General features: G+C 51.2%; 96 protein-coding genes, 1 tRNA gene and 1 pseudogene (2 of these 98 cut by a window edge). 51 read left to right on the top strand and 47 right to left on the bottom strand.

The window, feature by feature from the left end:
* From OGV57_RS14955 to folD, 6 genes are all read right to left on the bottom strand, one after another.
* Positions 1–224, bottom strand: the start of a protein-coding gene (locus OGV57_RS14955) for a metal-dependent hydrolase (RefSeq protein ID WP_003021883.1). The gene continues 301 nt to the left of window position 1, outside the view; only the first 224 of its 525 coding nucleotides appear in the window; the start codon lies at positions 222–224; the stop codon falls past the left edge of the window.
* A gap of 112 nt (positions 225–336) precedes the next feature.
* Entirely contained in the window at positions 337–750 is a 414-nt protein-coding gene (locus OGV57_RS14950; protein ID WP_046669826.1) for a type III secretion system chaperone, read from the bottom strand.
* On the bottom strand, positions 747–1,217 hold the full coding sequence (locus tag OGV57_RS14945; protein ID WP_048216733.1) for a type III secretion system chaperone: 471 nt from the start codon (positions 1,215–1,217) through the stop codon (positions 747–749). The genes OGV57_RS14950 and OGV57_RS14945 overlap by 4 nt, the downstream gene beginning before the upstream one ends.
* 22 nt (positions 1,218–1,239) lie before the next feature.
* Positions 1,240–3,141, bottom strand: coding sequence for a hypothetical protein (locus OGV57_RS14940; RefSeq protein WP_191218793.1), 1,902 nt, complete (start codon positions 3,139–3,141; stop codon positions 1,240–1,242).
* Between the two features lie 186 nt (positions 3,142–3,327).
* Complete coding sequence (ybcJ, locus tag OGV57_RS14935) at positions 3,328–3,540, bottom strand: ribosome-associated protein YbcJ (protein WP_054528164.1); 213 nt, start codon at positions 3,538–3,540, stop codon at positions 3,328–3,330.
* Between the two features lies 1 nt (position 3,541).
* Complete coding sequence (gene folD, locus OGV57_RS14930; RefSeq protein ID WP_003021887.1) at positions 3,542–4,408, bottom strand: bifunctional methylenetetrahydrofolate dehydrogenase/methenyltetrahydrofolate cyclohydrolase FolD; 867 nt, start codon at positions 4,406–4,408, stop codon at positions 3,542–3,544.
* Positions 4,409–4,979: 571 nt separating this feature from the next.
* Here folD and fimA point away from each other — a divergent pair.
* The 6 genes from fimA to sfmF all read left to right on the top strand — a co-directional run bounded on the left by fimA (position 4,980) and on the right by sfmF (position 11,049).
* Positions 4,980–5,534 (top strand): type 1 fimbrial major subunit FimA, encoded by a 555-nt coding sequence (fimA, locus tag OGV57_RS14925; RefSeq protein WP_032947919.1) that lies wholly within the window; start codon positions 4,980–4,982, stop codon positions 5,532–5,534.
* A gap of 77 nt (positions 5,535–5,611) precedes the next feature.
* Positions 5,612–6,145: a type 1 fimbrial protein subunit FimI gene (gene fimI, locus OGV57_RS14920; protein ID WP_003847496.1), complete on the top strand. Its 534-nt coding sequence runs from the start codon at positions 5,612–5,614 to the stop codon at positions 6,143–6,145.
* A 41-nt stretch (positions 6,146–6,186) separates the two neighbouring features.
* Complete coding sequence (gene fimC, locus OGV57_RS14915; protein WP_003835750.1) at positions 6,187–6,879, top strand: type 1 fimbria chaperone FimC; 693 nt, start codon at positions 6,187–6,189, stop codon at positions 6,877–6,879.
* Between the two features lie 7 nt (positions 6,880–6,886).
* Positions 6,887–9,508: a fimbrial biogenesis usher protein gene (locus OGV57_RS14910; protein WP_003835749.1), complete on the top strand. Its 2,622-nt coding sequence runs from the start codon at positions 6,887–6,889 to the stop codon at positions 9,506–9,508.
* Positions 9,509–9,512: 4 nt separating this feature from the next.
* Positions 9,513–10,520, top strand: coding sequence for a type 1 fimbria D-mannose specific adhesin FimH (gene fimH, locus OGV57_RS14905; RefSeq protein WP_044712796.1), 1,008 nt, complete (start codon positions 9,513–9,515; stop codon positions 10,518–10,520).
* Positions 10,521–10,554: 34 nt separating this feature from the next.
* Positions 10,555–11,049: a fimbria assembly protein gene (sfmF, locus tag OGV57_RS14900; RefSeq protein WP_085951539.1), complete on the top strand. Its 495-nt coding sequence runs from the start codon at positions 10,555–10,557 to the stop codon at positions 11,047–11,049.
* A gap of 49 nt (positions 11,050–11,098) precedes the next feature.
* On the opposite strand, the gene fimZ is transcribed toward sfmF, so the two are convergent.
* The 4 genes from fimZ to fimW all read right to left on the bottom strand — a co-directional run bounded on the left by fimZ (position 11,099) and on the right by fimW (position 14,020).
* Complete coding sequence (gene fimZ / locus OGV57_RS14895) at positions 11,099–11,731, bottom strand: fimbria biosynthesis transcriptional regulator FimZ (protein WP_003021902.1); 633 nt, start codon at positions 11,729–11,731, stop codon at positions 11,099–11,101.
* 587 nt (positions 11,732–12,318) lie between these two features.
* The gene (gene fimY / locus OGV57_RS14890) at positions 12,319–13,041 is read right to left on the bottom strand and encodes a fimbria biosynthesis regulator FimY (RefSeq protein WP_003021904.1); all 723 of its coding nucleotides are present in this window, start codon (positions 13,039–13,041) and stop codon (positions 12,319–12,321) included.
* Positions 12,992–13,195: a hypothetical protein gene (locus OGV57_RS14885; RefSeq protein WP_127785952.1), complete on the bottom strand. Its 204-nt coding sequence runs from the start codon at positions 13,193–13,195 to the stop codon at positions 12,992–12,994. The genes fimY and OGV57_RS14885 overlap by 50 nt, the downstream gene beginning before the upstream one ends.
* A gap of 231 nt (positions 13,196–13,426) precedes the next feature.
* On the bottom strand, positions 13,427–14,020 hold the full coding sequence (gene fimW / locus OGV57_RS14880; RefSeq protein ID WP_003021906.1) for a fimbria biosynthesis transcriptional regulator FimW: 594 nt from the start codon (positions 14,018–14,020) through the stop codon (positions 13,427–13,429).
* Between the two features lie 253 nt (positions 14,021–14,273).
* Between fimW and OGV57_RS14875 the strand changes: the two genes are divergently transcribed.
* Positions 14,274–14,350: transfer RNA gene (locus OGV57_RS14875), tRNA-Arg, on the top strand.
* 37 nt (positions 14,351–14,387) lie between these two features.
* Here the strand turns inward: OGV57_RS14875 and torS are convergent.
* Positions 14,388–17,153 (bottom strand): TMAO reductase system sensor histidine kinase/response regulator TorS, encoded by a 2,766-nt coding sequence (torS, locus tag OGV57_RS14870; protein WP_072143930.1) that lies wholly within the window; start codon positions 17,151–17,153, stop codon positions 14,388–14,390.
* Between the two features lie 82 nt (positions 17,154–17,235).
* On the opposite strand from torS, the gene torT reads away from it, so the two are divergent.
* Complete coding sequence (gene torT / locus OGV57_RS14865) at positions 17,236–18,267, top strand: TMAO reductase system periplasmic protein TorT (RefSeq protein WP_054528165.1); 1,032 nt, start codon at positions 17,236–17,238, stop codon at positions 18,265–18,267.
* Here the strand turns inward: torT and torR are convergent.
* Complete coding sequence (torR, locus tag OGV57_RS14860; RefSeq protein WP_032948739.1) at positions 18,240–18,932, bottom strand: two-component system response regulator TorR; 693 nt, start codon at positions 18,930–18,932, stop codon at positions 18,240–18,242. The two genes, torT and torR, sit on opposite strands and share 28 nt — an antisense overlap.
* A 131-nt stretch (positions 18,933–19,063) precedes the next feature.
* On the opposite strand from torR, the gene torC reads away from it, so the two are divergent.
* From torC to torD, 3 genes are read left to right on the top strand one after another with little or no spacing between them, the layout of a single operon-like run.
* A complete protein-coding gene (torC, locus tag OGV57_RS14855; protein WP_003835737.1) occupies positions 19,064–20,242 on the top strand; it encodes a pentaheme c-type cytochrome TorC in 1,179 nt (392 codons plus the stop codon).
* On the top strand, positions 20,232–22,772 hold the full coding sequence (gene torA, locus OGV57_RS14850; RefSeq protein WP_054528166.1) for a trimethylamine-N-oxide reductase TorA: 2,541 nt from the start codon (positions 20,232–20,234) through the stop codon (positions 22,770–22,772). Before torC ends, torA begins: the two co-directional genes overlap by 11 nt.
* Positions 22,769–23,383, top strand: coding sequence for a molecular chaperone TorD (torD, locus tag OGV57_RS14845; RefSeq protein WP_032936924.1), 615 nt, complete (start codon positions 22,769–22,771; stop codon positions 23,381–23,383). Before torA ends, torD begins: the two co-directional genes overlap by 4 nt.
* Before the next feature lie 478 nt (positions 23,384–23,861).
* Here torD and uspF read toward each other — a convergent pair whose 3' ends face one another.
* Positions 23,862–24,290: a universal stress protein UspF gene (gene uspF, locus OGV57_RS14840; RefSeq protein WP_003835732.1), complete on the bottom strand. Its 429-nt coding sequence runs from the start codon at positions 24,288–24,290 to the stop codon at positions 23,862–23,864.
* Between the two features lie 528 nt (positions 24,291–24,818).
* Here uspF and OGV57_RS14835 point away from each other — a divergent pair.
* Together OGV57_RS14835 and OGV57_RS14830 are read left to right on the top strand one after the other, a co-directional pair.
* On the top strand, positions 24,819–25,913 hold the full coding sequence (locus tag OGV57_RS14835) for a NapC/NirT family cytochrome c (RefSeq protein ID WP_003835730.1): 1,095 nt from the start codon (positions 24,819–24,821) through the stop codon (positions 25,911–25,913).
* Between the two features lie 20 nt (positions 25,914–25,933).
* The gene (locus OGV57_RS14830) at positions 25,934–28,378 is read left to right on the top strand and encodes a trimethylamine-N-oxide reductase 2 (protein WP_003021928.1); all 2,445 of its coding nucleotides are present in this window, start codon (positions 25,934–25,936) and stop codon (positions 28,376–28,378) included.
* Between the two features lie 72 nt (positions 28,379–28,450).
* On the opposite strand, the gene OGV57_RS14825 is transcribed toward OGV57_RS14830, so the two are convergent.
* The 5 genes from OGV57_RS14825 to cusR all read right to left on the bottom strand — a co-directional run bounded on the left by OGV57_RS14825 (position 28,451) and on the right by cusR (position 32,793).
* Entirely contained in the window at positions 28,451–29,254 is an 804-nt protein-coding gene (locus tag OGV57_RS14825; RefSeq protein ID WP_003021931.1) for an MBL fold metallo-hydrolase, read from the bottom strand.
* Positions 29,255–29,337: 83 nt separating this feature from the next.
* Positions 29,338–29,844: a hypothetical protein gene (locus OGV57_RS14820; RefSeq protein WP_016149744.1), complete on the bottom strand. Its 507-nt coding sequence runs from the start codon at positions 29,842–29,844 to the stop codon at positions 29,338–29,340.
* 372 nt (positions 29,845–30,216) lie between these two features.
* A complete protein-coding gene (locus OGV57_RS14815; RefSeq protein ID WP_054528167.1) occupies positions 30,217–30,543 on the bottom strand; it encodes a PcoE/SilE family metal-binding protein in 327 nt (108 codons plus the stop codon).
* Between the two features lie 125 nt (positions 30,544–30,668).
* Entirely contained in the window at positions 30,669–32,120 is a 1,452-nt protein-coding gene (locus OGV57_RS14810) for a Cu(+)/Ag(+) sensor histidine kinase (RefSeq protein ID WP_003835722.1), read from the bottom strand.
* Entirely contained in the window at positions 32,110–32,793 is a 684-nt protein-coding gene (cusR, locus tag OGV57_RS14805; RefSeq protein ID WP_003021940.1) for a copper response regulator transcription factor CusR, read from the bottom strand. The genes OGV57_RS14810 and cusR overlap by 11 nt, the downstream gene beginning before the upstream one ends.
* A 195-nt stretch (positions 32,794–32,988) precedes the next feature.
* Here cusR and OGV57_RS14800 point away from each other — a divergent pair, with 195 nt between their 5' ends.
* The 4 genes from OGV57_RS14800 (at position 32,989) to OGV57_RS14785 (ending at position 39,275) form a co-directional block, all read left to right on the top strand.
* Entirely contained in the window at positions 32,989–34,371 is a 1,383-nt protein-coding gene (locus tag OGV57_RS14800; RefSeq protein ID WP_032936921.1) for an efflux transporter outer membrane subunit, read from the top strand.
* A gap of 32 nt (positions 34,372–34,403) precedes the next feature.
* Positions 34,404–34,751 (top strand): cation efflux system protein CusF, encoded by a 348-nt coding sequence (gene cusF / locus OGV57_RS14795; protein WP_016149747.1) that lies wholly within the window; start codon positions 34,404–34,406, stop codon positions 34,749–34,751.
* Between the two features lie 76 nt (positions 34,752–34,827).
* The gene (locus OGV57_RS14790) at positions 34,828–36,120 is read left to right on the top strand and encodes an efflux RND transporter periplasmic adaptor subunit (protein WP_054528168.1); all 1,293 of its coding nucleotides are present in this window, start codon (positions 34,828–34,830) and stop codon (positions 36,118–36,120) included.
* 11 nt (positions 36,121–36,131) lie between these two features.
* Positions 36,132–39,275, top strand: a complete 3,144-nt coding sequence (locus tag OGV57_RS14785) for a CusA/CzcA family heavy metal efflux RND transporter (RefSeq protein WP_003835712.1) — start codon at positions 36,132–36,134, stop codon at positions 39,273–39,275.
* 51 nt (positions 39,276–39,326) lie between these two features.
* Here OGV57_RS14785 and rclR read toward each other — a convergent pair whose 3' ends face one another.
* On the bottom strand, positions 39,327–40,181 hold the full coding sequence (rclR, locus tag OGV57_RS14780) for a reactive chlorine-specific transcriptional regulator RclR (RefSeq protein ID WP_286531335.1): 855 nt from the start codon (positions 40,179–40,181) through the stop codon (positions 39,327–39,329).
* Between the two features lie 236 nt (positions 40,182–40,417).
* Here rclR and rclA point away from each other — a divergent pair, with 236 nt between their 5' ends.
* The 6 genes from rclA to OGV57_RS14750 all read left to right on the top strand — a co-directional run bounded on the left by rclA (position 40,418) and on the right by OGV57_RS14750 (position 45,460).
* Positions 40,418–41,743, top strand: coding sequence for a reactive chlorine resistance oxidoreductase RclA (rclA, locus tag OGV57_RS14775; RefSeq protein ID WP_032936916.1), 1,326 nt, complete (start codon positions 40,418–40,420; stop codon positions 41,741–41,743).
* 170 nt (positions 41,744–41,913) lie between these two features.
* The gene (gene rclB, locus OGV57_RS14770) at positions 41,914–42,144 is read left to right on the top strand and encodes a reactive chlorine resistance periplasmic protein RclB (protein WP_003021959.1); all 231 of its coding nucleotides are present in this window, start codon (positions 41,914–41,916) and stop codon (positions 42,142–42,144) included.
* Between the two features lie 11 nt (positions 42,145–42,155).
* Positions 42,156–42,716, top strand: a complete 561-nt coding sequence (rclC, locus tag OGV57_RS14765; protein ID WP_016149749.1) for a reactive chlorine resistance membrane protein RclC — start codon at positions 42,156–42,158, stop codon at positions 42,714–42,716.
* Between the two features lie 577 nt (positions 42,717–43,293).
* A complete protein-coding gene (locus OGV57_RS14760) occupies positions 43,294–43,989 on the top strand; it encodes a flagellar brake protein (RefSeq protein WP_286531333.1) in 696 nt (231 codons plus the stop codon).
* A gap of 21 nt (positions 43,990–44,010) precedes the next feature.
* Positions 44,011–44,592 carry a helix-turn-helix domain-containing protein gene (locus OGV57_RS14755; RefSeq protein WP_008319941.1) on the top strand — a complete coding sequence of 194 codons (582 nt, stop codon included), beginning with the start codon at positions 44,011–44,013 and terminating at the stop codon, positions 44,590–44,592.
* Between the two features lie 100 nt (positions 44,593–44,692).
* On the top strand, positions 44,693–45,460 hold the full coding sequence (locus tag OGV57_RS14750; RefSeq protein WP_054528170.1) for a putative bifunctional diguanylate cyclase/phosphodiesterase: 768 nt from the start codon (positions 44,693–44,695) through the stop codon (positions 45,458–45,460).
* A gap of 152 nt (positions 45,461–45,612) precedes the next feature.
* Here OGV57_RS14750 and OGV57_RS14745 read toward each other — a convergent pair whose 3' ends face one another.
* The 3 genes from OGV57_RS14745 to OGV57_RS14735 form a co-directional block, all read right to left on the bottom strand.
* Entirely contained in the window at positions 45,613–54,948 is a 9,336-nt protein-coding gene (locus tag OGV57_RS14745; RefSeq protein ID WP_054528171.1) for an autotransporter outer membrane beta-barrel domain-containing protein, read from the bottom strand.
* Between the two features lie 196 nt (positions 54,949–55,144).
* Positions 55,145–55,723, bottom strand: coding sequence for a LuxR C-terminal-related transcriptional regulator (locus OGV57_RS14740; protein WP_003835695.1), 579 nt, complete (start codon positions 55,721–55,723; stop codon positions 55,145–55,147).
* Between the two features lie 615 nt (positions 55,724–56,338).
* The gene (locus OGV57_RS14735; protein WP_003021972.1) at positions 56,339–57,514 is read right to left on the bottom strand and encodes a coiled-coil domain-containing protein; all 1,176 of its coding nucleotides are present in this window, start codon (positions 57,512–57,514) and stop codon (positions 56,339–56,341) included.
* Positions 57,515–57,760: 246 nt separating this feature from the next.
* Here OGV57_RS14735 and pheP point away from each other — a divergent pair, with 246 nt between their 5' ends.
* Positions 57,761–59,155 (top strand): phenylalanine transporter, encoded by a 1,395-nt coding sequence (gene pheP / locus OGV57_RS14730; RefSeq protein ID WP_032947920.1) that lies wholly within the window; start codon positions 57,761–57,763, stop codon positions 59,153–59,155.
* A 73-nt stretch (positions 59,156–59,228) separates the two neighbouring features.
* On the opposite strand, the pseudogene OGV57_RS14725 reads toward pheP, so the two are convergent.
* A pseudogene (locus OGV57_RS14725) lies at positions 59,229–59,696 on the bottom strand (TetR/AcrR family transcriptional regulator); the annotation flags it as partial.
* A 189-nt stretch (positions 59,697–59,885) separates the two neighbouring features.
* On the opposite strand from OGV57_RS14725, the gene OGV57_RS14720 reads away from it, so the two are divergent.
* Positions 59,886–60,998 (top strand): MBL fold metallo-hydrolase, encoded by a 1,113-nt coding sequence (locus OGV57_RS14720; RefSeq protein WP_032936911.1) that lies wholly within the window; start codon positions 59,886–59,888, stop codon positions 60,996–60,998.
* A 17-nt stretch (positions 60,999–61,015) separates the two neighbouring features.
* Complete coding sequence (locus OGV57_RS14715; protein WP_003021996.1) at positions 61,016–61,357, top strand: RamA family antibiotic efflux transcriptional regulator; 342 nt, start codon at positions 61,016–61,018, stop codon at positions 61,355–61,357.
* Between the two features lie 21 nt (positions 61,358–61,378).
* On the opposite strand, the gene OGV57_RS14710 is transcribed toward OGV57_RS14715, so the two are convergent.
* Both OGV57_RS14710 and OGV57_RS14705 read right to left on the bottom strand, forming a co-directional pair.
* A complete protein-coding gene (locus OGV57_RS14710; protein WP_003835669.1) occupies positions 61,379–61,627 on the bottom strand; it encodes a DUF1158 domain-containing protein in 249 nt (82 codons plus the stop codon).
* 66 nt (positions 61,628–61,693) lie between these two features.
* Entirely contained in the window at positions 61,694–62,812 is a 1,119-nt protein-coding gene (locus OGV57_RS14705; RefSeq protein WP_044699485.1) for a YbdK family carboxylate-amine ligase, read from the bottom strand.
* A gap of 142 nt (positions 62,813–62,954) precedes the next feature.
* Here OGV57_RS14705 and OGV57_RS14700 point away from each other — a divergent pair, with 142 nt between their 5' ends.
* Positions 62,955–63,674, top strand: a complete 720-nt coding sequence (locus OGV57_RS14700; protein WP_054528172.1) for a GNAT family N-acetyltransferase — start codon at positions 62,955–62,957, stop codon at positions 63,672–63,674.
* Here OGV57_RS14700 and entD read toward each other — a convergent pair.
* Both entD and OGV57_RS14690 read right to left on the bottom strand, forming a co-directional pair.
* A complete protein-coding gene (entD, locus tag OGV57_RS14695; protein ID WP_054528173.1) occupies positions 63,649–64,302 on the bottom strand; it encodes an enterobactin synthase subunit EntD in 654 nt (217 codons plus the stop codon). The genes OGV57_RS14700 and entD overlap by 26 nt on opposite strands.
* A gap of 49 nt (positions 64,303–64,351) precedes the next feature.
* Complete coding sequence (locus OGV57_RS14690) at positions 64,352–66,625, bottom strand: TonB-dependent siderophore receptor (protein WP_003835658.1); 2,274 nt, start codon at positions 66,623–66,625, stop codon at positions 64,352–64,354.
* 253 nt (positions 66,626–66,878) lie between these two features.
* Here OGV57_RS14690 and fes point away from each other — a divergent pair, with 253 nt between their 5' ends.
* The 4 genes from fes to wzz(fepE) all read left to right on the top strand — a co-directional run bounded on the left by fes (position 66,879) and on the right by wzz(fepE) (position 73,594).
* On the top strand, positions 66,879–68,096 hold the full coding sequence (fes, locus tag OGV57_RS14685; RefSeq protein ID WP_072143929.1) for an enterochelin esterase: 1,218 nt from the start codon (positions 66,879–66,881) through the stop codon (positions 68,094–68,096).
* A 30-nt stretch (positions 68,097–68,126) separates the two neighbouring features.
* Positions 68,127–68,345 (top strand): MbtH family protein, encoded by a 219-nt coding sequence (locus OGV57_RS14680; protein ID WP_054528174.1) that lies wholly within the window; start codon positions 68,127–68,129, stop codon positions 68,343–68,345.
* On the top strand, positions 68,342–72,232 hold the full coding sequence (gene entF / locus OGV57_RS14675; RefSeq protein ID WP_054528175.1) for an enterobactin non-ribosomal peptide synthetase EntF: 3,891 nt from the start codon (positions 68,342–68,344) through the stop codon (positions 72,230–72,232). The genes OGV57_RS14680 and entF overlap by 4 nt, the downstream gene beginning before the upstream one ends.
* Positions 72,233–72,460: 228 nt before the next feature.
* Entirely contained in the window at positions 72,461–73,594 is a 1,134-nt protein-coding gene (gene wzz(fepE) / locus OGV57_RS14670; protein WP_054528176.1) for an LPS O-antigen length regulator Wzz(fepE), read from the top strand.
* A gap of 46 nt (positions 73,595–73,640) precedes the next feature.
* On the opposite strand, the gene fepC is transcribed toward wzz(fepE), so the two are convergent.
* From fepC to fepD, 3 genes are read right to left on the bottom strand one after another with little or no spacing between them, the layout of a single operon-like run.
* Complete coding sequence (gene fepC / locus OGV57_RS14665; RefSeq protein ID WP_003847439.1) at positions 73,641–74,438, bottom strand: iron-enterobactin ABC transporter ATP-binding protein; 798 nt, start codon at positions 74,436–74,438, stop codon at positions 73,641–73,643.
* On the bottom strand, positions 74,435–75,427 hold the full coding sequence (gene fepG / locus OGV57_RS14660) for an iron-enterobactin ABC transporter permease (RefSeq protein WP_003022026.1): 993 nt from the start codon (positions 75,425–75,427) through the stop codon (positions 74,435–74,437). The genes fepC and fepG overlap by 4 nt, the downstream gene beginning before the upstream one ends.
* Positions 75,424–76,431: a Fe(3+)-siderophore ABC transporter permease gene (fepD, locus tag OGV57_RS14655; protein ID WP_003835646.1), complete on the bottom strand. Its 1,008-nt coding sequence runs from the start codon at positions 76,429–76,431 to the stop codon at positions 75,424–75,426. Before fepD ends, fepG begins: the two co-directional genes overlap by 4 nt.
* Positions 76,432–76,540: 109 nt before the next feature.
* Here fepD and entS point away from each other — a divergent pair, with 109 nt between their 5' ends.
* Complete coding sequence (gene entS / locus OGV57_RS14650; protein WP_048233246.1) at positions 76,541–77,776, top strand: enterobactin transporter EntS; 1,236 nt, start codon at positions 76,541–76,543, stop codon at positions 77,774–77,776.
* Positions 77,777–77,837: 61 nt separating this feature from the next.
* Here the strand turns inward: entS and fepB are convergent, their stop codons facing one another.
* On the bottom strand, positions 77,838–78,794 hold the full coding sequence (gene fepB / locus OGV57_RS14645; RefSeq protein ID WP_054528177.1) for a Fe2+-enterobactin ABC transporter substrate-binding protein: 957 nt from the start codon (positions 78,792–78,794) through the stop codon (positions 77,838–77,840).
* A gap of 187 nt (positions 78,795–78,981) precedes the next feature.
* Here fepB and entC point away from each other — a divergent pair, with 187 nt between their 5' ends.
* The 7 genes from entC (at position 78,982) to OGV57_RS14610 (ending at position 86,393) form a co-directional block, all read left to right on the top strand.
* Positions 78,982–80,157 (top strand): isochorismate synthase EntC, encoded by a 1,176-nt coding sequence (gene entC, locus OGV57_RS14640; protein ID WP_054528178.1) that lies wholly within the window; start codon positions 78,982–78,984, stop codon positions 80,155–80,157.
* A 31-nt stretch (positions 80,158–80,188) separates the two neighbouring features.
* Positions 80,189–81,799, top strand: coding sequence for a (2,3-dihydroxybenzoyl)adenylate synthase EntE (entE, locus tag OGV57_RS14635; RefSeq protein ID WP_054528179.1), 1,611 nt, complete (start codon positions 80,189–80,191; stop codon positions 81,797–81,799).
* Positions 81,800–81,812: 13 nt separating this feature from the next.
* A complete protein-coding gene (locus OGV57_RS14630; RefSeq protein WP_054528180.1) occupies positions 81,813–82,670 on the top strand; it encodes an isochorismatase in 858 nt (285 codons plus the stop codon).
* Entirely contained in the window at positions 82,670–83,425 is a 756-nt protein-coding gene (entA, locus tag OGV57_RS14625; RefSeq protein ID WP_003022049.1) for a 2,3-dihydro-2,3-dihydroxybenzoate dehydrogenase EntA, read from the top strand. Before OGV57_RS14630 ends, entA begins: the two co-directional genes overlap by 1 nt.
* Positions 83,426–83,427: 2 nt before the next feature.
* Entirely contained in the window at positions 83,428–83,841 is a 414-nt protein-coding gene (entH, locus tag OGV57_RS14620; protein WP_003022055.1) for a proofreading thioesterase EntH, read from the top strand.
* Positions 83,842–84,026: 185 nt separating this feature from the next.
* Positions 84,027–86,132 (top strand): pyruvate/proton symporter CstA, encoded by a 2,106-nt coding sequence (gene cstA, locus OGV57_RS14615; protein ID WP_044712737.1) that lies wholly within the window; start codon positions 84,027–84,029, stop codon positions 86,130–86,132.
* Between the two features lie 63 nt (positions 86,133–86,195).
* Complete coding sequence (locus tag OGV57_RS14610; RefSeq protein ID WP_003022064.1) at positions 86,196–86,393, top strand: YbdD/YjiX family protein; 198 nt, start codon at positions 86,196–86,198, stop codon at positions 86,391–86,393.
* 114 nt (positions 86,394–86,507) lie between these two features.
* On the opposite strand, the gene OGV57_RS14605 is transcribed toward OGV57_RS14610, so the two are convergent.
* Positions 86,508–87,596, bottom strand: coding sequence for an oxidoreductase (locus tag OGV57_RS14605; RefSeq protein ID WP_003835631.1), 1,089 nt, complete (start codon positions 87,594–87,596; stop codon positions 86,508–86,510).
* Positions 87,597–87,727: 131 nt separating this feature from the next.
* Between OGV57_RS14605 and OGV57_RS14600 the strand changes: the two genes are divergently transcribed.
* The gene (locus OGV57_RS14600; protein WP_003847429.1) at positions 87,728–88,888 is read left to right on the top strand and encodes a pyridoxal phosphate-dependent aminotransferase; all 1,161 of its coding nucleotides are present in this window, start codon (positions 87,728–87,730) and stop codon (positions 88,886–88,888) included.
* Here OGV57_RS14600 and OGV57_RS14595 read toward each other — a convergent pair whose 3' ends face one another.
* From OGV57_RS14595 to dsbG, 4 genes are all read right to left on the bottom strand, one after another.
* Complete coding sequence (locus tag OGV57_RS14595; protein WP_003847426.1) at positions 88,889–89,506, bottom strand: IbrB-like domain-containing protein; 618 nt, start codon at positions 89,504–89,506, stop codon at positions 88,889–88,891.
* Complete coding sequence (locus OGV57_RS14590) at positions 89,491–90,714, bottom strand: phosphoadenosine phosphosulfate reductase (RefSeq protein ID WP_003835626.1); 1,224 nt, start codon at positions 90,712–90,714, stop codon at positions 89,491–89,493. Before OGV57_RS14590 ends, OGV57_RS14595 begins: the two co-directional genes overlap by 16 nt.
* 171 nt (positions 90,715–90,885) lie before the next feature.
* Entirely contained in the window at positions 90,886–91,791 is a 906-nt protein-coding gene (gene citR / locus OGV57_RS14585) for a DNA-binding transcriptional repressor CitR (protein ID WP_003835623.1), read from the bottom strand.
* 204 nt (positions 91,792–91,995) lie between these two features.
* Positions 91,996–92,742, bottom strand: coding sequence for a thiol:disulfide interchange protein DsbG (gene dsbG / locus OGV57_RS14580; RefSeq protein WP_054528181.1), 747 nt, complete (start codon positions 92,740–92,742; stop codon positions 91,996–91,998).
* A 366-nt stretch (positions 92,743–93,108) separates the two neighbouring features.
* On the opposite strand from dsbG, the gene ahpC reads away from it, so the two are divergent.
* From ahpC to OGV57_RS14550, 6 genes are all read left to right on the top strand, one after another.
* Entirely contained in the window at positions 93,109–93,672 is a 564-nt protein-coding gene (gene ahpC / locus OGV57_RS14575; RefSeq protein WP_002894394.1) for an alkyl hydroperoxide reductase subunit C, read from the top strand.
* Positions 93,673–93,826: 154 nt separating this feature from the next.
* Entirely contained in the window at positions 93,827–95,392 is a 1,566-nt protein-coding gene (gene ahpF / locus OGV57_RS14570; protein ID WP_054528182.1) for an alkyl hydroperoxide reductase subunit F, read from the top strand.
* A gap of 223 nt (positions 95,393–95,615) precedes the next feature.
* Positions 95,616–96,170 carry a TorD/DmsD family molecular chaperone gene (locus OGV57_RS14565; RefSeq protein ID WP_003847419.1) on the top strand — a complete coding sequence of 185 codons (555 nt, stop codon included), beginning with the start codon at positions 95,616–95,618 and terminating at the stop codon, positions 96,168–96,170.
* Positions 96,167–98,437, top strand: a complete 2,271-nt coding sequence (locus tag OGV57_RS14560; protein ID WP_054528183.1) for a molybdopterin-dependent oxidoreductase — start codon at positions 96,167–96,169, stop codon at positions 98,435–98,437. The genes OGV57_RS14565 and OGV57_RS14560 overlap by 4 nt, the downstream gene beginning before the upstream one ends.
* A complete protein-coding gene (locus OGV57_RS14555; protein ID WP_003022094.1) occupies positions 98,434–98,991 on the top strand; it encodes a 4Fe-4S dicluster domain-containing protein in 558 nt (185 codons plus the stop codon). Before OGV57_RS14560 ends, OGV57_RS14555 begins: the two co-directional genes overlap by 4 nt.
* Entirely contained in the window at positions 98,991–99,758 is a 768-nt protein-coding gene (locus tag OGV57_RS14550) for a dimethyl sulfoxide reductase anchor subunit family protein (protein ID WP_003847417.1), read from the top strand. The genes OGV57_RS14555 and OGV57_RS14550 overlap by 1 nt, the downstream gene beginning before the upstream one ends.
* Before the next feature lie 69 nt (positions 99,759–99,827).
* Here OGV57_RS14550 and uspG read toward each other — a convergent pair whose 3' ends face one another.
* Together uspG and rnk are read right to left on the bottom strand one after the other, a co-directional pair.
* On the bottom strand, positions 99,828–100,256 hold the full coding sequence (uspG, locus tag OGV57_RS14545) for a universal stress protein UspG (protein ID WP_003022101.1): 429 nt from the start codon (positions 100,254–100,256) through the stop codon (positions 99,828–99,830).
* A gap of 183 nt (positions 100,257–100,439) precedes the next feature.
* Entirely contained in the window at positions 100,440–100,850 is a 411-nt protein-coding gene (rnk, locus tag OGV57_RS14540; RefSeq protein ID WP_003022104.1) for a nucleoside diphosphate kinase regulator, read from the bottom strand.
* Positions 100,851–101,125: 275 nt separating this feature from the next.
* Here rnk and OGV57_RS14535 point away from each other — a divergent pair, with 275 nt between their 5' ends.
* On the top strand, positions 101,126–101,956 hold the full coding sequence (locus OGV57_RS14535; RefSeq protein ID WP_044712726.1) for an alpha/beta fold hydrolase: 831 nt from the start codon (positions 101,126–101,128) through the stop codon (positions 101,954–101,956).
* 96 nt (positions 101,957–102,052) lie between these two features.
* A complete protein-coding gene (locus tag OGV57_RS14530) occupies positions 102,053–102,676 on the top strand; it encodes a flavin reductase family protein (protein ID WP_003835608.1) in 624 nt (207 codons plus the stop codon).
* A 41-nt stretch (positions 102,677–102,717) separates the two neighbouring features.
* Here the strand turns inward: OGV57_RS14530 and rna are convergent, their stop codons facing one another.
* The 8 genes from rna to citC form a co-directional block, all read right to left on the bottom strand.
* Positions 102,718–103,524 carry a ribonuclease I gene (rna, locus tag OGV57_RS14525; protein WP_032948793.1) on the bottom strand — a complete coding sequence of 269 codons (807 nt, stop codon included), beginning with the start codon at positions 103,522–103,524 and terminating at the stop codon, positions 102,718–102,720.
* 110 nt (positions 103,525–103,634) lie between these two features.
* The gene (gene citT, locus OGV57_RS14520; RefSeq protein WP_003022114.1) at positions 103,635–105,098 is read right to left on the bottom strand and encodes a citrate/succinate antiporter CitT; all 1,464 of its coding nucleotides are present in this window, start codon (positions 105,096–105,098) and stop codon (positions 103,635–103,637) included.
* A gap of 25 nt (positions 105,099–105,123) precedes the next feature.
* The gene (gene citG / locus OGV57_RS14515; RefSeq protein ID WP_003835603.1) at positions 105,124–106,029 is read right to left on the bottom strand and encodes a triphosphoribosyl-dephospho-CoA synthase CitG; all 906 of its coding nucleotides are present in this window, start codon (positions 106,027–106,029) and stop codon (positions 105,124–105,126) included.
* Positions 105,998–106,552: a citrate lyase holo-[acyl-carrier protein] synthase gene (gene citX, locus OGV57_RS14510; protein ID WP_054528184.1), complete on the bottom strand. Its 555-nt coding sequence runs from the start codon at positions 106,550–106,552 to the stop codon at positions 105,998–106,000. The genes citG and citX overlap by 32 nt, the downstream gene beginning before the upstream one ends.
* 3 nt (positions 106,553–106,555) lie before the next feature.
* The gene (citF, locus tag OGV57_RS14505; protein WP_003022120.1) at positions 106,556–108,088 is read right to left on the bottom strand and encodes a citrate lyase subunit alpha; all 1,533 of its coding nucleotides are present in this window, start codon (positions 108,086–108,088) and stop codon (positions 106,556–106,558) included.
* Positions 108,089–108,097: 9 nt separating this feature from the next.
* Entirely contained in the window at positions 108,098–109,006 is a 909-nt protein-coding gene (locus tag OGV57_RS14500; RefSeq protein ID WP_003022123.1) for an aldolase/citrate lyase family protein, read from the bottom strand.
* Complete coding sequence (citD, locus tag OGV57_RS14495) at positions 109,003–109,299, bottom strand: citrate lyase acyl carrier protein (RefSeq protein WP_003022125.1); 297 nt, start codon at positions 109,297–109,299, stop codon at positions 109,003–109,005. Before citD ends, OGV57_RS14500 begins: the two co-directional genes overlap by 4 nt.
* Positions 109,296–110,372, bottom strand: a complete 1,077-nt coding sequence (gene citC / locus OGV57_RS14490; protein WP_003022129.1) for a [citrate (pro-3S)-lyase] ligase — start codon at positions 110,370–110,372, stop codon at positions 109,296–109,298. The genes citD and citC overlap by 4 nt, the downstream gene beginning before the upstream one ends.
* Before the next feature lie 389 nt (positions 110,373–110,761).
* On the opposite strand from citC, the gene dpiB reads away from it, so the two are divergent.
* Complete coding sequence (dpiB, locus tag OGV57_RS14485) at positions 110,762–112,423, top strand: sensor histidine kinase DpiB (protein ID WP_003847410.1); 1,662 nt, start codon at positions 110,762–110,764, stop codon at positions 112,421–112,423.
* The gene (gene dpiA, locus OGV57_RS14480; protein ID WP_003022133.1) at positions 112,392–113,072 is read left to right on the top strand and encodes a two-component response regulator DpiA; all 681 of its coding nucleotides are present in this window, start codon (positions 112,392–112,394) and stop codon (positions 113,070–113,072) included. Before dpiB ends, dpiA begins: the two co-directional genes overlap by 32 nt.
* A 116-nt stretch (positions 113,073–113,188) precedes the next feature.
* Here the strand turns inward: dpiA and dcuC are convergent, their stop codons facing one another.
* Positions 113,189–114,574, bottom strand: a complete 1,386-nt coding sequence (dcuC, locus tag OGV57_RS14475; RefSeq protein WP_003022136.1) for an anaerobic C4-dicarboxylate transporter DcuC — start codon at positions 114,572–114,574, stop codon at positions 113,189–113,191.
* A gap of 462 nt (positions 114,575–115,036) precedes the next feature.
* Between dcuC and pagP the strand changes: the two genes are divergently transcribed.
* Positions 115,037–115,343 carry the 5' portion of a lipid IV(A) palmitoyltransferase PagP gene (pagP, locus tag OGV57_RS14470; RefSeq protein ID WP_003835590.1) on the top strand. 257 nt of this gene lie beyond the right edge of the window, so 307 of the gene's 564 nt are visible here — the first part of the coding sequence; it begins with the start codon at positions 115,037–115,039; its stop codon lies off the right edge, out of view.

Raw genomic sequence — 115,343 nt, 5'->3', positions numbered from 1 at the left:
ACGCAGAGCAGCGGTACCACGAAGGCGAACAGCAGTGAGTGGGTAAATCCCCGGTGGCCAAACACATTGCCATAGGCGACACCGAACTTAAATGACAACACATCGGCATCTGGCAGCATAGCCAGAACGACGCCAGCAAACAGTAATCGTGGGGGGATGACTTTAAGTCCGAGACCTAACCCTAAACAGAGCGGAACGGCTGCGTGGGTAACAATAGTGGGCATGATGATCGCTTCGTGTGGAAAAACAACATGCTAACAGCCTGAATTGCGATCACACAGGGAACACATTCTGAAAACTGGCAGCGAGTGCTGCCAGATTCAGTACTCGTATCACTTAAAAGTCAGAAAGCTTGCTTCTCGCATACTGAATACAGCGAATGATTTCTGGCAGCAGATCGATCAGATATTCATCGTAGTCATCAGATTCCACAAGGGGATACTGTATTTTATAGGTATAGGTAAAAGCGTTGTTTTCTACGGACAGGCCGATGATCCCGCCTTCTGTGGCATCCCACAGATGATTCATTTTCAGCAGGGCGATAAGCGCCTCCGTGGTCTCCGTGGCGGTGTATTCCGCTATATCAGCCTGGATATAAAGCTCTGATTGCTCCGGCTCGTCAAAGAAATAAAACAAGATATTATCAGTTTCCAGAATATACTGGTTCTCTGCGGATTCGGTAAATCCAGGGGAGCCGTAGGCGCTGAACAGGCGTTCAAGTAAAACCATAGAGCGTGTTATCGGATTCATGACATTTTCTCGGTAAATTGAATCAAGATTTCATTCATTCCCGTCAATCTATTTTTCCATTCAAGTGAAATTTGATATGCGCAGGCTATTTTTGCAAGAAAACTGTCTTCTGATTCCGTTAGAAGGTCAAGCCTCAGGCTTAGGCAGAGGCATTCTGTTTGCTCATCGAAGCCAAAAATACCACCTGCAGTATTTCTCCAGGAATGATTGTCTTTTAGTATATGAAGATACAGTGAACGCGAATTGTCAATATTCTCATTTGATAATGGGGCAATATGGATGATACAAATTAACTCCTGATGATTTTTGTCATCAGGATCGCTAAGGATGAATGAAAATAACATGTCTGATAACCAAAAGAAACTTACGCCATTGTCATTAACAGTCGGCGTTGTCCCTCCAGTGTGTCTGCCTAATGCAGACACAAGGTTAGTGAATTTTTCTTTATATTCTACTGGGTTAATCATTTAATTGCCTCGTTTCCTGGATCTAGCCGAAGTTTATATTTCCATTGACATGTATATCTTCAGGGATTGTCAATGTAATCTCGCTGTTGTCGGAATCCAGAGCCATAGTTACTCGAACTGTAACTTGACCTCTCATGTGTTCATCATCATTAGTTATGGCATGATACATCTTTGTCTCTGCTTCATTCTTTACATTTTCAAATAAAGCATTGCCCCAATAGGAAGTAGACGCAGTCACGTCAACAATTACTTGGTTATTACCACCAGTGTATTGGCGTTTAATCTCCAAAGATTGAGGAAGGGCCCTTGGTGAGAGATCATTGGTGAATCCTATTACTCTATTTTCATCTGCTGCCAGTAATTTACCCATAGCATTTCCTAATTGTATTAAAATGCTTTGTTCACAACATGCAGCAACAGCAGATGTTATTTTTTTTAGTTGTGCATCAGTTAAATTTTTTTCAGGTGGTGATGTGGTGGGGCGAATGAGACCAGATATCCAGTCAAGGGCATTTTGTTTGATTTGTTCGATTTGTTCGATTTGTTTGTTTTCGTCTTCTGTTTCAGTCTCTTCAAGGCCAGTAAATGGCACACCGTCTGACAGGAGTTTGAAGCCTCTTTTAATATCTGATCCAAGTGAGGTTCTGTTGGTAATATAGCCCACAGGATCTTCTATCCATGTGCCCGACTTCTCCGAGTGACCTGCTAATGATAGAATTTCTATGAATGTTTTTTTTGTTTTTTCTTGTAAGTCAGGATTGCTGATATCAACATTGGCAGATGAGACTGGAATTCTGTAAGGACCTGTGATAATAATTTCATTACCAATTCTAATATCACTGTGATCGCGTGATCTTAAATCATCATAAAGAGTGGTTGTTTTCTCCAGGTATTTGTTTGCTTCTATTTTTTGTGAATCGATGCTTATGGCTGTCTTGATGTAATCCCGCATTAATGCCAAGTCTTCAATCATAGTTTTTATTCCGCCGGTAGTACTCAATGCGTTACTGGTATTAATGTTCATACCTGTCCATGAGTTAAAGCCAGAAGCAAGTTCTGAATAACTTTTTTTGATATCGGCGGGGATTCGCTCCCTGTTATCTACACCGTCATCACGTTTATTCACCCCAAATTTCTGTTCTAAGAGAGTAGGGATGTAATTAACACCATGAGATACCTTATCTTTTAATCTATGGCATCCATGTTCTTCCATTTTAATGAATAACATATTTTTACCTGGGATTCCGGTAGGAGTATTCTCACTTTTTTGTGGCATCCTGGCAAAGAGAATGGTTTTACGATTGTTAGGTAAGAATATATTTTTGCTATCAATATCTAAACCTCGTGAATGATAGTCTGCTCCGGCATTTTTAAATTCTTTGAGGTGGCTTGATTTCCTTGAATAACTACCTGCGTTATTCAAAAAGTTCTCTATATTATGGTCTTTATCTTCAATGCTGAAAGCGCCCATTTTGAAATTTTGTGGGCCACTTTCTGCTAATCCCGCAGAAACAGAAACTTTGTTTGATGCCTGTGCCTGTAAGTACCACATCAATTTAGCGGCGTTTTCTTTGGTATTCTCCACAGATCTACCGGCCATCAGTTCTCTATATATGTCATCACCTTGTTTACATATTGAAATAATATCGTCATTACTGATTTTAGGGGGTTCAGGTAATTTAACATTTTTGCCATGCAGGTTGAAATCAACGGTTTTGGGGGCATTTTTCCTGTTAGCTATCTGATGAGTATCCAGGGCCTCTGGCTGAACCGCGTTGGGTAAGATGTTTGGATCAGCGATGACAGGCCCCTGTTGTTCGGCTGGCGGCATGCGATTATAACCAGCAAAAGGGGCACGATGTTCAGCATGAATGGGATGCTGTATACGCTGAAGGGCGTTGTGGGCAAGACGGGAAACAGTCATATAATGTCCTTATCAAGGTTTTTGTTGAAAAACGGGACTGATAAGGAAATCCTAAAACGGATGCTGAATAAAAACTTTCAAAAAGTGCTCTACTTTAGTGAAAATAATGAGCATGGGCAGGTTGTGGGCTGAGAGAGTGGCAAGGGGATAAAATGATCCCGGCAGCTTGCGCTGCCGGTGAAGTTATCAAGCGATGACGGTAATGCTGTGACCTTCAAAGCTCACGGTCTGTCCGGCAACGATTTTGCAGCGTTTACGCGTTTCAACAACGCCATCGACCTTCACTAACCCTTCGCCAATAGCAATTTTTGCCTGGGCGCCGCTTTCGCTCCAGCCTTCCAGCTTCAGCAGATCGCAGAGTTCAACATGTGGGTGTTTACCCAGTGAAAATGTGGCCATCTTAAACGTCCTTTACATCATGATATTCAACACACGCCTGCAGCGTGTTTTCGATAAGTGTGGCGACCGTCATTGGGCCTACGCCGCCGGGGACCGGCGTGATATATGACGCGCGTGCGGCAGCATCTTCAAAGACCACATCGCCAACAACCTTACCATTCTCCAGACGGTTGATGCCGACATCAATCACAATCGCACCTTCTTTAATCCACTCGCCAGGAATAAAGCCCGGTTTACCGACGGCAACAATTAGCAGGTCAGCGTGCTCAACGTGGCGACGCAGATCTTTGGTGAAGCGATGGGTGACGGTGGTGGTGCAGCCAGCCAGCAGCAGTTCCATGCTCATTGGGCGACCGACGATGTTTGAAGCGCCAATGACGACCGCATTAAGGCCGTAGGTGTCGATGTTGTAACGCTCAAGCAGAGTCACAATACCGCGCGGGGTACAAGGACGCAGGCGCGGCGCACGCTGGCACAGGCGACCGACGTTATACGGATGAAAACCGTCAACGTCTTTATCCGGTGCAATACGCTCCAGCACTTTAACGTTGTCGATACCGGCAGGTAACGGCAGTTGTACCAGAATACCGTCGATGGTGGTATCTGCATTGAGCGTATCGATCAGCTCAAGAAGCTCCGCCTCGCTGGTGGTTTCGGGCAGGTCATAGGAGCGGGAGACGAACCCCACTTCGTCGCAGGCTTTGCGTTTACTCGCGACGTAAATTTGCGAAGCCGGATTGCTGCCTACCAGCACAACAGCCAGGCCTGGGGCGCGTAATCCAGCCGCTAAACGCGCCTGAACTTTTTGAGCAACCTCAGAGCGCACCTGCTGCGCAATCGTTTTACCGTCAATAATCTTTGCTGCCATCAGAGAGAGGATTCCGTCTGTTACGTTAAATCGAAGGGGATGCCACTATTTTGTCAGAAGCGGGACGTGCTGTCAGTTTTCGTTTGCGTTTTTATGTGCGCCAGGGCCGTCACGGGCTGTAAATGGTGTCAGCACAAAGGCTGAAGCCTTACGAATAAATAGTAAGCATGCTAATTAAAATTAACGTGAATGAAACATCTCATCACCCTGGGTTCTTTATGGGTAATGCTTCATAAACCAGACTGTTACGTACTATTACGGCGGCATTTAGGTAATATTAACCAAGACTTTTCTTAGATCCCATTAAGAATTAGCCAGGGCTATTAAAAGGATTTGCAGGTATTTTTCATTAATTGAAATGTTTAATTTATCGCTGTGACGAATAGTCATATTCGCGAAGGATAATTAGTAAATCAAATACTCAGGAGAGTCGGGGTAAAAGGTTAGCTAATTCTCTTGCGATATATATCTTTACAGGATGCAGAGATAATTAGCCTGACATTTAATGTCGATAATGAAAACGGATCCCGCAGGATGCTGGAGCCGGATGTGTGTAATTCAAGGGAAATCCATGAAACGTAAATTAATGACCTCTTCTGTTATTGCCAGCCTGATGTTAGTCGCAGGTGCTGCGGTTGCAGCCGATCCGGTAAGTGTGAGCGGCGGTACTGTGCATTTTGAAGGTGAACTGGTCAATGCAGCCTGTGCAGTCAGTACTCAGTCATCCGATCAGGTTGTCACCTTAGGCCAGTATCGTACTGCCAGTTTTGCCGCAGTAGGTGATACAACGGCACAAATTCCGTTCTCCATCGTGCTGAACGATTGTGATCCGAAAGTTGCTGCAACCGCAGCCGTTGCTTTCTCTGGTCAGGCAGATGCCACCAACTCGGCTCTGTTGGCTGTTTCTTCAGGGAATAACACCACTACTGCTGGCGGTGTAGGTATCGAAATTCTGGACAACACGTCCACCGCGCTGAAGCCGGATGGAGCCACCTTCTCTACCGCTCAGGCGCTGGTAGAAGGAACCAACACCCTGCGTTTCTCTGCGCGTTACAAAGCCACTGCCACCAGCGCTACGCCGGGTCAGGCAAATGCCGACGCGACGTTCATCATGAAGTACGAATAAGCCGTTTTGATTTGCGCAAGGATGACGTTCGCCTCACTGGATGAGGCAATTTCCGGGGATGATGAAGGATGCGGCAGATGATAGGGAAAGGCGTGGCGCTGGCGGGAATGCTGTGCGTACTGCCTGTGTTTGCACATACGGTAATACTGGAAAGTGGCCGCCTTCACTTACGGGGGCAGCTCGTCAATGGTGCCTGCACGGTCGCTACTGACAGCCAAAATTTGCGGGTGCAAATGGGGCAGTATCGCACCAATGCTTTCTCCGGGACGGGGAGCTTTGCCTCTACCAGCGTGCCGTTTTCACTGCGCTTAACGTCATGCAGCTCCGATGTTTATGACCACGTTGGGATTGCGTTTGCAGGCGTGACGCCAGCGGAAGATCCGCAGGTGTTCCTTGCCAGTGGAGATGCGTCTGCGGCTTCGGGGATCGGCCTGGCGTTATTTGACCAGCGCCAACGGCAAATTATTCCGAACGCGCTGCCGCTTCATTATGCGCCGATTATAACGCAAGAGATGACGTTTCATTTCACTGCTCGTTATCGGGCTGTCTCGGAAAATATAACGCCGGGAACGCTTCGTTCAGACGTGTGGTTTACGTTGGTTTATCCCTGATTTATTTCCCAACGATAATCACACCAAAGGTATTTGTAGCTATGTTTAATTATCTAAAATCAGGTTTTATCCTTTTACTGTTCTTATTTCCTGTTGCCAGTGTTCAGGCTGCCGGAGGCATTGCATTAGGCGCTACCCGTGTTATTTATCCAGCCGATGCCAAACAAACGTCACTGTCTATTAGCAATAGTGATACCAAAGAACGTTACCTGGTCAATTCATGGATTGAGAATAGCGCAGGTGTTAAAGAAAAATCGTTTGTGGTTACGCCTCCGTTGTTTGTCAGCGAGCCCAAAAGCGAAAACACGTTGCGTATTATCTATGCAGGTGTTCCGTTGCCCAAAGATCGTGAGTCGCTGTTCTGGATGAACGTAAAAGCCATTCCGTCAGTCAATAAAAACAGCCTTGAGGGCAAAAACGTTCTGCAACTGGCGATTCTGTCCCGCATCAAGCTTTTCGTCCGTCCGAATAATTTGCCGCAAATCCCGGAAGATGCCCCGGGGATGCTGACGTTTTCCCGTTCCGGCAACCACCTGAAAATTAACAATCCGTCAGCGTATTACGTCACGTTGGTCAATCTCAACGTGGGGAAAACGAAGGTCGATAACGTGATGGTTGCACCGAAAAGCGATGCGCAGGTTCTGTTGCCAACAGGCGTGCAGGGCAACGTTACGTTCCAGACGGTCAATGATTATGGTGCTGTGACCCCGGCCCAAACGGTCAGCGTGCGTTGAGATAACGATGAATAAGACAACGTATTTTCCTGGCCTGTTACCGGGGGTTACGCCACCGCTGGCGGGGGTGGCGTTGTCCACGCTGGCGGCGCTCTTTCCCTCTTTAAGCCATGGTGAAAGCTATTTTAATCCGGCCTTTTTATCTGCGGATACGGCAACCGTGGCGGATTTATCACGTTTTGAAAAAGGTAATCACCAGCCTGAAGGTGTTTATCGCGTGGATATCTGGCGCAATGATGAGTTTGTGGCTACTCAGGATATTCGTTTTACGACCAGCGCGGGAAAATCCGGGGAGAAGTCCGGTGGGCTGATGCCGTGCTTTGGGCTCGACTGGGTGAAGCGCCTTGGCGTCAATATCGCCGCGTTTCCGGCACTCAGTAAGGATGCGAACGATACCTGCATCAATCTACCTGAGGCGATTCCAGGCAGCGAGATTGCGTTTGATTTTTCTACCCTGCGACTAAACGTCAGCCTGCCGCAGGCGTCGATGTTAAACAGCGCGCGTGGCTATATTCCACCGGAAGAGTGGGATGAAGGCATCCCGGCCGCGCTGGTCAACTACAGCTTTACCGGCAGCCGCGGGAGTGATACAGACAGTTATTTCTTAAGTATGCTCAGTGGCCTGAACTATGGCCCCTGGCGCTTGAGAAATAACGGCGCATGGAGCTATTCCAAAGGTGACGGATATCACTCACAAAGCTGGAAAAACATCGGCACATGGCTTCAGCGCGCGATTATCCCGCTGAAGGGCGAGCTGGTGATGGGTGACAGCAACACCGGCAACGACGTTTTTGACAGCGTCGGATTTCGCGGGGCGCGGCTCTATTCCTCAGACAGTATGTATCCCGACAGCTTACAGGGTTACGCGCCTACCGTTCGCGGTATTGCGCGAACAGCGGCAAAGCTAACCATTCGTCAGAATGGCTATGTGATTTATCAAAGCTATGTTTCACCGGGCGCTTTCTCGATAACCGATCTCAACCCGACGTCATCCAGCGGTGACCTTGAGGTGACGGTGGACGAAAAGGACGGCAGCCAACAGCGCTATACGGTGCCGTACTCCACGGTTCCCTTGTTACAACGAGAAGGGCGTTTCAAATATGACGTGGTCGCAGGGGATTTTCGCAGCGGCAATAGCCAACAATCTTCTCCATTCTTTTTCCAGGGAACATTAATTGCTGGGTTACCAGAAGGCTACACCGCTTACGGCGGTACGCAGTTGGCCTCACGCTACACGGCGGTGGTTTTAGGCACCGGCCGAAACCTGGGGGACTGGGGGGCGGTTTCTGTCGATCTGACCCATGCCCGCAGCCAACTGGCGGATGACAGTACACACCAGGGGCAGTCATTGCGTTTTCTATATGCGAAATCGCTGAACAATTTTGGCACCAACTTTCAGTTGTTGGGATATCGCTACTCTACGCGTGGTTTCTATACCCTCGACGATGTGGCGTATCGCAGTATGGAAGGCTATGAGTACGAATACGACAGCGAGGGCAATCGCCACGATGTGCCCGATGTGAAGAGTTACCACAACCTGAGCTACAGCAAAAAGGGCCGTTTCCAGATAAACATTTCGCAGAATCTGGGGGATTACGGATCGCTGTATGTCTCGGGTAGTCAGCAAACGTACTGGAATACCTCAGACACCAATACCTGGTATCAACTGGGCTATGCCAGCGGCTGGCAAGGTATTAGCTATTCACTCTCCTGGTCGTGGAATGAATCGGTTGGCATCTCCGACACCGACCGTATTGTCGCGTTCAATATGTCAATACCGTTCAGCCTGCTAAGCGGACGGCGCTACTCGCGAGATAGCGCCTTCGATCGCACCTACGCCACCTTTAATGCTAACCGTAATAGCAATGGACAAAACAGCTGGCAGAGCGGGATCGGCGGTACGTTGCTGGATGGACGCAACCTGAGCTACAGCGTGAATCAGGGGCACAGCAGCACCAATGGCTACAGCGGAAACGCCAGTGCCAACTGGCAGGCGGCCTATGGCACGCTGGGCGTGGGATACAACTACGATCGCGATCAGCATGATTACAACTGGCAACTCTCTGGTGGCGTGGTGGGGCATGCGGATGGCATTACGCTCAGTCAGCCTCTGGGTGATACCAACGTGCTGATTAAAGCGCCTGGCGCACAGGGTGTGCGGATAGAAAACCAGACCGGCGTTCAAACCGACTGGCGTGGATACGCGGTGATGCCGTATGCCACCGTCTATCGCTATAACCGTGTCGCGTTAGACACCAACTCCATGAACAACAATACCGATGTGGAAAATAACGTCAGCAGCGTAGTACCAACGCAAGGGGCGCTGGTGCGAGCTGCGTTTGATACACGAATCGGTGTGCGGGCGCTGATTACCGCCAAACATGCCGGTAAACCCGTGCCGTTTGGCTCTATTGTGCGGGAAAACACCAGTGGCGTGACCAGTATGGTGGGCGAAGACGGGCAAATTTATCTCAGTGGTCTGCCGCTAAAAGGCGAGTTGCTGATCCAATGGGGGGAAGGCGCAAACGCTCGCTGCGTGGCGCGCTATGCCTTGCCTGAGGAGAGTCTGAAACAGGCGGTGACGCTCACGAACGTGACGTGCGAATCTCCAACGGCACGACAGGAATAATACGATGAAAAGACAAACGGGTTTGTTACTGGGAAGCGCTTTACTGCTGATGGCACATTCGTCATGGGCGACGGTCTGCCATAACTCGAATGGCACGCCAACGGATGTTTTTTACGATTTGTCGAATGTCTTTAACAGCAGCAACAACCAGCCGGGACAGGTGGTAACGTTACCGGAAAAATCGGGCTGGATTGGCGTGAATGCCACCTGTCCGGCCGGAACGTCGGTGAATTACACCTACCGAAGCTATGTCACTGAACTTCCGGTGCAAAGTACCGAGGGCGGTTTTCAGTATCTGAAGCTCAATGACTACCTGCTGGGAGCCATGAGCATCACCGACAGCTATGCCGGGTTGTTTTATCCTCCGCGTAATTATATCCGCATGGGGACTCACCCCAACGTATCGAAACAGCAGCCTTTTGGCGTAATGGATTCAAAGCTGGTGTTTAAACTCAAAGTGATCCGCTCGTTTATTAACATGGTTCCGATTCCGCGTCAGACGATGTTCAGCGTCTATGTCACGACCAGTACCGGAGATGCGCTAAGCACGCCGGTGTACACCATCAGCTACAGCGGTAAGGTGGAGGTTCCACAAAACTGTGAGGTGAACGCCGGGCAGATTGTTGAGTTTGATTTTGGCGATATTGGCGCATCGTTGTTTAGCAAGGCGGGGGCAGGAAACCGGCCCGAAGGCATTAATCCGCAGACCAAAACCGTGGCGATAAAATGCACCAACGTCGCCGCACAGGCCTACTTGACCATGCGTGTAGAGGCTGAGAAAGCCACCGGACAAATGATGGTTTCTGACAACCCGGATTTAGGTTTTATCGTCGCCGATAGCAGTGGTAACCCGCTGACGCCTAACAATTTGTCCAGCAATATCCCATTTCAATTGGATGATAACGCCGCAGCCAGGGTCGGTATTCGGGCATGGCCGGTCAGCGTGACGGGGAATAAACCTACCGAAGGGCCTTTTACGGCTCGTGGTTATCTGCGAGTGGATTATGACTAACAAGCAAACGCCATTCGCAGGGGCGCTTCTGGCGATGGTGTCCCTGCTAACATTCAGTTCGTTGGGCCATGCCTCCTCGTCGCTGGGGGAAATCAATATTGAGCTGCGTGGCAACGTGGTGGACTTTACCTGTGCGGTGATTGCCAGCGACAGCAATAAGTCGGTGGAGTTGGGGACCTGGCCGACAAAGCAGCTTCAGACCAGCGGAGATACCACTCAACCGGTCGCGTTTACGCTGAAGCTTGAAGGTTGCCCGCCGGGATCCGCATCGATAACGTTTTCCGGTACTCCGGCTCCGGGCACGACGCTGTTGGCGCTTGATGATGCGGTCATGGCACAAAAGGTGGCGATTGAACTGCACGACAGCGATCGTACGCGATTACCGCTCGAACAGGCGAGCCAGGCCGTGGGGATTGATGAGAACGGCAATGCCACGCTGACCTTTTTCGCCAACTATATCGCGTTAGCCGATGGAGTTCAGCCTGGCGTCGCCAGGGCTGATGCCACGTTTATGATTAACTATAACTAATCAATAAGCTGATAAAACGCTCCCGAACGACATCTCGCCGGGAGTGTTATTACATTAACTCATGCATTTTTGCATAATCGATCAGCTCAACGATGGTGTGCAACCCGAGCTTGGAGTAGATATTCGCCTTGTGAGCGCTAATCGTTTTATTGCTGAGTAACAACTGTTCAGCAATTTCCTTATTGGACAGACCGTTTGCCAGATAACGCAAAACCGTAACCTCGCGGTTAGAGAGCGGCATGTCATTCAGCACACCTTTTTGTGCGTTTATATTGTTAATGAAATTAAGGGTGTCCGACGGGAAAAAAGAATATCCCGATAAAATCATTTTTACTGCATTGTAGATATCATTGAGATCCTTTCGTTTACTGACAAAACCATTTGCACCGGCCCGGATAGCACGCCCGGCATAAAAAGACTCCGATTTGGAAGAGAGAAACAGCACCCGAGTTTTCTCCTGCAGAGACTTTATTCTCTTGAGTAATGTAAATCCATCCGAACCAGGTAGTTCAATATCCAGGATGACAAGATCGACCGGGTATGTGCGCAGGTGTTCTATTGCCGTACGGCTGTCGTCGGTTTTCAATACTACCTGAATATTACTGTTTTTCTCGAGTAGTACTTCTATCGACATTCTGACAATAGGGTGTTCGTCCATAATGATAACGGATGCTGGTTTCATTGTTGTATGCCTCAAACTGTTTGCGTATCTTGCGAATTTGATAAAACATCAGGCGTTATAATATTGTCAAATAGCCAAGAATTGTTCTGCGGGAAAACCGAATAAATATTATTTCATCCTTGTTTATTCGGTTGTTCTTCTGCAGAACAATGAATTTGTGGAAAATCCATTTCACACCGGGAAAACTAACAATTAATCAGGAAACTGTGGGGATTATACCTGCTCTGTTCTTTCGGAAAAGACTTACAACATCCCGGTTGTTAATGTCAGTTAGGATATTCTGAAAGATCCAGATGTGTTAATGACTATTGGTATTATTTATCTGCAGTTCGAATTATGGCAGATTGAAAATTTTTTTTAAATAGTAAAAACGATACAATAAACCAATTGTTTAGGTTTTGTTAAGACTGTAATTAGGCTTTTTTATATTGAAATGCACAGAATCAGTAAGGTTAAGTGTGACAGTGGCACCAGGCATAAGACCAGGAATAGTTGTAAATATTAAATATTTGTAAAAATTAGATCTTTTTTCTTATTCGAGAATAAGTAGTTTCCTAAAAAATCTTATCGCACATAGGGTTATGGTGTTAAATTAAATGAAGAGAGGTAACGTTGAGGCGGTGTATCAGATGCAAAAAGCGTTGTCTGCTGGGTAACCCCAGGCGCGTAATCAATTGGTTCAGGCGATAGATGATACGGTGGTAGGGTTGTGTTTGTAACAATGCAATCTTTTTTAAGGAGTTACCTTGTAAAAGTAAGGCAATCATCTCCCAATCGAGCTGATTTATGCGTCTGGAATGAATATAGTCAGGAACCGGCGATAATAAGGCGTGACGCACCTCCGGAAGGCGTAAATTACGTGATAAGATATAAAATGGTCCGGATAGTGAAATAAAGGTAGTCAGGTCTTCATCACGACTGGAAAGCATTATGAAGATCTGGATGTCATTACGCTGCTTAATTAGCTGGCGCAAACGTTCAAGTATATCGAAATAGGGGAGTGTTAAGCTTTCTATGTCAATCACTAACTGGCTAATTACTGGTTCTTGCATGCTGGGTAAGGCCGACTCAACGCTCTGGAAGACCGCCGTACGTGTGCCTGAGAATAAATGTCGACTTAACGCATAGGCCAGGTAGTAGTCTGTTGTAATTATCGCCTGAGATATAGTGTCGTCCGGTAATGTGTATTCGAGTTTTTGCGCCAGATACTCGAGCCGGTCAAATACTTGTGAGGTACAGTGGGGATATTGCCAGGTACAGTTAGTGTTTCGTATGCGGCGATAGCGGTCCCGGCGTTTTGCGCTGTGCATCCTTTTCCATTCCATTTCTGTTGCGGCAGGTCTGGATAAATTGCTGACTATAAACATCCCTGACCCAAATTTTTGCCAGCGTAAAGGTCAATGTCCTTGTGCCGTTGGGTTTCAGTACTTCAACAATCATCAGACTGGCAATTGCGTATCCCATCAGAATAATCTGCCGGAAGTTTTCTGATGTCTTACTCAATGCCCAAAAGATCGTTTTATCCAGTTCAACCTCTCTCTGATATTAGATAAAATATTACCGGGTGTGTCTTTCTGTTACCCCGGAAATAGTATGGCTGGATTATTCTGGCAGTCTGCGGATAGGTACAGTAGGAGTCGATACTTAATCGAGGATGAGATATTTCTCAATAAAAATTAGGCAGAGATACCCCGTCTAATTTTGTAGAAAATTCAGATGGGCGCGGATGTATCTTAAGAATTGCTGATCGTTTTTCACATGCAGCTTTTTCATTATGCCGCGGCGGGTCGCTTTGGCCTGAAGATCGCTTATTGAGAGTAGGTGAGCCGTTTCGGCTAAGGTATATCCGCTGGCGAGAAACATTAAGAACTTGCGTTCGTCGACAGAAAAGTTGCGGGTAGTGCAGTAATGGCAGATAGTTGCAGGCACGTTGTTGCGCAGCGCACGTTTTTGCAGGATGGGGACTAATTTTTTAGTCATTTCCTCAACGTCATCTTCCCGATAGATCAGCGGCAACATGTACAGGCAGGGCCGGAACATCAGCTTATCTTTATCGTTTCTGTTGCAGATGACAACCCGGTGTTGGCGGCGGGTATGGATCGGAATCTGATAGCAATCGGCGCTGAGCCAATCTTCATCCAGGGAGATAAACGCGATGTCAGCGCGATCGATATTCTCGACAGGTAAAAAGCAGATCTCCTGATGCCACTGATTTGCCAGATGGGAGATGATGATTTTCAGTCCATGTTCGAAGTGACTGTTTTCTTCCTTGATGGCGATACTTAACATTAAAGAGTTCCTGAACCACTGGAGGGGTAAGGGAATGTTAAGCAAAATCATAAATATTCTAAATACATGTATCCTTAAATCTGGCGTTTCGTGGGCTGAGTTGTTACCAGGTGATTTCCTGGATACCCTTGAACAAGCAGAAAAAATCAACATTCGTACACTTCGCCAGCAACTGAAATAAAAGGCATTGACTCAGCAGGCGCTGACCGTATAATTCACGCGTTTCATCTGCATGAAGTAATCACTTCGCAATGCGCCCTTAGCTCAGTTGGATAGAGCAACGGCCTTCTAAGCCGTAGGTCGTAGGTTCGAATCCTACAGGGCGTACCATTCAAAGTTAGTCCCTATGCTCAGCTTCAACGCACCGTTACGAGTGGGACGGTTTTTCTGCTTCCAGCCAACGTTCTACCTCATAAAGACTTTGTTGGATCTCCTCTCTGAGTGAAAAATCACCCAACGGCTGCTGTTCAAGTGCTGCACACATCGTACTGGCTGAGTGCATTCCCATGCTGGCGCAGCTGCTTTTGAGCTGATGCGCCAGACGTTTTATCTGCTCGCGCTCATTTAAATCTCGCGCCGTGTCAATTTCATCTAATAAAGGAAGGGTGTGTTGCTTAAAGAGCGCTAACCATTCGTGCACCTTTTGCCATCCCATGACCTGGATATCCCCAGCCAATTGCTGAAAATCTAACCGTTTGTTGTCATTGTCTGATGCAAGCGGGAGAGACTCGTTGGCGTGCAGATAATGCGTAATAAGTCGACTGAGTTCATCCCGTGGAACCGGTTTTTGAATAATGCCGAGAAACAGGGTACTGGTTCTTTGGTTTAGCGTTTCGTCGATGACGTGTGCGCTAAAGCCGATCAGGTTAAGTGCCGGATAGTCGTGGGCTAACTGCTGCGCCAGCGTGATCCCGTCGATATCAGGAAGATCGAAATCAACCAGAGCAGCATTAAAGCTGGCATCTTCCCGCAACAGGCTTAACGCCTCCTCGGCACAGTCGACAGCGGTGACCTGTGCGCCATTGAGAGTGAGCATTTCTGTGCTGATGCGCTGCGTAAGAGGATTATCCTCGATAAGCAATAAGCGTAAGCCCTGTAACGATATGGAGCGTTGTGCGGGTTTAATGACGGGCATCGTGGTTGCCCGCAATGGCAGACGTAGCTGGAAACAACTCCCGACGCCGGGTGTGCTGGTAACGCTTAGCTCTCCCTGCATTGCCTTGGCGAGACTGGCGCTGATGGTGAGTCCGAGCCCGGTTCCTCCGCGTTTACCGCTTACCTGAACGAACGGCTGAAAAATATCGTGCTGACGGGCAGGGTCAATTCCGCATCCCGTATCCTCAACCTCAACATACCAGTCCTGATCTTCACGCCGACTACGCAGGATAATGTGTCCTCGATCGGTAAAGCGTAGTGCGTTGTTTAATAAGTTAGTAATGATTTGCCGGATACGGCGCGGATCGCCACGCAGGGAAGCGGGAACGTCATCGGCAAAATCCGCAACCAGCACGACCGGGCGACCGGCAACGCGGCTGTTCATTAGTTGAAGCGTACTTTCCAGCAAGGGTTTGGGTTCAAAAGGCTCATCGCCTATCGCCACATTCTTTCCACCGGCTTCGATGGCGGAATAGTCGAGGATATCGTTGAGGATAGTCAGCAGAGACTCGCCCGAGTCGGTGATTGCGCGTAGATTTTCCCGATGCTGTGCCAGAGCGGGATTGTCTGAGAGCAACTGCGCAGTGCCGAGGATACCATACAACGGGGTGCGTATTTCATGGCTCATGGCGGCAAGAAACGCCGATTTTGCCTGGTTAGCTTTTTCAGCTTCTGCACGGGCTTGCCGGTGTTCAGATACCATAGAATGCAGCTCGGCGGTGCGAGCTTTAACCTGTGCGGCCAGATGTTTGCGATGGTTATTGAGGGCGTGAACGCTACTGCGAAAGGCATCCATCAACCGCCCGATGGTATCCAGCTCGCGAACGCCTGCGGTTTCCGGAAAGGGGGAGTCAATATCTCCCTCAAGTAGACGCTGCAACGCCTGGGTTTGCTGTGCCAGTGGGCGTGTGACTGAGCGATAAACCACACGCCAAAGTATAAGAATCAGCAAAAATAATGACACGCCACCTAACAGCAGCAGCAAGTTTTGCCCGCGCTGGCTGGCCTGTTTGAGATGCGCCAGTCCGCTTTGATTGCGTTGGCCGATGATTTCCACCAACTGACTGACTTCGCTACTGAAACGGGTAAATTGTTCGATATTATTCTGCGATAAGATCTGCAATTGGGTCGTGATGTCATTATCCTGGCGATACAGGGACAGCAGCTCAATATAACGGCTAATCGTATTGACGGTGTCGGCCACCTGAGTGCGCACCACTGGATCTTCAATACGTATTTGTCGGCGGTGAAGCACTCTGACGGCGGCATTCAACTGGCTTTCCAGCGCAGCCAGGTTATTCTGCGCCTGGTTATTCCCCAGATTCATCACCATTTGCTGCACGCGTAGCGCGCTCAGGCGCAGCTCATTCATCTGGTTATAATATTCCAGATCGATATCGATGAGCCTGTCCAACGCGTGTTCAGCCGCTTGCCCCTGATGACTCTCAATTAAATCATAAATGCTTGCCTGCGTGGCGCCCGCCGAGGTAGCTGCATTGCTGGCCTGGCCGCGCGCCATTTCGGCAACGTCAGCGGTGGCCTCAATAATTTGCTGGCTAAGTTGTTGCTGTTGAGCGCGTAATTTCAGGCGTTCGCCAACCATCTCCCCCTGATGGCTTAACGACTGGGCGATCTCTTTTTCCTGTTGTTCTATGGCCGAAGTATCAAAGCCCTGTTCACGAAGAGTTTTGAGTAATGTGGTTATTTTCAGACTCTGGGCGGTTAGCATTCTCCCCTGAGCCAGCCACATATTTTCATTGTCTGCGGTGGTCAGATTTTGTGCGGAAAACAGTTCCCAGGCACTGGCCTCGCTGAGCTGGCGCGCCATATCCATGGTTGGAATTAGCGCCTGGGTATTGGCCTGCTCAACTTGGCTGACAAAACGCAGGTTATACCAGCCTGTCAGCGTACTGATAAGAGTCAGTGCCGCCATCAGCGCAAAGCCTATCCACAGTCGTTTGGTCAGAGATAAATTCACTGTCTGGTCGCCACAGATTAAAAAGGTTGAGTCCAAAAGAGGAAAGCAACTAGGATAAAGCCTTATCAATGTTGAGGCTATCATGCGCGTATTGGTTTTCCTGCTTATCACACTTTTTCCCGGCTTAAGTCACGCGGCCGGGTCTGCACTGCTGCGCTGGCAGGATACCCGGCAGTCAGTCTCGGTGCCGCAGACGGACGTTACTGCAAGCAAAGTCTGGAAACTGTGCGCGTTGTATCCCAGTCTGAAAGATTCCTATTGGCTCTCCGTGAATTACGGCATGCTTGAGGCGGCAAAAAAATATGGAGTAAGCCTGAAGGTGTTTGAGGCGGGAGGGTATCGTCAGTTCACCACGCAAAAAACACAAATCGCCCAGTGCCAGCAGTGGGGCGCGGATGCCATTTTATTGGGCAGCAGCACAACGACTTTTCCGGATTTGCAGGCGCAGGTTGGTACGTTGCCGGTCATTGAGGTAGTGAATGCGATACACGATCCGACGGTGAAAGCACGGGTCGGAGTTCCATGGTTCCAGATGGGTTACCAGCCAGGCCGCTATCTGGTTAAGTGGAGCGCGGGAAAACCGTTAAAGGTCTTATTATTGCCCGGACCTGATGACGCCGGAGGCAGCCGCGAAATGGTGGCAGGATTCCGTCAGGCGATTGCCGGTAGTCAGGTGCACATCGTGGATGTGGCGTTGGGGGATAATGATATTGAAGTTCAGCGCAACCTTTTACAAGAGATGCTTGAACGTCACCCGGATGTCGATGTGGTTGCCGGTACAGCAATTGCTGCGGAGGCAGCGATGGGAGAGAAGCGGAATCAGGGGACGCCGCTAACCGTTGTCTCTTTTTACCTGTCGCATCAGGTTTATCGCGGACTTAAACGCGAAAGAATCATTATGGCTGCCAGCGATCAAATGGTCTGGCAAGGTGAACTGGCGATTCAACAGGCTATCAGAGTATTACAAGGGCAACCGGTGGCGGAAAATATCAGTCCGCCGATCCTGGTGCTCACCCCGAAAAATGCCGACAGCCAGCATGTTCAGCACTCACTTTCTCCTGGCGGGTTCCGTCCGGTTTATCTGTATCAGTACACGTCGGCTGCTAAAAAATAACCTTCGCCGTGCTGCGTCACCAGTAAATCGGCCCGTAGCTTATGGCGCAAACGGCGGATCAATACATCCACGGTGCGTAAGTCTGGATTGTCTACCCGTCGTGCCGAAAGCATACGCAGTAAACGTTCGCGGCTGAGAATTTCCCCCGGATTGGTGACAAAGGCGACCAGCATTTCATACTCGGCGCGGGTGAGTTTGATCGCCTCATCGCCCAGCTCCAGGGTATGCCGGGAGACATTCAGACAGTATCCGGCAAACTGATAGCAGTTATCTTTGGTCTCCGGCTGTGCCTGGCGGGCAAGATCGATACGCCAGAGCAAATTTTTAACCCGAACCACCAGTTCACGTAGCTCCAGCGGCTTAGTGACATAATCATCAGCGCCCATTTCCAGGCCAACGATCCGGTCAATTTGATCGCTACGACCCGTCACCAGAATGATCCCTACCGTTGAGCGTTCGCGCAGGGCACGGGTCAGCATTAAGCCATTTTCGTCCGGGAGGTTGATATCCAACAGAATAAGATCGACAGGATGTTGTGACATGATTTCACGTAGGCCTGTAGCGCTGGCGGTGACCGAGACGTGGTAACCCTCCTGTTCAAAGTATGCCTGTAACCTCGCCTGGGTGACGGGTTCATCTTCAACAATTACAATGTGATGCGACATCCTGATGGCGTGCTCTTTCTGTTCATATCTGTTCACATTGTGCCGTAAGTCATTCATCCTGACCAGTGTTGCTGTTCACATTTGAGAAATAAGATCCTCTGTAACTAAACCATAAAATTACAGGGGCTATTATGCGGAAACTATGGAGGGCGCTGCTCAGACCGAGCGCACGTTGGTCAGTGTTGGCGCTGGTCGTTATCGGGATTGTGGTCGGTATTGCGCTGATCGTCTTGCCGCACGTTGGTATTAAATTAACCAGTTCTACCGAGTTTTGCGTGAGCTGCCACAGTATGCAGCCGGTTTACGAAGAATATAAACAGTCTGCGCATTTTCAGAATGCCTCCGGGGTACGCGCAGAATGTCATGACTGCCACATTCCATCCGATATTCCAGGCATGGTGAAACGTAAGCTGGAGGCCAGCAACGATATTTACCAAACCTTTGTTGCCCACTCTATTGATACTCCAGAAAAATTCGAAGCCAAACGCGCTGAGCTGGCGGAGCGCGAATGGACGCGAATGAAGGAGAACAACTCCGCGACCTGTCGTTCTTGTCATGACTATGATGCGATGGACCACGCTAAACAGCATCCTGAAGCTGCGCGCCAGATGAAGATTGCGGCCAAGGACAACCAATCCTGTATCGACTGCCATAAAGGAATCGCGCACCAGCTTCCCGATATGAGCAGCGGTTTCCGTAAGCAGTTTGACCAGTTACGCGCCAATGCAAACGATGATGGCGAGACGCTCTACTCTCTGGACATCAAACCTATTTATGCCGCCAAAGGTGATAAAGAACCTGCAGGCTCACTGCTGCCCGCTTCTGAAGTGAAAGTGTTAAAGCGTGACGGTGACTGGCTGCAAATTGAAATTGTGGGCTGGACCGAGAGTAATGGGCGTCAGCGCGTGTTGGCGCAACTGCCGGGCAAGCGCATTTTTGTGGCTTCCATTCGTGGCGACATCCAGCAGCACGTGAAGACGCTGGAGCAAACCACCGTTGCGGAAACGAATACACCATGGAGTAAATTGCAGGCCACCGCCTGGATGCAGAAGGGCGATATGGTCAACGACATCAAACCTATCTGGGCTTATGCCGACTCGCTCTATAACGGAACCTGTAACCAATGCCACGGCGCGCCAGAGAAAGAGCACTTTGATGCTAACGGTTGGATTGGCACGTTGAACGGCATGATTGGCTTTACCAGTCTGGATAAACGTGAAGAACGTACCTTACTGAAATATTTGCAGATGAATGCCTCTGACACTACGGATAAGCCGCATGGCGATAAGGGAGAAAGCAATGAAAAATAACGATCTCTTTCAGGCATCTCGCCGACGTTTTCTAATGCAGTTGGGGGGCTTGACCGTAGCTGGTATGTTAGGGCCTTCGCTGCTCACGCCGCGTAGCGCCAACGCCGCAGAAGTCCAGGGCACTGGCGTCAAAGAGGGGATTCTGACCGGTTCTCACTGGGGGGCTATCCGTGCCACCGTGGTTGATGGTCGTTTTATTGAGGCCAAACCGTTTGAGCATGATAAATACCCGTCAAAAATGATCGCTGGACTCCCGGATCACGTACACGGTGGAGCGCGTATTCGCTACCCTATGGTCCGCGTGGACTGGTTGCGTAAGCGCCATCAGAGCGATACCACTCAGCGCGGAGATAACCGCTTTGTACGCGTTTCGTGGGATGAAGCGCTGGACTTCTTCTACCAGGAGCTGGAACGCATTCAGAAGACCTATGGTCCGAGCGCGCTGCTGACTGCCAGCGGCTGGCAATCGACTGGGATGTTCCACAATGCTTCCGGGATGCTGGCACGTGCCATTGCGCTGCATGGCAACAGCGTGAGTACCGGGGGAGACTATTCCACCGGCGCCGCTCAGGTCATTCTGCCGCGCGTGGTAGGGTCAATGGAAGTATATGAACAGCAGACCTCCTGGCCGCTGGTACTAGAAAACAGCAAAACCATTGTGCTGTGGGGTTCCGATCTCATCAAAAACCAGCAGGCAAACTGGTGGTGTCCGGATCATGATGTCTACGAATACTACGAGCAACTGAAGGATAAAGTGGCGCGGGGTGAGATTTCGGTCATCAGCGTTGACCCGGTCGTCACCTCAACGCATGACTATCTGGGCCGCGACAAGGTTAAGCACATCGCCGTGAACCCGCAGGCTGATGTGCCGCTACAGCTGGCGTTGGCACACACGCTGTATACCGAGAAGCTCTACGATAAGCATTTCCTCGATAACTACTGCGTTGGGTTTGAGCAATTTCTGCCTTATCTGCTGGGCGAAAGTGACGGACAGCCTAAAGATGCCCAGTGGGCGGAAAAAATCTGCGGAATTGATGCAGATACGATTCGTGAACTGGCGCGGCAGATGGCGGGCGGCAGAACGCAAATTATTGCCGGCTGGTGCGTGCAGCGTATGCAGCATGGGGAACAGTGGGCGTGGATGATCGTGGTGCTGGCCTCGATGCTCGGACAAATCGGTTTACCCGGCGGCGGCTTTGGCTTTGGCTGGCATTACAACGGTGCGGGCACCCCGGGGCGTAAAGGGATTATCCTGGGCGGTTTTTCTGGCTCCACCACCGTACCTCCTGTGCATGACAGCACCGATTATAAGGGCTACAGCAGTACTATTCCGATCGCGCGTTTTATCGATGCGATTCTGGAGCCGGGCAAAATCATTAACTGGAACGGCAAAACAGTTAAGTTACCGCCGTTGAAGATGTGTGTTTTTGCCGGGACCAACCCTTTCCATCGTCACCAGCAGATTAATCGCATTATTGAGGGATGGCGTAAGCTGGAAACCGTCATCGCCATCGATAATCAGTGGACGTCGACCTGTCGATTCGCCGACATCGTATTGCCGGCGACGACCCAGTTTGAACGTAACGATCTTGACCAATATGGCAACCACTCCAACCGCGGAATTATCGCCATGAAGCAGTTGGTGCAGCCGCAGTTTGAAGCACGTAATGATTTCGATATTTTCCGCGATCTTTGCCGCCGCTTTAACCGTGAAGAAGCGTTCACTGAAGGGCTGGATGAGATGGGCTGGTTGAAGCGCATCTGGCAGGAAGGAAGCCAGCAAGGGAAAGGACGCGGTGTTCATCTTCCGGCCTTCGACGTTTTCTGGAATCAGCAAGAGTACGTTGAATTCGAACATCCGCAGATGTTTGTTCGTCATCAGGCCTTCCGCGAAGATCCCGACCTTGAACCGTTGGGGACGCCAAGCGGTTTGATCGAGATATATTCGAAAACCATTGCCGATATGCAATATGACGATTGCCAGGGGCATCCGATGTGGTTCGAGAAAATCGAACGTTCACACGGTGGGCCAGGGTCGCAACGTTGGCCGCTGCATCTGCAATCCGTCCACCCGGATTTCCGTCTGCATTCACAGCTCTGCGAGTCCGAAGCGTTGCGTAAGCATTACGCGGTAGGTGGCAAAGAGCCGGTGTTTATTAACCCACAGGATGCCAACGCCAGGGGCATTCGCAACGGCGATATAGTTCGTGTATTTAACGCGCGTGGACAAGTGCTGGCCGGGGCGGTTGTCTCCGATCTCTACTCGCCGGGCGTGGCGCGCATCCATGAAGGTGCCTGGTACGACCCTGATAACGGTGGAGAAACCGGAGCGCTGTGTAAATACGGCAATCCGAACGTGTTAACGATAGATATCGGCACGTCTCAGCTGGCGCAGGCAACCAGCGCCCATACTACGCTGGTGGAAATTGAGAAGTATACCGGCAAGGTGGATAACGTGACGGCGTTCAGTGGCCCGATAAAAATGGTGGCGCAGTGTGAATATGTCCCGGCTGAGCAGGTGAAGTCATGATGAAAGACACCTCCCTGACAAAAGAACAAATGGCCTGCGTGTACGCCTGGCTGGCGCAGTTGTTTTCCCGGGAGCGTGACGATGAAAGCCTGGGGCTTTTGCAGTCCAGCGAAATGGCTGAGTGGTTCGCGGTGCTCAAAGGTGAGCCGCTGCTTGAGGCGCAGGTCCTTTTGCTGGAGGCGAAAATTGCCGCGCTCAAGGTGCGGGAAGACGCTACCCTGGAACTGGCGGCTGATTTTTGCAGCCTGTTCCTGATGTCGGATAAACACGCGGCGTTACCCTATGCATCGGCTCATCTTGAAGGAGGGCCAAACTATGGGGTCATTAAACAACTATTATCTGATGCGGGCATGCAGGTAAGCGATACGTTTAGCGAGTCAGCCGATCATCTGGCGATTTTTATCGAACTGCTGAGCCATCTGCATTTTTCCCTGGCAGAGGCAGGACCGCGTCATCAGCAGGTGGATGCGTTGCGCAGAGAAACGCTGGCAGGGCTGTTACGCTGGTTACCGGAGTTCACCACTAAATGCTGTCGGTATGATGACTTTGGTTTTTACGGCGCGCTAAGTCAGCTGTTGCTGGCTTTGGTCAGACTGGATAATCAGCGCTGAGAGCAGCACATCCGGCAGTAATGAATCTGTTGCCTCCGTCGTATTGCTACGTTCACCTTATGTTTTTCACTTCTCTGAAACGATACTGTCTGTGAACGTGTTAAGGGTACTATCGCCGTACCCTTAACAATCCCGGCTCCCGGCGGGAAAATTGTTGCTGCGCAATACTCTCCGCTTATTCCTTCAGGCTACCGGGCCGGGCGCGAGGCAACATCCCTGTAAAACGCGCCCTGAACCCGCATCCCTGTGGGTTCTCCCGGCCTTACGGAAACACGTCGGCAATTTTCAGCCGGACCAGTCCACACTTGACCTCCTGCGCTTTTATTTGAAAATCGCTGAACAGCAAAACAGATTTAACTGGAAATTAGGGCGTTGAAGCGATGACCTCGCTATGGTTGTTCCACTCCCAGTTATTTCCATGGTCTTTCATCTTCGTGAACTGAATGGCATTAGCACATTCGCTCCCGTTTTAACCCTATCACCGTACAACCAGCACCGGACATTTCGCGTGGCGTACCACGGCTGCTGCCGTTGAACCCAGCAGATAAGTGCTAAAACCGGGTTTATGTGAGGCGATGACAATAAGCTCGGCGTCTACTGATTCCGCCAGTTTGAGGATCTGATCCTTTGGCGGGCCGTAAACGACATGAGTTTGACTCCTGCCTGCAGGAATATTGAACTGCTTAATAATCTCTTCGAGTTTTTCGCTGGCCTTGGCCTGCAGACCACTTCTGTCCGGGAATTCGGTAGAGTAGGCCAGCCCCAGCGAGGCATAGAACGGAACGGTAGGAATAACGGCTAAAAAGTGAACCTTCGCGGTTTTGGCATGCGCCTGAACCTGTGGAACAACATGGCGAGTCAAATCGGTTTCAGAGATATCAATGGGCACCAGAATTGAGCGATACATATTCACTACCTCCTGTTTGTTTACCTCTACTCTGAGTGTAGCGAAAGTTGTCTTTGTATAATAAGTGACCAGATCAAGGTTGCGTGCATAAATGTGCGTCAATGAAATGTGTGTGTCGCATGTCTGGCCGTATATGTATATGTGAGCAAAATTGTAAGACAGATATCTTCATTAATACGTGTAATCGAAAAACAGAAAAGGGTTCTTTTTTATGTGTTTTCATTATATATTTAATTATATAACGATTGTCACCAAAGGATTAATTTCAGCAGCTTTTAATCGTTATCAAACTTTTATTCTGATGTTTGTGTGATTAATAGTTAATCAAACTTTATGTTTGGTTTAAAGTTCTAATTTTAAACGAAATTTGATATTTACATTTCGTTCTCATTAATTATGCGAGCCCCTTCAAACTTACCTATTGGCTGATTCTTATTTCTCTCTTCGCTTGATGAATATCAATAAGTAGCTGCTTTAGTATATTTATTGTCTACCTCTAAAAGGGTATTCGTCTGATGGAAATATAAGATGAGAAAAATAAATAAAACTATCATATGGACGATGCTGCTGTGCATTGTTCTTGGTGCAGTTATTGTTTTGGCAGGGCAATGGACATTGCACAAAACCTCGAGCACGGAATTTTGTTTGTCGTGCCATACGATGCAGGCACCTTACGAGGAATATACCGGCTCGGTTCACTTCCAGAATCAGAAAGGCATTCGTGCAGAGTGCGCGGACTGTCATATCCCGGAGGGCGGGCTGGATTATCTGGTGGCTAAGCTGCGGGCCTCAAAAGATGTTTATCACCAGTTCATAACCAAAAAAATCGATACCCCGGAAAAATTTGAAGAACATCGTCTGGAGATGGCGCAAACCGTCTGGGCACAGCTCAAGGCGAGTGATTCTGCGACCTGCCGTAGCTGCCACAGTATGGACGCCATGGATCTTGCTGCACAAAGCGCGGATGCCCAGAAGATGCACAAAATGGGCATCGCGGAAAAGCAAACCTGTATTGATTGCCATAAAGGCGTCGCCCATTTCCCACCTGAAATAAAAATGGATGACAGTGCGCTTAAAGGGCTTGAAGCGCAGTCAGCCTCTACTCCAGCCTCGGCAACTGAGCTTTATGCCGTAAGCAATACCGCGCTTGGCGATCTGGGAACCGTTTACCCGGCAACAAAAATGCAGGTTCTGAAAACAACGGACAACGCACGACTGGTCGAGATTCGCGGTAGCCAGATGCAAGGAAGTGAACAGGTTATTTACTACGCAGCAGGGCAGCGTTTGATTCTTGCCAGCCTGAGTGAAAAAGGTCAGCAGTCGCTGAAGATCCTCTCCGACTGGAAAAAAGATGACTACGGCAATGCGTGGCGAGATGTCGTGCTGCAGGGCGAATGGAGCGGTTCCGCTCTCGCCAGCCGCGAACCCATGTGGGATTACGCACGCAAACTCGACAATGTGTACTGCGCGGGTTGTCATGCGCCAATTCCGGCGAATCATTTCACGCTCAACGCCTGGCCTTCTGTGGCAAAAGGGATGGGTGCTCGTACCAATATCAGTGAAAACGAACTGGATATCCTGAGCCGTTACTTCCAGTACAACGCGAAAGACATGAACAAATAAGCGATAAATCAGGAGAAATCATGAAACTCACAAGACGTGACTTTATCAAGACGGCTGGCGCGGCAACCGGGACAATGGCGATTTCTTCGGTGATCCCAATGCCGGCCTGGGCCGAAGGCCAGAATGGCGGGGCAATCCTGACGGCAGCACGTTGGGGTGCGGTATACGTGGAAGTAAAAGACGGCAAAGTGGTTTCCTCAAAAGGTGCGTTGCCGAAAACGGTGCCGAACTCATTACAGCAAACCGCGCCGGATCAGGTTCATACCAATATCCGCGTTAAGTATCCGATGGTGCGCAAAAGCTATCTGGAAAACCCGGGTAAAGCGGATGGTAAACGTGGTAACGATCCTTTCGTGCGTGTGAGTTGGGAACAAGCGCTGAAGCTCATTCACGAGCAGCATAGCCGGATCCGTAGCAGCTATGGCCCGTCCTCAATATTTGCCGGTTCCTATGGCTGGCGCTCCAGCGGCGTTCTGCATAAGGCGCAAACCCTACTGCAACGCTATATGAGCATGGCCGGTGGCTACGCCGGTCATACCGGAGATTATTCAACCGGGGCCGCGCAGGTGATCATGCCTTACGTTGTGGGATCGGTTGAAGTCTATGAGCAGCAAACCACCTGGCCGATGGTGCTAGAGCACAGTCAGGTCGTGGTGCTGTGGGGGATGAACCCGCTCAATACCCTCAAAATTGCCTGGAGCAGCACGGATGAACAGGGGATTGAATACTTTAATCTGCTGAAAAAATCAGGGAAAAGCGTCATCGCCATTGATCCGATGCGTTCTGAAACCATCGAGTTCTTTGGTGATAATGCGACCTGGATTGCGCCACATATGGGGACCGATGTGGCGATGATGTTAGGGATCGCCCACACGCTGGTGAAGAAAAATCTTCACGACAAAGCCTTCCTGGAAAAATACACCACTGGATATCCGCAGTTTGAAGAGTACCTGCTCGGCAAGAGCGACAAAATTGAGAAAACCGCCGAGTGGGCATCTGGCGTGTGTGGCGTGCCTGCTGAGCAACTGGAAAAGCTGGCGGAAATTTTCTCCAGCAACAAAACCATGCTCATGGCAGGCTGGGGGATTCAGCGTCAGCAATACGGTGAGCAAAAACACTGGATGCTGGTGACTCTGGCGGCGATGCTGGGGCAAATTGGTACCGAAGGCGGTGGTTTCGGGTTCTCTTATCACTATTCTAACGGCGGTAACCCAACACGCACCGGTGGGGTATTGCCAGCAATTTCCGCCAAAATTGAGGGGGGATCATCTGCGGGCAACGACTGGGCGGTTTCCGATGCGGTGACCAGCCTGCCGGTAGCGCGAATTGTCGAGGCGCTGGAAAACCCAGGCGGCAAATATCAGCATAACGGTAAAGAGCAAACCTTCCCGGATATCAAAATGATCTGGTGGGCGGGTGGCGCTAACTTTACCCATCATCAGGATACCAACCGCTTAATCAAAGCCTGGCAGAAGCCTGAACTGGTTGTCATCTCTGAGTGTTACTGGACCGCAGCGGCCAAACACGCCGATATCGTTCTGCCAATCACCACCTCGTTTGAACGTAACGATCTGACCATGACCGGTGATTACAGTAACCAGCATCTGGTGCCTATGAAGCAGGTCATCGCGCCGCAGTTTGAAGCGCGTAGTGATTTTGACGTATTTGCCGATCTGGCTGAGATGCTCAAGCCGGGTGGTAAGGCGGTCTACACCGAAGGCAAAGACGAAATGGCGTGGCTGAAGCAGTTCTATGACGTCGCGCAAAAAGCCGCCCGCGCCCAGCGTGTCGCCATGCCTCAGTTCAACGCGTTCTGGCAGCAGAATAAACTGATCGAAATGCGTGAGAATGAAAAGAATAACAAATATGTGCGCTACGCGGATTTCCGCAGCGATCCGGTGATGAATGCGCTGGGAACGCCGAGCGGCAAGATAGAAATCTACTCGAAAACGATTGAAGGCTATCAGTATAAAGACTGTCCGCCGCATGCGTCCTGGATTGAACCGGATGAATGGAAAGGAACTGCGGATAAAGATCAGCTGCAGCTACTGACGGCGCACCCGGCACATCGTCTGCATAGCCAACTGAACTACGCGTCGCTGCGTAAAGAATACGCGATTGCCAATCGTGAACCGGTGACGATTCATCCGGATGACGCGAAAGCCAGAGGGATTGTCGAGGGCGATCTGGTTCGTGTATGGAATGCTCGTGGACAGGTTCTGGTGGGGGCGCACGTCAGCGACGGTATCAAACCGGGAATCATCTGTATCCATGAAGGCGCATGGCCGGATATTGAAAACGGTATCTGTAAAAATGGCGGTGCGAACGTGCTGACGGCGGATATCCCAACCTCACGGCTGGCGAATGGCTGTGCGGGGAATACCAGCCTTGTATATGCAGAAAAATTCACCGGTGAAGCGCCAAAACTCACCGTCTTTGATGAGCCAGCAATTGTCACCATGTAATGATGATGGCTGATAAACGGGGGCCGTAAGGCTCCCGTTTTTTATTACTGTTTGGGCAACGTTTTACTGTTGTTACTCAGCCAGTTCAATCACATCTCCCGTTGCCGGGGCGTCAGTTCCCGGTAGCCACAATCGACCCCATGAACCAGTGCAATGACAGCCGAGTAGTTTTTCGGGTTGTTGTTGCTTAATAAATTGTCGGGTCCGCCATAGCTTAGCGGGGGAGGCAGCACGTAAATGAAACCCACCGACCAGGGCATAAATTTGGTTAACCCCTGTGATTTTCTGGCAATGGCGTACGATGTTCTCTATTCCCCGATGCCCGCAACCAGTAATGATGACTAACCCGCGTTCAGATTTATAAATCAACACGCCTTCGTCACTGATGTAATCTGGTTGGAGTGTTTTCTCGCTAATTACACCATAGGATTGTGGCGTGGGAACGCTAATTTCCCCGGACCACAAAAAGCGATCGCTGATAGCCAGCGGCTCGCGGGTGTATTCCATGATGAATCGAGAGTAGTTGTTATCACGCGAGAGTTTTTTAATTTTTCGTGGTGTTCCCGCAACCGTAACTGAGGCGTATCGTTCACAGGCTATTTGGGGATGACAAATGATACGGCTGTTATCCGCAAGCCACGGCACGCCGCCGCAGTGATCGTAATGGCCGTGCGACAGCACCACGGCGGTTAAGTGCGTCAGGTCCACGCCCATTTGTGCAGCGTTATGCATGAAGCTGCCATCCGGCCCGGTATCAAACAATATTGTGGTCGTTTCATCCTGAACTAACAGACTTAATCCAGGCTTTGCCAGTAATGTTTTTCCAGCGCCAGCAGCACGTCGGTTTTCAAGCAGCACCGTGAGGGTCAAAGCCATGTCTGACTCCAGTATTAAAACAGCATACTGTAATGCATGGCTTTTGAGGGTGCTGTGATCGCAGCGCTCTTTAGCGGTATCTGTTATTCACGCACAATTTTGCCAGCGTTTCCTGCATCGCTGTCATTCCAGCTACCGCGACCATTTGTTTTAATGGTGTAAGTGGCATAACCGACGCGGAAGGTCATCGTATCCTTATAGGTATTTACGTCACGCACTTCCTTACCATTGACGTAAACGCCGGAATCTTCGACGTGAATATCAACGCTGCGTTGACCATTGGCAAATTTGGCCACGTAATTTCCGCTGAATTTGCCATCAATACCCGCATTATCGTGGTTATCCCGGCCTGTGGTATTTTGCTGCTCTTCACCATGGCGATGATGACGATTTTGCTGGCTGTTATCGCTCTCGATAAAGCCATGATCGTGGTTCCACTGATAGGATTTGTTCACATCACAACCATTGAGTTCGCTCATTTGCGTACAACCTGAACGTTCATATTTTTTCTGCATTGCCGGGGTAATTGCATATGCCGTTGTGGCCGTTGTCAGACCAAGGACCAGGAGGGTCAGCAGACGTTTATTCATTTTTCACTCACTATCATCATTAAGTTTATTTATAGGAACACGAACTTTTTGGCTGTCATTTTTACGACGATGGCAGTCTCCCATTAAATATTAACGACGCATACCAGGGGGAATCCTAATTTATAATTAGGGTGAGGTGATAAATGTTGTGATACGCAACATAATAAGTAGTTGATTTACGATTTTTATACAATCTGAATAAAGAGTTAAAAGGTTTTTACTTTTTAATGGAAGATTTAATGAATTATTAATGTTGACATTAACGATGAACAAGGATGCAGGCTTGTATATAAACAGGCCTGCACGGGGAGAGTAGTCCACAATATTCAAACTTAGCGTATTTATGGATATTGTCGTCAATACAGCTCGTCTTTACCCTTGAGTGGAGATCTGTGCGCGGTGCTGCTCGGCCTGTATCTCATGAGCAAATGAATGGCCGTTATTTACTGATTGGTGAACAACCATTGCTTTTTCATGTTTATTCATTTGTGAAAATGATTGCGCATTGGTTGGTGTTGACGATGAATTATTTGCCTGCGAGGCGTGTGCCTGCGCCATTTGTTGATGTGCAGAGGCATCACTGTTATTCATCATTTCATGAGCCATTACGGCCTGTTGATGCACTTTAGGTGTTTCTGCCGCATTAACGCCAACTGAAATAAAAAACGCGATAGCTAAAAAAGAGGACATCTTATTCATCATATTTCTCCTGTTTGGGTTTACGGAAGAAAGTATAATTAATGGGGACTGTCAGTGGCGTGACAGGATTATGACGGTTGTGTCAGAGAATAGGTGATGACAGGTATAAACGTCATCACCATAAATTACATCGCGTGCTTGGGAAGCGTCAGAATAAAGCGAGTGACATAAGGATCGGAAGTTACCGAGACTTTTCCGTGATGGGCAATCACAATCGATTTCACAATCGCCAGACCAATACCGCTGCCTTCGCCTTTACGCTGCCGTGAAGGGTCCACTCGATAAAAGCGGTCAAAGAGTCGCGGAAGATGTTGCGGGGGAATGGGGGGGCCGGGATTCTCAACGACTATCTGGACCAGACCATCCGCCTCTTTCACCCGCACGGTTACCGACTCACCTTTTGGCGTATAGCGCATGGCATTTGACAGCAGGTTACTCATTGCCCGGCGTAACATTAATGGGTCGCCTGAAACCCAGCATGCGCGTCCTTCAAACCGTAAACCAACCTCACGCTCCTCTGCCCAGGCTTCGAAAAAGTCGAACACTTTACCGACCTCATCAGCCAGATTGAGCGCTTTTTTTTCTGGGATCAGCTGATTGTTATCTGCCTGCGCCAGAAACAGCATATCACTCACCATTTTCGACATACGGCCAAACTCTTCGAGATTGGAATACAGCACATCTTCCAGTTCTTTTTGGGTGCGGGTCTGGCTGAGCGCAATTTCCGTTTGGGTGACGAGGTTAGTTATTGGCGTGCGGATCTCATGGGCAATATCCGCCGAGAAGTTCGACTGACGTTTAAATACGTCCTCGATGCGTTCGAGCATGTGATTAAACGAACTAACCAGTTGTTCCAGTTCAATAGGCACAGCCTGCGGATCGAGACGGACATCGAGATCTTTCGAGGTGATATTTTGGATGCGACGACTAACATTACGGATCGGTTCATGGCCTTTGTATACGGCGAACAGCACGATAAAAACAATCATGATGCTAATCAACGAAGCCGTCATAATTAACTTGTTTTTCAGATCGTTAATATAGTGCAGGTGAAAATCGATCGATAACGCCAGATACAGCGTATATGCTGGTTTTCCATCGGCAAGTTTTCCTACTGGCAGACGAATCATTCGCCAGTTAGACGATGTTTTCTGTCCGTGGATATGTCTGGAGGTTTGCAGTGTAGGGCCTGAGATAATAAAAACGTCGCTGGCATGAGCATTTTTATCCGGCCTTGCGCTGGCGATAAATTGCCGAAGATCCGGCGCATTGGGCGAATGAAAAATGGCCTTCTGGTTGCTATCTACCAGAGAAATAATGACGTTCGAGTAACCCGCCACCACATTTTTTAGCGTTTCCAGTCGGCGTGATTCTGGCTCGTTAGGTTGGTTAATAATCCGCTCCAACGTGGTGCTAATCTCTTGTAAATCATTGATGTCCTGCTCGGCGAAGTGGACTTTCACGGAGTGGATCATTATCCATGCAAAGGCGAAAAATGACGCAATTGTCGCCAGACTGATAAAAAAGGTTAGTCGTGTCGCCAGTGAAAAAGGGCGCCGCCATCGTTTACTGGCCATCAGGAACCTCAAGCATATATCCCACGCCGCGCACGGTCTGAATCAGTTTCGGCTCATAATCGTTATCAATTTTGGCGCGCAGACGCTTAACGGCGACATCGATGGCATTAGTATCGCTGTCAAAATTCATATCCCAGACCTGGGAGGCGATCAGCGAGCGGGGTAAAACTTCCCCCTGATGGCGCAGGAAAAACTCAAGCAGCGTAAACTCTTTGCTGGTCAGAGTGATGCGCGTACCGCTGCGGGTAACTTTTCTGCTGACCAGATCGACCATTAAATCCGCGACCTGAAACTGGCTTTCGACAATCACCGCCGCGCCTCGACGCAACAGCGTTCTGACCCGTGCCAGCAGTTCGGCGAAGGCAAACGGTTTAACCAGGTAATCATCAGCACCCAATTCCAGACCTTTAACCCGATGTTCAATGGTACCCAGCGCGGTGAGGAGAAGAATGGGCATTCCTTTGTTGGCGGAACGCAGCATCCGCACGATATCCCAGCCGTTTACATCCGGCAGCATGATGTCGAGTATGAGCAGGTCGTAATCGCCGGTCATCGCCAGGTGATACCCGTTCAGGCCGTTATCCGCTAAATCCACGACAAAACCCGCTTCCGTCAGGCCTTTTGTCAGATATTCACCGGTTTTTTTCTCATCTTCGACTATCAAAACCTTCATCGCATTCTCCTTCACGCACGGGTTGTGCGGACTTTCAATTCTAGGGAAGCGGGATCGGATAGCAATCGGTTATTGGGAAAATGACAGTTTTGTCATTTTCCTGTCACCGGTTAAACAGAGTCACTTAGTTAAAGTACAGCACTATAAATTCCTACACATTTTAGGGACATCAGTCCGGTCAGGACGAGAAGAACTATGAGCAAATTTAAGCTTCTTACTCTCAGCGCTATATTCGTGCTCGCCGGTTGTTCATTGGCGCCGGACTATCAGCGCCCGGCTTTGCCGGTGCCGCAGCAATTTTCTTTAAAACAGAATGCCCTGGTACCGGCTCCAGGTGAATATCAGGACACGGGCTGGCGGAGCTTCTTCGTTGACTCCCAGGTAAAGGCGCTGATTGGCGAGGCATTGGTTAATAACCGCGATTTACGTATGGCTGTGCTAAAAGTTCAGGAAGCGAGAGCGCAATATGGCGTCACGGACGCTGACCGCTACCCGCAACTCACGGCTGGCTCCAGTGGTACTTACAGCGGTAAATTAAAAGGTGATAGCAGCACCGATCGTGAATTCGAAGCTGGACTCAATCTTAGTTTCGACCTGGATTTCTTTGGGCGGCTAAAAAATATGAGTGAAGCTGAGCGACAGAATTTCTTTGCCAGCGAAGAAGCGCGTCGGGCGGTGCATATCTCATTAATCTCCAACGTGTCGCAAAGTTATTTTAATCAGCGTCTGGCTTACGCGCAGTTGCAAGTTGCTGAAGAAACGCTGCAAAACTACCAGCGCTCTTACGCTTTTGTAGAGAAGCAACTGGTAACCGGTAGCACCAACGTACTGGCGTTGGAACAAGCGCGCGGTGTGATCGAAAGTACGCGTAGCGAAATTGCCAAGCGTAAAGGTGATCTGGCGCAGGCCAATAACGCGCTGCAGTTGTTGCTGGGTACATACGGGAAATTACCTGATGACCACGCGCGCAGCCGTGGGGATATTAAACCGGTAACGCTGCCGCCATCGCTCTCGTCGCAAATACTGTTGCAGCGCCCGGATATTATGGAAGCTGAGCACGGATTATTGGCGGCAAATGCCAATATCGGTGCTGCGCGAGCGGCATTTTTTCCGTCTATAACGTTGACCAGTTCCGTGTCCAGTAGCAGCAGCGATCTTTCCAGTTTATTTAATGCCGCCAGCGGCATGTGGAATTTTGTCCCCAAAATAGATATTCCAATATTCAACGCTGGACGTAATCAGTCCAATCTCGACCTGGCAGAAATTCGCCAGCAACAGTCGGTAGTGAATTACGAACAAAAAATTCAGAACGCGTTTAAAGAAGTGGCGGATGCACTGGTGTTGCGCCAAAGCATTGCCGATCAAATTAGCGGGCAGCAGCGTTATCTGGATTCATTGCAAATCACACTACAACGCGCCAGAGCGCTTTATCAGAATGGTGCAGTTAGCTATATCGAAGTATTAGACGCAGAACGTTCTTTATTCGCTACGCGGCAATCGCTGCTCGATCTTAATTACGCCCAACAGGTTAATGAAATTAAGCTGTTTGCTGCCTTAGGCGGCGGTTGGGTGGAGTAATCCTTAATATTAACCTTTCAGGAGCATCAATTATGAATACGACCGCCAAAGCTGTGCTGTTTAGTCTTTTCTCTATGATCATGTTTAACGCTCAGGCCAATGAGCATCAGCATGGTGAGATGATGAATATGCAGCCAGCGGCTCAACAGGAACAACTCATTAGCGCTACCGGGGTGATTGAAGCTGTTGATATGGAAAGTAAAAAGATTACGATCAAGCATGATCCTATTCCTGCGGTGAACTGGCCAGCCATGACGATGCGTTTTACACTGGTTGCCGATACGAAGGCTGATGATATTAAGCCAGGCGATAAGGTCGCGTTTACGTTTGTTCAGCAGGGAAATCTCTCTGTATTACGCGATATTCACATCAGTAAATAACGTTCTCGTTGGTCTCTTTTATTCTTGCCCGGTTTTTTGCGAACGCGGGTGAGACTATCGCGCAATGGAAATCACTATGGCGTCTTTAAATATTAAAAATACCGCGCTTATTCTCGCTGGCATGATTGCCGGTGGGGTTATTTCTGTCGGTATTTATACTTATTATTCATCCGCAAAAGCAACGGCCGAAACCGGGCAGGCTTCGCCAAAAGAAGCCAGAAAAGTGTTGTTCTGGTACGACCCCATGTACCCAAACACGCGTTTTGATAAACCGGGTAAATCGCCATTTATGGATATGGATCTGATCCCGAAATATGCCGATGAAGAGACCGCGAACGCGTCATCACCAGGCGTGCGCATCGATCCTACACAAACCCAGAACTTGGGGCTGAAAACAGAGCCAGTGCGTCGTGGACCACTGCACTACGCGCAAACTTTCCCGGCCAACGTTAGTTATAACGAATACCAGTTTGTTATTGTCCAGGCACGCTCAGCGGGCTTTATCGAGAAGGTTTACCCACTGACCGTGGGGGACAGAATTAAGCAAGGCGCGCCGCTGATCGACCTGACTATCCCCGATTGGGTTGAGGCGCAGAGCGAATATTTATTGCTGCGAGAAACTGGCGGCAGCGCGACGCAGGTGGAAGGAATTCTGGAGAGATTACGTCTGGCTGGAATGCCTGAAGCGGATATTCAGCGTTTAAAATCGACGCGTAAAATTCAGACCCGCTTTACCCTGAAAGCGCCTATTGATGGGGTGATCACCGCATTCGATTTGCGTATTGGTATGAACATTTCCAAAGACAATGTGGTCGCGAAAATTCAGGGTATGGACCCGGTATGGGTCAGCGCGTCGGTCCCGGAATCTATCGCCTGGCTGATTAAAGACGCCTCGCAATTTACCATCACCGTGCCCGCCTGGCCGGATAAGCCTTTCACCATCAGCAAGTGGAGTATCTTACCCAGCGTTGATGCTACCACGCGTACGCTCCAGCTCCGTTTACAGGTCGATAATCCTGACGAGGCGCTCAAGCCCGGGATGAATGCTTACCTGCAACTGAAAACACAAAGCGAGCCAATGCTGCTGATCCCGTCTAAAGCGCTAATTGATACGGGTACCGAGCAGCGGGTAATCACCGTTGATAACGAAGGTCGATTTGTGCCGAAACAGGTTGCGGTATTCCATGAATCTCAAGGACTGACGGCTATCCGCTCCGGCCTGACCGAAGGTGAAAAAGTGGTTTCCAGCGGTCTGTTCCTGATTGATTCCGAAGCGAATATCTCTGGCGCACTGGACCGTATGCGCGCCCAGAACAGTAAGACGCAAGACGCAGCCTCCATGCCAGCCCAGGCGACCCATTCACACTGAGGATATGATAAATGATTGAATGGATTATCCGCCGCTCGGTGGCAAACCGTTTTCTGGTGATGATGGGGGCGCTGTTTCTCAGTATTTGGGGAACCTGGACCATCATCAATACCCCGGTTGATGCGCTGCCCGATCTCTCTGATGTTCAGGTGATCGTCAAAACCAGCTATCCGGGTCAGGCGCCGCAAATTGTTGAAAATCAGGTGACCTACCCGCTGACCACCACCATGCTGTCGGTACCGGGCGCGAAAACTGTGCGTGGTTTCTCGCAGTTTGGCGATTCCTACGTGTACGTCATTTTCGAAGATGGTACCGATCCTTACTGGGCGCGCTCGCGCGTACTGGAGTACCTCAACCAGGTTCAGGGAAAATTGCCGGCTGGCGTTAGCGCGGAAATGGGACCGGACGCTACGGGTGTCGGCTGGATATTTGAGTACGCGCTGGTGGATCGCAGCGGGAAACACGATCTGGCGGAATTACGTTCTCTTCAGGACTGGTTTTTAAAGTATGAGTTAAAAACGATTCCCAATGTGGCGGAAGTCGCCTCGGTAGGCGGCGTGGTTAAACAGTATCAGGTCGTTATCGATCCGATGAAGCTGACGCAATATGGCATCAGTCTGGCGGACGTGAAATCGGCGCTGGATACGTCGAATCAGGAAGCGGGCGGCTCATCTGTTGAGATGGCTGAAGCGGAATATATGGTCCGCGCCAGTGGATATCTGCAAACGCTCGATGATTTCAATAATATAGTCCTGAAAACAGGGGCCGACGGTGTACCTGTTTACCTGCGCGATGTGGCGCGCGTACAGATTGGGCCGGAAATGCGCCGTGGGATCGCCGAACTGAATGGCGAAGGCGAAGTGGCGGGCGGGGTGGTTATTCTGCGGTCCGGTAAAAATGCGCGTGAGGTGATCTCCGCGGTTAAAGCCAAGCTCGATACGCTGAAAAGTAGCCTGCCGGAAGGCGTAGAAATAGTTACAACATACGATCGCAGTCAGCTCATTGACCGCGCCATTGATAACCTGAGCTACAAGCTGCTGGAAGAGTTTATCGTTGTTGCGCTGGTGTGTGCATTGTTCCTGTGGCATCTGCGTTCTGCGCTGGTGGCGATTATTTCCCTGCCGCTGGGGCTGTGTATCGCGTTCATCGTGATGCATTTCCAGGGGCTGAACGCCAATATCATGTCGCTGGGGGGCATTGCCATTGCCGTCGGGGCGATGGTCGACGCCGCCATCGTGATGATTGAAAACGCCCATAAGCGGCTGGAAGAGTGGGGGCATCAGCATCCGCATGAAAAGCTGGATAACGCAACGCGCTGGAAGGTCATTACTGACGCCTCGGTAGAAGTCGGCCCGGCATTGTTCATCAGCCTGCTGATTATCACATTGTCGTTTATCCCTATTTTCACGCTTGAGGGGCAAGAGGGGCGACTGTTCGGGCCGCTGGCGTTCACCAAAACGTATGCCATGGCAGGTGCGGCGTTTCTGGCCATCGTGGTTATTCCGATCCTGATGGGATTCTGGATCCGCGGAAAAATACCTGCAGAAAGCAGCAACCCGCTTAACCGTTTCCTGATCCGTATTTACCATCCGCTATTGCTGAAGGTATTGCACTGGCCCAAGACCACCATTCTGGTGGCGGTGCTTTCAATACTGACGGTTATCTACCCGCTGAATAAAGTCGGTGGCGAATTCCTGCCGCAGATTAACGAAGGTGACCTGCTGTATATGCCTTCGACATTGCCGGGGATCTCAGCGGCGCAGGCAGCGGACATGCTGCAAAAAACCGACAAGCTGATCATGACCGTTCCGGAAGTGGCGCGCGTGTTTGGTAAAACCGGTAAGGCAGAAACCGCAACAGACTCCGCACCGCTGGAAATGGTTGAAACGACGATCCAACTGAAGCCGCAGGACCAGTGGCGTCCGGGGATGACGATGGACAAAATCATTGCCGAGCTGGATAAAACCGTACGCTTGCCGGGACTGGCGAATCTGTGGGTTCCGCCGATTCGTAACCGTATCGACATGCTCTCTACGGGGATCAAAAGCCCAATTGGCATTAAGGTGTCAGGTAACGTTCTGGCAGATATCGACGCCACGGCGGAGCAAATTGAAGAGGTGGCCAGAACCGTGCCGGGCGTCTCTTCAGCACTGGCTGAGCGCCTGGTCGGGGGGCGCTATATCAATGTGGATATTAATCGGGAGAAAGCGGCCCGGTACGGAATGACCGTCGGCGCGGTGCAACTGTTTGTCACCTCAGCGGTCGGAGGCGCAATGGTCGGCGAAACTGTGGAAGGGATTGCACGTTATCCGATTAACCTTCGCTATGCGCAGAGCTATCGTGATAGCCCGGAAGCGCTGCGTAATCTGCCCATTCTGACGCCCATGAAACAGCAAATCACGCTGGCAGATGTTGCAGATGTGACGGTGGTTTCGGGCCCTTCGATGCTGAAAACCGAAGATGCGCGACCAACCAGCTGGATTTACATCGACGCCCGCGATCGTGACATGGTCTCAGTGGTGAACGATCTGAAAAAAGCGATCGCTGAAAACGTACAGTTAAAACCGGGGACCAGCGTGGCGTTTTCCGGGCAGTTCGAGCTGCTTGAGCGCGCCAGTCATAAGCTCAAACTGATGGTGCCGATGACGCTGATGATAATCTTCGTTCTGCTTTATCTGGCCTTCCGTCGCTTTGGTGAAGCGCTGCTGATTATCACCAGTGTGCCTTTTGCGCTGGTGGGCGGCATCTGGTTCCTTTACTGGATGGGGTTCCATATGTCGGTTGCAACCGGAACCGGATTTATCGCCCTGGCAGGTGTTGCTGCGGAGTTTGGCGTGGTGATGCTGATGTACTTGCGCCACGCTATTGAAGCCGAACCTGCGTTGGAAAATCCGCAAACCTTTACGGCGGATAAGCTGGATGAAGCGTTATATCACGGTGCTGTGCTGCGCGTGCGCCCGAAAGCGATGACCGTGGCGGTGATTATTGCAGGTCTGTTACCTATATTGTGGGGGACGGGAGCTGGCTCAGAAGTCATGAGCCGCATAGCCGCGCCGATGATTGGCGGCATGATCACCGCACCATTGCTCTCTCTGTTCATTATTCCGGCCGCTTATAAGCTGATGTGGCTGCACAGGCATCGCCACCAAAAGTAATGCCCTGAAGCGCTCGTCTGCCTCGGTTTTACTGCCGAAGCAGGCGTTGCGTTATACCGTCAACGCTTTCACGCGTTTGCGGTACTCGCCCGGCGTGCAGCCAAATTCCCGTAAAAAGACTTTATGAAACGACGATTCGCTGGCGTAACCCACCGACTCGGCAATAACGATTAACGGCTGTGTACCGCGCGATAGCATCTGGGCTGCGAACTGCAGGCGCAGCGCGGTTAACACCGCCAGCAGCGTGGAGTTTGATACTTCACGGAATAGCTGTGCGAAGCTGGCCCGCGACATATGTGCTCGTTTTGCCAGTTCTTCGACGGTCCAGGCAAAAGCCGGTGACTCCAGCATCATGAATACAACGGATCCAAGCCTGGGGTGCAGCAGTAAATTCAGCACATTTTTAGCGGGTGTCGACTGGGCGAGCCACTCGCGAACGGTTAACGCGAACAGCGTAGCGCATTGCTGGCTGCAAACGATGCTGGAGCCAGGCAGGTCGTTGATGTATTCCTCCTGCATTAGCGCAATCATGGCCTTCAGCCAATGGCTGACGGGGCTGTTCTCCCCAGGCGCCAGTAATAATACTTCCGGAAGCGCGGTTAAAAAATAGCGTGAAGATGCCTGTAATCGCAGGCTCCCGCAGACAATATGCGTTTGTTCTTCCCCTGTCTGGCACAGACGATGCGCGGAGTTTTGCGGCAGAATGACTATTGTTCCAGGGCGTAATGTGGAAGATGTTCCGTCAGGCATATCCAGTTGAGCGAATCCCTGGGTTACCGTATGCCAGCGAATAACGGACAGTTCACCCGCCGCATGCGGCAGTTGCCAGTCCCTGCTCAACAGGCAGTTTTGATCAATCGAGCCCTGCGGGTCGTTAAGCATAAGTAATCGGCTAAGTGCGTCCATGAAGACTCCTGGGCAGTTTTTGCTAATGCTAATTGAGATGACAGCAACGCTATCACACATAATTTTATTAATAATTTTATGGTATTAGTTTAATTTCTCAATAAGTTGAGTGGAAGGGAAAGAGCGGTTTTTTAGACGATTTGACAGTAATTGGCGCGTTATGGATACATTGTTCGTGCATCGCTAAACCTATAATTCAGTTCAACAAACGAACAGTGACATGGCGGAGAGACAGCATGAATCAGTATCAGGCGATTGTTATCGGATTTGGTAAAGCGGGTAAAACGCTGGCGGCAACACTGGCCAAAACGGGTTGGCGGGTAGCGATTATTGAACAGTCAAACACCATGTATGGTGGGACATGCATCAATATCGGCTGCATTCCCACCAAAACCCTGGTACACGATGCTGAACTTCAGCATGACTTTGCCGCAGCGATGCAGCGCAAGACCTCCGTTATCAGTTTTCTGCGCGATAAAAACTTCCACAATCTTGCCGATCTGGAAAACGTGGATGTGATTGAAGGTCGTGCTGAATTCATTGATAACCATACAGTGCGGGTCGTACAGCCAACAGGTGAGGTTGAACTGAGCGGCGAGAAAATCTTTATTAATACTGGTGCCCAGTCAACGATTCCGAACGTTGAGGGATTAACCACGACGCCTGGCGTATTTGACAGCACCGGGTTGTTGAATTTGACGCAACGTCCCGAGCGTCTGGGCATTTTGGGCGGTGGGTATATCGGCGTTGAATTCGCATCGATGTTTGCCAACTTTGGTAGCAAAGTCACTATTTATGAAGCAGCTCCGCAGTTTTTGCCTCGTGAAGACCGGGATATTGCTGACACTATCGCCAACATTTTACGCGACCAAGGCGTTGAGCTGATCCTCAATGCCAACGTGCAGTCTGTCTCCTCTCACGATGGTGCAGTACAGCTGCACATGCCGGAAGGTACCCAGACGGTGGATGTGCTGCTGGTGGCATCGGGTCGCAAACCGGCGACTGAAAATCTGCAGCTGCAGAATGCGGGTGTAGATGTAAACGACCGTGGTGCCATTATTGTAAATAAATATCTACGTACCTCGGCAGATAACATATGGGCAATGGGCGATGTCACTGGTGGATTACAATTTACCTATATCTCGCTGGATGACTTCCGTATTGTGCGCGACAACCTGCTAGGCGAGGGGGTACGTAACACGGGTGATCGTCAAAATGTACCATATTCCGTCTTTATGACGCCGCCGCTTTCCCGCGTCGGAATGACTGAAGAACAGGCTCGTGCCAGTGGTGCGGCGGTGCAGGTCGTGACGTTGCCGGTAGCGGCTATCCCGCGTGCGCGGGTGATGAATGATACCCGTGGCGTACTTAAAGCGGTGGTGGATAGCGAAACGAAACAAATATTAGGTGTGTCGCTGCTGTGCGTGGATTCTCATGAAATGATTAATATCATCAAGACGGTTATGGATGCGGGGTTACCTTATACCACATTGCGTGACCAAATATTTACCCATCCAAGCATGAGCGAATCACTAAACGATCTCTTTTCTCTCATTAAATAATAATAGCGTAGTCTACATATTTGCCCCACCCGTGTGGGGCTTTTTTATTTGTTTTTATACTTCCTGATACTAATTGACAGTTATTTTGGCGTTACGGATGAAATAAAATAAAGTGACATGTTTTATTATATTTCCACTGAAATAACTTGTTAATGGGAATAGAAATGAACATGTTTAAAACTACGTTACTAATGACTGCATTACTGACTGCTCCGGTGACATTTTCCGTGTTAGCGCAAACCGAGGTTGCCCACGTTAGCGTATCAGCTGTGTCTGGCACTCCTTCCGTGGTGGAAGATGCCATTGCGAAACTGGCACAGGAAAAGAAAGCGACTTCCTGGAAAATTACCTCAATGCGTATTGATAGCAGCACTCACGCAACGGCAATTTTGTACAAGTGAGGAGAGCTGGAATGGAAAAATATCTTCGTATATTGGGCAAAGGTGATAGGGTTGGATTAACCTTGATTCGCCTGAGTATCGCGATTGTTTTTATCTGGATTGGGTTATTAAAATTTGTACCTTACGAAGCCGACAGCATTACGCCGTTTGTCGCCAATAGTCCGGTAATGTCATTTTTTTATGAGCATCCAGAAGAATACAAACAACATTTAACCCACGAAGGTGAATTCAAACCGCAGGAGCGTGAATGGCAGACGGCGAATAACACGTATACGTTCTCAAATGGCCTGGGCGTAGTCGAAGTTCTTATCGCTTTGCTGGTGCTGGCTAATCCTGTTAGCCGTTGGCTGGGATTAATTGGCGGCGTTCTGGCATTTGCCACACCAATTGTAACTTTATCATTTTTAATAACCACACCAGAAGCATGGGTGATGCCGCTGGGTGATTTACACCACGGATTTCCGTACTTGTCAGGCGCTGGACGGTTGGTGTTAAAAGATACGTTAATGTTGGCGGGAGCTGTGATGATCATCGCGGATTCTTCCCGATCAATTATTAAGCAAAAGTATTGAATTTTTAACGTTGTACCCTCTGCAAGACAGTAAGCCACTATAGTTCGATTCGGTAATTACCGGGCCAGCAGGATGCTGGCCTTTTTTCTGCCCTAAGGGAAATTTATGTTATACATGAAATACAATGATTCGCTTTGCCACAATAACCAGTCGGACTTATATTACTGATTAATAATATAGTGAAGTAAGCATCTTCTTTCTTCTTTCGATAGCGCACCAGTTCGCATATTGCGTAGTTCCTCCATCAAAACCCATTCATTTTTCTCTGTTTTTTTCTGTGCAATTCTTGCTATTTGTTATCTCAAAATGACACTTTAAAAAAGATTGTTATTCACTTTTGTTATAATTAAACAACACGTTCGCATGGTTTTAGGCATGACTTCAGCTAGAATTAACTTTGATTAAATGTTTTTACGTATCAATAAATGGCTAAAGATAGTTAAAAACTTAATTTTTAATCAACTGTTCGACATGGAATCCACTATGGTAATTAAGCACCAGGGGTGGATGCTGATCTCGCGTTTTGTGAGTAACCAAACGCGGGACATATCTTAAATATGGAAATAAGGGTTTTAGAATGAGCTTTGGATTAGCAAAGGAAGATAAGTTTGAAATCATAACTACCCTTCGTGAAGAGCTGCACAAGAAAACGAAACTGGAAGTGTTATGTGAAAACAGTAGCGTTATCACGCAGTTAGAGAAGGTTGATTTCGAGCGGTTTGTTATCTCCTGGCACGAAGACATTGTTCCTGAAAAGGTCCAATACTTTATCCTGCACAGCGAAAGCGGGATTGTGAAATTTAGTGCCAGATTCGAGCAAACCCCATCAGCAGGTGCAGAAGTAGGATTATCCTACCTCATACCGGATTTGATTTTCTTTGCCCAGCAGAGACAAAATCAGCGTTTTTCCTTCATGAAGGGGTATGACTTTTTCTGTTTTGGTCGTTACAAAAATGGAGAAAACTACTCTTTCAAGATTAAAAATATCTCGCAGGGTGGTTGTGCGTTAATCGTTCAAGATGTAAACGCCCGTTTTCTTTATAAAGATGCGGTGATTAAAAATGCATCTCTGGATTTCGATACATTTGGCTGTTTACAACTGGACTTAAAAGTGATCGATGTCGTCCTGATCAATGAGTTTGATGAGGATAACCAGTTGTATTCCTGTCATCAGATCTCGTGTGAGTTTGATTTTAAAAATCGTCGTGAAGAGACTGAAGTCGAGAAAATTATTATTAAATTTTTAATGAGTAACAAGATTAGAAGCTTATAAGGAACGGTGAACAGGATGTTGATGTGTGGCAGTGATAATTTTGTGGGCAATGGTATGTTTGCCTACCTCACCAGCAAACATGTACCGATACAAACATTCCAGTTTGAGGATATGTTGCATCAGTCATCATTATGCCAGCATCAAACCATGGTTTTTAATATCATCGATAATGAACATGCGTGTTCGGACATTGTTCAGTTTTTGAATAAAAACCGATTCAAATTTTATAATAACGTCGTGGTGATTGTTGCTGATAGTTTGGTGGCGAAATTATGCGTAGAGTTATTATATGTCGAAAAAATAATAGTTTTGACTGAAAAATCTTCATTGCGTGATTTTGGTCAATTGGCGACATTATCAGTCGGGAAATGGAACCCCCGACTGTATCGTTCGCAGAAAAGATTAACCGAAAGAGAGCAGCAGATCCTGAACTTACTGGTAAGTGGTTATACAGCCAAAGAAATTTCTGAGTTAGTTAGCCTGAACTATAAAACGATTCAGGCACATAAGATGAGGGTCGTCGCCAAGCTTGGCCTGACCAATACCTCTGATTTAAATAAGTTAATTGTCAGATTTACCCATCGTATGTCTTTTTTACCCTAACCTGACCATTCTTTTCTGATGTAATACACCTAATAGTAGATACAATTCGGGAGTGATTTTGACTGGTTTTTAATGTTATGATTTGTAGAGGGAGAGGGGAATGTTTAATTCCAGTGAGGTGCTAACCGCGCTTGAAAAGGCTTTGAATACCAGTCAACTTTATATGGTTTATCAGCCTATTTTCAATTTACATGCCCAGTGTATAAGCGGATTTGAAGCATTAATGCGTTGGAATAGTCCTCAGATGGGTATGATCTCTCCCGATGTTTTTATTACGTTACTGGAAGATAGCGGCAATATTATTTCAATTGAAGATATGGTTACTCACTCTCCGTGGGATGTTGCAACTTCCTGGCCTGACCCCATTGTATTATCCGTCAATATTTCCGCGCTTGAATTCTGCGATCCTCTGTTACCCCAACGCGTCAGACAAAATCTTGCCACCTCCGGATTGCCGGTCCATCGATGCCAAATAGAGGTCACCGAAACGTCACCGCTGTACGACAGTCAGATTGCGGCTAAAAATATGACGGAATTAAAGGCGATAGGGGTCAAGCTTGCGCTTGATGATTTTGGAACCGGTCATGCTAATCTTAATTACCTGTTGAAATATCCTTTTGATACCTTAAAAATTGATAAGGAATTTGTCACCGCTATTGAGCCCGACACCCGATCGACAAAGATTGTTGAGGGTATTATTTCACTGGCGCATAATTTTGGTATCGAAGTTCTTGCCGAAGGGGTGGAAACCCAGTCCCAACTGGACCGGTTGATGCAGATTGGTTGTGACAAAATTCAAGGCTTTTTCATTTCTCCCCCGGTGCAGGCACAAGAGATCCCTTCACTCTTAGCACAATATAATCGTTAATCCTTCCGTATTTACGTTTCCCAATCCCTTGATTGTTCCACATTGCTGGTAAGTCTGTAGGCCTGATACGCGTCGCGCATCAACCACCCCTGTAATACTATAAGCAAAAAAAAGCCCCCTGCTGAACAGGAGGCTGGCGAGTTTATGTCAGCTTAGAACGATTTCTTAAAGCCGATAGAGGCATTGACCGGCGCTTCGATCTGCGACTTACTGCCACCGTTGCTGAATTGCGTACCCAGCTCACCGTAGACCTGCAGGTTTCTGTCGATAGACCATGACAGGCCGGCTGCAACTTCAGTGCTGGAGTACTGCTGTGAAGATTCCAGCGTAGTGGTGGCTACCGCATTGCTAAAGTGCGTTTTGTCTTTTGAACCCAGACCCTGCCAGACGTTAACCCTGCCGTACGGCTGGAATTTGCCATGGTTGGTGTCATAGTCAGCGACCAGACGCACGCCCAGACGCGCGGTAAAGGAGTCTGCGGTATCCATTTTCACTTTCGTTGGGGTCACACCATCCAGCGTGCTGTTATCAAAGTCGCTGTATTGGTAGATCAACTGAGCCTGAGGCTCCAGACTCCATGCGCTGGCGCCTAAACGGAACGATTTACCCACCTCTGTCGACGCCGTCAGCGTGTTGCCTCTGACGGTATACGAGCCATTGTTACCGGTCGCCGCCAGGCGGGATTTATGGTTACCGTACTGCAGGACGTTATCAACATACATACCGTCACCCGAGAACCAGGTCGCATAGCCACCGACGTAAAATGCGTTGTCGTCGATGTTACCGCCTTTGCCATCGCTGCCTGTCTTCGTGCCTTTCACGTTGCTGTCGATATCAAGGATGCTGGTATACATCCCGGCTTTCCAGCTTTCGTTAGCATACATATCAACGCCGACCTGGATACCCATGGTATGGGAGCTGGTTTGCGTACCGGCAGCATCATCCAGTTTGGTTTTACCGGAGTAGCCAATCATTCTTGCCCAGGCGCGATTGTCTTCATCAATGCCCGGTTTAACCTCGTCCCCCATACGTTGGTGCATGTTACCTAACAGGCTAATATCACCCTGACGTACTACGCTGGCGAGGCCAGAATACAGCATGGTTTCTGGACGGTATTCACTTCTCAGATACCAGTTTTCACCCTGGCCCTGAGCATTACCCGCATGTAGTTGGTACTCAAATGCACCTGCAGCCATACGATCGGCGGCAAGATGGAAGGCATCCCGTGAGGTTTGCGCGGTTGTGGTTGCGCCATTGAGCGCAGTCACCACTTCGATACCATCCCCAATGGTCGGCGCGCCAAGACCAGAACCATCGACATCCAGCAGTGTGCTACCGCTGGCTTTACCGCCATCGATAATCAGACGGTCGGCAATGCCTGCTCCGCTACCATTCTGGATAGCTGCCATGTTGATAGTCCCTTTTTCGCCGGTGTAATCCCCTTTGACGGTTAAGGTTGTGCCAGTCTGCTGACCGATGAGCGAGACATCGCCACCGTTGCTCAGGCCCGCTACCGTCTGGTTATAGCCCTGCGTGTTCAACGTGGTGTCTGCGACCACATAGTGGTGTGATGCGCTACTCAGGGTGTTGGTATTACCCGCTTGCAGCACGCCGTTGGCGATCAACGTAGCGCCGCTGTAGCTGTTTTCACCTTGCAGCTCGGTAATGCCGCTACCGGTCTGATGCAACTGGCCTTTACCACTGATATTGCCGGTCAGCGCCAGGGTATCGCCACGATTGACGTTGAGTACGCCGTTATCAACGACATCCCCCTGAATGCTGCCAATATCACCGCCGTTACCCAGTTGTAAAACGCCTTGTTCGATGGTGGTGCCACCGGTGTAGGTGTTATCCAGCGTCAGGGTGAGGGAGCCTTTACCGGTTTTGGTCAGTTGACCGTTACCTTCGACTTCCGTCAGCAGAGAAACGTCATGCCCGTTGGTGTCGAATGTCCCGCCGCCGGATTCCAGCGTCACCTGACGGGCAGTATCAAACGCTTCGCCATACTTCAGCGTACCGCCATTAAAGGTAATTCCCGTATCTGCCGCACCCAGGTTGGTATCACCCGCCACCTGCAGCGTCCCTGAGGTGATGGTGGTGCCGCCGCTGTAAGTATTGTCGCCGGTGAGAATCAGCGTACCGAGATCGCCTTTATTCAGGCCGCCGGTACCGCGGATAACGCTGTCGATAGTGGCGGTGTAACTGGCGCCGTCTACTGTGCCATCGCCGACACGAATCAGGGTGTTTGCCGTGTCGGTGGTAATGGCTTCGCCGCCCACACGATAACCATCGGTGGCAAACTGCGCGCCGCTGATGATGACATCGCCTTTGCTGTTATCGACGGTTACGTTGCCCGCTTCACCCTGGAAGACGGCGAATGCGGCATCGGTAAACGGTGCGTTCAACGCGCCTTCTGGCGTCGATTCATCGGTGGTCCAGTTGTCGTTACCCTGGCTGGATTGCCAGATACCGTCGCCGCCGTTAATGACGCCGTTATTTTTCAGCTCGCCATTCTCACCGCCGGTGCCGTCCCAGAAGCGCAGCGTCAGTCCGGCGTGGTTGACCAGGTTGACCTGATTTTTCACCGATGTCTGCACGTACAGGCTGTCAGCTGCTTCCGGTGCGTTAGCAATATCCATCACATTGTTGGTCAATGTGCCGGTGTAGTTGATGACGCGGTAAACGCCCACATCAAAGCTACCGCCTGGTGAGGTTTCAATGTTGAGCTTACCATCGAGCGTCAGATCGCCATTTACGTCAATCAAGTCGTTGAAGGCACCGCCCGGGGTATAAGCCTGACCAAACTGATAATCCAGTTGGGCGTTATCACTGAGCGTCAGAGAACCGGTAGTCAGTTTACCCACACTGTTGATAGCTGCACCCGCGGTAATATGCGCGTCGTCCAGCACATCAACCGCGCCGCCGATAATACCGTTACCGCCGAGCGTTGCCCCGGATTTCACCGTCACCTGGCCGGTAGCCGCAGACTGATTACCGTTGACCAGCAGCACGCCTTCATTGACGTCCGTGGTGCCGGTGTAAGTGTTATCGCCGGTCAGCGTCAACGTACCGTCACCGATTTTCACCAGGCTGCCGTCGTTGCCGCTGATAATACCGCTGATGGTGTCATCAAGATGCAGATTACCCAGCGACAGTTCTTTATTGCCCAGTTCGACATTACCCGCGCCGGACAACGAGCCGATAGACGTTGCGCTGTCGACTGCGCTGATATCGACCTTACCGCCCACCAGGTTTTTAACGACGGTGTTCTCTGCCATCGCATAGTCAGCAAAGGTCATCAGTCCGCTGTTATTCACGGTGGCATTGCCCCCGCTGGCATTTTCTTCCAGCGCCAGGGTACTGTCTTTTGACACGTTAACCGTCGCGTTGCCCGCACTGGCGTTATTGGTTAACACCGCTTTCGCCGTGCCCGTCAGGTTCAGCATTGCGCTTGCGGCGGTGACGTTATCCGCCAGCGTTAACAGGCTGTCGGCGATGTTCATAGTCAGGGATTTCAGGCTGGTATCTGTCCCGCTGATATTGAGCGTCGCACCCTTATTGACGTTCACGGTGCTGCTTTCATTACTGCCAAAGGCTCCGGTTTTGCTGACGTTGACCGTCACATTGTTGGCGTTTCCGGTACCGGCAATTTCGGTGTCGCCTTTGTAGCTGTTTGCGCGGTCGAGCGACAAGGTGCTGCCCGCATCACTAGAGCTGCTGGTAACTTTCAGTTTACCCTCGCCGGTAATCTCACCGGTTGGCGTGAAGTGGTGCGAATTAAGGTCAAACACCGCAGCATTCTCATTCGCTCCCAGCTCAATGGTGCGATTGCTGGTCAGGTCCGCGCCCAGTTGCAGCGTTGAACCGTTATTGATGGTCAGGTCAGTTCCGCTCTGGCCGAGATTGCTGTCGGAGGAGATCTGCAACGTGCCGCCATCAATGCGCGTGCCGCCGCGATATTCGTTGTCACCGCTGAGGATCAGACGGCCAAGGTCGGTTTTCACCAGCGTCAGCTTGTCAGCAGTACTGGCCTCGCGGATAACGGACTCAATGGTCGCGGTATAGTTTTGCCCCGCGCCACCAGCGCCAACGCGCACCAGCAGTTCGCCAGTCCCCGGCGTCTGGCCTGCGTGGGTCGCGTTTTCCGTGGTGGCATACGCGTTAAGCGCATCGCCTTTAACGACATAGCCATCGGCATCAAACTGTGCTCCGGAGAAGTTAATTTCTCCCGCGGCGTTATCCACGGTAACGGTACCGCCTTTGGTGGTGAAGACGGCGAAGGACTTCTGTGCCCAAGGGGCGTTACCCTCACCGGTTGCGGTGGTCCAGTTGTTATCACCCTGACTGCCGATTGCCATCCATTTGCCATCGCCACCGTCAATTTTGCTGTCGCCTTCAATGCCGGACGCGCCGTGGCTCTGATTAACGGTTGCGCCGTCCCAGAACTGCAGGGTAACGCCGTTGGCATTCACCAGGTTGACCTGTTTGTCGATGGAGGTTTGAACAAAAATATTGCTCTTATCCTGGCTATTCGGTATCGCGCCTAATTCCAGCGTCTGGTTATCCAGCGTGCCACCGTAGTTATAGATACGGTACACGCCCGGTCCGAAGTTACCACCCTGTGAAGTGGTGACGTCCAGAGTCCCGTCCAGTTGCAGATCGCCTGCGACGTTAATCAGATCGTTTAGCGCGCCGCCTGGCGTATAGGCTTGACCCAGTTCGAAAGCGGAGGTCGTTTTGCTGCCAAGCTGCAGATTACCGTTAATGGATAACGTACCCGCACCGCCGTCACCGGCGCTGAGGGTAGAGGCATCGTTCATCAGCACGTCGCCGCCGATCACCCCGTTACCCCCCAGCGTCGCCGTACCGCTTACTTTGGTCACACCCGTCGCGGCACTCTGATTACCTTTCACCAGTAGCGTACCGCTGGTGACGGTCGTGTCGCCGGTATAGGTGTTATTGCCCGTCAGGCGAGTAATACCGTTACCAATCTGCTGTAAAGCACCGATCCCGGAGATTACGCCGCCAAGCAGCACATCATCGGCCCGATTAATCGCCAGCACGCCATTGTCGATGATGTCAGACACGGCGTTGACTCCGCCTGTATTTCCGCCGTCACCCAACTGCAGCGTACCGGTTTGATCAATAGTGCTGGAGCCGGTATAGGTGTTGTTGGCGGTAAAGACAGTGGTGCCGCCTGCCGCGCGTTCAAACTTCCCATCACCGCTGATGACGCCGTTATAGATCTGCGCAGCCGTCGTGTCGCCCTGCGTGTCAAAGATGACCCGGCTGCCAGCACCCTGAGTCGTCACATTGTAGTCAGCGATGGTCGCGGCAGTGCTGGTGGACTCGCCGTGATCGCCGGTACGCAGCGTTGCGCCATTGGTAACCGCAATGGTTTTACTTGCCAGTTGCAGACGATCGACGATGCGCATATCTGCACTTGAACCGCTAATGGTCAGTGAGTCCCAACCCGTGCCGATGTTGGTACCGGTGGTCAGGTTATCGCTGCTCAGACTGCCAATTTTCGCACTGTTACCGTGTGTATTGGTGAAGGTGAGGGCGTTGCCACTGCCGGCTTCGGTAGTGATATGGCGCGTTTTATCCAGCGTCACATTGCCGATGTTGGCTTTATTGTTGCCGTCGGTTCCGGCGAAATTCACCTCGCCCGCAAAGGTTCCGCTTTGCCAGTTAAAGGTGTCCTTGCCTTCTCCGGTGTTGATCACGCCACTGGTGATACCCTGGCTGATATCAATGGTGTCATTGCCCTTGCCAGATTGAATCGCCACTGCTGTATCGTTGATAGCCTGAAGGGTACCGGTATTGGTGATTTTTTTATTGCTGTCACCGCTGGCATCAATAACGGGTGCGGTGGTGCTGACAGAGATAATTTTTCCGCTATTGGCTATTGCGCTAACATTTTTAGCGATGATTGCAGAACCACCTGCGCTGTCGTAGACGTTGATATCGGCATTGGTGGTGACCTTACCGTCCGTATTGGCGCGGATACCGCTGCCTTCGCTGTTATGCACCTCAACGGTATAGCCTTTGCCGATGGTCAGATTGCCTGTCACTGCGTCACCATTGCGCTGCTCAAAGGCGAAGCCGGTACCTTTACCGTTAACATTCAGAATGTTATTCAGGCCATCTTTCATGTTTAACGCGACGCTGGTACGGATCCCCGGACCGTCGTTGGCATTGATGGTGACATCGTTGAGTGTGATATCGGTATTGTTGGCATCGTTTTGAATGCCCGCGCCAGTACCTTTGGCGCTAATAATCACCCCTTTGGCAGCCAGCTTACCGGCCCCTGTGTCCAGGCGAATACCGTCAGCAGTGCCATTGGTGGTGATGGCATCGCCAGTATTACCAGTAATATTCAGGCTGGCGCCGTTGGTCAGCAGAACTCCTGCGGTTCCATCATCAACTTGAATCTGACCCAGTTTTTTAATCTGTGCGTTCGAACCCGAAGCTTGTACGCCAATGCCGTTACTCACATGCAAGGCAGCGGTCGCGTTATTGGTTAAACTCCCGCCTTGTTGCACGTTAACACCAATGCTGTCGGTGCTGGCAAGATCGATAATTGCCTGGGTATCGAGGATCAGGCTGCCCTGGTTCCTTGCCACATAGGCAATAACCTTGTTGCCGCTGGCTTCTGAAGTGATTTTTGCGTTTGAAGTGAGGATGGTCGGAGTGGCGCTACCTTCTGCGTTGCCATTCAGCTGGTGAGCCTGACCGTCCACTACCCCGGCAATGGTTCTTTCACCGGTTAAATTGATGGTGGTTTTATCGCTGATGTTACCTGTGGCGCCGCCTTCAATCAGCAGCGCTGCGGAGTCGGTGCCCTGCACGGTGAACGTGGCTTCGCCGGTATCCACACTACTGCCTGTGCCCGTCGCTAATACGCCAACGGACTGTTCGCCGCTTAAGGTCAGGTCAAGGTTAGAGCTGGCCTGACCGTCAGGAGTAGTGGTGTTACCGGCCAGCATTGCGCCGTTGGCAATACGGAAAATGGTGGTGCGATCCTGCCCGTTGTCATTCATTACCGCCTGACCAATATTCGCAGTTGCGCCTTTACCATACAGGTAATAGCCAATCTGATCGGTGCTGTTGAATGCCGGGCTACTCAGGCTGTCGACGTTAGCGACGGCGTTATCACGCACGTGTACTCCGATGTTCCCGGCTTTGTTTAGCGTGATGTTGGAATAGACGTTGACAACCGCTTGTCCTTTTTCACCTTCAGCCCAGACGGCATAGTTACGGTTACCGACACTACCTTCACCATCAACTACGATAGAGCCTGAAGCGCTGGTAGTGGCTTCGGCATTTTTGTTAGTTGCGCTGACGTGGATGCCGACGTTGTTGGTGCCGTTGACGTTAATCTTGCCGTCGTTGCGGATTTCCTGATTATTTTCCGCGCCGCTGTCACGCACGGTGATACCGTAGTTCCTGCTACTCCCCGCGCTGGAATCGCCATTGATCACGATATTACCGGTATTGATGACGTTGCCGGTCGCGTTACCAATCAGCATACCCGCGGCGTTACGTACGCCGGTTCCCAGCGTGATAAGGCCGTTGTTAATCACCTCTTTGGCGCTCTTGGTCATGATCCCGGCGCTCAGACTTGAACCGCCTGACATGGTGACATCTTTAGACGGATCACTTGCGTTACGGCCAAGATAAATAGAGGCACCTGCGCTGTTGGTAAAGGTGGCGTTGTCGGCGACTTCTACGCCATAGGCGATGCCGCTGCCGTAGGATGCACCGTTTTTGCGCCCGTCCACGACGTTGATATCGCCGTTGTTGACCCCTTGCGCATTGTCAGACAGTTGCATACCAATGGCCAGCGTCAGCGAGTCAGTGGGTTTGTCCTTGCTCCAGGGATCGGCGGCAGAAGCGGTACCGAAGTTATCGGTGGTGATCGCCTGGTTGATGGTACCTTCGTTGGTGATTTGACTGGCGCCTTGCCCCTGCATACCAAATGCGCCATAGCTGTTGACGTTTTGGTTGCCGTCTTTATCAATAAACAGCCCGGAGTTGATGATCCCGTTGTTGGTTGCCGTCGCGTCTTTTGCCAGCATGCCAATCGCCAGGCTTTGCCCGGTAGACGTGCGTAATGCGTTCAGCTCACCAAGGTTAGTGATAACCCCACCATTAATGGCTTTCATCACGCCATTAATACTGCCGTCAACGGCAATAATCGCGTCTTTGTTCAAGGTGCCGGAGGTGCCTGCGCCGTTGGCATAGATGGCATGTAACTCACCACGGCCAGCGGTCGCGTTGTTGGTATGTGACAAACCGTCGGTCCAGACGTCGTAATCCCAGCTGAGTATGTCAGTTGGCTTACCGGAGGTGAGCAGATTTTCAATCAGCCCGGCGTACTTTGTTTGTGCTGCGGTGACGGTTGTGACTTCCTCCGCATCTATCCACAGCTGGATTTGGCTGACTTTTTCACCATCAGGGTTGAGTGCCGCGTCGTCGCTTTTGCCCAACAGCCAGTCATTGAATTCGGCCAGTTCTTGTGTGTTGGTAATGGTAAATGTGCGCTCCCCGGTTTTGACGACCTGACCATCCTCGTCATAGCCATAGGTCATCAGCGTCACATCATCGCCAAACACGGAGGTTTGCGCTGAACCGGTGAACGTTTTTTCAGGGATCACCGGGGCTGCGTTAAATTTTATATAGTTATCTGACTGCCAGTTCACCTGGCTTGCAGTACCTTGTGCTTCCAGCAGCGAGGAATCTTTTGCCAGCATTTCAATGGTATTGGCTTTGTCACGCACATTGAGGGTGTCGTTGCCAATATTCAGATTGGCAATGGAGCCATTTGTCGCCAGTGCGATACCAAATTGCTTATAGATTTCTGATTTCTGAGCATCAAAGGTGTTTAATACCGCATCGCCGACTTGCGCTTCGGTAAGAAAACCATTTAACTCATTGGTATCAAAGACTTTGATGGTCGTTTTTTCACCGGGAAACGCCGGATCGTTGATATCAAATTCTGTGCTCTGCGAAGGCGTTGACGACTGGTTGTAAGTCAGGTATTCCGCCAGTTCTTCAGAGTTGGTAATGGTTTTTACGCTCTGGTCAGGGCTGGTCGCCAGCAGGGTGATTTTGCCGCTTTCCAGCAGTTCCCGGATAGTGGTTGATTCAACAACGCCGCTTTGACCCGGGCTAAATGTTGGGATTGCACCACTGATATTCAGTGCCTGACCAGTTGTGTTATCTTCATATAAGAAGCCGTAGTCGTGGATACCCTCATAAACCCCAGCGGAAATACCTGTCTTGAAGTCTTCATGAATATCGTGTTCACCCGTTGCGGTAATCTGGGCTGCAGAAGCCAGCAATGAAGCACCGCTTAATGCGCCAGCTGCCAGTACGGCGACAGTTTTACGCGAACTGCTTTTTTTCTTTCCTTTCGTTAATTCAGAAACGACCACCCAGATACCGAGCGCCGCGTTCCAAATAATGCTGTAAACTTTGTTCATATATAACCCTTGTCTACATTCCTGTTATGTATGTGTTAATACGTTGAGTTGTTGGCTATGGTTGGCACGCGGATGTGCTACCCGGTAATGGATTTTGGAAATAGGGTTCCCTTCCGTGCGATGCGGAATTAAAAAAGCGAGTCGAAAGAAAACCTCTTTAAATAATAACCGTGATAATTGTCCTTAAATAAGTCAGTTACGGCTGGCTATAGTGGGAAATGGTGTACTTGAGCCGGGTGTTATTTTTGCCGAGTTTTCTGGCAATATTGCTTTTGTACGCCCCGATGGTTTTTTCACTTTTTTGTGATGCCCCGGCGATTTGTGTCAGTGACCATCCTCGTGCAAGCATCATCATTACGTTAAATTCGTTAGCTGTAATTTTTGTGTGTAGTTCTTTGATACTTTGTTGTTTTTTGTTTTGCGTGATACGTGTGACGGTCTGTAATAGCTGATCAAGGCTGGTGTCTTGATCGAGAAATTGCATGTTCTTCCCGCAAACGGTTTGAAAAATGGCAAAGGTAGCTTCATCTGCCAAAACAATAATTTTGGTGACAGGTCGTAAAGCCATGTTGCGGATAATTCTGGCATATTTTAAAAAATCTGATTTGTCAGGATTAATGATGATGCAATCCGTTTCATAAGGGAGCATTTTGACAGCAGAAAGTGTCTGGGAGGAGTAGTACGTGATATCAATAAATAATGATGAGCCACGTAGGATTTCTCGCATGCCTAGCCAAGGGTAAATTGAGTCACCCAAAAAAATAGCTTTTGACATAACGATCTCCTTGAAATTTTGGTGCAAGCAGTCGCCTCTTTTTTAGGTTAAAAAAGAGTTTCTTGCGACGCGTGAAATGTTAATTAAATCTCGTATAACGTTCTGTGCTGTGAACGTATCCTTATTAATTCCAGATCAAACAGAAATTCTCTGTATTAATTAGAATCATTAACTATCCTTAAAGTGGATATTACACTTTGTTAAAATTTAAGATAAATCGTTTATTTCAGCTCTGAGTAAATGATTGATAGATTTCGCTTATGGATCGGGATAATAATAAGAAGGAGGTTTGTATAAAGGCAGGGTATTCCTAGGGTTAAAGAAAGGTATTTATATGTAATGGCTTTAATTTCAATAAGATACTCATTTTTCTTCATGGGATTAATTGAGGGTAGGAGAATTCTTAATCCTGGCCAGGACGTAGGAGGTGGAAGGTCAGGAGAAGAGGGAAATATTGCCGAATTTACACCTATCGGCTAAAAATAGGATTATTCCAGATTATATTTCTACGTTAAAGCAATTTATTAGTGCTTTATCCTTTTTTGGTCTTTTTGTGCCTAATGTTGAAATCTGGCTTGCAGGTGTCATTTTGTCTTAATGCGCTAGCGATAGCGCTTAGCCCGCCAACAGCTCCTGCTCAACCTGTTGCACCTGTTGTTCCAGCGTATTGCGGATTTCCGTAAGCGCCCGTTGTTGATCGGAGAAGTAGGCCTCTTTATCTGTCACGGAGGTGGCAAGCCGCCAGGCGTTCTCCGCTTCCAGTTCGGTAATCTCTTTCAGCAGCGCGTTAATGTGTTCTCTGAGCTGTTGTATTTTGCTGCGTAAATGCTGCAAATCGTTCAATCGGTCACTCGCCATCATCGGTTCGAGGCCGCTTTGCAATTGAGTCAGTAGCGCCCGGACGGCGGCAAGATCGGCATTTTGGCGTGCCTGGTTAAGCTGCACCATCATCTGATGCGCTTTCTCTTTCAGATCATCGGCTACCACGTCCGGGTGGCAAAGACGGCTGGCCTGACGCCACAGGCGTTTTAGCTCATTACGTTCATCAGAGGAAAGCCGCTGGTCACGACTAAAACGATGCTGCGCATCCTGCTGCTGCTCCTGATATTCATCATATTCATGGCTGGCCTCTTCCTGTGCCTGACGGGTTGCGCTGTCGTCCTGGCGAGAAAAGTCGTTTTCCAACTCACGAATCTCCGCCAGAAGGGCGGTAATCAGTTCCGTTTGTTGCTGAATACGTTGGCGTGTTTCCACCGATTCGCGCGAATCTGAATTCTGGTTCATCCAGTGCTGCTTGAGCCTTGCCAGTTGATCAACAGCCTGGGAAATATAGTGCTGGCAGGATTGATAGTCTTTTTCCCGGCGTTTTCGCTCCGCTTCCTGTTTGCGCTGGGCGCTGGCGGCGAGCTGTTTACGCAGTTCGAGAATGCGGCTCATCAGCGGTCCAAGACGGAGGTGATATAGATCGTTGAAATCATCGAGGATTTGAATGCGCGTGTTGCGCTTATCGATCAGATCACGCAGCTGTGTTTCGAGCGCTTTGAGTTCCAGCTTACTGGCGGCAATGGCTGGATCCTGCCACGTAGAGACTGCCCGTTGAGATTGTAGCCAGGCCGAGATTTCACGCAGGGCATCACTAAAACGTCGTTCTTCGATCGCCTGCACAATGGTGCCTGGCACGACGGATAACGGCTCATTTTTAAGATGCGCCACCTGCTGGAAAATAATCTCCTCATCTTCCAGTTCAATAGCGCTTTTGACGATTTCCAGTCGTTTGATGATCTTATTCATGACAGTCGTTGCCTGGCCTGGCTAAAAAACGAGTGGCTGAAGTACAACAGGTTCACCCGTTTGAAAATGTTAGAAAAACAGTAAAGCGCATTCTGTGGCCTGTCATGCCTTTTCGTCCAGAATAATTCACCGTAATTATGAACAAACGCAATGCTACAGGCACGGCAGGTCCTTATTGCGCCTTGCGACAACCAGGTTGAAATGTTAAAAGAAGCCCCTTCAATAAAAACGACACAGGGGAAGGGCGTGAAAAACGCGTCAACTGCATCTGACACCAGCGTGTCTGATGCCGCGTCAACAAATGAGCCGACGCTTCAACGAGGGTTGCAAAACCGCCATATTCAGTTAATTGCACTGGGCGGTGCAATTGGTACGGGCCTGTTTTTGGGCATTGGCCCGGCTATTCAGATGGCGGGACCTGCGGTGTTACTGGGTTACGGTGTGGCCGGGATCATCGCTTTTTTGATCATGCGTCAACTGGGCGAAATGGTAGTGGAAGAACCCGTTTCCGGATCCTTTGCCCACTTTGCCTATAAATACTGGGGACCGTTCGCGGGTTTTCTGTCCGGTTGGAACTACTGGGTGATGTTTGTGCTGGTCGGTATGGCGGAACTGACAGCGGCCGGGATCTATATGCAGTACTGGCTGCCCGATGTCCCGACCTGGATTTGGGCCGCGGCATTCTTCGTGATCATCAACGCCGTCAATCTGGTCAACGTACGTCTGTATGGCGAAACGGAATTCTGGTTCGCACTGATTAAAGTGCTGGCCATTATCGGCATGATAGGTTTTGGCGTGTGGATGCTGTTTTCCGGTAACGGCGGGGAACATGCAAGCATCGATAACCTGTGGCGTTACAACGGCTTTTTTGCTACCGGCTGGAACGGATTAATTCTGTCGCTGGCAGTGATTATGTTCTCCTTTGGCGGGCTGGAGCTTATCGGGATTACCGCCGCGGAAGCGCAGGATCCGCAGAAAAGCATTCCAAAGGCGGTAAACCAGGTGGTGTACCGTATTCTGCTGTTTTACATCGGTTCTCTGGTGGTGCTGTTGGCGCTATACCCGTGGGTGGAAGTGAAATCCAACAGCAGCCCGTTTGTGATGATTTTCCATAATCTTGATAGCAACGTGGTGGCTTCTGCGCTGAACTTTGTCATCCTGGTGGCTTCGCTGTCGGTGTATAACAGTGGCGTCTACTCTAACAGTCGTATGCTATTTGGTCTCTCGGTTCAGGGGAACGCGCCGAAGTTCTTAACCCGCGTCAGCCGTCGCGGCGTACCGGTGAATTCACTGATCCTTTCCGGTGCTATTACGTCACTGGTGGTACTGATCAACTATGTGCTGCCGCAAAAGGCCTTTAGCCTGCTGATGGCGCTGGTGGTGGCGACGCTGCTGCTGAACTGGATTATGATCTGCCTGGCACACCTGCGGTTCCGGGCGGCGATGCGTCGCAAGGGCCGTGACACGCAGTTTAAAGCGCTGCTGTATCCAGCAGGGAACTACCTGTGTATTGCTTTCCTTGGCATGATCCTGGTGCTGATGTGTACGATAGATGAGATGCGCCTGTCAGCTATCCTGCTGCCAGTGTGGATCATTTTCTTGTTTGTGGCCTTCAAACTGCTGCGTCGTAAGTCCCGCTAAGTTTCTACCGATCTCATCCTGGTGATGAGATCGGTGATTTATCTATTCTGCAGATTAACGCTGAAACGCGCCAGACAAAAAGGCCATCGCCGAAAGCTCGATATTCGTCAGACATAAACTCAGGTCGCACGGAGCGATGACAAAGATCGCGCAGTTCCGGGAACATATCGTCGGCCTGCTGTTCTGTTTCTTTGCTGATTTTCTCGCTAACGGCTAACTGGCGAATCGTGCGATGCCCACAGGTATGGTTCAGGCCCCAGCTAATGTAGCTGTTCCAGATATAGTGAGTCATGGTTTTGGCATCGGTCACTGAGCGATCCAGATTTGCCATCATCGACTGACAGAGATCGTGCTTTAAAAAGAGGTAAAGCTCGTTGATTAAATCATCTTTGGTCGCGAAATAGCGAAACAACGTTCCCTCCGCAACACCTGCATTGCGGGCAATTACGGCGGTAGACGCCGCAATACCTGATTGTGCAAATGCTGTGGTTGCAGCTTCCAGTAATGCCAATTTTTTGTCTTCACTCTTCGGACGAGCCACTACACTTTACCCTTAAGTTGTAAAAAGCATGATTGAATCACGGCCTTTGCAGCACCGCAACGGTGAATGTCAAAGATTGAAAATCATCTTGACGGCGAACTTTCGATTTCTATAATGAGTGCTTACTCACTCATAATCAAGAGTCAGTCACGCAAACCAGCGGAAAGGGGGCGTGTTTAAGGTCAGGATATGAAGCGTCTCACAGTTTGTGTGGTTGTTATTATGCTCATTGGCGCAGCTGCAAGTTTACCGTTTTTACTCAATGCCGGGTTTGGTCAGGCACCGAAAGGGGCACAGCTGAGTCAGGTTGAACAGTCACCGCACTATCGTGATGGACAGTTTCATAACCAGGTACCAACACCGGGCTATACCGGCAACAAAAGTATGCTGGCTGCCTGGTGGGAGTTTTTGGTCGCTAAGCGCGAAAATGCGCGGCCAGCACATCCGTTGCCATTGGTGGCGACCGATCTCGTCGGGTTATCTCCAGAGCAGGACACGCTTGTCTGGCTGGGTCACTCTTCGTGGTATTTGCAGCTGGCGGGTCAACGTATCCTGATCGATCCCGTGTTTAGCAACTATGCCGCACCGCTTTCATTCCTGAACAAAGCCTTTGCCGGTGATTATCCGTGGTCCGCACAGACGATGCCGGAGATCGATCTGCTCATTATCTCGCACGATCACTATGACCATCTGGATCTCGCTACGATCAAGGCGTTAATGCCGAAAATTAAGCGGGTGATTACGCCGCTTGGCGTAGGGTCACATCTACGTTATTGGGGAATGCGCGGCGAGATAATCGACGAGATGGACTGGAATCAATCCATCAGAGTAACGGATTCGCTGATCGTTCATGCGTTGCCAGCCCGTCATTTTTCGGGGAGAGGCATCAAGCGCAATCAGACGCTATGGGCGAGTTTCATGTTTGAAACGCCGGAGCAGAACGTTTATTACAGCGGCGATTCCGGCTATGGACCGCATTTTAAAGCCATCGGCGAGCAGTTTGGCTCGGTTGATTTGGCGATTATGGAGAACGGCCAGTATGACCATGACTGGAAGTTTATTCACATGATGCCGGAAGAGACGGCACAGGCTGCGGTCGATCTGCATGCGAAAGCCGTTCTACCAGGGCATGCAGGTCGTTTCGTTCTGGCGAAACATACCTGGGATGATCCTTACAAACGACTGGCGCTTGCCAGCCGTCGTTACGATTACCGATTGCTGACGCCAATGCTGGGTGAACCGGTAATACTGTCCGCACCGGACCAACTGTTTACGGCCTGGTGGCAACAGGTGACTCAATGAATACAGGGGAGAGCATGATGACGATTTCTGCTCAGGTAATTGATACGATTGTTGAATGGATTGATGATAATTTGAATCAACCATTGCGCATTGATGATATTGCACGCCATGCGGGATATTCAAAATGGCACCTGCAGCGTCTTTTTATGCAGTATAAAGGCGAAAGCCTCGGGCGTTACATTCGGGAACGCAAGCTGCTACTGGCCGCGCGCGATCTACGCGATACCGACCAGAAAGTGTACGACATCTGTTTGAAATACGGATTCGATTCGCAGCAGACCTTTACGCGTATTTTCACCCGTACGTTCAGCCAGCCGCCGGGCGCTTATCGCAAAGAAAATCATAGCCGAACGCATTAACAGCTAAGGGTTCTCGCGGGCCTAATCCGCCAGCGAGAACCAGCGCCGCCATATGAAGCGCAAAACGAAATACTCAATCACCCCCAGCAGTAAAAACCACAGACAAAACAGCAAAGTATAAAACTGGTTGAGATCCATCAAATGAAAGGTGGCCACGAATTTTTGCGCCAGTACCAGGCCAACTGAGGGGGCGGGCAGCAGCAGACAGGACAAAAATGCCAGCAACAGGATCCCGGCGGCGGTCATCAGTGATTCAAGCGGGTGTTTCATGGTATTGTTAAACTTGAGTTAAAAAGCCATTGTCCGGGATCTCTGTGGGCAACGCAAACGCCACGTTTACAGCCCGGCCCAAATCTCACAATGTTTTTTCACCAGACCACTCAGCGACCCGCCTTCGGCGACGAAGTCACGCATGTTTTGCGCCTCGTCATGACCATGCTTAACCTGCAGATGCAAGGCTTCAATCGCGCTGGCCGCGCCCACTTTATCCGCAGAGACAGCAACATTCTCCAGTAGTCGCAATGTATCATCTGACAAGCGACAACCGTCGCCGGTATTGACGTCGGTGATGATTCCCGCCATACCAAAGCGACAGGCCTGAAAACGATTGAATTTATACAACAGGTAATCACGCTCCTGGTGCTTGAACGGACGTTTGGTGAGTAACCAGTGGGCGGTAGCCTGAATAAGCCCTGCCATATTGACCGCATGATCAAGGGTCAGTGGCGTATCCATTACCCGAACCTCTACCGTGCCAAAGTGTGGGCTGGGACGGATATCCCAGTGTAAATCTTTAATACTATCAATCATGCTGGTGTAAGCCAGTCGACGGAATAGCCCCTCGAATTCCTGCCAGTTATTCACCCATGGCATCGGGCCATTATCGGGAAATCCGGAGAATATATTCAGTCGCGCGCAGGCAAACCGCGTGTCGGACGTCTGCATATAAGGTGAAGCGGCAGAGAGCGCAATAAAATGCGGAACAAATCGCGACAGGCCATGCAGAAGGTATATGGCATCGTCGCCGTTTGCGCAGCCGATATGCACATGCTGGCCAAATACCGTCGCCTGCTGAATGAGATAACCGAAGTTTTCCAGGTTACGCCGATAGCGTTCGTCATCGCAGACTTCCTGACGTTGCCATTTTTGAAATGGATGCGTACCCCCGCCACAAATGGCGAGGTGCTGCTCTGCAGCAACCCGCGTGATTATCTGCTGCATGGCGGATAATTCAGCACTCGCCTGGTCGATATTGCGACAAACTCCAGTCGCCATCTCCAGCATACTTTCCGTGATATCGTGCTTGACTTCTCCAGCGGTAAGCAGCGGCTTTACGGCGTCAATCAGCCGGGAAGAATCCTGGCTCAGGTCGTAGCCCGGAGGATTGACCACCTGCATTTCCAGTTCAATGCCTAACGTGAAAGGGTCAGAAACATGAAAATCGGGAAGTGGCATAAGACTCTCTTCAGCGTTGATTTTTAATCAGTATAGAAGGGCGGCTGATTTTCTGTTCGTTGTCAGATATTCCCTGGTGACGCTTTGAAGGTGAAATGGCCGGTGTTATAACTATTTTTTACTTCGCAACTGGGGTTGAATCGTGCCGGAAATAAATCTTTATGGGCAGACCGTCGGCGATGTTGTGCCGGACTGGAATGGCGCTGCCGTACTGCCACGGGAAACGCTTGTCGGTCAATATTGTCGACTGGTTCCTCTGGATGCCGACAGCCATGCCGCCGATCTGTTTGATGCCTACGCGCAGGCACCGGACGATCGCGACTGGACCTGGCTTGCAAGCTCTCGCCCCACAAGCGTTGAGGCTGCAGCTTGTTGGGTTGAGGGGAAATCCACTGATGCCTCTCTGGTTCCCTATGCCGTCATTGAGCAGCGTTTCGGACGTGCCGTCGGACTGGTGTGTTTTATGGCGATCGAACGCGAGCACGGTTCGGTCGAAATTGGTCATGTGACCTGGTCACCGCGCATGAAAAATACGGTACTTGGTACCGAAAGCATCTGGCTGCTGCTGCGCCAGGCGTTTGCGTTGGGTTATCGTCGCGTGGAGTGGAAATGCGATTCTTTGAACACCGCTTCTCGACGGGCAGCGGAGCGCCTTGGGTTTATCTTCGAAGGACGCTTTCGCCAGAAGATTGTGCGCAAGGGTCGCAATCGCGACAGCGACTGGTTATCGATGATTGACGGCGAATGGCCCCGGTGTGACGCCGTGTTACAGCGCTGGCTGGCGGCGGAGAACTTTGATGAACACGGGCGGCAACGCCGGTCAATGGCGGACTTTGTTACAAAGCCGCTTCACACAGAGTAATGATGTTTTCATCATGCTGAAACCAGCGAACATTAACTTCCTGCCCGGCGAGGTTTTGCGAAAATGACGGGGTGAGTTGCACCGTTAAGTGTGTCGCTGTGAGTGCAACTATTTTGGCGCTGGCAAATCCCGGCAGCTCCGATGCCTGCGCGGAAAATGTTTTATACACGCTCTCTTTGGCGGAAAACGCCAGGGTTAAGGCGAGCGGAAAGGGAACCAAACTGAACTGTAAAAGCCGTTGTTCACAGTTATCGATAATGCCGCCAGTCAGATCAACTGCGGTTTGTGGTGTAAAAATAGCTTCTATATCCAGTCCGACGGGATGCGTCGATACCACCGCCAGTGCAGTTGACGTACTGTGGCTGATGCTGCCAAACAACTTTTGTGGCCACAGCGGTTGTCGCTGCCCGCCGATGCCAGGCACAGTTTTGATACCGTATTCACGTAATGCATGTACTGCGGCAATACGCCCCGCTAAGTGCTCAGCTTTACGCTTACGCCCACAGGATTGAAGCTGAGTATGGTGGGGGAGCCAGAACAGGTCGTGCTCTTGGAAGGTGTCGGGATCGAACTCGACAATGTGCAGCGTGTGGTCTGCGAAAGTGAGCGTTGTGTGCGTTGTGTGCATCGACGTTATTGTTTCCCTCTCCCCGTAGCGAGGAGAGGGAGAAACGTTATCAGAAGTGCGTGTTAACGCTCATGAACCACGTCCGGCCCGGTTCGTTATAGGTGTGCGCGCCAGCGCCCGCCATATAGTTCCCGGTTACAATATCGCCCGTGGTCTGGGCATTGCCTTCACGCCACAGACGTTTGTCGAAGACGTTATCCACGCCGCCAGTCAGGCTGACATTTTTCGTCACATCCCAGGTCGCGCTCAGGCCGACGATGCTGTACGGGCTGACTTCACTCGCCGAACTACCGGTTACCGGTTTACCCTGGTAATCGTATTTCTTCGGCTGCTGTTTACCGTACCAGGTGAAGGTTGACTGCAGCGATAAATCTTCACGCGCCTGCCAGCTCAGCGTTGAGTTCAGCGTGTATTCAGGAATAATCGACAAGCGCTCGCCGGTCTCTTTATTCTTACTTTGCAGCATGTAGGTAATGTTGTTGGTCCAGTTAACGGTTTCGCTAACCGGTACGTTCAACGTACCTTCCAGACCCTCAACCACTGCTTTAGGAATGTTTTCCCACTGATAGATATCAGTGTAAGTCGTCTTCCCTTTGCTGGTGATAGACGTTCTGTCGAACGGTACCGTACCCGCTTCAATCTTGTTGCGGTAATCGTTACGGAACCAGGTTACCCCGGCCAGCCAGCCGTCACGTTTGAACTCAAGACCAATCTCTTTGTTGATACTGGTTTCGGCCTTCAGGTCATCGTTGCCCATCATGTAGCAACCAATGCCCGTCGCGGAACCGGTGGCGTAGCAACCCTGGCCTTTGCTGTACAGAATGTAGTTCGGGTTGAGCTGGTACAGGCTTGGTGCTTTATAGGCTCGCGCAATCCCCATCTTGAGCGTGAAGTCATCACCCAGACCCTGGGACAGGTTCAGAGATGGGCTCCAGTTGTCACCAACGATGCTGTGGTGGTCGAAACGCAGACCCGGCGTCAACATGGTGCTGTCGGTCAGTTCCATGTTGTTTTCAGCAAACAGAGAGAAAATCTCCGCGTCTGAGTATGGGCTACGGTTGGTACTGCTCGAACCTGGAATATCACCGCCCATAAAGGTCTGTGAATTGGACAACATGTCCTTCATGCGTTGCTGGTTCCATTCGGTACCAAGCGTCAGGTTTTGGTTGACCAGCAGATCTAACGGAATGCTGACTTCACTGTGCAGCATGACGTCACTCAGGTCGGCGTCGAGATATTTTTGTGACGCATTCGGGTCGAAGATACCCTCAGTACCGCCCGCCAGACCTTCAGGCGTACGGGAGTTACGCGTATGTTCGTACTGTACCCAGTTGCTGGTGGTGACGCCGTTATCCCAGCCGCCATTCCAGGTCAGAGAATAGTTCTGACGGTAAAGACGGTTGGTCTCTTTCCCGTAGTTATCTTTCACCAGTTGGTTGGTGTTAGTGTTTTGAGTGTCGCCCGCATACAGGTTGCCCTGACGGCTATAACCGGCTTCCAGTTCCAGTGACTGGAGTGGGGCGAAATCCCAGCGAACCACACCGTTAATGTCTTTGTTGATCACCCCTTCACGACCGGCTGGTAAGGTATTTGAATATGTGCCGGTACGTTCTGACTGATGACCCTGGTTGATGTCCCATGCGTCGGCCTGGGTTTTATCGAGATTACCGTACAGGCGGAAGCTGAAATCCCCACCCATTGGACCATTCAGGCTAAAGTTGGTGCGCTTGGTCGATCCTTCGTCTTTGTGTTCCGGGGCGTTGAAATAGGTATCCCAGGAACCGTGCCATTCATTGCTGCCTTTTTTGGTGATGATATTCACCACGCCGCCAGCTGCGCCATTGCCATAGCGTGCCGCGGCAGGACCGCGCAGCACTTCAATACGCTCAATCATTTCCGGTGGAACCCAGGCGGTATCGCCGCGGGTATCACGCTCGCCGCGCCAGCCCTGGCGTACGGAGTTACGGCTGGTAACCGGTTTACCGTCGATCAAAATCAGGGTGTTTTCTGGCCCCATGCCGCGAATATCGATCTGGCGGTTGTTGCCGCGCTGACCGCTGGTTGAGTTACCGGTCAGGTTAACGCCAGGCATGGTACGGATGATTTCCGACACATCGCGAGCGGGAGGGTTCTTACGAATTTCATCAGCGGTAATGGTTGACACGCCCGGCGCCTGTAGGTTCTGCTGGGCGGCGGTAACGACGATGGTGTCTTCATGAGAGACAGCTACGCTATCGGTTTGATCTTCTGCCATTGCTGGCAGGGCTACCCCGTAAATCCCTAAATTGACCAATAAGGCCAGTGAATGAATCTTGTTGTTCATTGTATGTCCTGCTGTTCTTTTAGCCACGAGTACCAATGTGCCTCGGTGCGGCATTTGGTCTGATGTCGCCCGCATCTGCGTAAACTATCCATTCCAGAAAAAGTACGCAGCGCCAGGTCGGTTTATAAGTGGTGAAAAACTGTGCGCGCTTCCCACAGCGCGACAATACGCTATTGCAAATGCAAATAGTTATCAATAATATTATCAATATATTTCACGCTAGATCATAAAATTTCACAATAAACATGGGGTTATGGCGGTGACGACGTTAAAGATGGGAAGCGAGGCGTGGTGGCAGTCAAAAAAAGGCCCGGAGTGGGAGCGTGAAGACAACGGAAATTATCGGGTAACCTTCTGGTGGCGTGACCCGCAGGGAACGGAGAAAGAGTCAGCCATTCATCGCGTGTGGGTCTATATCACTGGCGTCACCGATCATCATCAAAACGCTACCCCTCAGTCGATGCAACGCATTGATGGAACAAATGTTTGGTGCTGGCGTGTTTCTCTCAGCGCCAACTGGCGCGGCAGCTACTGTTTTATCCCGACAACACGAAACGATATCTTTTCCTCGCTGGCGGTGGGCGCAGCGCCTGACCGAAGCGTACTGCGTGAAGGCTGGCGGCAATTGCTGCCGCAGGCCATTGCCGATCCCCTTAATCCGCAGAGCTGGCAGGGCGGTCGCGGCCATGCGGTGTCTGCGCTGGAAATGCCGGAGGCGCCCGTACAGCCCGGATGGGATCGACCTGAAGACCCCGATTCACCCGCAGTTTGCCTGCAATGGCGTAGCGCCAGGCTTGGTAATACGCGTCGCGTATGGGTATTTACCACCGGAGAGGCCCAAGCGGAATCTCGTCCGCTGGCTATCCTGCTGGATGGGCAGTTTTGGGCACAGAGTATGCCGGTCTGGCCTGCGCTAACTTCACTTACGCATCGTGGACACCTTCCTCCTGCCGTTTATCTCCTGATTGATGCCATCGACACGGCTCACCGTAGCCGCGAACTGCCGTGTAACGCGGATTTTTGGTTGGCGGTACAAGAGGAGCTGTTGCCGCTGGTGAAGACGACGACCGCATTCAGTGACGATCCGCAGCGTACTGTGGTCGCCGGACAAAGTTTTGGCGGGTTGTCATCGCTGTATGCCGGGCTGAACTGGCCCGCGCGCTTTGGCTGTGTTCTTAGCCAGTCGGGCTCTTACTGGTGGCCGCATCGTGGTGGTCATCAGGACGGAGCGATCGTTGAGCAACTGAAGACCGGGACCATCAGCGCTGAGGGACTGCGTATTGTCCTGGAAGCGGGGATCCGCGAGCCCATTATTTATCGCGCTAATCAGGCGTTATATGCCCAGTTACCTTCTGCACCACAGTCTATTTTCTGGCGTCAGGTTGATGGTGGACACGATGCGCTTTGCTGGCGCGGCGGTCTGATGCAAGGGCTAATGACGCTCTGGCAACCGCTTACCGACACGATTTAACCGGACGATGTTCCACGACAGGAGTTGAGTATGGAATTCAGTAACCCCTTCGATAATCCGCAGGGCCAGTTTTACATTCTGCAAAATCCCCAACGTCAGTTTAGCCTTTGGCCGCAGCAGTGTTCACTTCCTGCTGGCTGGAAAATTGCTTGCGAACCCCAATCCCAGGAAGCCTGCCAGCAATGGCTGGATGCAAACTGGACCACGCTGACGCCCGCGAACTATGTCGATGTGCAGGAGGCTCCATGACTCAGCGTTTACCGTTAGTGGCGGCCCAGCCGGGGATCTGGATGGCGGAAAAACTCTCCACATTGCCCTCGGCGTGGAGCGTGGCGCACTACGTAGAATTAACCGGCGAACTGGACGCGTTGTTGCTGGCGAAAGCGGTTGTGGCGGGTCTGGAGCAGGCCGATACCTTGCGAATGCAGTTTAGCGAAGATAACGGCGAGGTCTGGCAATGGGTGGATCCTGCGCTCACTTTTGCGCAACCCGAAATCATCGATCTGCGCGAAAAATCCAACCCACATGAGGTGGCGCGTGCGTTGATGCAGGCAGACCTGCAGCAGGACATACGTGCTGACGGCAATAAGCCGCTGGTTTTTCACCAGCTTATACAGGTGGGAGATAAACGTTGGTATTGGTATCAGCGTTACCATCATTTGCTGGTCGATGGCTTCAGCTTCCCGGCCATTACCCGCCAGATAGCCGCAATCTATCGCGCATGGCTAGATGGCGAGTCTACGCCAGACTCGCCTTTTACGCCGTTCGCCGAGGTGGTGGAAGAGTATCAACAGTACCGTCAAAGTGATGCCTGGCAACGCGACGGCGCCTTCTGGCGCGAGCAGCGAAAGCAACTCCCACCTCCTGCTTCGCTGTCGAACAATCCGTTGCCGGGACGCTCGGCCAGCGCGGATATTATTCGTATGAAGTTAACCGCGCCTGAAGGAGCGTTTCGCCGGCTTGCGGCACGCATGCCTGACGTTCAGCGTGCGGATCTGGCCCTCGCGCTGGTGGCATTGTGGCTGGGACGTTTATGCAGCCGAATGGATTATGCCGCCGGGTTTATCTTTATGCGGCGCATGGGCTCGGCGGCGTTGACGTCCACTGGACCGGTTTTAAACGTTCTGCCATTTGGTGTGAGGCTGGATGCGGCAGAAAGCTTGCCTGCGCTTGCACAACGACTGGCCGGGCAGTTGAAGAAAATGCGTCGGCATCAACGTTATGATGCCGAACAAATCGTTCGCGATATTGGGCGTGCAGCCGGTGCAGAGCCGCTGTTTGGCCCGGTGCTGAATGTGAAAATATTCGACTATCATCTGAATATTCCCGGCGTTCAGGCGCAAACTCATACGCTGGCGACAGGACCGGTGAACGATCTTGAACTGGCGTTGTTCCCGGATGAAAACGGCGGGCTGAGTATTGAAATCCTGGCCAATAAACAGCGCTACGATGCAGAAACGCTGGCGCAGCATGCCTCGCGTTTAATCGGGCTTATCGAGCAGTTTGCTGACAATCCGTCGCTATGCTGCGGCGACGCCGGGATGCTGTTGCCTACAGAACATGAGCGGCTGGCGAAGATTAACGACACGACCGTGGAGAGCCCGTTCACTACGCTTAGCGCACTGGTGACACAGCAGGCCGATAAAACGCCGGATGCCCCGGCGCTGGCCGATGCCCGTTATCAGTTTAGCTATCGCGAAATGCGCCAGCAGGTCGTGGCGCTGGCGAGCCTTCTGCGCGAACGCGGCGTCCGTCCTGGCGACAGCGTAGCAGTGGCATTACCGCGTTCTGTGTTCCTGACGCTGGCGCTGCACGGTATTGTGGAAGCCGGAGCTGCCTGGCTGCCGTTGGATACCGGATACCCGGAGGATCGCCTGCGGATGATGCTCGAAGACGCGAAGCCAAAATTGTTGATAGCGACTGAAGAGCAACTGGCGCGTTTTAGCGATATCCCAGGGCTGGAAAGTCTCTGCTATGACTCGCCGCTGCCAGCAGAAGATGCTGCTCCGTTGGCGCTATCTCAACCCAATCATACCGCCTATATCATTTTTACTTCCGGTTCTACCGGTAGACCAAAAGGGGTGATGGTTGGGCAAACCGCCATCGTTAACCGTCTGCTGTGGATGCAAAATCACTATCCGCTGACCGCAGATGATGTGGTGGCGCAAAAAACGCCATGCAGTTTTGACGTCTCGGTATGGGAGTTTTTCTGGCCGTTTATTGCCGGGGCAAAACTGGTCATGGCAGAACCTGAAGCGCACCGCGATCCGCTGGAGATGCAGCAGTTCTTTGCCCGTTATGGGGTGACGACCACGCACTTTGTCCCCTCTATGTTGGCCGCTTTTGTCGCTTCACTGACGCCGGAAACCGCGCGGGAGAGTTGTGCCTCTCTGAAACGGGTATTTTGCAGCGGCGAAGCCTTGCCAGCCGATTTATGCCGTGAGTGGGAGCAGTTGACTCATGCGCCACTGCACAATTTGTACGGACCAACGGAAGCTGCGGTCGATGTGAGCTGGTATCCGGCTTGGGGAGAAGATCTCGCTGCCGTAACCGGCAACAGCGTACCGATTGGCTATCCGGTTTGGAATACCGGTTTACGCATTCTGGATGCCATGATGCGCCCGGTGCCTTTCGGCGTAGCGGGTGACCTGTATCTGACGGGGATCCAACTGGCGCAAGGCTATCTGGGGCGTCCGGATCTGACGGCGAGCCGCTTTATCGCCGATCCGTTTAGCGTCGGTGAACGTATGTACCGCACCGGAGATGTGGCGCGCTGGCTGGAAAATGGCGCGGTGGAATACCTCGGGCGCAGCGATGACCAGCTTAAAATTCGTGGACAGCGCATTGAGCTCGGCGAGATTGACCGGGTGATGCAGCAGTTGCCTGATGTCGAGCATGCCGTTGCCCATGCCTGCGTATTCAACCAGGCTGCGGCGACAGGCGGCGATGCGCGCCAACTGGTGGGGTATCTGGTGTCGCAATCGGGTTTGCCACTGGATACGGCTGTGTTGCGGGAACGTCTGCGCGAAAAACTGCCTGCGCACATGGTACCGACGGTATTGTTACAACTGGCGGAACTGCCGCTTAGCGCGAACGGCAAACTGGATCGTAAAGCGCTACCGATGCCGCAGTTGACGTCGCGTGTTTCCGGGCGCGCACCGCGAACAGGGACTGAGACCACCATCGCGCAGTCTTTTGCGGCCTTGCTGGATTGTGAGGTGAATGATGTAGAGGCTGATTTCTTTGCGCTTGGTGGGCATTCGCTGCTGGCGATGAAGCTGGCAGCGCAGTTGAGCCGCATTTTTGAGCGTCAGGTGACGCCCGGGCAGATTATGGTGGCTTCCACCGTGGAACAACTGAGCGCATTGCTGGAGAGCAATGATGATGAACAGTCGCATCGTCTGGGATTCGAGACGCTATTGCCACTGCGTGAAAGTCACGGCCCAACGTTGTTCTGCTTCCATCCGGCGTCGGGTTTTGCCTGGCAGTTTAGCGTGCTGTCGCGTTATCTCAGCCCTCAGTGGTCGATTATGGGTATTCAGTCGCCACGACCGGATGGCCCGATGCAGACGGCGGAAAATCTCGACTCGGTATGCGAACATCACCTGGCAACGCTGCTCAGTCAACAACCTCACGGACCTTACTATTTATTAGGTTATTCGCTGGGCGGCACGCTGGCACAGGGGATCGCCGCGCGCTTACATGCCAGAGGAGAGTCGGTTGCATTCCTCGGTCTGTTGGATACCTGGCCGCCAGAGACGCAAAACTGGCAAGAAAAAGAGGCCAATGGGCTGGATCCAGCGGTGCTGGCGGAGATCGAGCGTGAACGCGAAGCGTTTCTGGCGGCGCAGCAGGGGAATGCGTCAGAGGCCTTATTTAACGCTATTGAAGGCAACTACGCCGATGCGGTTCGCCTGCTCACCACGGCGCACAGCGTGCCGTTTGCAGGTCACGCCACGTTGTTCGTTGCTGAGCGTACCTTAGTGCCGGGTGTCAGCCCTGAACGTAGCTGGGCCCCGTGGATATCCAGTCTGGATGTTTACCGCCACGACTGCGCGCATGTTGATATTATTTCCCCCGCCTCGTTTGAGGTGATAGGGCCAATCATAAACACCCTGATCAATAAATCGGTATAACCAGACTTATTTCGTTATCGGAACGATCGAATAACTCCATAATGTAAATGATATGTTATGGAGTTAATCTTTCTTGGGGACAGAGGGCGATTAAAGGGGTGAATAAATTCCTAATATAATTTTTGGTAGGGCTTCCAGCACAAAGAGTGTTTCGGATTATTCTGACTAGCTGGTAGACTCCCCCCACAGAAATGTTTTTCTTTTGGGAAAGTTTTCAGGTCACGCAACATGTCATCATTAAATATTAAGCAAGATAACGTTTCGGAATTTACTGGCTATCCTCAGCCAGCGGCAAACGCAAATGAAATCGATTTAGTGAACCTAATCGAAATCTTATGGCGAGCAAGAACGAAAATTATCGCGACCGTTTTCGCCTTTGCTTGTGTGGGTATTCTGGTATCTTTCCTGCTTCCGCAAAAATGGACCAGTCAGGCAATCGTGACCCCCGCAGAACCGGTCCAGTGGCAGAGTCTCGAGAATACGTTGACCAAATTGCGCGTGCTGGATATGGATATTAGCGTTAGCCGTGGTGATGTGTTTAACCTGTTTATCAAAAAATTCCAGTCGCCTTCATTGTTAGAAGAATATCTACGCTCTTCACCTTACGTGATGGATCAATTGAAAGGCGCTGATATCGACGAAATGGACCTGCACCGGGCAATCGTGAGGCTCAGTGAAAATATGAAAGCGACCGACAGCAATGCAGCAAAAAAGAATGAAACCTCGCTGTATACCGCATGGACGCTGAGTTTTACCGCGCCGCTAGCCGAAGAAGCCCAGTCTGTGCTGAAGGGCTATATCCAGTATATTTCTGATGTTGTAGTGAAAGAAACGCTGGAAGATATTCGCAATAAACTATCCATCAAAACCAGCTTCGAGAAAGAAAGGCTGGAGATGGATCGCGTCAGGCTCAAGAACCAACTGGAAGCAAATATCCAGCGACTGAACTACTCGCTGGAGATTGCCAATGCCGCCGGGATTAAAAAGCCGGTCTACAGTAATGGCCAGGCGGTGAAGGATGATCCCGATTTCTCTATTTCACTGGGTGCTGACGGCATCGAACGTAAATTAGAAATAGAAAAATCAGTAACGGATGTTGCTGAAATTAACGGTGAATTACGTAATCGGCAGTATCACGTTGAGCAACTGTTAGCGATGAATGTGAGCGACGTAAAATTCACACCGTTTAAATATCAACTTACGCCTTCTCTGCCGGTGAAAAAAGATGGCCCGGCTAAATCAATGATCGTTATTCTGGCCGCATTACTGGGTGGAATGGTGGCGTGTGGTGGCGTTCTGCTGAACTATGCCATGGTGTCGCGTAAGCAAAAAATGACGTTTATTGATCAGCAACTGGTGTGATGAATTATCGTATGGCGGCAAGCCAGCCGCCTTACGATAACGCGTGTTATTTGCTGCGTCCAAGCGGCACTACTAACGGCGTTCCGGCAACTGGATCGTCGATAATCATACAGCGCAGTCCATAGATTTTTTCAATAAGCTGCGCGGTGACGATCTCTTTCGGTGCACCCTCGGCAATAATTTTTCCATCTCGCAGCGCAATCAGATGCGTCGCATAGCGACAGGCCTGATTCAGGTCGTGCAAAACGGCGGCCAGCGTGTAGCCTTTTTCCCGGTTTAAGTCACTCAGCAGTTCCAGCAGATCGATCTGATGACTGATATCCAGCCAGGTGGTGGGTTCATCAAGCAGCATAATCGACGTTTCCTGCGCCAGCACCATCGCAATCCATGCACGTTGACGTTGTCCGCCGGAAAGGGTATCCACACTTTGTGATGCCAGGTGGGTGATACCCGTCGCCTGCATGGCGTTTGAGACCGCAATTTCATCCTCTTGCCGCCAGCGGGTAAACAGCGGCTGGTGCGGATAGCGCCCGCGGGCAACCAGCTCCTGTACCGTAATATCTCCCGGCGTGGTTGCATTTTGCGCCAGCAAACCTATTCGTCGGGCGACTTCCTTGCTGGCATAGTGTTGAATATGTTCGCCGTCGAGCCAGACCTTGCCGTTCGCGGGCGTCATCAGGCGACTAAGCGTGCGCAGCAATGTCGATTTCCCGCAGCCATTTGGCCCGATAATCGCGGTGAAGTGACCGTCGGGAATCGACACATTGAGGTTTTCCGCCACGGTAAACTTGCCATAACCCAGCGTTAACTGGTCGCCACGCAAACGGGCTACTGATTCGGTCATTTTTTGCGGGACTCCTGAATTAACAAGACGATAAGATAAATACCGCCGAGGCTTACGGTGACAACGCCCACCGGAAGCTGATAAGGCATAAACAGCTGTTGGGCGCATAAATCCGCCATCAGCAGCAGCAACGCGCCGCACAGCGCTGACAGGGTTAATCCCCAGCGCGATGTGCCGCTTATACGTCGCGCGATATGCGGCGCGACAAGGGCAATAAACGAGATAGGACCCGCCAGCGCGGTGGCGGCAGCGGTCAGTACAACCGCAACCAGCATCATCATCAGACGCGAGCGCTCAACGCTGACACCAAGCGCACAGGCACTGTCATCACCCATTTCCAGTAAGCGCATCCGGCGTACCAGCAATGTGGCGCATACCAGCATGATGATAATCAGCGGGGCAGACGGCCAGGTTTTGGCCCAGGTCAGGCCATTGAGCGATCCAGCGTTCCACAGTCCGGCCGTTAGCGCGGTTTCTAATGATGCTTTCAGCAGTAGCCAGGTGTTGAACGCCACCAGCATGGCGCGTATGCCGATACCAATAATAATTAGCCGGAAGGTGTCGATCCCATTGCGCCAGGCGAGCGCCCAGACCACCAGAGAAGTCAGGATCCCACCGAGCATGGCAGCCAGCGCGATCGCGGTAAGATGCTGTCCGAACAGCACCATTGCCACCAGCACACCGCTCCAGGCACCGGTATTAAAGCCCATCACATCCGGACTGCCCAAAGGGTTACGCATCAGCGACTGAAATATTGCGCCGCTCACGCCGAGCGCTGCGCCAATCAATAGCGCCATGAGCACGCGTGGCAAACGCCATTCGGTCACCACCAGGGTAATACTGCGCGGCGCATCGCCGAGCAGGGCGGCAATAATTTGCTGGGTTTCCAGCGTAACAACGCCGCTACGCAGGCTCCATAAACCAATGACGAGACAACCTGCAACCAGCAGTAGGCTGCTGATTATCAGGCGGCGGGAGAGGTGCATCATGCGCCACCCCCGCGCGATTTACGGCGTACCAGAAAGATAAGCACCGGCGCGCCGATGAAAGCGCTGACCACCGACACGCGCAGCTCGCCGGGAACAATCAGGCGACCGATGATATCGGCAATCAGTAACAGAGAAGGGGTTGCCAGCAGGGTGACGGGCAGTGACCAGCGGTGATCCGCCCCCACCAGCCAGCGCGCCATGTGAGGTATCATCAGGCCGATAAAGGCGATAGGACCGACAATCGCGGTCGCGCTGCCACACAGTACGGTAATCACCAGCAGGCCAATAAACTGTGTGCGAGCGACTTTACTACCAAGCGCGGTAGCTGTGTCGCTCCCGAGGCTCAGGCTATTCAGGGCGCGACTGAGGAACAGTGCGACAGCCGCGGCAATCAGTACTGGTACCAATACAACCTTCAGCGTTTGCAGGCTGCGGATATCCAGTGAGCCAGCTTGCCAGAAACGCAACTGATCGTAAACGTCCGGGTTGAGCAGGGCGATGCCGGTGGATAATCCTTCCAGCACCGCGCCCAGGGCAACGCCCGCCAGCGTCAAACGTACCGGGCTTAACTGCCCACCGCCCTGACTACCGGTAAAAGCTACGATAAGCGACGCAGCCAGCGCACCGCAAAAGGCCATCAGCAGTTGCTCTTGCGCAGAGGAAAAGCCGAACAGCGCGGCGCCCAGCACAATAGCGAAGCTGGCACCGGAGTTGACGCCCAGAATGCCGGGATCGGCGAGAGGATTACGCGTGAGCGTTTGCATTAATGCGCCAGCCAGGCCCAGCGCACCACCGGCGAGCAGCCCCGCCAGCGTGCGTGGGAGTCGCGCGTCAAGCACGATGGTGCAATCAGCGCTTTGACAACTGCCGGTGAGCGCATCCAGCACCACGGAGGCAGGTAGCGACTTGGCGCCAATAACCAGACTTAATACCGTGGTCAGAACAAGTAATAACAATAGTCCGGGCACGGCGAAGGCGCGTGTCGCGGAAACAGAGCATGACATATCAACTTCCCTGATAATGATAGTAATTATCGTTATCGATCTTATTTGGATATGTTAGCATGTGCAGCCATCGAATGGATATTGAAAAAGTACCTGGTAAGGCTCTGTAATGAATCGACAATCATGGCTGCTCAATCTCAGCCTGTTAAAGACCCACCCTGCATTTCGTGCAGTCTTCCTCGCCCGTTTTATTTCCATTGTCTCTCTGGGGCTACTCGGCGTAGCGGTTCCGGTACAAATCCAGATGATGACCCAGTCGACCTGGCAGGTCGGTTTGTCGGTGACGCTGACCGGCAGTGCAATGTTTATTGGCCTGATGGTGGGCGGTGTGCTGGCCGACCGCTATGAGCGTAAAAAAGTGATCCTGCTGGCGCGTGGTACCTGTGGCATTGGCTTTATTGGCCTGTGTTTGAATGCGTTACTTCCCGAACCGTCGTTACTGGCAATTTATCTGCTTGGCTTATGGGACGGTTTCTTTGCTTCGCTGGGCGTGACTGCTTTACTGGCAGCGACGCCAGCGCTGGTCGGGCGGGAGAATCTGATGCAGGCCGGGGCGATTACCATGCTGACGGTACGTCTGGGATCGGTAATTTCGCCGATGCTTGGCGGGGTGTTGCTCGCGACCGGCGGTGTGGCCTGGAACTACGGACTGGCGGCGGCGGGGACCTTCATTACCTTACTACCGTTGCTGAGTCTTCCCGCGTTGCCGCCTCCGCCGCAGCCGCGTGAGCATCCGCTGAAATCGCTGCTGGCAGCATTCCGCTTTCTGCTTGCCAGCCCACTGATTGGCGGCATTGCACTGCTCGGTGGTCTGTTAACCATGGCGAGCGCCGTGCGCGTGCTGTATCCGGCGTTGGCGATTAACTGGCACATGTCGAGTGCGCAAATTGGCCTGCTGTATGCGGCTATTCCGCTGGGGGCTGCCGTGGGTGCATTGACCAGCGGACAACTGGCGCACAGTCTTCGTCCGGGACTGATCATGCTGGCATCGACCGTGGCTTCATTTCTGGCTATCGGTCTGTTTGGCTTGATGCCCATTTGGCAGCTTGGGGTTATTTGCCTGGCGCTGTTTGGCTGGCTAAGTGCGGTCAGTTCGTTGTTGCAGTACACCCTGTTACAGACGCAGACGCCGGAAGCGATGCTCGGGCGAATTAATGGTTTGTGGACCGCACAGAACGTCACCGGCGATGCGATTGGCGCGGCGTTGTTAGGTGGTCTGGGCGCGATGATGACGCCAGTTGCTTCGGCAAGCGTGAGTGGGTTTGGGCTGGTGATTGTCGGTCTTTTACTGCTGCTGTTGTTGGGAGAAGTGCGCCGATTCCGGCAAGTCCCCGTGAATGTCTGATCGCGTTGTGCTCTACGGATTGTAGGCCGGATAAGGCGTTAGCCGCATCCGGCGCTGGCAATTAAAACAGAGCCGACAGACGTTGCAGCAGCAGCATTGCGCTGTAGTAGTCGAGACGGAAGGTTTCCGTACCCAGGGCATAAACACGTTTATTTTGCACGGCTGGCAGATGCGCCAGAAGCGGATTAGCGTAAATAGCATCGGCATCTTTGCTGTCGCCAGCAAACAGGAACAGCGCTTCGCCGTTCAGGCCTGCCGCCAGGTTCTCACCGCCAAGCTGGATGATATCGTGGCGTTTGCCCTGACTCTGGCTGGTATGCAAGTTGGCAGGCAGCGTTGCCAGCGTGAACCCTAACTGCTCCATCAGCTTGCCTTGCGCTGACTCAGGCGTCCACAGGTTGGCGCTGTGCGCCGCGGCGGTATATACCAGCGCGCTGACCGGCTGTGGTGGCAGAGTAATACGTTGCTTAATTGCCTGTAGTTGCTTATCAAACTCGGCAATACGCGCAGCAGCCTGTTGCTCCTGACCGGTAATTTCACCTAACTGGGTCAGCAGCGACTGCCAGCTTTTATCGTCGTAATTAATGATGAGCGTTGGCGCAATGGTGGACAGCTGATCGTACAGCGCGAGGGCAGAATCGCCCCCGGTGGCGCTTACCAGAATCAAATCCGGCATTTGAGCTGCGACGGCCTCGGCGCTCGGTTCGCCGATATACAGGCGGCTCAGTTTGCGTTCTTTTGCCACTTCGCTCCACTGGCGTAAAAAGCCCTGCGCATCGCCGATGCGATTGTTCGGCGTAGTGGCACCGCTGGCGATGACCGGGGCATCAATCGCCAGCAGCGAACCGGTGAGGGTCACGCTGGTGGAGACAATTCGCTGCGGTTTATGCTCCAGCGTATGCGTGCCGCGGCTGTCAGTAACCTGACGCGGCCAGTCGGCGGCGTGACCTGAAGAAATTCCTGAAAGAGATAAACCTGCCAGTAAGAGCACGGTGCGGCAAAAAGAGGGGAGACTCACGAATCAGCTTCCTGTTATCAGTATAAGTAATGCTTCTCATTTTCATTGTTAGCGAGCAAGGATGCAAGCCAAAGTCGCACATTGTGCTACCACAAGAGTTGACATACCGCCGCTTTACTTTTAGGTTAGCGACCGAAAATATAAATGATAATCATTATTAGGGCCTTTATCATTTTTGGAGGATGATATGGATACGTCACTGGCCGAGGAAAAAACGCAGACTATGCCGACGCTCGCTCCCGACAGTTTTTTCTTTATGTCGCCGTACCGTAGTTTTACGACGTCAGGATGCTTCGCCCGCTATGCGGAACCGGCAATTGATGGCGATTCGCCAGACAGCCCTTTCCAACAAAAAATGAACACACTGTTTGCTGATGCCAAATCACAGGGTATCGCGAATCCTGTCATGGTCGGGGCGATTCCCTTTGATACCCGCCAGCCATCATCGCTGTTTATTCCCCAATCGTGGCAGAGCTTTTCTCGTACGGCGAAGCAGCAATCATCACGTTACTTTACCGCGCATCAGTCGCTGAACGTCGTGGAACGTAAATCGATCCCGGAACAGGACTTTTTTGAAGATATGGTCGCCCGGGCGGCTGCGCTGACGTCTACTCCGGAAGTCGACAAAGTGGTGTTGTCACGCCTGATCGATATCACCACCGATGCCAACATTGACAGTGGTGCGCTGCTGGAGCGTCTGGTGGCGCAAAATCCAGCGAGCTACAACTTCCATGTGCCGATTGAAGACGGCGGCGTATTGATTGGTGCCAGCCCGGAATTGCTTCTGCGCAAAGAAGGCGAGCGTTTCAGTTCTCTGCCGCTGGCGGGCTCTGCACGTCGTCAGCCTGATGATGTGCTGGATCGCGAAGCAGGGATCCGCCTGCTGGCATCTGAGAAGGACCGCCATGAGCACGAACTGGTGACGCAAGCGATGAAAACGGTATTGCGCGATCGCAGCCGTGAACTGCAACTGCCTTCTTCTCCGCAGCTGGTTACTACGCCGACGCTCTGGCACCTCGGCACGCCGTTTGAAGGTAAAGCCAACGCGCAGGAAAACGCCCTGACGCTGGCGTGCCTGTTGCACCCGACGCCTGCGCTGAGTGGCTTCCCACATCAGGTTGCGCGCAAGCTTATCGCCGAGCTGGAGCCGTTCGATCGCGAACTGTTCGGCGGTATTGTCGGCTGGTGTGATGCCGAAGGTAACGGTGAGTGGGTGGTGACGATCCGCTGTGCGAAGCTGTTGCGCAATCAGGTGCGTTTCTTTGCCGGAGCAGGAATTGTTCCAGCCTCTTCCCCGGTTGCGGAATGGCGTGAAACGGGGGCCAAGCTCTCCACGATGTTGAATGTTTTTGGACTGCATTAAGAGCCTTGTGGACTGGTTTTAAGGAGCAATAATGAGTATTCCATTCACCCGCTGGCCGGAAGAGTTTGCCCGCAGGTATCGTGAAAAAGGTTACTGGCAGGATTTGCCGCTGACCGACATTCTGACCCGTCACGCCGACAGCGACCATACGGCGGTTATTGATGGTGAACGCCATCTGAGCTATCGCCAGCTGAATCAGGCCGCTGACAATCTAGCCTGCAGTTTGCGTCGCCAAGGGATTAAACCCGGTGAAACCGCGCTGGTACAACTGGGCAATGTGGCTGAGCTATATATCACCTTCTTTGCGTTACTCAAGCTGGGCGTAGCTCCGGTGCTGGCCCTGTTCAGCCATCAGCGTAACGAACTCAACGCCTATGCCAAACAGATTGAACCGGCGCTGCTGATTGCCGATCGCCAGCATACGCTGTTTAGCGGGGACGATTTTCTAAACGCTTTTGTGGCCGAACACAATTCAGTGCGCGTGGTGCAACTGCACAACGACGAAGGTGAACACAATCTGCAAACGGCGATAAGCCAACCTGCGAGTGATTTTACGGCTACACCGTCGCCCGCTGATGAGGTGGCGTACTTCCAGCTTTCCGGCGGGACGACCGGGACGCCAAAGCTGATTCCTCGCACTCATAACGATTACTACTACAGCGTGCGTCGCAGCAATGAGATTTGCCGCTTCACCGGGGAAACGCGTTATTTATGCGCAATCCCGGCGGCGCATAACTACGCCATGAGTTCGCCAGGCGCGCTGGGTGTGTTCCTGGCCGGCGGCACCGTCGTGCTGGCGGCCGACCCTAGCGCTACCCTGTGTTTCCCGCTGATTGAACAGCATCAGGTTAACGTCACGGCGCTGGTGCCACCTGCGGTGAGCCTGTGGTTGCAGGCGATTGCGGAGTGGGGCAGCAATGCGCAACTGGCTTCGCTGAAACTGCTACAGGTCGGTGGAGCGAGACTTTCCGCCACGCTTGCGGCGCGTATTCCGGCTGAGATTGGCTGCCAGTTGCAGCAGGTCTTCGGCATGGCGGAAGGGCTGGTGAACTACACCCGTCTGGACGACAGTCCTGAGCGCATCATCAATACCCAGGGGCGCCCGATGTGTCCTGATGATGAAGTCTGGGTAGCAGACGCTGACGGCAACCCCTTAGCCCAGGGAGAGACCGGACGCTTGATGACACGTGGTCCGTACACCTTCCGTGGTTATTTCAAAAGCCCTGAGCATAATGCCAGCGCCTTTGACGCCAACGGCTTTTACTGTTCCGGCGATCTGATCGCTATCGACCCGGATGGCTACATCACCGTTCAGGGACGCGAAAAGGATCAGATCAACCGCGGCGGGGAGAAGATCGCTGCTGAAGAGATTGAAAACCTGCTGCTGCGCCATCCAATGGTTATCCATGCCGCGCTGGTCAGTATGGATGACGAACTGATGGGCGAGAAAAGCTGTGCCTGGCTAGTGGTAAAAGAGCCGCTGCGCGCGGTTCAGGTGCGCCGTTTTCTGCGCGAACAGGGTGTGGCGGAATTCAAATTACCCGATCGTGTTGAGTGCGTTGAGTCATTACCGCTGACTCCAGTGGGGAAGGTAGATAAAAAACAATTACGTCAGTGGCTGGCATCACGTTCACTGGCCTGAAGGAGAAATAGAAATGGCAATTCCTAAACTGCAGGCTTATGCGCTACCAACGGCGCTTGATGTTCCGGTGAACAAAGTCGACTGGGCATTTGACCCTGAACGCGCCGCGCTGCTGATCCACGACATGCAGGATTATTTTATCGGCTTTTGGGGCGATAACTGTCCGATGATGGAGCAGGTCGTCGCGAACATCGCCGCGCTGCGCCAGTACTGCAAAGAGCATAATATTCCGGTGTATTACACCGCTCAACCGAAAGAGCAGAGCGATGAAGACCGCGCTCTGCTCAATGATATGTGGGGACCGGGCCTGACGCGTTCGCCGGAACAACAAAAGATTGTTGAGGCGCTGGCGCCGGATGAAGCGGATACCATTCTTGTGAAATGGCGTTATAGCGCATTCCATCGCTCCCCGCTGGAACAGATGCTCAAGGAAACCGGGCGTAATCAACTGATCATCACCGGGGTGTATGCGCATATTGGCTGTATGACCACCGCAACGGACGCTTTCATGCGTGACATCAAGCCGTTTATGGTTGCCGATGCGCTGGCGGATTTTAGCCGTGACGAACACTTGATGTCGCTGAAATACGTGGCGGGACGTTCCGGGCGTGTGGTTATGACCCAGGAATTATTACCGACGCCGGTTCCGGTCAGTAAAGATGCGTTGCGCAGCATTATTCTACCGCTGCTGGATGAGTCCGAAGAGCCGATGGATGACGAAAACCTGATCGACTATGGGCTGGATTCCGTGCGCATGATGGCGCTGGCGGCGCGCTGGCGTAAGGTTCATGGTGATATTGATTTCGTGATGCTGGCGAAAAAACCGACCATTGACGCATGGTGGGCTCTGCTCTCCCGCGAGGTGAAGTAATGGCCGGATTTGATTTTGCCGGGAAAACCGTCTGGGTAACCGGGGCGGGAAAAGGGATTGGCTACACCACGGCGCTGGCGTTTGCGAATGCAGGTGCTGAGGTGACTGGATTCGATCGCGAATTTCCTCAGGATAACTACCCGTTTACGACCGAAGTGCTGGATGTGGCGAATGCCGGACAGGTAGCTGAGGTGTGCCAGCGCGTCCTCAAAGCGCGCGAGCGTTTGGATGTGTTGGTCAATGCCGCAGGTATTTTGCGTATGGGTGCCACCGATGCGCTAAGCGCTGAGGAGTGGCAGCAGACGTTTGCGGTTAACGTTGGCGGAGCGTTCAATCTGTTTCAGCAGACGATGGCGCAGTTTCGTCGCCAGCAGGGCGGGGCGATCGTGACCGTCGCGTCGGATGCGGCGCACACGCCGCGTATCGGCATGAGTGCTTACGGTGCGTCAAAGGCCGCGTTGAAAAGCCTGGCTCTGACCGTCGGACTTGAACTGGCAGGCAGCGGTGTGCGTTGTAACGTGGTTTCTCCGGGGTCGACCGATACCGACATGCAGCGTACGCTGTGGGTCAGCGATGACGCGGAGCAACAGCGCATTCGTGGATTTGGCGAGCAGTTTAAGCTTGGGATTCCGCTGGGGAAAATCGCCCGGCCGCAAGAGATCACCAACACTATTTTATTCCTCGCTTCCGATCTGGCCAGCCACATTACATTACAGGATATCGTGGTGGACGGCGGTTCCACGCTGGGGGCATGACGATGATCTGGAAACGTCATTTGACGCTGGATGAACTCAATGCCACCAGTCAGAACACGATGGTGGCGCATCTGGGAATGGTCTATACACGACTGGGTGATGATGTGCTGGAAGCCGAAATGCCGGTGGATAGCCGAACGCATCAGCCGTTTGGCCTGCTGCATGGCGGCGCGTCGGCGGCCCTGGCGGAAACGTTGGGTTCGATGGCGGGTTATCTGATGACGCGCGACGGGCAGTGTGTGGTGGGGACGGAACTAAACGCCACGCATCATCGGGCGGTATCGCAGGGGAAAGTACGCGGCGTTTGTCAGCCGTTGCATCTTGGGCGTCAAAATCAAAGCTGGGAAATCGTCATCTTTGATGAGCAGGGACGACGATGCTGCACCTGCCGTTTAGGCACGGCGGTGATGGGGTGAGGTTACCCGGCAAAGTAAAATGAAATTGCAGAGTTAACAGGTAAATGAAGTGATCCAGTTAACAATGCAATGTAAATAGTCAGTGATGTCTCAGGTTTATGTGGTTGTCAGGTTGTTAAAATCAGGAAAGATGTTATAGAAACAAAATGTAACATCTTTCTGGATCACGCAAACGGACAACAACTATGAATAAATCAGGGAAATACCTCCTCTGGACATTGCTCTCCGTTATCGGAGCATTTGCCCTGGGATATATTGCGTTAAATCGTGGTGAACAGATCAACGCGTTGTGGATAGTCGTGGCGTCAGTCTGTGTCTACCTTATCGCTTACCGTTTCTACGGCCTGTACATCGCGAAAAATGTACTGGCGCTGGACCCGACGCGTATGACGCCAGCCGTGCGTCATAACGATGGTCTGGATTATGTACCCACCGATAAAAAAGTACTGTTTGGTCACCATTTTGCGGCGATTGCCGGAGCGGGTCCGTTAGTTGGACCGGTGCTGGCGGCGCAAATGGGCTACCTGCCGGGTATGATCTGGCTGCTCGCCGGGGTGGTACTGGCAGGGGCGGTACAGGACTTCATGGTGCTGTTTGTTTCTACCCGTCGCGATGGTCGTTCCCTTGGCGAACTGGTGAAAGAAGAGATGGGCCCTACGGCGGGTGTTATTGCGCTGGTGGCCTGTTTTATGATCATGGTGATTATCCTCGCGGTACTGGCGATGATTGTCGTGAAAGCGCTGACCCACAGCCCGTGGGGAACTTACACCGTAGCGTTCACTATCCCGCTGGCGATTTTTATGGGGATTTACCTGCGCTATCTGCGCCCGGGCCGCATTGGTGAAGTGTCGGTTATTGGTCTGGTATTCCTGGTGTTTGCCATTATTTCCGGCGGCTGGGTAGCGGAAAGCCCGACCTGGGCACCGTACTTTGACTTTACCGGCGTACAACTGACCTGGATGCTGGTGGGCTACGGTTTTGTCGCCGCCGTGCTGCCGGTGTGGCTGCTGCTGGCCCCGCGTGATTACCTCTCTACCTTCCTGAAAATCGGCACCATTGTTGGTCTGGCGGTAGGGATTCTGATCATGCGTCCGACGCTGACCATGCCAGCTCTGACCAAGTTTGTTGACGGTACTGGCCCGGTCTGGACCGGTAACCTGTTCCCGTTCCTGTTTATCACCATTGCATGCGGTGCGGTATCTGGCTTCCATGCGCTGATCTCCTCCGGAACCACGCCGAAGATGCTGGCGAATGAAGGGCAGGCTTGCTTTATCGGCTACGGCGGAATGCTGATGGAATCCTTTGTCGCCATTATGGCGCTGGTTTCCGCGTGCATCATCGATCCGGGCGTGTACTTTGCGATGAACAGCCCGATGGCGGTGCTGGCTCCTGCGGGCACGGTTGATGTAGTGGCTTCTGCGGCACAGGTAGTCAGTAGTTGGGGCTTTGCTATTACGCCAGATACTCTGCACCAAATTGCCAATGAAGTGGGTGAGCAATCCATTATCTCCCGCGCAGGTGGTGCGCCGACGCTGGCCGTCGGGATGGCGTACATTCTGCATGGCGCACTGGGTGGCATGATGGATGTGGCGTTCTGGTATCACTTCGCCATTCTGTTTGAAGCTTTGTTTATTTTGACGGCGGTTGATGCCGGTACACGCGCTGCGCGCTTTATGCTGCAGGACTTGCTGGGCGTGGTGTCACCGGGCCTGAAACGAACCGATTCGTTGCCTGCGAACCTGCTGGCGACGGCGCTGTGCGTACTGGCCTGGGGGTACTTTTTACACCAGGGCGTGGTGGATCCTCTGGGTGGTATTAATACCCTGTGGCCGCTGTTTGGTATCGCCAACCAGATGCTGGCCGGTATGGCGTTGATGCTCTGTGCTGTGGTGCTGTTCAAGATGAAACGCCAGCGCTACGCGTGGGTGGCACTGGTCCCAACCGCCTGGCTGCTGATTTGTACCCTGACCGCTGGCTGGCAGAAAGCGTTTAGCCCGGATGCAAAAATCGGCTTCCTGGCTATCGCCAACAAATTCCAGGCGATGATCGACAGCGGTAACATTCCGGCGCAGTACACCCAGTCGCAGCTGACGCAGCTGGTGTTTAACAACCGCCTGGATGCGGGTCTCACCATCTTCTTCATGGTAGTCGTTGTGGTGCTGGGTCTGTTCTCCATCAAAACTGCGCTGGCAGCATTGAAAGAGGACAAACCAACTTCGAAAGAGACGCCGTACGAGCCGATGCCTGAGAATATCGAAGAGATCGTGGCGCAGGCGAAAGGCGCGCACTAATATTCTCTTAACCAATGAGCCCTCTCCTGAACGGGGAGGGCGTTTGTACGACAGGGAATCACTATGTTTGAAACACTCGCCAAAGCCGGGAAGTATTTAGGTCAAACCGCCCGATTAATGATAGGTGTGCCGGATTACGACAACTATGTTGAACATATGCGCGTCACGCATCCGGACCAAACGCCAATGACCTACGAAGAATTTTTCCGCGAGCGCCAGGATGCGCGATATGGGGGGAAAGGCGGCGCGAAGTGCTGTTGATTTTTTGCCGGATGGCGCTGACGCTTATCCGGCCTACAACATCGCATTTGCCGTTATAATTAGTCGTCGTAGGCCTGATAAGGCGAAGCCGCTATCAGGCATCCCATACCCTAATCATACCGTAAACGACTCTACCTTTTCGAATGCTGCGCGCAGTGTCTCCGGCGTTAACGTTACCGGCAGGGCGTGAATGGACTCCACCGGGCGCAGGGTGTGCGTAATCACTTTGTCGATTTCTGCGCGATTATTGATGTCCACGTCCAGTTGAGCTAATCGGGTGGGCAGGTTGAAGCGCTGATAGGCGGTAATTAACTGCGCCAGCACGGCATCTTGACCCAACAACGCACTCTGCACCAGGATGCCGTACGCCACTTTAGTGCCATGTAAAAACTTCTCTGTTTGTGGGAGGACGGTCAGGCCATTGTGAACAGAATGCGCCGCCGCCACGCGGGTGTAGCGCTCGCCCAGACCACCAACCATGCCGCCTCCGGCAATAATCGCATCCACTACATCGCAAAACGTGCGGCTTAACGAGCCTTGTTGTTTATCTGTCAGCGCCTGCTCGCTGCTTTCCAGCAGGACGTCGCGGATCGTCTGCGCGGCATCTATACCCAGACGAACAGTTAATGGCAGGTTTTCTGGCTGAGGCGCAAGCACGACGGCCTCGTACCACTTCGCCAGCGTGTCGCCGATCCCCGCCAGTAGATATTCCTCTGGCGCATTGAGAACGATCTCGGGTTCGACCAGAACGAGGAAATTGGCATCAGGGAAAATTTCAAAATGCAGCGCCTGGCCTGCATCGTTATACCAGACGGAGAGCGGCGTCCAGGCGGCGCAGGTCGCCGCAATCGTAGGAATACCGACAAACGGCAGATCCAGACGACGGGCCAACGCTTTAGCGGTGTCGAGCAATGTTCCTCCGCCCACGCCAATCACCACGCTGCGATTATCTCCCGACTCTTTTGCCAGTTGAGCAACATCGGTTTCGCTGCAATGTCCCGTAAACAGCAGGCGCTTAGCCTCGGCGAGATGAAATGTCTCTGGCAGATAAGGGCGGGCCGCATCGATAGCGCGCTCACCATAAACCCACACGGCGCGTGAAAGTTGGTCGGTAGTGAAAAAATCGTTGAGTCTCGACAGGCTGCCGGGATGGGAAAAATAGTTGGCCGGGCCGGTGACGACGCGAATCTCTGTATTACTCATGTTGTGTTGTCCTTTGGCTGTCCTGTCCAGGCAGGTTATTTTTATATAGACGTCTGAACGTCTTGATTGCCAAATACTAGCATCGTGTTATAGTGGCTTCAACCACAACATCACACGCTGGGATAACAATAATGAGTAATAACCCGCTGATTCCGCAAAGCAAACTGCCTAACCTGGGCACTACTATCTTCACGCAAATGAGTGCGCTGGCGCAGCAGCATCAGGCCATTAATCTCTCGCAGGGATTTCCTGATTTTGACGGTCCGCTCTTTTTGCAGGAGCGTCTGGCGTATCACGTCGCGCACGGTGCAAACCAGTATGCACCGATGACGGGCGTGCAGCCGCTGCGCGAAGCCATCGCGGATAAAACGGCAGACCTGTACGGCTACAAACCCGACGCGAATAGTGAAGTGACCATCACGGCGGGGGCCACAGAAGCGCTGTATGCCGCGATCACTGCGCTGGTGCGCCCAGGTGATGAGGTGATTTGTTTTGACCCGAGCTACGACAGCTATGCGCCTGCGGTTGAATTATCCGGCGGGGTGGTTAAACGTATCGCGCTGCAACCACCGTCTTTTCGCGTCGACTGGCAGGCTTTTAGTGCCTTACTCAGCGACCGTACCCGATTGGTTATCCTGAACACGCCACATAATCCTTCTGCCACCGTGTGGCATCAGGCCGATTTTGACGCGCTGTGGCAAGCAATTAAAGAACGCGAGATCTTTGTCATCAGCGACGAAGTTTATGAGCATATCTGTTTCGCCAGGCAAGGGCATGCCAGTGTGCTGGCACATTCAGAGCTGCGGGAACGCGCTGTTGCTGTTTCATCGTTTGGTAAGACCTACCATATGACCGGCTGGAAGATTGGCTACTGCGTTGCGCCAGCAGCCATTAGCTCTGAGTTACGCAAGGTACACCAGTATCTGACGTTTTCTGTCAACACGCCGGCTCAGTTGGCACTGGCGGATATGCTACGAGAAGATCCTGCACACTATCGCGAGTTGCCTGCGTTTTATCAGAAAAAACGCGACGTGTTGGTGAACGCGCTGCGTGACAGCCGACTGGAAATTCTGCCGTGTGAAGGCACGTATTTTCTGCTGGTCGATTACAGCGCCGTTTCCACGCTTAACGACGTGGAATTTTGCCAGTGGCTGACCACTGAAGTGGGCGTTGCGGCGATACCGCTGTCGGTGTTTTGCGCCGATCCTTTCCCGCATAAACTGATTCGTCTCTGTTTTGCCAAGCAAGAATCGACGCTGTTAGCAGCAGCTGAACGTCTGGTGTCGCTGTAGCTATTTCACCGTCCAGGCTTTGGAGAATCGACGGTCGGCGAACAACTCTTGCAGACCGTTGATTTGCTTCAGGCGTAACACCTCGTCGTTGTCCATGCCGAGATCCTTGCTAATTCTTTCTTCACTCCATCCCAGTTGCGATAGCTCGCGGACAATCTCGGACATGGCGTGGATTTGATGACGCCCACGGGCGCGGTTGTGGCGAATGGTCGCCGCCATACGCTCTTGGCGTTCTCGTTCTAAACAGGCAACCGGCAGGTATCCTTTAAGCCTGGGCCTCAGTGAGGCTTTGGCTTTACCTAACTCGTGGCGGTGGAAACCGTCGACAATTTCGTATTCCTCTGCCGTTGAGTGAACCACCACAATGGGCTGTGTAAACCCGTCTGCTTCAAGGGACTTCAGCAGCAGCTTTTTCTCCGGTGGCGCAACGTTATTGGGGTTGTAGTCATTGGGTGAAATGTGATCATTTTTAACCCAAAGTACGCAATCTACGGGTTCCTTGCGAAAGGGACTGACGCTGTGTATCGCCCGCCTGAATTCATTGATGGCTTCAATTCGTTCTTCTTCTGACAGGCCAGAAAGAAAGCCGAGGAGTTCGTGAGTTAGTCGGTGTTGCATAAGATTCCCCATTCCTGGCGTTTTGTTTTCATACGTTCGTTATAGCGTTGGTAGTTTTTGGGTTTCGTTGGACTGAATGAAAGTGCCCGACACCAGTAATCATTATTCAACAGGACTTTGCAGATACGTCGCCATGAAGGAATATCTTTCGAACCAATATCGCCTTCCTGAGTTTGCGGGATATTATCCATGCCTTTTTTCTTATACCACTGCAAATAGACGGCGATTTTATTGCGGTAATGCTCTGCGGTAGTCTCCGGCATGCTGTTCAATAGCAGCATGGCATATTCCTGCCAGCTTAAATGCTCTGGTTTAAGTATTTTCCGATGACCGTAAAAATGGTTGTCATGACCGGCATAAATCCCCCCGCTTTTAACACCGCTGACACGGGCGCACATAGCCGCCCAGCGCTCGGGTTCAATGACATGATATAGCCATAATCCCTGACGCTGTTCCGGGCCAAAGGGTTCGCAAATGCGCATATATCGTGTCGGGACCCCGGCCTGGTACATCAGATTATACAGGGGGTTACACGGCAATTTTGACTTCGCAAACCACGTCCAGATGTCGGCTGTTTTCCAGTCATACAGCGGGTAAATATACCAGGTGTGTCCACCAGGTGCTGCAGTCGTCCACGGCTTGTCATCGGCAAAACGCTGCTTTTGCGAGTTGGCAATGGCAACAAAGCGGTTATATGACTCATCGGCGCGGATGCCCACCATCATGGCAGCCGGTCGTTTCTGCGAAAACCAGTCAGCGAACTCACGAACAAATTGTTCAAAGGTCATGCCGGGTTGATAGAAGGAGAAATATTCAGGATCGGTTATGGCATCTGCGGGCGGCTGGCGAACCCATTGCGTACCCGGCTCCCAACACTGCCATTCGGGTTGAAATTGTGACAGTGAATTCTGCGTCGTCAGCGGTAATGCCACCCAATAGAAATTTTCGATGACATCGGAATAACTCTCGCGCAGCGCCTGGATATAATCGATAGTGCAGGAAAACTGCGCCTCCCAGTCGATAAACAAGACGTTTATTTTTTTCTGTAACTGGCGGGCAATGGCGGCGGTTAGATGTAACATCAGCCCCGAATCTTTACCTCCAGAGAAAGAAACGCAAATGCGTGGCAGAGCCTCAAGCGTCCAGGCGATACGATCCTGTGCGGCTTCGAGAACGTTTTGATTCAATGGTATTTTATAAACAGACATATCAAGACCATATCAGAGATTTTTATTGTTTGTATTAATAAGAGATGCACATTATTACGATATGCCAATTTATATAGTATGCAATATTTAAATATATATTTAATTTATATGTGTTGCCTTGTTACATTCTGAAAATGAATTAAATGTACTGATGAGAAGTTGCAATACGATTTACAGACTTTCTGAGGAGATTTGATTTATATATGCAGCGAATGCTTTGTTGTTAAGCGACGCCCTGTTATACATTAAAAATAGCTGGACGCTGGGTAGATTAAAGTCAACACTAATCTCTTTGAGATTAAGTGCAGTCGCATAGTGATCGTACATTAATTTAGGAATCAGGCCAATAATATCCGTGCTGGAAATAATATTAACGATTGATGTCAGAGAATCACTACTAAATCCAATCTTACGATTAACAAAAAAAGTATTGGCTTGTGATTGACATTCTTTAATACCTTTCTCTTCGGTGAGTAAGAAGGTGAATTGCTCTTGCATAATTTGTTGCAGGGTGCTTGAGTCATTCATTCTGGGATGGTCTTTTCTACAAATCAAAACACTCTCGATAGTCTTAAAAGGGATGCAAACGACGGAACGGTTATGGACCGGCATCATCGTAACCACCATGTCGGCCTTGCGGTAAGCCAGTATGTTTTCAGCAGTTTCTGCCGACATTAAGATATCGTGATGTTCCACTTCAATATCTGAATCTTGTACCAGAGCATGAATTAATGTCGTCACATTTACGGTGGTTGTAAGTTGTGGGCTGTAAATAATGAATTTATTTTTCAGCTGGGCACCATGCATGATGCTTATTGTTTGCTCCAGGTGATTCAGGTTTTGCTCAAGATGATGATGAAGATTAATACCCGTCACCGTGGGCGTAATACCTTTGCCGGAGCGAATAAATAAAGGGTCGTTAAACTGCGTACGCAGTCGTTGCAATGACTGACTTACAGCTGATGGCGTGATGTACAGCGTTTCTGCAGCCTTGCTGATGCTCAAATGTTGATATATGCATTCAAATATAATCAACAGGTTGAGATCGAACTTTTTGAGGTCATAGAGGTTAGCCATGCGTACCTTCCTGTGATGGTAATGTAGTGAAAAATTCAATTGTGGAATAGTTTAAATGGTAGTTATTCTTGAAATTTATGTTTGTGTGCTTAATGAATAATTAACTTTAGCTAAAATAGCACAAGTTGCGTAATTTTCAGCAGGAAAGTTAATTTAAATGAGTGATTGATATGAGAACGATAACAATCACTCATCTTGTTACTTTTATTTATTTCCCATGATAATGTTTAATTTTTCTTTATCCGGTAAGCCTACTTCCTGTTGTAACGTATCGTCTTTACTCATGTAATAGATAGCCGGCGTTACATTGGCCCCCAAATCATCCATCAACTTTTGGTTGATATTCAGTAACTTCATTTGCTCCGCAGGGATCGAAGCCGGGATTTCCAGCTTCATTTTCCCACCGGATGCCTCATAGTCATGCCAGGTTTTGGCCGGATCTTTGGTTGCCAGAATTGCAGCGGCGGTGGCCGGACTTTCAGGTTTAATTACGCCAACCAATAATGTACGCAACTGAACTTTACCGGATTCTACCCACGGACGCGCCTGCTGCCAGAACTGTTTACAATAGGGACAGAAGGGATCGGCAAACACGTACACAATAACCGGTGCCTCTTTTTTCCCGTCCAGAATCCACGACGCTTTTTCCATTCGCTGCCACATTTCACGTCCGGCAGGGGCATAGATCTCTTTTTCTATGAGCGAATTACTGAGGTTTTCGCCTTTTTCATTATACATGTAGCCGGAGATGGCATGTTTACCGTCAGGCGTGACATAGATAGTGACCCCCATGTCCTGGTATTTTCCCAGATAGCCTTTCATTCCACCCGGAGCATCGAAAGGCTTCAGGATGGTAATGCCCTGTTTCTCAATAGCTTTAACGGGAGCAGGCAGTTCTTCGGCATGCACCACGGCAGGGAGCAGGGTTAAAAGTAAGGTACGTTTAAACATTGATTTTCCTTATAAAATCAGCAGGAAAGGGGGCTTAATTGCAAAACCTATCGCAGCCATAGGTAAGATCGACGGTCCGTCGATTGCCCTTTCTTGAGTTGGGTGATGTAATCCCAATCGCTGTTACGACCTTTGTTAAGGTAATGTAGAGCGCAACACATAGCCAGCCCTGCTGGCACTGACGTTACCTGCGGGTAGCTCGGGTAATGAGGCTCCCTGCATAGGGGGCCTTTTTTACTTTTGTCTTTTAGGTTCGATTGAGTAGGTTGTTAGTTAACGCTTATTGATTTGATAAAGGAAACGCATTAGCCCTGCTAAGAGATTTTCGTTAACTTATCTCTCAACGAAAACACGGAGGAAGTACAGATGTCTTTGATTAATACCAAAATTAAACCTTTCAAAAACCAGGCGTTCAAAAACGGTGAGTTCATCGAAGTAACCGAGAAAGATACCGAAGGTCGCTGGAGCGTCTTCTTCTTCTACCCGGCTGACTTTACTTTCGTATGCCCGACCGAACTGGGTGACGTTGCAGACCATTACGAAGAACTGCAGAAACTGGGCGTAGATGTGTATTCCGTATCTACTGATACCCACTTCACCCACAAAGCGTGGCACAGCAGCTCTGAGACCATCGCTAAAATCAAATACGCGATGATCGGTGACCCGACTGGCGCCCTGACCCGTAACTTCGACAACATGCGTGAAGATGAAGGTCTGGCTGACCGCGCAACCTTCGTTGTTGACCCGCAGGGTATCATCCAGGCAATCGAAGTTACTGCTGAAGGTATCGGCCGTGATGCATCTGACCTGCTGCGTAAAATTAAAGCTGCACAGTATGTCGCTTCTCACCCAGGTGAAGTTTGCCCGGCGAAATGGAAAGAAGGTGAAGCAACCTTAGCTCCATCTCTGGACCTGGTTGGTAAGATTTAAGTCGCATAATTTGTAGGCCGGATAAACGTAGTGCATCCGGCATTCCACAGGCGCAAATCTGCGCCTGTTTTATTCCAGCACCATGACGCAAGTTGCATTAATGCAGTCCCGCAAAATCGGCTTGCATGATGATGTTTTCAGAGAGGGAAGAATAATGCTCGACACAAATATGAAAACCCAGCTCAGGGCTTATCTTGAGAAACTGACCAAACCTGTTGAGCTGATTGCTACGCTGGATGACAGCGCTAAATCGGCAGAAATCAAGGAACTGCTGACTGAAATTGCTGAACTGTCAGAAAAAGTCACCTTTAAAGAAGACAATACTCTGGCGGTGCGTAAGCCATCGTTCCTGATTACCAATCCCGGTTCTCACCAGGGACCGCGTTTTGCCGGTTCTCCGCTGGGTCATGAGTTTACCTCTCTGGTGCTGGCTCTGCTGTGGACCGGCGGTCACCCGTCAAAAGAGGCACAGGCGTTGCTGGAGCAGATCCGCGATCTCGACGGTGATTTTGAATTTGAAACCTATTATTCGCTCTCCTGCCACAACTGCCCGGACGTAGTGCAGGCGTTGAACCTGATGTCGGTACTGAACCCACGTATCAAACATACGGCGATTGACGGCGGTACATTCCAGAACGAAATCACCGATCGTAACGTGATGGGCGTTCCGGCGGTATTTATGAACGGCAAAGAGTTCGGCCAGGGTCGTATGACGCTGACTGAGATCGTGGCGAAAGTGGATACCGGCGCAGAAAAACGTGCGGCTGAAGAACTGAATAAGCGCGATGCTTATGACGTGTTGATTGTCGGTTCTGGTCCTGCGGGGGCGGCGGCAGCGGTGTACTCTGCACGTAAAGGCATTCGCACCGGTCTGATGGGCGAACGTTTTGGCGGTCAGGTTCTTGATACCGTTGATATTGAAAACTACATCTCAGTACCGAAAACTGAAGGTCAGAAACTGGCAGGTGCGCTGAAAGCACACGTTGATGATTATGATGTCGATGTGATCGACAGCCAGAGCGCAAGCAAACTGATCCCGGCAGCGCAGGAAGGCGGTTTGCATCAGATTGAAACAGCCTCCGGCGCGGTGCTGAAAGCACGTAGCATTATCATCGCCACCGGCGCGAAATGGCGCAACATGAACGTTCCGGGTGAAGATCAGTATCGCACCAAAGGTGTAACCTATTGCCCGCACTGTGATGGTCCGCTGTTTAAAGGTAAGCGTGTTGCGGTAATTGGCGGCGGTAACTCCGGCGTTGAAGCGGCTATCGACCTGGCAGGTATTGTTGAACATGTGACGCTGCTGGAGTTTGCTCCTGAAATGAAGGCAGACCAGGTGCTGCAGAATAAGCTTCGCAGCCTGAAAAATATCGACATCATTCTGAACGCGCAAACGACAGAAGTGAAAGGCGATGGCAGCAAGGTCACTGGCCTGGAGTATCGTGACCGCGTGAGCGGGGATGTTCACAATGTGGAACTGGCCGGTATCTTTGTACAGATTGGTCTGCTGCCGAACACCAACTGGCTGGAAGGCGCCGTTGAACGTAATCGCATGGGTGAAATCATCATCGATGCCAAGTGCGAAACCAGCGTGAAAGGTGTTTTCGCTGCCGGTGACTGCACCACCGTACCGTATAAGCAGATTATCATCGCGACCGGTGAAGGCGCGAAGGCCTCGTTGAGTTCGTTTGATTATCTGATTCGCACGACAGTAGCATAAAAAGAGTAAGACTCACCTGCAATGCCAAAACCGCCAGTCATCCGCTGGCGGTTTTTTATTTCCATATACTCACATTGTCAATTCTTGAAACAATAAACCGTATAAAACATTCACTTAATTAGCCTGATCATTATTTTCATCAAAGAAAGAGAGGGCGTTATCTTTATTATATTAACCTGCATTATTTTTTCATTTGTTGTGTGAATAAATGGTTGGTTAATTCATGGGTGAAATATATGAAACCCTGACGATCTTTGAATCGACAGGGTTATTATTACGTGATTTTTTTATTTCTCACGATAGTTGCACGCTGAAAGCGGCTTATTCAGCTTTAGATACAAATGCCTCGGCGCTAACAGAGCAGGAGTGGTTGGAAGCGGAGTACGACTTCAATGCGCTGTTTGTCGGACCGCAGAAGCTAAAGGCCGCTCCGTTTGCCTCAGTTTATCTTGAAGAAGATGCCCTTGTAATGGGTAAATCAACCCTTAGCATTCGGGAATTCATGGCAAATATAGGGTTATCTATAAGTGTCGTGAATAATATTCCGGATGATCATATTTCCTGTGTATTGGAATTGGCGGTTTTATTATCAGCTAATGCCAGAGCATCGTCAGAATACCAGGTGACCCTTACTCGATATGCCTCTGAGTATGTCGCGGTGTGGGTGCCCGAGTATATAGAAAAAATAAATATAAATGCACAAACCGCCACGTTGAAAAACGTTGCTGGAAGATTGTCTTCTTGGCTTGATGAATTAAAAACGAGAGTATCAATATGAGTAATGAACCGGGAGTTCTGAACAGACGTTCATTTTTGAAAGGGTTGATTGCCCTTGGCACGGTCGCAGCCCTGCCAGGGGGATTGCTGACTTCACGTTGTGCATTGGCGCAACCGCCCATTCCATTTAACCCCAAAACCTACAAAATCTATCGTAACGCCTGTCCGCGTAACTGCTATGACACTTGTAGCCTGAAAACCTGGGTGAAGGATGACGTCATCACCTTTGTGGAGGGTGCGCCTGAGTCAACTTTTACGCATGGAACTCCGTGTGTGAAGGGACTGAGCTACCCGCGTCGGGTATACAGCCCGGATCGCATTAAATATCCGATGGTTCAGGATGTTCGCGGCAGCGGGAACTGGCGTCGTATTTCCTGGGACGAAGCAATGCAGCGCATTGCGACCAAGATGCTGGAGATTAAAAAGAAAGACGGTTCAATGCTGGGTCTGGCGATGACCAAATATTCCGGCAAATTTGGGGTATTGAACTATGCGGTTGAAGGGATGATGTCTTCGCTGGGTTACACCACGCGTTTTGCCGGAACACCTTGCTGGCCAGCCGGTATCGATGCCCAGAACTACGATATGGGTGATATGTGGTGTAACGACCCGGAAGATTTTGTGAAAGCAAAATACATCATTATCTGGGGCGCTAACCCGGCCTGGTGCTCTATGCACACCATGAAGTATATCTACCAGGCGCGGGAGAAAGGGGCGAAAGTGGTCGTTATCGATCCGCTGTTAACCCAGACCGCTGCGAAAGCCGATCTCTATTTACGCGTTCGTCCAGGTTCTGATGGTGCGCTGGCGCTGGGTATGGCACGTCATTTGGTGGATAAAGGTCTGGTGGACCAGGATTTCGTCAACAACTATTCCCATGGTTACCCGGAATTCGAAGCCTATCTGCGCAACAGCGTTACCGTAGAGTGGGCGTCTGAGATTTGCGGGCTGTCGGCGGATGTTATTCGCCAGTTGGCGGAAGAATTTACCGCGGTTAACCCTGCTACCGTGTGGATTGGCTACGGCATGCAGCGTCATGTTAACGGCGGCGCTAACGTACGGGCGATCGATGCCTTTGTGGCAATGACCGGCAATATTGGCATTGAAGGCGGCGGCGCTCGCTACGGTCATCTGCATACCTGGGGCTTTAACTACAACGCCATGCTGCAGAAGCCACCGGTAGGCTCCATCGGTATGCCAGGTGCGGCGGGAACTACCAGCGAGTTTGGTTCTGCGGGGGAAGTCGCACAGTATTCCGATCGCTCATTGAATATCAACCAGACCGCCAAGGGAATTCTGGAAGCCAACGAGCCGCCTGTCCGAATGCTTTGGGTTGCCTGTAAGAACCCGTTTGCTCAGGATTTTGATCGCAGCAAGATGGAAAAAGCATTCGAAAAACTGGAAATGGTGGTCTGTGCCGATCAGTTCTTTAACGAGACCGTCCAGCATGCCGATATCGTTTTGCCTGTCACCACGGCCTTTGAAGAGTGGAACGTAGACGCCTCATATTGGCACTACTGGCTCTCAATCAACCAGCCTGCAATTAAGCCAATGTACGAGGCAAAATGCGATCTGGAAATCGCCGTTTTACTTTCCCACACAATCAACAAGCTGGAGCCGGGTTCTTGCACATTCCCGCAGGAGTTCAATCATAAGCGTTGGCTGGACCAGGAATTCAATGACGGAATGGCCAAAATGTTTGGCATCTCCTCCTGGGATGACTTACTGGATGGCCCGAAAAAAGCCATTTTGCCGAGTTCTGCGGCCTGGTATGACCGCAAATTTAAAACCCCCTCAGGAAAGTTTGAGTTCAGATCTGAGCTGTGTGAGAAAAATGGTCATACGGCGCTGCCGGAATACAAACCGGAGGCGAAAAGCACGCTGCCATTCCACTTGTTTACACCGCATGTGCAGTTCGGTATCCATTCCCAATTTATCAACCTTGACTGGATGCAGGTCTTCTATCCGGAGCCGTTTGTCTATATGCATCCGATTTCCGCAGAAAAAAGAGGCATTGCCGAAAACGACCTGGTGAAAGTGTTTAACACCGTAGGTGAAGTAGAACTGCGTGCGAAGGTGACCGCTAACGTTCCGGAAGATTTCCTGGTGATGTACGAGGCGTGGTTCCCGAAACGGAAATACAACGTTCAAAACGTGGTGGCAGATACCCCAGCCGATATGGGGTTGATGAAAACCGGTGCGCCAGGTGCGGCTATCCACAGTCAGTTTGCGGACATCATTTTGATCAGTAAAGGAGCAGCGGCATGAGACGCGCGTTTTTAGTTAATAGCGATAAATGCATCGGCTGCCGTGGCTGTGCAATGGCGTGTAAGAGTTTTAACCAGTTGGAACCTGAACGTTTCTGGCGCTATGTCTACCCGCTGGATAAAGAAATTTATCCGCATGAAGAGCGGGCGTTCTATTCGCTGGCCTGTAACCACTGCGAAAACCCGGCCTGTCTGGCGGCGTGTCCGGTAGAGGCGTACACCAAGCGTGAAGATGGTGTCGTGGTGCATAACCCGGAGCGCTGTATTGGATGCAAAAACTGTATCCGCAACTGCCCATACGGTGCGCCGCGTTTTAATGAGGAGACGAAGAAAGCGGAAAAATGCAGCATGTGCTACGAGCGCCTTGATGTTGGTATGCAACCGGCTTGCGTGAATGCCTGTCCGGTAGGTGCGCTGACGCTTATCGATCTGGATGCCGATCCTATACCTGACAATGCCGTACAGTATCCGCCGGGATTCCCGCGTATGCCGCAGCTTAATCCTGGCACGCGTTTTATCCTTGCGCGTCAGCCGAAGCAGCCGGAGGGCAAGTAATGGAAAAGTATGAACTTCCGCTGGTTATTTTTACCGTATTGAGCCAGATGTCGGTTGGGATCACGCTCATTCTGACGCTACGCACGCTGCAAGGAAAACTGGAAAGCAAACGCCTGTACTGGCTGGTAAGTGGGCTGGTTCTGGCGGTGGCGTCCGTTGCAGCGATCCTGCACCTTGCGCATCCGGATCGCGCCTACGATGCCCTGATTAACCTGCAGCACGCCTGGCTGAGCCGTGAAATTCTTGGCGCAACCTTATACGGTGCGGCGGTCGGGGTGACGTTTTTGGCAAAAGGGCACAAAGCGCCAGCTGTTCTGGCCTCTGTTCTCGGTATCGCGCTGGTGGCGGTGCAGGGGATGACCTATGCTGCCCCGGCAATGGTGGCGATAGCCAACGGTCTGACAATGCTGTTGTTCTTTATCACGGTGTGGGTGATGGGGTGTGCGGCGATTCCACTGCTTAACCTTGCACCTGCCGTTGCCGCATTGCGCCAGGGGATTGTTGTGTGTATGGCGGTCATGATCGCCGCGCCCATTATCTGGCTAAGCGGCGGCACTATCATGCAGATGACGGCGCATGCCTGGCTGACGTCGCCGCTTTATCTGGCGAGTCTGCTGTGTCTGGCGGTGGCCTTTGTGCTAAGCCGTCAGGGAGAGCGTCGCGCAAAAGCGATTTTTGTCCTGCTGTTTGTTGGCATATTCCTGAGTCGTCTGACGTTCTTTGGTGATACGATCAGCACCATCGTGAATATCGGTCATTTGTATTGATCGTGAGGTAATAAAAACCCCTGTCAGGCGTTAACCTGGCAGGGGTTTTCTTTAGCGAATCAGTGGCTGTTAACGAACAACCAGCACTGGCAAAGTCGCGTGGCGGACAACGCTGGAAGCGTTTGAGCCGAGCAGATGGGTGCTGATTGATGGGTTACGCGACCCAATGACAACGACATCTGCATTCAACTCTTCACCCAACTCGTTGACCACGTCACGGACGCTGCCAAAGCGGACGTGTTGCTTAATACGGGAAGGATCGATGCTGAAGTGACCGACCATCGTTTGCAGACGGGTTTCCGCTTCGTGTTGCAGATGCTCTTCAAAACGACGAACGTCAGCGGCAAAGCGATGCAGACTTAGGCTCGCTGAGCCTGGCAGCACATGCAGCAGATGGATAACCCCTTTATCCTGGGCCAGAAATTCTGCATGGCGAATAGCCTTGTCGCTCAGTTCCATTTCGAATACATCAACAGGCATTATGATTGTGTTGTACATAAACATTCTCCTTGTCATTACATGAACACATAACAGCATAGTATTAAAAATGATTCTGTCAGTCACGACACAGATTTATGTTTTGCGAACATGAAAGAAAGCGAGGAGCAGGGAGATCTAACCGGAAAGAGGATGCGGATGCATCCCCTGTAAGATAAAGCGAGTGGCTTTGATAAGACAGAGTTAGCGCAGGTAGTCGCCTGCAGCTTCAGGCTGGTACTCAAGCTCAATAACTTCGAGGTGCGTTGAGGTCCCGCCTGGCAGTTCCCAGTGAATGGTATCACCAACGCGCAGCCCCAAAAGTGCAGCGCCGACAGGTGCCATTACCGAAAGCTGTGTGCTGCTGTCAGTCATAGTGGCCGGATACACCAGGGTACGCACACGGACTTCGCCATCACTCAGATTGCGGAATTTCACGCGGCTGTTCATGGTCACGACATCGTGCGGCATGGTTTCTGGAGAACACATTTGGGCACGATCCAGCTCGGCGTTAAGGGCGTCGGCAATCGGTAAACCAGCAAACGCAGGTTGCTCCAACAGGCGGTCAATGCGTTCCGCATCGAGGTCGTTAATGATGATAGTTGGTCTGGACATTTATTACTCCATGTCGTCGATACTGCGGGTGCGCAGGTAAATAATCCCAAAAGAAAACCCTCACCGTCAGGCGGCAAGGGTTTAGCTTTTATGATGATACTGAGACTTACCCCATGTTTGAAGTGATTTAGTTCACATTCAGGCAAATCATCAATATTGTCGCGTATGGTGTGATTTTAGCCGAAAAACGTGATCGTTCTCCAATTTGCATTATGCTTTTTAAGCGCTCGCTGCGGGCGCGTCAAACAACTCAGTGTTCCGCGACAGGAGATCTCATGAGCCAGTACGACAAACTTACTTTGAAAGACGGCAGCTATTTGCATTTTAAAGACTGGGGAAGTGGACAGCCCATTGTCTTCAGTCATGGTTGGCCGCTGACGGCAGATGCGTTTGAGGATCAGATGTTGTTCCTCGGGTCGAAAGGATTTCGTGTGATCGCCCATGACAGGCGTGGCCATGGGCGTTCGGCCCAACCCTGGGATGGTCACAATATGGATCAGTATGCTGACGATCTGGCTGAACTTACCGCGCATCTCAATCTTAAAGATGCCGTCCATGTCGGACACTCTACCGGCGGTGGGGAAGTGGCTCGTTATATTGGCCGGCATGGGACGCAGCGGGTGGCAAAAGCGGTGTTAATTGGCGCGGTGACGCCCATCATGATCAAGACTGACTTTAATCCAAATGGCGTGCCGAAAGAGGTATTTGATGGCATCCGTGAGGGGGTTGTGAACGATCGCGCCGCCTTTTTCTATGAATTGACCGCTGCATTCTATGGCTACAACCGTCCTGGCGCAAAAGAGTCGAAAGCCGTCAGGGAAAGTTTTGTTGAACAGGGTTTACAAGGTTCCATCAAAGCGTTGTACGACTGTATTCACGCGTTTTCGGAAACAGATCTGCGTGAGGACCTCAAAAAGATGACCATCCCGACGCTGGTGATCCACGGTGATGACGATCAGATTGTCCCGTTTGAAACCTGCGGAAAGATCGCGGCGGAAATACTGCCTGATTCGCAGTTGAAGGTATATGTCGGCGGCTCGCATGGCATTTGCACCACCCATAAACAACAGATCAACGGTGACCTGCTCAACTTTATTCAGTCGTAATCGTTGGCAGATTGTTCTACGCTGATCTTCTTTTTCCAGGGGGATGAGCGAAGCATAATTTGTGCTGCGCTGACGTTAACTTCAACAGGGAACACTATGTATTTCTATCAACCGTCACAGGGACACGGCTTACCGCATGACCCGCTAAATGCCATCATTGGACCGCGCCCGATTGGCTGGATTGCGTCGTGTGACGGCAATGGTCGGCACAATCTGGCACCATACAGTTTCTTTAACTGTTTTAACTATCATCCGCCGATTATCGGTTTCGCTAGCAGCGGCTGGAAAGACAGCGTGCAGAATATTATCGAAACCGGTGAATTTGTCTGGAACCTGACGACTCTTGAGCTGGCCACTGCGATGAACGAAACGTCAGCCAGCTTGCCGCACGGTGAGGACGAGTTTTTTGCCGCCGGGCTTAGTAAAGCAGATAGCCGGATAGTCAACGTGCCGCGCGTGGCGCAAAGCCCGGTCAATTTTGAGTGTCGCTTATCGCAAAGCCTGCAACTGACTACCGCTGATGGCTCACCGGTTGATACCTGGCTGGTATTGGGGGAAGTGGTGGGCATCCACATTGATGAAACACTCCTGGAAGACGGCATCTATCAGACGGCGAAAGCGAAGCCGGTACTGCGTGCAGGTGGGCCAACGGCGTATTATTCGATCAGTGAAACACACCGTTTTGATTTAGTTCGCCCGGATGCACGAGCAAAACGCTGAGCTTACGGACCGACGCCAGCTTGCAGCGTCGGTCGCAAGTTTCAATATCCCACTTTGTCGATAATAAACTGTTTACCGCAGCTACCCGGATGCGGTTGCGGTAAGAATGACTGTGCAGATAACGTCTGGTTGATGTTGTCGGCTTTCAGGGATAACTGGATCTCAGTGAGATACGCCGGATTGCCGTGGCAGCTTAGCTTCACAGCTTTGACGTTCTCTTTGCCCCAGCTTTTGGCAACTGCGGCGTCAAATGCGTTACGGCTGACAGTTTTGCCGTAGTTTTCCGCCAGGAATTTGCCCACCTCGCTGTTCTTAACCTCATTATTCAGCCGTACCATCGTGCCAAAGTACGCGTCGGGATCAAAACCGAAACACGCGCCATGTTTGGCATACTCGTAACGTTCCAGACAGGATCTCCCTCCAGCGCCGGGCATTACGGCGCTGAGTTTTGCTGCGCTTTCCAGCGACAGCCCGGTTTCGGGGGCCGCGCATTTACGGCTGGCACGTGCTTCAGGCAGGTTGGGAATAGGGCGAGTCGCGCAGCCAAAACGCATCCAGCGGCGGTTGTCGACTCCACGGGCGGCAATGGATTTAGGCAGGCTGGGCCATAAACCGTGAACGGTCAGGAAATCCGCTTTGTCTGCGCTCTCTTTTTGTAAACGACATTCGTCAGGCTCCTGACGATTACGCTCGTGTTGGCTCTGACAAAATCCGGTTTGCCAGGAGAGGGCCAGCACGTAGCTGTCAAAATCAGTGTATTGTTTTGCCTGAAGTTCATCGGCCTGAGCTGCAGAAACTGGCAGCAGAAGCGCTGCCAGTAATGAAGAATAACGCCATGTTGATGTCATGATGATTTCGGATACTTATATAAATTCTGAATATCATCTATTTAATCATAAAAAATGCCAGTCAGGTTTAGCTGACTGGCATCATTTTCATCAGGTGTGAACCGAAATGATTAGCTCCACATCGCCAGAATCGGCCAGCCGACCAGCAGAAGCATAGAGATGTAGATAACGCCGAAGATAGCACCCAGACGCCAGTAGTCTTTGGACTTCACATAACCACAGCCGTAGATGATAACGCCAGGGCCTGTTGCATATGGAGTCAGACAGCCCATGATACCGATGGACAGTACCAGCAGGATACACAGGTGTTCCATCGGCACGCCCGGGATACCTTTACCGACAGCCAGAATAACCGGCAGCATGGTGGCAGTGTGTGCAGAAAGGCTGGCAAACAGGTAGTGAGCAAAGTAGAACACCAGCACCAGCACGATTACGGTCGCGTTAGGCGAGAAGCCTTCCAGGTGTGTGCTCATGGTGTTGGCGAACCAGTCGATGAAGCCTGAACGGGTTAAACCATTCGCCATAACGACCAGCGTGGCGAGGTTAACCAGGGTGTTCCATGCGCTGTTATAGCGGGTAATGTCTTTCCACGGTACCACGTGCAGCGCCAGCATCAGGGAGACAGCCAGCAAACCCACTGCGGTTGCATCAATCAGTTTACCACCGAAGACCCACAGGCCCAGGCTGAGCAGAACCAGACCGATCAGCGTTATCTCTTTACGGGTCAGTTTACCCATGCCTTTCAGTTCATCACCGGCCCATGCGGCAACTTCAGCACTGTGAGTGACCTCTGGTTTGTACAGAACGTATGACAACCACGGAGCAACGATCAGCAAAATAATACCGACCGGCAGGAAGCTGAGGAACCATTGCAGCCAGCTGATTTGAATACCGGCAATTTTGTTGACGAATTCCAGACCCAGTACGTTTGGCGCTGCGCCGGTCACGAACATAGAGGAGCTCAGGCTGGTACTGATTACCATCATCCACATCAGGTATCCGCCGATACGGCGCGCGGAAGGATCGTTCGGGAATGATTTAAACAGCGGCGGCAGGTTTTTGATAACCGGGAATACGGTACCACCGGTACGCGCGGTGTTAGACGGTGTAAACGGCGCCAGCAGAATGTCGATGATAACAATCGCATAGCCCAGCGTCAGGGTGCGTTTACCCATGAATTTCACCAGGAACAGCGCGATACGACGACCCAGACCGGTGACTTCATAACCCAGTGCGAAGATAAATGCACCAAACACCAACCACACGGTGGTGCTGGAGAAGCCCGCCAGACCCCATTTCAACGCTTGCTTACCCGCTTTAAATGCCGGGTCGGCCAGTTCTGAAGCATCAAACAGCAGATAGTTGCTGCCGATAACGCAGATCGTTACGGCGATAAAGCTGATCGCTGTTGCCGGAATTGGCTCGAGGATCATACCGACGATCATCGCCACAAACACGGCAAAGTAGTGCCAGGCCTGTGGAGGCATTCCATCAGGGACGGGGATAAGAAACATGACGCCCATTACGACCAATGGGGCCAGTAACTTCCATATTTTATCTTTTGCTAAAGACATGTGTGTGATTCTCCGGAAAGGATCTTTAATTGTGATAATGATGAACTTGTGAAATCTGAGCTAAGAACCAGGTGACGATCAGCAGATCGGCGCAGCCTCCGGGACTGAGGTTGCGTTCAATGCACTGTTGGTCGAACTGGTGTAGGTATTCGAGATCGGCAGGGGTACGAATCCCCCCTTGCTGCATCAGGGCGGTGGCCTGCTGCTGTAGCCAACGCAGACCTTCTGCGCCGCCACGTGAAGCCACGTTGGTGTCGCCGTTGATAGACATCAGCAGCAATAAAGTGTCGAGTAACGCCAGTTCAGGGTCGCGGCCCTGAGTCAGCAGTGCGCGGTAGTGCGGCAGGGCATGCTGGATGACTAGCGGGTATCCCGCTTCGGCTTCGCCCCGTGCGCCGGTTAGTCCCAGTTGCTGATAAAGACGTTGGCCTGCCGTGAGTTGTTGATTGTTCTGGCGCAGTTCGCGCTCGGTCAGACCACGGCAAAATGTTGCTGCCGTAGAGCAAATGGTTTCAGCGGTAACAGTTAGTTGGAGCTGGTGCAGGCGGCCAATGGCGGCGCACAGCAGGCCCAGAGAAAAGATGCTGCCTTTGTGGGTATTCACCCCAGCGGTGGCGCGAAACATATCAGCTTCGCAGGCCATGCCCAGCGGACGCAGTCCTTTCAATACATCCTCAGGCGACAGCTGTGCGCTAAACGCCCCATATTCAATAAAACGTGGCAGCCAGGCCTGAATAGCCTCGGCGCTGCGATGAAAATCTTCCAGCGCCATATCTTTATGCGCGCCGTTGTTAATACGATCTACCAGACCGGGTTTGGGTGACAGGTTGACTTCAGTCAGCATGGCGCGCCACGCGAGCGTTGCGTAAGCATCAGGCAGATCCAGAGGAAGGACTGCATTATTGGTTGATGTTGCGGGAATCGGCATCATGCAGCAGTGCCTCCATCTGAGTGAGTAAGTCGGAAAGTGCGTGGGTTTTACCCCGCGCACAGTCGGCAGCACTTTGCTCGCACAGCAGACAGCGGCGGGCAGGGAGTGCGAAATGACGCCGGGACAGAATTTCCCCTTCAGGGGTCAGGACATCGATGTCCCATAGCCGTCCCAGCGGGTGTGAATGCTCAAGTTCAATCGTGGCGAGCTTGAGGTCGTGGGCCGGAGCCTCAATAGACAAAAGACCTTCTGGACCGCTGGCAGAAACCAGCGCTGTTTGCTCCCTGACAATCCAGGCAGATTGTTCCGCCAGCGCGAGCAAGGCGGTTACGCCGTGATTAAAGATGCGACGGGTTAATGCGCTGTCTTTAATCGGACCCGGTGCAACCACGGTGAACGAGACCAGTGGCCCAGAGTGGCGTGTCAGCCAGTCCTGTTGCCTTGCTTGTCTCTTATCGCGGCTGGCGAGCAGCTCGGGAATCGAAACCGCGTGTTGGGTGGCGAGTTCAGGGAGCAGGTGCATGGCTTATTCCTTCACCTGATGCACAACGTCAATCACTGAACCGTCGCGATAACGCACAACGGCAATCACGCGGTCAGTGAATTCGATAGCGCGTGGCTGACCGGTGAGTTGCTGTGCACGTTCGCGCAGCCATTCAATGGACACCACTTTCATACCGGCTTCTTTCAGTCGTTCTGCCAGTTCCGGACGTGCAGGGTTGACGGCGATACCGTGGTCAGTGACCAGAATGTCAACGCTGGAGCCAGGGGTTACGCAGGTCAGCACGTTATCAACCAGCGTCGGGATGCGTCCGCGAACCAGCGGTGCGACGATGATGGAAAGCGCTGCGGCCACAGCCGTATCGCAGTGTCCGCCGGATGCGCCTCGCAGTACGCCGTCAGAACCGGTCAGTACGTTCACATTGAAGTTGGTGTCTACTTCTAATGCGCTCAGTACCACCACATCCAGACGGTCAACGGATGCGCCTTTTGAACCCCAGTTGGCATACTGGTTTGCACTGATTTCAATGTGGTTTGGGTTGCGGGCCAGAGATTCCGCGGCGTTACGGTCGAAGCTCTGCACGTCCAGCAGTTTGCGAATCAGGCCTTTTTCATGCAGATCCACGATGGTGGCGGTGATGCCGCCCAGCGCGAAGTCAGCACGGATATCGCGGCTGCGCATTTTGTCTTCCAGGAAACGCGTCACGGCCAGAGAAGCGCCGCCGGTGCCTGTCTGCAGTGAGAAGCCTTCATTGAAGTAGCCGGAGTTAGCAATGACCTCTGCCGCGCTACGCGCGATTAACAGTTCACGCGGGTTAGTGGTCATGCGGGTCGCATCAGCACCGATTTTGTCCGCATCGCCGACCTGATCGATCTGCACGATCAGATCTACCTGATCCTGTGTAATGCTGGCCGGGTTATGTGGATAGGTCAGCAGTTGTTCAGTCAGCAGGACAACCTGTTTCGCGTTTTCCGCGTCTACGCGGGCATAGCCCAGTGAGCCGCAGCATGCTTTACCGGTATAACCGTTGGCGTTACCAAACTGGTCGCAGGACGGTACGCCGAGGAACGCCACATCAATGCTGAGTTCGCCGCTTTGTACCAAGTGTACACGTCCACCGTGGGAGTGAATCTGTACCGGTTCGGCCAGCAGGCCACGGGAGATCTCTTCCGCCAGCGGGCCACGCAACCCGGAGGTATAAATACGGCTGACCACGCCCTGACGGATGTGCTCAACCAGCGGAGCATGGCAATCGCTCAGAGAGCTGGAGGCCAGCGTCAGATTTTTAAAGCCCATACTGGCGATGGCATCCATCACCAGATTAATGGTCAGATCGCCACCGCGAAAAGCGTGGTGGAAAGAGATGGTCATGCCATCCTGTAAACCTGAACGACGAATGGCGTCTTCCAGGTTAGCGCACAGCTTTTTGTCGCGCGGTTTTTGCGCCTGTAGTTCTACTTTTGCGGTGCTCTGATAAGCGGAAAGCTCACTTTCTGCATGACGGCTCCAGGTCGCCACGCGATCCTGGCGTTGAGACTGTTCGATTTTCTGCGTCATTTTTTTGCCTTATTCTTCGCGAATGCCGGAAAGTTCTGCACGGGAGATAACCAGAAGGGCGCGCTCGATAACCGGGCTGTCGACCATTTTGCCGTTCAGGGAAACCACTCCACGACCTTCGCGGGCAGCGGCTTCAGCGGCTTCTACGACCAAACGGGCGTGAGCCAGCTCTTTGCGCGTCGGGGCGTACAAGTTATGCAGGAGTTCGATCTGGCGCGGGTTGATGAGCGACTTGCCGTCAAAACCCAACTGCTTGATGTGTGCGGCTTCGTGCAGGAAACCTGCTTCGTTGTTGGCATCGGAATACACGGTGTCGAACGCCTGAATACCGGCAGAACGTGCAGCCTGCAAAATAGAGCAGCGGGCAAACAGCAGTTCAGTACCCTCCGGCGAGCGTTCAGTGCGCAGGTTACGCACATAATCTTCAGCACCCAGAGCAATACCGATCAGGCGCTCGGAAGCGTGGGCAATTTCTACCGCACGGGTAATGCCTAACGGCGACTCAATGGCGGCTAACAGGCCGGTGCTGCCGGGTTCACGGCCACAGGCGTTCTCGATGCGCAGAATTTCACTTTCGATGTCGATGACATCCTGCGCGGTATCGGTCTTCGGTAAACGTACGATGTCAGCACCGCCGCGTACCACGGCTTCAAGGTCGTTGATGCCCCATTCGGAGTCGAGGGCGTTTACACGCACGATGGTTTCAACGTCGTGATACAACGGATGCTGCAGCGCGTGGTACACCATGCGGCGAGCGGTATCTTTTTCACGCAACGCGACGGAGTCTTCCAGGTCGAACATCAGTGCATCTGCCGGGTAGATGAACGAGTTGCTGACCATGGCGGCATTGGCACCCGGTACGAACAACATGCTGCGGCGAGTACGGGTTTTACGTTGTTGTAAAGATGCGGAAATCACTGGCAATCCTCCCATGGCAGTGCCGGAATACCGCCAGCGCGGGCCAGTAGTGCTTCCAGTCGCGCACGTAAAATGCAGTCCAGTGCGCCTTTATCATCAACATTCAATTGCACGCCGCGTACGTTGTAGCGGGACAGAACGTCCAGGATGGTGGTCCGAATGGCATCACCGAACTGTTTTTCGACGCTACTGTTAACCTGCAGGTCAATATCCTGCGAATCGAGTGGGGCGATGCGAATCATCACATCACCGGACTCGAGTGTGCCTGCGACGGCTGCCTGGTTTATTTTCATTTTTCACCTGTTGCTAATGCGGGGGTATTTTGGCGGACTGCCGCACCCGATGAGGCTCGTTCAACCATGCTTTGCAGATAGTGCAGCGTGGCGTCAGGGACCAGGGATGCGATAGCCGTGAGATCTTTTTTAACCAGCAGCTTGCGCACCCAGGAGGCGGAAATCGGCATCTCCTGGAAGCACAGCCGCTCAATTTCCACCAGTTCAATCGGTGGGGCGGGAAGCGTTGGGGTCTCCAGCCAGTAGCGCATATCGTTGTTGTACTGGGAGGTGACGGTGCAATACGGCTCGGTACCGACGAAACGATGTGTAACGCCGAGAGCCGGTGCCAGGTACTGGCGGAAGATTTTCAGGTCTATTTCGGTGTAGCAGTGGTTAATAACGCTCTGCTCTTTGATGAAGTAGCACGGGAACGTGGCGCGGGAAATGATGTATTCCGAACCGCGATGCACGGTTAAACGTGGAATATCTTTTGTCCCTTTAAGCACCAGATCCAACCGGTCTTCATACGGAAACCGTGAGGTATCCTCTTTGACCAAAAACAGATGCAGCCAGTCACATTGTGCGGCCGCCTGTTGGATCAGAAAACGATGTCCGTTGGTGAAGGGGTTGGCGTTCATGACGATGCAACCAATTTTTTTCCCTTCACGACGCTGTTTTGCCAGAGATTCAGCGTAACGTTTCAGACGCGTGGTGCTGTTTTCCATCAGCACCATAATGCCGGGAACGCTGGTCAGCGTAGAAAAGCCACACTGTTTAAACAGCGATTCGTACTCGGTTTTGGTATAGATGAAGAGGTGCGTACAGTGGCGCTCATAGGCGAGGTTGATTAACTCGGTCGCCAGCGTCAGCGCTAAGCCTTCGCCCCGTACGGATTCGCAGATGGCGACACATTTAATAATATTCCCAGCGATACCGCCGCAGGCAATCAGGCGGTCGTCACGGGTGACGGTGATAAATACTTCGACGGTGGTGTCAACGCTCAAATCATTCTCTTTCAGAAATTGCGTGATAGCCGCCATCTTTTTATTTTCTGAGCGTTTAACTTGCGTGAATATATTATTACCGAACATAGTGAATAGAGCCCCGATGCTATATTTGTTACTGGGTTTCTGTTTTTGTTGCTCTGCTTAGCAACCTGATAACGTTTTGTTTGCAATTGAAGGGAATGGTTTTTTATTACGGAGTATTTCTTTTTTTCCCTGCTGCATACATCGTAAGGGGTATTTTGGAGGTAATTTTTGATTTATTTCACAATAAGTTAGAAGGTTTTAATGTGTTTTATGGTTTTAAGTTTTTTAATTAATTTAACCTCGAAATAGCGTGTGGTTTTAATTTGTTTAATTGATTTAAAGTGGGGAATCTGCAACGATCTTGTTTTATACCGTAACGTGTAAATAAAACATTTCTATTACAACTACAATGAGAAATAAGTTTCGGGTAACGTGGATGAGGAAGATATATGGCTGAGCAGAAAAATAAAACACGGTTTCCTTTTTTCCGCAGCCTGGCGTTTCCTTTACGCATCTTTCTGCTTATTTTGGTCGTTTCTGTTTTTATCATCGCCGCCCTGGCACAATACTTTACCGCCAGCTTCGAAGATTATCTGGCCGCGCATGTCCGCGATATGGCAATGAACCAGGCCAAAATCATCGCCTCTAACGAGAGTATCATTACGGCGGTTAAACATCGTGATTACAAGCGTTTGGCGACGATTGCCGACAAACTGCAGAGCGGAACTGACTTCGACTATGTGGTTATCGGGGATACCAACTCCATTCGTCTATATCATCCGAACCCGGAAAAAATTGGCTACCCGATGCAGTTCACCAAACCCGGTGCGCTGGAAAAAGGGGAGAGCTACTTTATTACCGGTAAAGGGTCCATCGGGATGGCAATGCGTGCTAAAACGCCCATCTTTGATGACGATGGCAAAATCATTGGCGTAGTCTCAATTGGTTATCTGATCAGCAAAATCGATAGCTGGCGATCGGATTTCTTACTCCCGATGGCCGGTGTGTTTATCTTGCTGTTGTTGGTACTTATGCTGCTCTCCTGGTTTTTCGCTGCCCATATTCGTCGGCAGATGTTGGGTATGGAACCGAAACAAATTGCGCGGGTGGTACGTCAGCAGGAAGCGTTGTTCAGCTCGGTATATGAAGGATTGATTGCCGTGGATCCTGATGGATATATCACCGCAATAAACCGCAGTGCGAGGAAAATGCTGGGGCTGTCTTCACCAGGGCGAAAGTGGCTTGGAAAACCGGTGAGTGAGGTGGTTCAGCCAGCGGACTTTTTCACCCAACAGATTGCGGAAAAACGACAGGATGCGATGGTAAACTTTAATGGCCTAAGCGTTATCGCCAACCGTGAAGCGATTCGCTCCGGTGACGAACTGCTTGGGGCAATCATCAGTTTTCGTAGTAAAGATGAAATTGCTACCCTTAATGCGCAATTAACGCAGATCAAACAGTATGTAGAGAGCCTGAGAACGCTGCGTCATGAGCACCTGAACTGGATGTCGACCATCAATGGCCTGCTGCAAATGAAAGAGTATGACAAGGTTCTGGCCATGGTGCAGGGAGAATCCCAGGCGCAACAGCAACTGATTGACAGCCTGCGTGGCGCGTTTGCCGATCGTCAGGTCGCCGGTCTGTTGTTTGGCAAGGTGCAGCGCGCGCGGGAACTGGGCCTCACCATGACTATCGTTCCGGGAAGCCAACTGCATCAACTCCCCGAGGGGCTGGATAGCACAGAGTTTGCAGCAATTGTTGGCAATCTGCTTGATAATGCATTCGAAGCGAGCTTGCGCACCCAGCAAGGCAACAATGTCGTAGAGCTCTATTTGAGCGATGAAGGGGATGACGTGATCATCGAAGTTGCCGATCAGGGATGCGGTGTGCCGGAAGCATTGCGTGAGAAAATATTTGAACAGGGTGTGAGCACCCGTACCGATGAACCAGGTGAACATGGCATCGGTTTGTATCTAATTGCAAGTTATGTGAGGCGCTGTGACGGGGTGATTACGCTCGAAGATAACTCCCCTTGCGGTACCTTATTTTCTTTATTTCTTCCGAAAGTGAAAAAAAATAATGACGGAACCATTAACGCTGTTGATCGTTGAGGATGAAACGCTACTGGCGGAAATGCATGCTGAATATATCCGCCATATACCCGGTTTCAGCCAGATATGGCTGGCGGGTAATCTTGAGCAGGCGAGGATGATGATTGAGCGTTTTAAGCCCGGTCTGATACTGCTCGATAACTACTTGCCGGACGGCAAGGGAATTACGTTGCTGCATGAGCTGACCCAGGCGCGCTATCCGGGCGGCGTAGTGTTTACCACGGCGGCCAGCGATATGGAAACGGTCTCCGAGGCCGTGCGCAGCGGTGCGTTTGATTACCTGGTCAAACCCATTGCCTACGAGCGGCTGGGGCAGACCCTGACGCGTTATCAGCAACGTCGACGCATGTTGGCGGGGAATGACAGCGCCAGCCAAAAGCAGATTGATGAAATGTTTAATGCCTACGCGCGGGGCGAACCGAAAGGGGATTTACCGACCGGGATTGATGCGTTAACACTGAATGCAGTGTTGAAATTATTCGCCGACCCGACGGTACACCATACTGCGGAAACGATCGCCCAGGCGCTTACCATCAGCCGAACGACTTCCAGACGCTACCTGGAGTACTGTGCCAGCCGTCATTTGATTATTGCGGAGATTATTCACGGTAAGGTGGGTAGGCCGCAGCGTATTTATCATGGCGGCTAAATGCTGATTTCTGACGTAGGCCGGATAAGATGCTTTAGCATCGACATCCGGCAATGGTGCGGTTTAAATGCCGGATGCGGCGTAGATGCCTAATCCGGCCTAAATTTCACTGAGTATCAGCCGCCAACGACGGCTGAAGAAGAACCTGGTACCATCACTTCAGTTGCGATAATCACCACCAGCAGTCCAACCAGAACCGGAACCGAAGTACGTTTCACCACTTCGAACGGAGAAATCTTTGCCATACCTGCTACAGCGACAACCACGCCGGAGACCGGGGAGATGGTGCGCCCAAGGTTTGACGCCTGCAGCATCGGGATAACAAGGTAAGCCGGGTTAATGCCGGAAGAATGCGCCAGCTTAGGGATCATCTCAACGAAGGCGTAGAACGGGGCGTTACCGGAACCCGTAGTCATTGCCGCCAACATAGTCAGGATCACCAGCACCATCATCAAGATAATGCTCGCTGAACCAAACGAGGTGGCGATAGAAATCAGACTCTGAATAAAGCCGATTGTGCTCAGACCCTGGGCAAAAACACCCGCAGCGACTAACAACATCACCACGTTAGCAAAGGCATCCGCCATGCCACGGTAAGCGACTTCCAGACCAGAGAAAACCTTTTGGGTGTTGAACCCACGTACGAACTCCAGAATAGCCGCGATGAGCATGCACAGAACCAGAATCGTAATGATGTGCAGCTGCGGGCCCCATTTACCATCAAAAATCAGGACGCCAACGATCGGGGTAAACGGCAGAATGGCGTAAAATGACGGGGCAGTCGTGGTGATTTCAGCCACATCTAACATTTCATGAGAAATGTTCTCTTTTTTATCCAGAAAACGCTGCCAGAAAAAGTGGGCAATCGCCATAGCAATGATGGCGGCAATGGAAATTGGCAGCGTGGTTTTAAAGGCGAAATCGATCAGCGGCATTTCCGCAGCTTTTGCCGCCAGCACCACATCACCGGATGTTGGTGAAAGAATAATTGCAGCAGGGGAGGCACAAATAGCCGCTGCAGCGCCACGGCTGATTCCAACGTTAACCATGACCGGGAACAGTGTTGCCATCAGCAATACGCCCAGACCGGTTGCTGAAGAAACCGCCAGTGACATCAGGCAGGCGACAAAATAGGCGGCAATCATTAGCAGGTAAGGAGAGTTGATGTATTGCAGGGGCTTGGAGGCCAGCTTAACGACCATATCGTTCGCGCCAATATGGGTCATATAGGCGGCAAAACCACACAGCATCATGATCATCATGCCGAGATCGCCACCACGGCTCATCAGCAAAATTTTAATATATTCAACAATGTCTGTTGCCGTATAGCCCGTCGATGCCGCGCTGGATGGCAACACTTTATGCCCCATCAGCGCACTGATAATCAGCAAAACCAGACCGCCAACAAACAGTACGCCTGTCGCGGAATAACCTTTAATGATGTAGCGCGCTACACCCACAATAACCACAACTCCAATAAGGAGTTCAATAAATGTCAACATCGTTTCCCCTGTCGCATTGCTGCCCAGAAAGTAAAAAAACTAAAAAAAGTAAAAAGTGGTGACAGAATGTGCCTAATAAACCGATTACTCTTGCTGATTAAAATCAATAAAAATACGGATTCAAGCGATGGCTTAGCCGTTTTTTCAGCATCGTGGTTAAAAAAAGAATCTCACAATAAAAAACTGTGAAGTGCAGCGACGGTGTGTGTGTTTTGTGGTGATATTGATTCTTAATTGTTAATTTATTGTAATGTTATTTAACTTTTCCCGGAGGAAAGAACAATTTATTGGCAATAAAGAGAAAATAGTTCCTATGAGATGGCTCAATAAATTAAGGGCTAATTATCTTAAAAATTACATGCTGAGGAATATTCTGATTTTTTAGCTGCGCATTTTTGTTAAGCTAACATTAAGGTTGGGTTTGCTACAATTAATAATAAATCCCAGGACGGTAATTAAGTTGTGATTGTCGCTAAACGATATTTTCTCATTTTTTCATTTCTTTTTATTCAGTTAGCTTTCATTCCCCAGGGCGCAGCTGAAGATAAAGGCTGGTTCGCTACTTTTAAAGACAACGTCAGTGAAACCTGGCAGCAGCCGGAACATTATGATTTGTATATACCGGCTATTACCTGGCATGCACGCTTTGCCTACGATAAAGAAAAAACGGATCGCTACAATGAACGCCCGTGGGGGGCAGGATTTGGTCAATCCCGTTGGGATGATAAAGGTAACTGGCACGGACTTTATATAATGGCCTTTAAGGATT

This window comes from Citrobacter sp. Cf087 (assembly GCF_030334285.1).
Lineage (GTDB): Bacteria > Pseudomonadota > Gammaproteobacteria > Enterobacterales > Enterobacteriaceae > Citrobacter > Citrobacter freundii.
The sequence above is the reverse complement of the archived record's forward strand: the minus strand, read 5'-3'. Positions and strand labels throughout refer to the sequence as shown.

Bases quoted from the DNA above. Each gene is read 5' to 3' on its own strand.
- entH (WP_003022055.1), top strand. From the start codon at position 83,428: ATGATCTGGAAACGTCATTTGACGCTGGATGAACTCAATGCCACCAGT.
- rna (WP_032948793.1), bottom strand. From the start codon at position 103,524: ATGACATCAACATGGCGTTATTCTTCATTACTGGCAGCGCTTCTGCTG.
- OGV57_RS14745 (WP_054528171.1), bottom strand. From the start codon at position 54,948: ATGAACAAAGTTTACAGCATTATTTGGAACGCGGCGCTCGGTATCTGG.
- fimW (WP_003021906.1), bottom strand. From the start codon at position 14,020: ATGTTAAGTATCGCCATCAAGGAAGAAAACAGTCACTTCGAACATGGA.
- ahpF (WP_054528182.1), top strand. From the start codon at position 93,827: ATGCTCGACACAAATATGAAAACCCAGCTCAGGGCTTATCTTGAGAAA.
- OGV57_RS14885 (WP_127785952.1), bottom strand. From the start codon at position 13,195: ATGGGATACGCAATTGCCAGTCTGATGATTGTTGAAGTACTGAAACCC.
- dcuC (WP_003022136.1), bottom strand. From the start codon at position 114,574: ATGTTGACATTTATTGAACTCCTTATTGGAGTTGTGGTTATTGTGGGT.
- ybcJ (WP_054528164.1), bottom strand. From the start codon at position 3,540: ATGGCCACATTTTCACTGGGTAAACACCCACATGTTGAACTCTGCGAT.
- fes (WP_072143929.1), top strand. From the start codon at position 66,879: ATGGCGGTGACGACGTTAAAGATGGGAAGCGAGGCGTGGTGGCAGTCA.
- cusF (WP_016149747.1), top strand. From the start codon at position 34,404: ATGAATACGACCGCCAAAGCTGTGCTGTTTAGTCTTTTCTCTATGATC.
- fimA (WP_032947919.1), top strand. From the start codon at position 4,980: ATGAAACGTAAATTAATGACCTCTTCTGTTATTGCCAGCCTGATGTTA.
- fimC (WP_003835750.1), top strand. From the start codon at position 6,187: ATGTTTAATTATCTAAAATCAGGTTTTATCCTTTTACTGTTCTTATTT.
- citX (WP_054528184.1), bottom strand. From the start codon at position 106,552: ATGCACCTGCTCCCTGAACTCGCCACCCAACACGCGGTTTCGATTCCC.
- OGV57_RS14785 (WP_003835712.1), top strand. From the start codon at position 36,132: ATGATTGAATGGATTATCCGCCGCTCGGTGGCAAACCGTTTTCTGGTG.
- OGV57_RS14690 (WP_003835658.1), bottom strand. From the start codon at position 66,625: ATGAACAACAAGATTCATTCACTGGCCTTATTGGTCAATTTAGGGATT.
- fimH (WP_044712796.1), top strand. From the start codon at position 9,513: ATGAAAAGACAAACGGGTTTGTTACTGGGAAGCGCTTTACTGCTGATG.
- entF (WP_054528175.1), top strand. From the start codon at position 68,342: ATGACTCAGCGTTTACCGTTAGTGGCGGCCCAGCCGGGGATCTGGATG.
- cstA (WP_044712737.1), top strand. From the start codon at position 84,027: ATGAATAAATCAGGGAAATACCTCCTCTGGACATTGCTCTCCGTTATC.
- OGV57_RS14800 (WP_032936921.1), top strand. From the start codon at position 32,989: ATGAGCAAATTTAAGCTTCTTACTCTCAGCGCTATATTCGTGCTCGCC.
- OGV57_RS14680 (WP_054528174.1), top strand. From the start codon at position 68,127: ATGGAATTCAGTAACCCCTTCGATAATCCGCAGGGCCAGTTTTACATT.
- folD (WP_003021887.1), bottom strand. From the start codon at position 4,408: ATGGCAGCAAAGATTATTGACGGTAAAACGATTGCGCAGCAGGTGCGC.
- OGV57_RS14750 (WP_054528170.1), top strand. From the start codon at position 44,693: ATGTTTAATTCCAGTGAGGTGCTAACCGCGCTTGAAAAGGCTTTGAAT.
- dpiB (WP_003847410.1), top strand. From the start codon at position 110,762: ATGGCTGAGCAGAAAAATAAAACACGGTTTCCTTTTTTCCGCAGCCTG.
- OGV57_RS14835 (WP_003835730.1), top strand. From the start codon at position 24,819: ATGAGAAAAATAAATAAAACTATCATATGGACGATGCTGCTGTGCATT.
- entA (WP_003022049.1), top strand. From the start codon at position 82,670: ATGGCCGGATTTGATTTTGCCGGGAAAACCGTCTGGGTAACCGGGGCG.
- dpiA (WP_003022133.1), top strand. From the start codon at position 112,392: ATGACGGAACCATTAACGCTGTTGATCGTTGAGGATGAAACGCTACTG.
- OGV57_RS14790 (WP_054528168.1), top strand. From the start codon at position 34,828: ATGGCGTCTTTAAATATTAAAAATACCGCGCTTATTCTCGCTGGCATG.
- citR (WP_003835623.1), bottom strand. From the start codon at position 91,791: ATGGCTAACCTCTATGACCTCAAAAAGTTCGATCTCAACCTGTTGATT.
- OGV57_RS14830 (WP_003021928.1), top strand. From the start codon at position 25,934: ATGAAACTCACAAGACGTGACTTTATCAAGACGGCTGGCGCGGCAACC.
- ahpC (WP_002894394.1), top strand. From the start codon at position 93,109: ATGTCTTTGATTAATACCAAAATTAAACCTTTCAAAAACCAGGCGTTC.
- OGV57_RS14705 (WP_044699485.1), bottom strand. From the start codon at position 62,812: ATGCCACTTCCCGATTTTCATGTTTCTGACCCTTTCACGTTAGGCATT.
- torA (WP_054528166.1), top strand. From the start codon at position 20,232: ATGAAAAATAACGATCTCTTTCAGGCATCTCGCCGACGTTTTCTAATG.
- OGV57_RS14535 (WP_044712726.1), top strand. From the start codon at position 101,126: ATGAGCCAGTACGACAAACTTACTTTGAAAGACGGCAGCTATTTGCAT.
- torC (WP_003835737.1), top strand. From the start codon at position 19,064: ATGCGGAAACTATGGAGGGCGCTGCTCAGACCGAGCGCACGTTGGTCA.
- OGV57_RS14815 (WP_054528167.1), bottom strand. From the start codon at position 30,543: ATGAATAAGATGTCCTCTTTTTTAGCTATCGCGTTTTTTATTTCAGTT.
- OGV57_RS14825 (WP_003021931.1), bottom strand. From the start codon at position 29,254: ATGGCTTTGACCCTCACGGTGCTGCTTGAAAACCGACGTGCTGCTGGC.
- torT (WP_054528165.1), top strand. From the start codon at position 17,236: ATGCGCGTATTGGTTTTCCTGCTTATCACACTTTTTCCCGGCTTAAGT.
- uspG (WP_003022101.1), bottom strand. From the start codon at position 100,256: ATGTACAACACAATCATAATGCCTGTTGATGTATTCGAAATGGAACTG.
- citG (WP_003835603.1), bottom strand. From the start codon at position 106,029: ATGATGCCGATTCCCGCAACATCAACCAATAATGCAGTCCTTCCTCTG.
- OGV57_RS14590 (WP_003835626.1), bottom strand. From the start codon at position 90,714: ATGTCTGTTTATAAAATACCATTGAATCAAAACGTTCTCGAAGCCGCA.
- sfmF (WP_085951539.1), top strand. From the start codon at position 10,555: ATGGTGTCCCTGCTAACATTCAGTTCGTTGGGCCATGCCTCCTCGTCG.
- entD (WP_054528173.1), bottom strand. From the start codon at position 64,302: ATGCACACAACGCACACAACGCTCACTTTCGCAGACCACACGCTGCAC.
- torR (WP_032948739.1), bottom strand. From the start codon at position 18,932: ATGTCGCATCACATTGTAATTGTTGAAGATGAACCCGTCACCCAGGCG.
- fimI (WP_003847496.1), top strand. From the start codon at position 5,612: ATGATAGGGAAAGGCGTGGCGCTGGCGGGAATGCTGTGCGTACTGCCT.
- OGV57_RS14910 (WP_003835749.1), top strand. From the start codon at position 6,887: ATGAATAAGACAACGTATTTTCCTGGCCTGTTACCGGGGGTTACGCCA.
- citF (WP_003022120.1), bottom strand. From the start codon at position 108,088: ATGACGCAGAAAATCGAACAGTCTCAACGCCAGGATCGCGTGGCGACC.
- OGV57_RS14550 (WP_003847417.1), top strand. From the start codon at position 98,991: ATGGAAAAGTATGAACTTCCGCTGGTTATTTTTACCGTATTGAGCCAG.
- OGV57_RS14820 (WP_016149744.1), bottom strand. From the start codon at position 29,844: ATGAATAAACGTCTGCTGACCCTCCTGGTCCTTGGTCTGACAACGGCC.
- rclB (WP_003021959.1), top strand. From the start codon at position 41,914: ATGTTTAAAACTACGTTACTAATGACTGCATTACTGACTGCTCCGGTG.
- cusR (WP_003021940.1), bottom strand. From the start codon at position 32,793: ATGAAGGTTTTGATAGTCGAAGATGAGAAAAAAACCGGTGAATATCTG.
- OGV57_RS14950 (WP_046669826.1), bottom strand. From the start codon at position 750: ATGAATCCGATAACACGCTCTATGGTTTTACTTGAACGCCTGTTCAGC.
- OGV57_RS14555 (WP_003022094.1), top strand. From the start codon at position 98,434: ATGAGACGCGCGTTTTTAGTTAATAGCGATAAATGCATCGGCTGCCGT.
- OGV57_RS14595 (WP_003847426.1), bottom strand. From the start codon at position 89,506: ATGCAACACCGACTAACTCACGAACTCCTCGGCTTTCTTTCTGGCCTG.
- OGV57_RS14755 (WP_008319941.1), top strand. From the start codon at position 44,011: ATGTGTGGCAGTGATAATTTTGTGGGCAATGGTATGTTTGCCTACCTC.
- uspF (WP_003835732.1), bottom strand. From the start codon at position 24,290: ATGTATCGCTCAATTCTGGTGCCCATTGATATCTCTGAAACCGATTTG.
- torD (WP_032936924.1), top strand. From the start codon at position 22,769: ATGATGAAAGACACCTCCCTGACAAAAGAACAAATGGCCTGCGTGTAC.
- rnk (WP_003022104.1), bottom strand. From the start codon at position 100,850: ATGTCCAGACCAACTATCATCATTAACGACCTCGATGCGGAACGCATT.
- OGV57_RS14560 (WP_054528183.1), top strand. From the start codon at position 96,167: ATGAGTAATGAACCGGGAGTTCTGAACAGACGTTCATTTTTGAAAGGG.
- OGV57_RS14610 (WP_003022064.1), top strand. From the start codon at position 86,196: ATGTTTGAAACACTCGCCAAAGCCGGGAAGTATTTAGGTCAAACCGCC.
- OGV57_RS14530 (WP_003835608.1), top strand. From the start codon at position 102,053: ATGTATTTCTATCAACCGTCACAGGGACACGGCTTACCGCATGACCCG.
- entC (WP_054528178.1), top strand. From the start codon at position 78,982: ATGGATACGTCACTGGCCGAGGAAAAAACGCAGACTATGCCGACGCTC.
- OGV57_RS14740 (WP_003835695.1), bottom strand. From the start codon at position 55,723: ATGTCAAAAGCTATTTTTTTGGGTGACTCAATTTACCCTTGGCTAGGC.
- rclA (WP_032936916.1), top strand. From the start codon at position 40,418: ATGAATCAGTATCAGGCGATTGTTATCGGATTTGGTAAAGCGGGTAAA.
- citD (WP_003022125.1), bottom strand. From the start codon at position 109,299: ATGAAAATAAACCAGGCAGCCGTCGCAGGCACACTCGAGTCCGGTGAT.
- rclR (WP_286531335.1), bottom strand. From the start codon at position 40,181: ATGGACGCACTTAGCCGATTACTTATGCTTAACGACCCGCAGGGCTCG.
- OGV57_RS14760 (WP_286531333.1), top strand. From the start codon at position 43,294: ATGAGCTTTGGATTAGCAAAGGAAGATAAGTTTGAAATCATAACTACC.
- OGV57_RS14945 (WP_048216733.1), bottom strand. From the start codon at position 1,217: ATGATTAACCCAGTAGAATATAAAGAAAAATTCACTAACCTTGTGTCT.
- OGV57_RS14715 (WP_003021996.1), top strand. From the start codon at position 61,016: ATGACGATTTCTGCTCAGGTAATTGATACGATTGTTGAATGGATTGAT.
- OGV57_RS14940 (WP_191218793.1), bottom strand. From the start codon at position 3,141: ATGACTGTTTCCCGTCTTGCCCACAACGCCCTTCAGCGTATACAGCAT.
- fimY (WP_003021904.1), bottom strand. From the start codon at position 13,041: ATGCACAGCGCAAAACGCCGGGACCGCTATCGCCGCATACGAAACACT.
- citT (WP_003022114.1), bottom strand. From the start codon at position 105,098: ATGTCTTTAGCAAAAGATAAAATATGGAAGTTACTGGCCCCATTGGTC.
- fimZ (WP_003021902.1), bottom strand. From the start codon at position 11,731: ATGAAACCAGCATCCGTTATCATTATGGACGAACACCCTATTGTCAGA.
- OGV57_RS14565 (WP_003847419.1), top strand. From the start codon at position 95,616: ATGGGTGAAATATATGAAACCCTGACGATCTTTGAATCGACAGGGTTA.
- fepD (WP_003835646.1), bottom strand. From the start codon at position 76,431: ATGTCATGCTCTGTTTCCGCGACACGCGCCTTCGCCGTGCCCGGACTA.
- OGV57_RS14630 (WP_054528180.1), top strand. From the start codon at position 81,813: ATGGCAATTCCTAAACTGCAGGCTTATGCGCTACCAACGGCGCTTGAT.
- fepC (WP_003847439.1), bottom strand. From the start codon at position 74,438: ATGACCGAATCAGTAGCCCGTTTGCGTGGCGACCAGTTAACGCTGGGT.
- rclC (WP_016149749.1), top strand. From the start codon at position 42,156: ATGGAAAAATATCTTCGTATATTGGGCAAAGGTGATAGGGTTGGATTA.
- OGV57_RS14735 (WP_003021972.1), bottom strand. From the start codon at position 57,514: ATGAATAAGATCATCAAACGACTGGAAATCGTCAAAAGCGCTATTGAA.
- citC (WP_003022129.1), bottom strand. From the start codon at position 110,372: ATGTTCGGTAATAATATATTCACGCAAGTTAAACGCTCAGAAAATAAA.
- entS (WP_048233246.1), top strand. From the start codon at position 76,541: ATGAATCGACAATCATGGCTGCTCAATCTCAGCCTGTTAAAGACCCAC.
- dsbG (WP_054528181.1), bottom strand. From the start codon at position 92,742: ATGTTTAAACGTACCTTACTTTTAACCCTGCTCCCTGCCGTGGTGCAT.
- OGV57_RS14720 (WP_032936911.1), top strand. From the start codon at position 59,886: ATGAAGCGTCTCACAGTTTGTGTGGTTGTTATTATGCTCATTGGCGCA.
- OGV57_RS14710 (WP_003835669.1), bottom strand. From the start codon at position 61,627: ATGAAACACCCGCTTGAATCACTGATGACCGCCGCCGGGATCCTGTTG.
- OGV57_RS14605 (WP_003835631.1), bottom strand. From the start codon at position 87,596: ATGAGTAATACAGAGATTCGCGTCGTCACCGGCCCGGCCAACTATTTT.
- entE (WP_054528179.1), top strand. From the start codon at position 80,189: ATGAGTATTCCATTCACCCGCTGGCCGGAAGAGTTTGCCCGCAGGTAT.
- OGV57_RS14810 (WP_003835722.1), bottom strand. From the start codon at position 32,120: ATGGCCAGTAAACGATGGCGGCGCCCTTTTTCACTGGCGACACGACTA.
- OGV57_RS14600 (WP_003847429.1), top strand. From the start codon at position 87,728: ATGAGTAATAACCCGCTGATTCCGCAAAGCAAACTGCCTAACCTGGGC.
- fepG (WP_003022026.1), bottom strand. From the start codon at position 75,427: ATGATGCACCTCTCCCGCCGCCTGATAATCAGCAGCCTACTGCTGGTT.